Source organism: Streptomyces sp. CA-251387, from assembly GCF_050936625.1.
GTDB lineage: Bacteria > Actinomycetota > Actinomycetes > Streptomycetales > Streptomycetaceae > Streptomyces.
In genome coordinates this window covers 9084619-9196789 of sequence record NZ_JBNJMJ010000001.1, presented here as the reverse complement: position 1 = coordinate 9196789, position 112171 = coordinate 9084619, and the positions used below count along the sequence as shown (strand labels likewise).

The window sequence follows — 112171 nt, the reverse complement described above, 5'->3', positions numbered from 1 at the left end:
CATCGATGCGGTCCATGAAGGCCCGAAGAGCGGCTCGTGAGGCGGCCGTGGCGATGTTGCCGGCAGCCGCCGCATGCAACCGGTTGCGTTCGGCCCAGGCGGCCAGGATGTCGTCGCTGAACTCCTCGACCGTGCGGATCGCCCACACGAGCAGGGGCCCATGGTCTGCTCGGCGATCGCCTCGGGCGTTCTCGCCACCCGGCGTCGCCGGCGGCAGGTAGTCGTCCACCCCTTCGGTCTCCCAGGGCGTGCAGCCGATTCGATGGCGTTGACGAGGACGTAGGGGGCGAGGGTTCCGGCGAGTTGCCAGGTGATCATGTGTACGGCGGTCTTGCTGGCGCCGTAGGAGAAGTTCTTGAAGTCGGGGGCGGGGGCGCGCAGCCCGTCGACGCTACCGGTGTTGATGACACGGGCGGGGTCGTCGGGGTTGACGCCGCCTTGAGGAGCGGCAGCAGGGCCTGGGTGAGGGCGAAGACGCCCTTGACGTTGACGGAGAGCACCTTGTCCCAGGCGGAGTCGGGGAACTCCTCCAGACCCCCCGGTTGGCGCCGGCGTTGTTGAACAGCGCGTGCACGCGACTCTCACGTTCACTGAGGTAGCCGACCAGGGTCTCAACACCGTGGGCGGTGCCGAGGTCGGCCGACACGGCGTGTATCTCGCCGAGGGGCTCAGCTCCTCGACGGCCGACTTCAGGTCGGCGTCCTTGCGGCTGGAGATGTAGACCGTGGCGCGCCGGCCTCGAGGAGTCCTCGGGTAATCATCTTGCCGATGCCGCGGCCGCCTCCGGTGACGACGGCAACCTTGCCTGCCAGGACAGGCGTCTGGGTGCTCATGTGATGCTCCGATGGGGTGGTGGGGGGCTGGACGTGTGGGAACCGGTGTCTACTGAATGCGACGGCCGGACAGGGCGCGGCTGATGGCCAGACGCTGGATCTCGCTGGTGCCTTCGTAGATGGTGAAGATCTTGGCGTCGCGGGCCTAGCGTTCGACGGGGTAGTCGCGGGTGTAGCCGTTGCCGCCGAGGATCTGCACGGCCCGCTCTGTGGTGCGGACGGCGACCTCGCTGGCCTTGAGCTTGGCCATGCTGCCTTCGGCGCGTGTGAAGGGCTTGCCGCGCGTCATCATGTGGCTGGCGCGCCAGACGAGGAGGCGGGCGGCGTCGATCTCCATGGCCATGTCGGCCAGGGTGAAGGCGATGGCCTGGTTGTCGATGATCGGCCGGCCGAACTGCTCGCGGACACCGGCGTATTCGAGGGCGTATTCGTAGGCGGCGCGGGCCACGCCGACGGCCATCGCGCCGATGCCGGGCCGGGTCATCTCGAAGGTGGCCATGGCCGCGGGGACGCGTACGCGGGTGCCTTCGCGGGCTGCTGCCAGGCGCTGGTCGAGGGCGTCCTTGCCGCCGAGGACCAGGTCGGCGGGGATGCGTACGTCGTCGAGGACGACCTCGGCCGTGTGGGAGGCGCGCAGGCCGTGCTTCGAGAACTTCTGGCCCTGGCTGAGACCGCGGGTGCCGGGCGGGATGAGGAACAGGGCGTGGCCGCGGGCGCCGAGGTCGGGGTCGGTGACGGCGTTGACGACGTGGATGTGTGCGATGCCGCCGTTGGTGGCCCAGGTCTTGGTGCCGTTGAGCACCCACTCCTTCGTGGCTTCGTCGTAGCGGGCGTGGGTGCGGATGGCGGCGGCGTCGCTGCCGGCGTTCGGCTCGCTGGCGCACAGGGCGGCGACGGCCAGGTCGCCGGGGGTGCCGAAGAAGGCGGGCAGCCAGACGTCGATCTGCTCCTTGGTGGCGGCGCCGAACAGGGCCGCGGCGGGCAGGAAGGTGCCCAGCAGGGCCTGGCCCATGCCGCCGTCGCCCCAGAAGATCTCCTCGGCGACCACGGGCTGGAGGAGCCCGGTGGGGTCGGCGATCATCTGCAGCGCGAACTCGGGGGTGTACAGGCCGACCTTGGCGGCTTCCTCGATGACGGCCCAGGGCATCTCCTCACGCTCGTCGTACTCGGCGGCGACGGGGCGTACGTACTTCTCGGCGAAGCCGTGGGCCCACTTACGGGCCTCGGCGATCTCGTGCGGCAGGTCGAACAGGGAAGGCGGCGTCTTCACAGTGGTCACAGGAAAGCTCCTGACGGGGGTGGCGGGGCAGGCGGGTCAGCGGCCGGTGAAGACGGCGTCGCGGCGCTCGATGAAGGACTGGATTCCCTCCGCACCGTCGGCGGTGGAGAACAGCCGTGCAATGTCCGGGCGCAGTCGCTGGATCGCGGCGCTCTCGCCGGACTCGTGGGCCAGGTGGGCGGAGGCGAAGACGGTGCGCACCCCCAGGGGCGCGGACTTCTCCGCGATGAGGGTGGCGATCTCGGTGGCGCGGGCGACGGCGGCCGGCCCGTCGGCGGCCAGTTCCTGCACCAGGCCGATGCGGTGGGCTTCCGTGGCGTCGAACTCCTCGCCGGTCAGGATCCAGCGCATGGCGTTGCCCCACCCGGCCTGCTGGGGGAAGCGGAAGGTGGCCCCGCCGAAGGGGTAGATGCCGCGACGGATCTCGTACTGGGCGAACCGCGTGTCCCGGGCGGCCACGCGGATGTCGGCGGCCAGGAGCAACTCGATGCCGAGCGTCATCACCCAGCCCTGCGCCGCCGCGACGACGGGTTTCGACCACGGTCCGTCCAGACGCCAGGGATCCCGCCCGCCCTCGGGGGCGTCGAACTTCCCCGAAGCCAGCTCGGCGCCGACATCGAGCATGTCCAAGCCGCCGGTGAAGTGGTCGCCGTGGGCGAACAGGACCCCGCACCACAAGTCGTCGTCGGACTCCAGCAGACCGTAGGCGGCCGACAGCTCGCTGAGCATCTGCTTGGTGAAGGCGTTGCGCTTGGCGGGCCGGTTCAGGCCCATCAGCAGCACGTGGCCGGCCCGTTCAACGGTGACCGCCGGTGTGCCCGCAGGCGTTGAGCTCATCGCTCCTCCTCGTTAGTTGCATGATGAGACTCAAGGGAGGCTAGTCAGGCCGGGGCGCCGAGGGCAAGTGAATCTCATGATGAAACTGATAAGGTCGGTGATATGAGACGGACCTCATTCGACAGCTGGCCCTGCTCGATCGCCCGCACCGTGGACATCCTGGGTGACGGCTGGACGCTGCTTGTCCTGCGCGAGGTGTTCTACGGCGAGTCGCGTTTCGACGGCTTCATCGACTCGCTCGGCATCGCACGCAACACCCTCACTGACCGGCTCCGGCGCTTGGAGAACGCGGGCTTGTTGCAGCGCCGCCCCTACCAGAGCGAGCCGGTCCGTCATGAGTACCTGCTGACGGACAAGGGTCGGGACTTCTTCGGCGTGCTCGCCGCGATCAACGCCTGGGGCGACCGGTGGCTGGCCGATGACGACGGCATCCCCGTGGTCATGCAGCACACCGCCTGCGGCCACGACACTCAGGCCAAGGTCATCTGCTCCTCCTGCGGTGAACCACTGCACCACCAAGACGTCGCGGTGCGGACCGGGCCCGGCTACCCGGCAAGGCTCCTCGACAGCCCCGACGTGCAGGCGCGCTTCGTCATGGATGGGCACCCCAAACAAGTCGCCAACACTTGAACCGCGCTCAGCCGACGCAGGAGCAGTCCCGTCCGGCCTCGAACCGGCCGCTGCTCGTGAACCGAGATGCCCCCTGAAGGCGATCTCCCTGCGCGGGCAAGCCGAGGCCAGACGTGCACACTCGGCTCTCAGAAATGACCGGTTGCGAGAGTTTTGCGAACACCTCGGGGGCCCATCACGTTTCCGCAGGTCGCCGTTCGCAGAAGCCCTCTCAAGACTCATGTGCTGTGCGAGACAGTTCTGACAGACGGCCGAGGTGGACCTGAAACCCGATCAAGCCGCAAAGCGGTAGAACGAAACAACTGTCCAAAGTGTGAATGCCAGGCGGGCAGTCCCTGCCGCACCCGCGGCGGGAAGACCGCCCGCGGGCCGTGCCAGCCGTGGACCCGGGCCCACCCGTCAAGCAGGCCCCGGCAGCGCCAGCCTCGAAGCCGATCCGGATCGGGTACGCCCGCTGCTCGACCGCCCAGCAGGAGTTGCAGAGCCAGCTCGACGCGCTCGAACCGGTCTGCAAGCGGATCTTCTCCGAGAAGATCTCCACCCGGGTCAAGACGCGGCCGGAACTGGAGAAAGCGCTGAAGCTGGCGTACGACATCAAGGAGGCCGCCCTCGACCAGGAGGTCATCCTCACCGTCCACGGCTCAAGCGTCTGCCCGCAACACCGCCGATCTGATGACGCTGTCCAGCCAGCTCCAGGCCGCCGGCGTCCAGCTCGAACTCCTCACCGGCCCACTTGCTGGGATCTACGACCCCAACGGCATGGGCGCGATGTTCTTGGCCGTCCTGGCCGCCGCCGCCCAGATCGAGCGCAACTACCTCCGGGAGAAGACCCTGGAGGGCCAGGTGACGGCGGCTGCGAAGGGCAACCACGGCGGGCGGCCGAAGGTCATCGATGACGACTCCCTTCTGCCGGCCCGTGCACTGCAGGCCAAGGGCGTGCCCCTTCCGGAGATCGCCCAGCGACTGACGATCAAGACCGGGAAGAACGCGGGCACGTCCCCTTCCGTCGCCGCCAGCTCGAAGGCGCCGGGCGTGAACGTGCGCAGGTGTGTCTACGGAGTGATCGCAGTGCCGGGCCCCAGCGGCTCGCGGCCGTCTCGCCGCACCACCTGCGTCCGTGACCGCTTTGGCGTCTCCTTCCGGCCGCTGCTGGTCCACCCTCGCCGGTCAGCTCAACGGTGTCCTCGCCCTCGGGCTCATCGGGATCGCCTTCCTCGGCATCGGCCAAGTCTTCGGCAGCGCCACGGCACTCGGCATCGAGCCGGTCCCCACGCGGACGTCACCGGCTCGGACGTACTCGGCACCCTGCAGAGCGTCCTGGGCGGCGTTGCCTCACCACTCGTCGGCCTGGGCGGCGAGGACACCGCCGTGCCACTCCTCGTCGCCATGGCCAGCTGCTCCCTGATCGCCGTGCTCGCACTGCTGCTCACCCGGGGTGGCACGCCCCGGCACGGCAGCCCCGCGACGATATGGAACATTCAGCGAGCGCCGCGATCTGACATCCCTTGCCCACCTGGCGAACTTTCCCGCTCGCAGCCCACCAGGTGGCCCCGAACCGAGCCGCCCTCGGGGGCCACCTCGCAACGCCTGATCTTCACGAATCATCCGCGAACTGGGGCCAGTTGGAGTCGCTTCAGTGGGTCCGATGGCGGCCGCCCCAGCCCTCTGGGGCCTCGATTCCGCGAAGCATGACGTGACCGTCTTCGTTCATCCTGACTGTTCACGGATTGACGCTCTCCGGTCGGGTCCCCATGCTGGTTGAGGGGGCTGGTGGAAGGGACCGCGGTCGTGCGTGGTGGGCAAAGTGGTCTTCCCCGGTTGCTGACAGCAGCGGAGACGGCGGCGCCGGTGGACGCCGCTGATGTGGTCGCGGAGGACCTGCGGCGGCGTTTCAGGGCCACGAAGGTCTCCTTCCTCATCGTGGATCTGACGGGGAAGGCGGTGGCACGGCTGCCTGCCGCCGCTGCGGAGGGTGGCCGGGAGGCGGAGCGGATCCCCCTGTTCGGCAGCGTCTACGAAGAGGTGATCCGTACTCAGCGGCTGTATCAGGAGGCGACCGGCCACGGACAGCGGGTGATCATGCCGGTCACCAACCGGGGGGATGCGATCGGGCTGCTGGAACTGCTTCTGCCGGCCGACCCCGGAAAGGACGTCCTTGACGCAGTCGGAGAAGCCGCCCACCTCCTGGCCTACATCGTGATCGCCAACGGACGCTTCACCGACCTCTACACCTGGGGCAAACGCTCCAGGCCCCCCACCCTGGCAGCAGAAATCCAGTACCAGCTGCTGCCCCCGTCACTGTCGTGCGAGGCCGCACAGTTCACCCTCTGCGGGAACCTGGAGCCCTCCGAAGACCTCAGCGGCGACACCTTCGACTACACCCTGGACTCCGAGACCCTCCACGTGTCGGTGACCGACCCCATGGGCCACGACATCGACTCCGCCCTCGCCGCCACGCTCCTGGTCAGCGCCCTGCGCGGAGCCCGCCGCGCAGGAGCCGGCCTGGCCGAGCAGGCCCACCGGGCCGACCAGGCACTGCTCGACCACGGCCACGGTCACGCCACCGGACAGCTGCTGCGCATCAATCTCCACACCGGACAGGCCCAGCTCGTCAACGCCGGCCATCCCTGGCCACTGCGCATGCGCGACGGGACCGTGGAGGTGATCCCCTGCGAGGTGGACCATCCCTTCGGACTGTCCGAGCTCACACCCCACCCCTACCGCGTTCAGGATCTTGAACTGCTCCCCGGTGACCGTCTGCTCATGTTCACCGACGGCATGCTCGAACGCCATGGGGAGAAGGTCGACCTGCCCGCGCTGCTGGAGCGGACCCGGGACCTGCACCCTCGGGAGACCGTACTGGCGATGACGTCCGCGGTCCGGGACGCCGCCGACGGCCGGCTCGAAGACGATGCCACCGCCATGTGCCTGGACTGGCACGGCCCCCAGGAGACCCAGCGGCACGTCAGCTCAGGCGCGGACACTCGGCAAGCCTCAGACGCCCGCACGAAGCAGCAGCCGTGACCAGGGCGGTTCCGGTCCGTCAGCGTCCTGGGACACCAGCGGTTCAGAACGTCCAGTCACCGTGAATCTGTTAATCGCGAGCGCGAGACCTGCACCGCTTTACAGACCACGTAGCAGTGAGGTTCCGATCACACATTCGGTCATTCTTCCAGGAAGCTAACTCACGCAAATGGCGCACGTGGGGCCGCGCGCATGGACATGCACGTACCGGCAATCGGATCGTGGCGCCGACTAACAGGCGGCGAGGGGCAGCACCCTTCACACTCTCATCCCTTGCAGCAACGGCTCATTGGGGCAACGGCCCGGGATTGCCGCCAGACGGCGGAACTGCACCCTGCACCGCACAGCGGTGGTCAGGGGCAGACCTTGATCGGAAGTGAATCATGCGTGATCGGTGACCTTCAGCGGCGCAACATCAACGCTGCGTTCAACACACTCGACGTGACAGGCGACAACCACATCGACCAGGACGACTTCCGTGTGCGGGCCAACCGTTTGCGGACGCTGCGCCCGGACATGGACGACAAGCTGGCCAACGACCTCCGGGAGACCTTCGACGCCTGGTGGGAGGTCATCCGTCACGCCGCCGACAGCGACGGGGACGGCCGCGTGACCCGCGAGGAGTTCGCCGCGGCGATCGACGCCGGGCTGCAGGAAGATCCCGCCACGACTGTGGGGGTGGATCAACGACGTGTACTCCTTCCCCGTGGAGCGGCACCGGCTCGGTGTCCCGCCCCAGAGCCTGCCGCTCGTCCTGGCCCAGGAGCACGGTCTGTCCCTGCCCGAGGCATTCGCCGCAGCCTGCCGTATGTGCCACACCGAGGCGGCCACGCTCCACCGCCTCGTCACCCAGTTGACCGCAGCCCCCGACCCCCAGCTCTCCGACCTCGCCATGGCCATCAGCCACGCCGTCGGCGGAACAAAGGCCGTCTAGCAGACAAGCGACCGCTGGGGCACCACCTCACACCCAGCTGATCCCCAGAACCCCCACGCCCACCGGCACGCCGGCCCCGGCAGTGACCACTGCGCCACGGGGATACCTGCCGGGGGATTGCAGACCAGTTGCCAGCGGCGGCGCGTGATTCCGTGACTCGGGAGGTATTCAGGTCCTCGGGCGTTCACGGTCACTGGGGCGCCCTGCGCCTCGTGGCGCCACCCGATGTCGAAGCTGCCGCCGATGAGGCTTTCCGGTCCATGCGTCGCCTGCACGATCAATACGCCGCCAGCAAGGATCCCTCCGATGCTGAGCCGCATGCCGTTCATGGGACAGACCGGAGGCGGCTCCGGCCCGCCGGAGGTAGACGACACCGTGAGTGACCATGCCGGACTGTGCGCGTTGGTCGGGGTGACACGCGAGCATCGGAGTGTCGTGCGCTCCCCGGGTCTCGCCGGCGCCGGCCTGGCGGCCGTCCAGGCCGGCGGACAGGGTGACGTCACGCAGGGACGCCGAGCGGCGGGTGCTCGAGCACGCGGGGCTTGTACTCGACCAGCTGGATGCGGCCGTCGAACGTGCGGTGATCGATCATCTCGAGGGCAACGTCCGGATAGCCGTCGTAGATGCGTTCTTCGCCCGTGACCCCCGTGATCACCGGGAACATCACGACCCGGAAGCGGTCGACGAGTCCGGCTCGTAGCAGGGACCGGCACAGGCTGAGGCTGCCGATCGTGCTGAGGAGGCCCGAGCCACTCGACTTCATGGCGCGGACCGCCTCGACGGCGTCGTCGCGGACGAGCGTGGAGTTGGCCCACGTCAGTGGCTCCTGGAGCGAGGAGGAGAACACCACCTTGGACGCTTGCGTGAGCTCGTCGACGGACGCTTCTTCTTCGGGCCTGAACTCGTCTTGGCCCTTCGGGACCTCGCCTGCGGCGAAGCCCGACATCAGGCGGTAGGTGTTCGCTCCCATCAGGTAGGTGGCCTCGGGCTGTTCGCCGAGCCATGCGAGGTACTCCGGGCCCTCCAGGCCCCAGAACCCGGGCCATCCCTCTCCCGATGCGTAGCCGTCGAGGGAGGTGATGAAGTCGACGAGAAGCTCCGACATGGCGGTGTCCTTTCCTAGGTGTCATGAGCTTGGACCGGCCGGGAGCCACAAACTCATCGGCCACGCTGTGGAGCAAGGAGAAAACCCATGACGCTGCAGCCGATCTCCTTCTTCTCACCGGACGCCGACCTGACGAAAAGACGCTGCCCGCGCGTACGCGCGGGTGACCTCGGCAACGCCCCGCTCAGGTCAATCGGCGGCGGCCTCTTGGCGCAGGAGGTCGGGCCGGGCGTCGGCGAGGTCGAAGGCCGGTTTGAGGCCCTCTGTAAGGGCGGGCTCGATCCGGTAGTTCACGACCTGTTACGCGACAAGACCCGCCGGGCCCACGGCCGCAGCACGGAGCCCACCGCGGCCGTGGTGGACGCGCAGAGCGTGAAGACCTCGGCAAACGTCGCCGAGACCAGTCAGGGCATCGACGCCGGCAAGAAGATCAAAGGACGCAAGCGACATCTGATCACCGACACCCTCGGTCTGGTCCTGGCCGTCCTTATCACCGCCGCGAACGTGCATGACACAGTCGGCGGCAAACTCCTGCTCGACGACCTGGCCGCAGCCCATCCCGGCGTGACCAAGGTCTGGGCCGACGGCGGATACCAGAACAGCATCTTCAAGCACGGCGCCGGGCTGGGCATCGATGTCGAGGTGGTGCATCGGCCGCAGACGAAGGGGTTCGAGCCCCTACCGAAGCGGTGGGTGATCGAGCGGACCTTTGGCTGGCAGATGCAGCACCGCCGCCTGGCACGGGACTACGACGCCCTCCCGCAGAGATCCCGGACGATGATCCACTGAGCGATGGCTAACAAAATGTCCCGCGAGCTGACCGGAGAATCCACACCAACGTGGCGAATCGAAACGAACATTCCACCCGCAACGGCCTGAACATTGATCAGATGCCCTCTTAGTGGGCGTTTGGTTCTGTTCCAGACCACTTGATGACGCTGTGGGCGATGACCGGTGAGGACGTAGAAGCGGCAACGCCCCGGCACGCGCCAAAGCTTCCGATCGGTCAGCGGCGGACCTGCCCGCAATGGAGACCGGGCGGTACGTCACCACCATGCCTGAGCGACGGCCCTACCCCAGCGATTTGTCCGACGCCCGCTGGGAGCTCATCCGCCCCCGTCCTGCAAGCCTGGCGCGACGCGCGCACCCCGCGCATCCGCCAGCCCAGCCATGACCTGCGCACCCTCATGGACGCCATCCTCTACGTCGACCGCACCGGCATTCCCTGGCGCTACCTGCCCCACGACTTCCCGCCGCACCAGAGCGTCTACGGCTAGTTCGCGCACTGGGAACGCGACGGCGTCTTCCACCAGCTGACCGGCCTGCTGCGGCGCCTGGTGCGCGAGGACGGCGGTCGCCCGGCCGAACCCAGCGCCTGCCTCATCGACGCCCAGAGCATCAAGACCTCCGTCAACGTCCCCCGCGCCCAGCAGGGCTTCGACGCCGCGAAGAAGATCGCCGGCCGCAAACGGCACCTGGTCACCGACACCCTCGGTCTGCTGCTGGCCGTCACCTCACCGCCGCCAACGTGCACGACCCCGCCGCTGCTCGCCCCCTGCTCGCCCACATCGCCGCCGCCCACCCCACCGTGACCAAGGTCTGGGCGGATGCCGGCTACAAGAACGCGGTCATCGAGCACAGCGCCGCCCTCGGCCTCGACCTCGAAGTCGTCCAACGCGACCCGGCCGTCCGCGGGTTCACCCCGCTGCCCCGCCGATGGGTGATCGAGCGGACCCTGGGCTGGCTCATGCACCACCGGCGCCTCGTCAGAGACTTCGAGACCCACCCGCACCGATCCGTCGCCATGATCCACCTTGCGGCCGTCGACCTCATGACCCGCCGCCTCACCCGCGAAAACACCCCGACCTGGCGCGACACCTGAAGCCCAAATCAAACAGACACCCCAGAACCAAACGCCCACTTACCGGTCGATCGGCGCGGTGGTACGGAATAGAGGCGCTGAGAGCTGCTCTCAGCTTGGGAAGCGACGGCGCTTGGGTGGGCTCTATGGCTCTGAACCTTCTCTCTGGGATGAAAGTGGTGTCGGATCCCACCGTTGTTGACCGTGGTTGTCCGCTTTCTCGGGCACGCTATGGGCACGACACCGTGCACAGGGACTCCGCCTTGGGCCTGAACAGGCGAGCGTGACGGCGTTATGCCGGCCCCCCCCGAACGGCCCGCCAAGGCGCGACAGGCGCCGGGGGCGGGATTTCCATGGAAGACATGTTGCGACTCGACAGTGCATCCCCGCGCCCCCTTCGCTCCGCCGCGGCACTGGGCCTGGTAGCGGCGCTGGCCGTCGGCTGCACCGGGTCCGACGCCGACACCACCGTCGCCGGGCGTGCGGCCGTGGCGACGTCGCCGCTGCCCACCGTCCCACCCGCCCAGCCACCGCCACAGCTCACCCGGGCCGAGGTCGAGACCGCGGTGAGCAAGCTGGACGGCGTCGTACGGGATGCCATGCGCCGCACCGGTGTGCCCGGTGTCGCCGTGGGCGTGGTCCACGACGACGAGGTGCTGTACGTGAAGGGGTTCGGCGTGCGGAAGGCAGGCACGAAGGACGAGATCGGAGCGGACACCGTCTTCCAGCTCGCCTCGGTCTCCAAGCCCCTTGCGTCCACCGTGGTCGCCGCGGCCGTGGGCGAGAAGACCGTCGGCTGGGACGACCCGGTCGTCGACCACAGCTCCGGCTTCGCCCTGAAGGACCCGTGGGTCACCCGCCATGTCACGCTGGCCGACCTGTTCTCGCATCGCAGCGGACTGCCCGACCACGCCGGAGACCTCCTGGAGGACCTCGGCTACGACCGCTCGTACATCCTGGACCACCTCCGCTACGAACCGTCGGCCCCCTTCCGCGCCCACTACGCGTACACCAACTTCGGTCTGACCGAAGCCGCCGTCGCCGCCGCGCGAGCAGCGGGGACCAGCTGGGAGAAGCTCTCCGCCGAGAAGCTGTACCGGCCACTCGGCATGGACTCCACCAGCTCTTCCTTCGCCGACTACGAAAAGGCGGACAACAAGGCCGCCTTGCATGTGAAGACCGGGGACACCTGGCGTGCCGAGCATGTGCGCGACGCGGACGCCCAGAGCCCGGCGGGCGGGGCCAGCTCCACGGCCCGGGACATGACGAAGTGGCTGCGGCTGCAACTGGGCAACGGCAAATTCGAGGGGCGGCAAGTCGTCGACGCTGACGCGCTGGAGCAGACCCACCTGCCGCGCATCGTCTCCGAGCCGCCGCACGCGCCCGCGGGCAGGTCCGGGTTCTACGGGCTCGGCTGGAACGTGAGCTACGACGACCAGGGCAGGCTGAAGCTCGGCCACTCCGGTGCATTCGCGCTGGGGGCGGCCACCAACGTCAGCTTGTTGCCCTCGGAGAAGCTCGGCATCGTCGTCCTGACCAACGGCGAGCCCATCGGCGTGCCCGAGGCGATCGCCACCACCTTCCTCGACACCGCGCAGACGGGCGGGCCGACCGTCGACTGGCTGACGTTCCTCGGGCCGATCTTCAAGCAGGCGGCGGAGGGGGAACGCTCGCCGGTCGACTACAGCAAGCCTCCGGCCTCGCCCGCACCCGCCAAGGCGAACAGCGCCTACACCGGAACGTACGCCAATGATTACTACGGCCCGATGACCGTCAGCGCCCAGGGAGAGGAACTCACCATGCAACTTGGGCCCAAGAAGCAACGGTTCACCTTGCGCCACTACGACGGTGACACCTTCAGCTACCGCACCACAGGCGAAATGGCCGTCGGCCTGTCCGGCGTGACCTTCACCGTCGGGTCCGGCGGACGCGCCGACAAGGTCAGGGTCGAGAACCTCGACACGACCGGTCTCGGCACCTTCACGAGGAACGACTAGGGCCTGCGTGCAGGGCCGGCCGGATACGGCGCACGAGGTCGCGTTGCGGAGCGTCGCCTGCATCCGCTCCAGCATGATCTGGACAACAAACAAACCCCAGGCCGCCGACCTGGGGTTTCAAAATGGAGCGGGTGACGAGAATCGAACTCGCGCTCTCAGCTTGGGAAGCGACGGCGCTTGGAAGGCGACATGACGATTGACCTGCGCGTATGTGCCTCAGGGTGGCCAGTGAGAGCGGGTGCGCACCGCTGTTGTCCGCCCTTAGTGGGCGTTTGGTTCTGGGGTGTCTGTTTGATTTGGGCTTCAGGTGTCGCGCCAGGTCGGGGTGTTTTCGCGGGTGAGGCGGCGGGTCATGAGGTCGACGGCCGCAAGGTGGATCATGGCGACGGATCGGTGCGGGTGGGTCTCGAAGTCTCTGACGAGGCGCCGGTGGTGCATGAGCCAGCCCAGGGTCCGCTCGATCACCCATCGGCGGGGCAGCGGGGTGAACCCGCGGACGGCCGGGTCGCGTTGGACGACTTCGAGGTCGAGGCCGAGGGCGGCGCTGTGCTCGATGACCGCGTTCTTGTAGCCGGCATCCGCCCAGACCTTGGTCACGGTGGGGTGGGCGGCGGCGATGTGGGCGAGCAGGGGGCGAGCAGCGGCGGGGTCGTGCACGTTGGCGGCGGTGAGGTGACGGCCAGCAGCAGACCGAGGGTGTCGGTGACCAGGTGCCGTTTGCGGCCGGCGATCTTCTTCGCGGCGTCGAAGCCCTGCTGGGCGCGGGGGACGTTGACGGAGGTCTTGATGCTCTGGGCGTCGATGAGGCAGGCGCTGGGTTCGGCCGGGCGACCGCCGTCCTCGCGCACCAGGCGCCGCAGCAGGCCGGTCAGCTGGTGGAAGACGCCGTCGCGTTCCCAGTGCGCGAACTAGCCGTAGACGCTCTGGTGCGGCGGGAAGTCGTGGGGCAGGTAGCGCCAGGGAATGCCGGTGCGGTCGACGTAGAGGATGGCGTCCATGAGGGTGCGCAGGTCATGGCTGGGCTGGCGGATGCGCGGGGTGCGCGCGTCGCGCCAGGCTTGCAGGACGGGGGCGGATGAGCTCCCAGCGGGCGTCGGACAAATCGCTGGGGTAGGGCCGTCGCTCGGGCATGGTGGTGACGTACCGCCCGGTCTCCATTGCGGGCAGGTCCGCCGCTGACCGATCGGAAGCTTTGGCGCGTGCCGGGGCGTTCTCGAATGAGACAGAGCATTGGGGAGCACATGCCCTGCGGCAGGTGCGCGGTGAGGCTGACGTGCCCGGAGGTGGGCGTTGCCGCTTCTACGTCCTCACCGGCCATCGCCCACAGCGTCATCAAGTGGTCTGGAACAGAACCAAACGCCCACTCACCCTCGTCAAAGGACGCCCCTTCAGCTCCCGACCACCCGCCTGGGCCCAACCCTCCAACAAGAAATGATCACCCGCATCACCGACACCGCCCACACCATCGCCCGCCACCGCACCCCCACCGGCCTCGACGTCGACAACACGCACGAACTCCTCTACCGCGACTGGATCCACATCGAACACACCGCCGGAATCCGCTCCTGCCTGCACACCGCCATCACCCGCCTCCAACACACCACCCGCACCCTCAACTGCCCCCCTCCAACCCGAAACCGAACAACTCATCCACCACCTCCTCCATGCCCCCAACTCAGCCCCGGGCAGCACCCCGTAAAAGGCCCGCGCACCCCCGCACACCCCCCACCACAAAACATCCCCACCCCTGCGCATCACCAGGCATGACGGACCAGCGATCCCCACACCCCTGCCCACAACAGCCAGCACGCCGAACCGACGACGGCTTGGCCCCCTTCCCCCTCGGGGGCCGGGGCCCGCGACCCGCCAGCGGGCCCCGGCCTACGTCCCCCGGAGCCCGGGTTCGGTGCCCCGAGTGGGCCCGGCTTCCATCTCTCCGGAGGCCGGACCCACTGCGTTGCGTGACTCGGGGTCGGGGTCAGGCCCGGTTCGCGGCCCATGGCGTCGATAGGAGGAAGGCGCGCAGCTCGGAGGCGTGACCAGCCATGGCCACTTCCACGCTTGAGGGTCCTCGTCCGCGATCTCCCGCCAGCTCCGCATCACCGCTGCGGAGAACGCGTCCAGCGCGGCGGCATCCGCCTCCCGCCACGACGGGACGCGCCGCACCCACTTGACCGCCGCCTCGGCGCTGTGGCCAGCCTCCATGAGCCGGAGGGCCAGAACGTGAGGGTCAATGAACGCCGCGCCCCGGGTCAACCATGCCCAGTCGATGAGGTGTGCCCGCTCGTCGCCGATCAGGACGTTGTGGGGCCCAGTCGGTATGGAGGAGGGTCGATCCGGCGAAGAGCTCGGCGGTAGCCTCGTCGGCGTACGAGGCCCACCGCTGCTCCGCCAACTTGAGCGCGGGGACTTCCGGAGCGGTGACCTGCTGGAGCTCCTGGAGCGCGTCGAGGACCAGGACCACGTCCGCGCTGTCGCGGTAGTCCGCGTGGGGGCCGTTGATGACCTGGTACCCGAGGAGCACCCACCCGCCAGCCTCCACGTGCCAGAGCAGCCGCGGGCAGACAGCGGGTAGGTACGGGGCAATGGCGATTTCCCGGGCCTGAGAGACGGCCTGCGGGTGGTCGGTCGGGATGCCCTTGACGAACACGAGCCCGGACTCGGCCTCCACGAGTGCGGCGATGCCGGAGTTGATGCCGCCTCCGTTGGTGCGGGCGGTCTTGATGCGGCCTGTTTCGATCTCGACCGCCCGGCGGGCGGCGGAAGGTAGGTCCTTTGTCGTTGAAGACCTCGGCGTCGTCGATGATGACGCCGTCGAGGAGCCGGTAGAACTCCTCTGCATCGATGCGGTGGGAGCGCTCGACCTTGCCGTTCAGCCGCGGCGTGCGGGGCTTGATGTAGGTGTGGGCGATGCCCTTGTCGAGCACGTGCCAGTGGAAGGCGGACTGGAACTCGGCGCCGTTGTCGGTCTGGATGACCTCGACCTGGAACGGCAGGCGTTGGATGACGTAGTCGAGGAACTGGATGGCGGTGGCCTGGTTCAACGTGGGGTAGATCCGCAGCACCCGCAGCGTGGTGCAGTCGTCGATGGCGGTGAACTGGAAGTACTTGTTGCGGCCGCCGCGGCGGCCTTGTGGCATCGAGGCAAGCGGCTCGATGAACTTCACGTCGATCTGCACCCGGTGGCCGGGCAGCTGCTTCTCGTACCTCTTCCATCTGCGGTCGTGGCGCTTGTAGCGCTGGGAGGCTGGCAGGCGGCCCATGTCCAGGCGGTTGAGGATGCGCCAGACGCCGGACTTGCTGATGGTGACGTCGTGGTACCGCTTGAGGTACATAGCGATCTTCTCCGGGCCGAAGTGGTAGTTCTGCCGGAGATAGATGATCTTCCCGACCACCTCGACGTGCGTCGCGTTCGGCGACGTCTTCGGGGCCTTGGAGCGTGTGCGCAGGCCCTCGATACCCTCGGCCTGGTATCGGCGGTACCAGGTGTAGTACGGCTGCCGGCTGATCCCGAAGTACCGGCAGGACATAGCGACGTTCCCGGTGACCTCTTCGACGTGGCGTATGACGGCCAGGCGCCGCTTGGCCTCACGGTCAAGCGGCGGGGTGACGTTGGGCTTCGGTATGTGGATCTCCGTAGTGATCGGAGACCCAGGTGTCAACGATGATCGTCAGTTTTCGACCTTCCTGTGGCTTTTTTGCCCGTGAACAACTCGCGGTCCCTGCGCGGCCATGCGTCGGACCACCTTGCCTGCCGGCTGGAAGCAGTCAGGGGGCAACGGGGCAGGCGCGGCGTCGTGTTCTACCTGGTGATGAGGTCGGTCACCGCTCGGATGCCGCCCTCGGTGAGGGCGGTGCGTTGTCGGTCCGCGCCGGTTCCGTGCTGTAGGAGGTGGTCGATCAGGGATGTCACCTGCCGGGTGTCGCCGGAGGCGTCGAGGGCGGGGGTGATGTGGAAGAGGAGTCGGCGCAGCACTTCGTCGGCTGGGCGGGTGTTGCCGTCCAGGTCGACGAGGGTGTCGCTCAGACCATGACGGGCGGCGTGCCACAGGCTCGCGCGTAGCAGCTCAGGGGCGCACTCGGGGGCGGGGGCGTCGGCCGAGACCGCGTCGAGTTCCGTCTGGACTAGGGCCCGGACCACGCCCGCGAGCTTCACCGCGTCATCGACGCGCAACTGGACGTCCAGGCACCGCACCTCCAGGGTGGGATACGGGGCCGAGAGACGGGCCAGCCAGTACAACTGCCCGATGTCCGAGATCAGCCCGCTCTTCAGCAGCCGTTGCACGCGCCGGTCGTAGTCGGCCACGTCGTGGAAGTGCGGGGGCATGCCGCTGACCGGCCAACGGCCGAAGATCACCGTGCGCCAGCTGGCGAAGCCGGTGTCGTGGGCGTCCCAGAGGGGTGAGTTCGCCGACATGGCCGTGAGTGTCGGCAGCCACACCCGGAGCCGGTTCATGAGCTGCAGTCCTTCCTCGCGGCTGGGCACCGCGACATGGACGTGCATGCCGTTGACCAGCTGGTCGGCCACCAGCTGCGGGGCCTGCGCGCGCATGGCGCGGTAACGGACCTTGTCGGTGACGGCCACGGGGCGGCTGTGCCGCAGCGGGGAGGTTCCGCAGGGTGCGAGCCTGCAGCCGTGCCGTTCGGCTGCCGTCCCGACGGCGTTCCGCAACCGCAGCAGATGCCCCCTGACCTCCTCCAGGGACTCGCACACCGGGGTGGCCACCTCGACCTGAGCCTGCAGCAGCTCGCTCTGCACCTCCTGATCGGCCACGAACGGCGCGAGCCCAGCCGTGGCGCGCACCTTGTCGGCCAGCGGCACGGGCAGACCCGTGACCGGGTCGAGCAACAGGTACTCTTCTTCCACACCGATCGTCGTCATCGGCCGCCTTCTGTTCCGCCCCCGTCGCCGGAGTCCTGATCTCACCGTGCCGGTCACCTGCTCACCCCCGACGGGTGCGCACTCACCGGGTGAACCGAGTGCCTCGATCACTGCAGGAGAAACCGGTCCCGCTGACCCGTATTTCGGACCCTGTCGCGCTCACCGCCAACCACAGGCCGTCCGCACCTCACTGAGGCGAGTGGATGACACGACCACCACGGGAGAAGGCGCCGCGACGAGGAACGCTCCGACCATTGACGTCGGCGCACGGGATGCCGCGTTCGCCGAACCACGGGCGAGGGTTCCGCCGACCTACCCCGCCCCCGTGGCCGACGCCGTCCGCGAGGACCGGCCGGTGTGGGTCGGCAGCCAGGAGGAGATGGCTCGCTCCTCTGCGCGCACCGCGGTGGCCCTCCCGTACCCGTCGGCGCTGGTGGCCGCGCCGGTGACCAGCGTGCGGTCGTGGGGTTCCCTGGTGCTGATCCAGCCCGCCACGCGCCCGGCTGTTCATGACCAAGCGGGAGTGGGGCAACACGAATTCCGGTTCCCGACGGCCGGCTCGGCTGCTGGAGGAGACCGTCGAGCGGGGCGCCGCGGTCCGCCGTGAACAGCCACGTGTTGTCTGCGTCGGAACCGGCCCACGGGCTGCGGGCCGGCAGTCGGCCGCCGCCGACTACGTCGAGCGGCTGCCCGGCGGCAGCTGTGCCGTGGACCTGGAGGGGCGCTTCACCTACTAGCACCGTCACACCGGCCCGCGCCGGTCGGCTGGACCACCTCACGCAATCGCCGTCGGCCTCACCGAGGTCGCGGGGGTCCAGGACGTCGTCGACCTGGTCGCCGACCAGATCACGCCCACCTTCGGCGCTCACGGCCTCGCCCACCCCTCGCCGACCTCGGCCAGGACCTGGGTGACCTCATCGACACGCTGCTGAGCAAGACCGCCACCACCGCGCAGCGCACGGACGACGTTGTCGGCGTACACGTGAACGCCCTCGGTCGCGTACGAGTGAAAAGGGACGCTTGGTGGTGCGGTGAGTCGTGGTGCCCGGCACTCTGCTGCTCGTCCGGTGAGGGGTGGCGGAGTACGGTGACACGGTGGTCTTGGACCCGCAACGCTGGCTGGAATTGCGGCGGTTCCGTGCCCTGGTCGAGTCCGGGGCGGTCAGCCTGACGGAGGTGGCCAGGGAGACGGGTCTGGACATAAGACGGTCCGCAAGTATCTGTCGAGCACAGCGCCGTCCGCACCGCCGAGACGAACGTCGAACGGCAGGCCGCGGAGGAAAGCGGTCGACGAAGTCGCACCGTTGATCGACGCGATGCTGCGGACGGAGATCCTCATCAAGGGTGCCGTGGTGCACGAGCGTCTGGTGAAGGAGTACGGCTCGACGATCAACTGTCAGCGGGTCAAGCTGTATCTGCGGGAGGCCCGGCCGCGTATCGCGAGTGAAATGGGCATCGAGCCACGGGAACTGGCCGGTATGCACCGCCGCTTCGAGGTGGTTCCCGGAGCTCAGGCCAAGGTCGACTGGGGCGACGAGGGCAAGATCCTCGCGCACGTCGGCATCCCGGAGGTCTACTCGTTCCACATGACGCTGTCGCACTCGCGCGACCCGTTCTGCTGCTTCACCACGAGCCAGGATTTGCAGACCTTCTTCGACTGCCACCGCCGTGCGTTTGCCCACTTCGGCGTGGTGCCGATGCCAATCGTCTACGGCCGGACCAAGACCGTCGTGCGCCGTCACGTTGCCCCGGGCGAGGCGGTGCCGCTGCGTCCGGAGGCGGTCGGCTTCGCCGGCCACTACGACTTCGACATCGACGTCCTGGCCGCCTAACGACCCACGGGCAAGGGCCGGGTCGAGTGCCAGGTACTGCTCGTGCGCGACCACGTACTGGCCCGGCATGCTTTCTCCTGCCTCGAGGAGATGGGCGCCGCCTTCATGGCCTGGGTGCCCCCGCTACGTGCCCGGACTCATGCCACCCACCACGAGGTCATCGGGCACCGGGCCGCCCGGGACCGCGCCGCCCTCCAACCGCTGCCGTCCACCCCTTATCTGGTGGCTGAGCGGCATCTACGACCGGTCGGCAAGGATTGCCTGGTCGCGTTCGGCGGCAACCTCTACTCCGTGCCTGCCCGCAAGGTCCGTCCGGGCCAGCTGGTCGAGGTCAGGGCGACGAAGTCCCAGGTCATGCTGCACTCGACCGTTCCCGACGCCAGCGGCGAGACACTGCTGGCCACCCATCCACGGGCCGTTGGCCGCAGGGCCGTCGTCAAACAGGACGAGCACTGGGACGGCCTGCTGACCGGCACGGGCCGTCGCACCACGACCGGCGAAGTGACCCGGCCGCCACTTCGTGAACCCACCAGCAGTGGCCAAGACAGCTCGCTGCAGGGTCTGTTGAACCGTTCTCAGTCGCCCGGATCGAGGTCGGACGCCGTCCTCTGTCGGTCTATGACGAGCTGACCGGAACGCGGCCCTTCACTACCAACTCCCCAGCGAAGAAGTCCTCTTGAGCGAGCTCCTGCGCGGTTCGGTCGACGCCGGAGACGCGCACGCCGAGACGAGCCTCGGCAGCAGCGGCGATGTCCGCGTCAGGGAGCGCCGCGCTGTGACGACATCGCCGGGGGCACCATCAAGACCGCCTGTGTCTTCCCGTTCATCAAGCCCACGTGGACGGTCGACACCACCCTGTACCCGGCGGCCGGCGCCTACTACTGCCCCAGTAGCTGGACGCCGAACAGCGCCACCCCGAGCGGATCCTGCGACGAATACGCGCCCCGCGAGTACGTACCAGAGCGGCGGCATGCCCGGCGGCCCGAACCAGGTCAACTCCGGGAACGAGTGCGCGCAGCTCTACACCAAGCCGATGACCGGCGGAACATGGGGCCTGCTCGCCGAGAACCGCAACGGCTACCCCGGCCCGAAGTGGAACGAGAGGTGCGGTCGCGCCTCCGTGCCGCAGGACCAGAACGAGGGAGCGTTCCGCGACCTCGGCATCAAGTTCGTCCCGCAGATGCGGCTGCTCGACAAGGACAGGTTCTTCATCAGCGATCCCGGCTTCGAGCACTGCAAGAACGCCGACACCGTGTGCGCATGGAAGAAGGTCGGCTGACTGAGCGTTGACTGACCGATCCCGTGGCCGGGACACCGCGTGGTGTTCCGGCCACAGCGCTATGCGAAGCGTTCCCAGTCCGGGTCCAGCGGATAGACAGGCCCGTCCCACACCAGGGCCCGATCGACGAGTCCGGGCACCGTCGTGTCCTGGCGTCCGTCCGCGTACTCCACACCACGGTTCTCGTACAGGGCATCGGCGACTTCAATGAGATAGTCGGCGAACGACGGCCACACCCCCAGCTGGGGAATGCCGGCCTCTTCGAAAGTGCCGATCCGTCCGTAACCGGGTCCTGGGGTGCAGTCGGCGAACAGCCCGTACAGGCCGCTGCGGTCGGTCGCGGCGAAGGCGAAGTACCGCATCGCGGGGTCGGCCGGCCTGCCGATGGTGTGGGGACCTTCATCCCAGTACGGCAATTGCTGCAACGGCGGAATCGCGTGCTTCATCGGCAACAGCCAAGCTGTCCCCTGCCCTTGCGGGGGAAGCCCCGTCTCGGGTTCGGGCGTCCAGCCGAAGTCAGCAGGGTGACCGGTGCCGTTGCGGAGGCGAAAGAACGCCCGCAGGCCCGGTGGGATGAGGAGGTCGAGTTCCTGCTCAACCGCATGGATATCGACCTCTGGGGCGGGCGGGGGGAGCAACCGGTAGGAGCGCGGAGCATTCTGCTTCAGCCACGCCTCGATCCTCCCCCAGGCGCCCTCTGCGGCATGTTCCTGCTGCTGGTCGTCACTCATAGCCGCGAGCCTACGGGCGTGCGGCGAGCAGAACTGTGGCCTGCTCCACGCAGTCGGCACAGTACGCTTCCTCGGCACGGGCTTCCGTCTTCCTCTACCGACTCACGTGTACTGAGGGTGTATTGATGCTGACACGATGTGTGATGGCGTGTACCAGCCAAATGCGGTTCATCCTGTACCCCGCCTCGCGATGCGCTGCAACGCTCTGTGACTGAGGCGGGTGGGCTGTCGCTGTGAGGCTGACCTCGGGGGTGTTTCCGTGGCGGGTCGTTCTGGCCAGTACTAACGGGCGGGTCACTGGGTGAACCGGTCGGAAGGCAAAAGCACGAGAGCGAAGAAGTCCGGGACCGGAGTCGTGGTCGTCGGACTGCTGGTGGTCGGGGGCGTGGATGGGATTCTTCTCTCCCGACTCCAGCAGCAATAACAAGCCCGTGCCTGAGCCGTCGTCGGTCTCGTCGTCCGCCAGCCGCTGGCGCTCGTACCCCGCCCTGCAGCAGGGCGGGGTACGAGCGCCAGCCCCTCGACGCCTGGACCCGTACGGCAACCATCATCTCGCCCGTGGCACCGAGATTCCCGAAGTGGAGCACCTCGCATGGGGTACTGGCGCACCGCCAGGCCCCCGACGAGGAGATCCTCGGTGACCTCACGGGGTGTCGATTCTTGGAGCCGGTTGGGCGTCGGGGCGGCGGCACGCGTCGCACAAGTCGTCCTACTGCGGTCCTTTCGGCGGGCTGACCTGGGCGAGGACGAGGACAGTGTCGTCAGTGGGGGTGGCCGGCAGCAGATGCGCGAGGATGTCGTCCGCCGTCTCCTCCAAAGTGCCGGTAGCGCCGGCCAGTTGGGTGTGGAGTACCCTGACGCCCTCGTCGATGTTCTTGCCGCGAGACTCGATGAGGCCGTCGGTGTAGAGGGCCAGGGTGTCGCCCTCCTGGAGTTCGATCTCGAGTGTGTCGAAGGGGAAGCCGCCGACACCGAGGGGAACCCCGAGCACGTTGTCGATGATCCTTACCGTGCCGTTCGGCTCGCGTAGGAGAGGCGGGGGGTGGCCGGCGTTCGCGATGCAGGCTCGGCCCGTTCCGGGGTCGTAGTGGATGTAGAGGCAGGTCGCCAGTTCGATGCCCGCCTCCTGGGCGCAGGCGTCGAGCTCCATGAGGAGATCGTCGGGTTCCAGGTTCTGGCGGGCCAGCGCCTTGGTGGTGATCCGCAGCCTGCCCATCGCCGCGGCCGCCGGAACGCCGTGTCCCATGACGTCGCCGACCACGAGAGCCACTCGGCCGCCCGGCAGGTCGATCACGTCGTACCAGTCACCGCCGACCTCCGTGAGGTGGCTGCCGGGGAGGTAGCGGTGGGCGATGCGCAGGGACGGGCTGGTCGCCAGGGCGGTGGGGAGCAGGGCCCGCTGGAGAGTGAGAGCGATCTCCTGGACCTGGCTGTAGAGGCGTGCGTTGTCCAGGCACAAGGCGGCGCGCGAGGCGAGTTCGCCGGCCAGGCTGAGGTCCTGCTCTGTGAAGGCCGGGCGGTCGGCGGAGCGGCCGAACATGGTGATTCCCTGGACTGTGCCCCGGGCGATGAGGGGAGCGATGAGGAGGCTGGTCAGGCCGCTGTCGATCAGCAACTGGCTGCGGGCCTGGTGGATCACGGTCCGTGTCATGAACTCCTCGTCCACGGGGACGCAGACGGGCAGGCCCGTTGACACCATGTCGTGGATCGTGGAGCCCGGCGGGTACGTCACGCGCTCCAGTCCGCCGACGAGTTCGGGAGCCGGAGGCGGCAGACTGGTGCCCGATGCGATCCGGCGCGTGACCAGGGGCATGTCCGGGTCGAACACCTCGGGCTCGTCCATCCACTCCACGACCTCCACGACGGAGGCGTCGGCGAACTCCGGAACAGCCGCTTCGACCAGCTCACGGGCGGTGACGTCCACGTCCAGGGTGGTGCCGATGCGGGCCGTGGCCCTGTCCAGCAGAGCCAGCCGCTGCCGTCCGGCCGCCGCTTCCACGATGGCCTGCTCACGGTCGGTGACGTCCACGAGGAGGCCACCCAATCCCGGCCGCGTATCGCCTGCCTGGCTCAAGGGGAAGAAGCTCACCGAGCGCACCTGGTCCCGGTCCGGACGCCCCGGCGTGCGAAGAACGACCAGTGCGCTCACGACGGGCCGTCCCTCGTCGGCGACGGCGCGCAGCATGCGCTGGTACTCGCCTCCATCGGACGTGATCATGAATTCTTCCATGCGGCGCCCGATGTGGTCCTCGATCGGGATCCCGTCCATGTCGGCGAGGGCCTGGTTGAGGTGCACGTAGCGCAGGTCCTCATCGAGCATGACGAGGCCGATCGGGCACGTCTCGAAAAGCGCGTCGAGGAAGGTGAGGTTGGTCTTCACCCGGTCGAGTTCGTCGCCCCTGCTGGCCAGGCCGACGATGACGGAGCGGCCTTCGTGATCCGTCACCGGGAAGACCCGGAATCCGCAGTCGAAGATCGTGCCGTCCTGATGCACGGCGGGCATTCTTACCCGCCAGTAGCCAAGGGTGCGACCTCGTTCCGCGAGCCGTTCTGCCGCACTGGTCCCGTCCACGGGGGCGGCGGGAAAGAGGGTTGCGGCGGGCTTGGACAGCACGTCCCCCGCCTCATATCCGAAAAGCCGCCGCGCACCGGGTCCCCAGTAGCAGATCCTGTCCTCGTCATCCATCCCCAGCACGGCAACGGCGACGTGCTCCAGCAAGGTTCCCGGCTCCGACCAGAGCGGCCCGGGAGCCTGCTCTTCCCCCGGTGGATGCGATGACACCAGGCGCCCTTTCCCGCACACATGCGACAGCCGAGTGCGCCACACGCGGCGGACAGGGCTCTCACGTCCATTCTGCTCGCCGAGATGCTGCACGGCCATGCGGCCGACCGGCACCTCTCCGACTGACAAAACAAATCGACAAGGATCATCCCTTTTGGCGTCGCAGCTGCGAGGACGCTGAATCGCACACACCAGCGCAAGGCACAGTGTGCGAAGAGGGCGCTCCGGCCAGCTGATCCACCCAAGGCAGAGGCCACCCCACAGGACTGTGAGCGTGCATGTGTTCGTTGCCCAGTTCTCATTGTCGGCCCTGACGAGAGGCCGAGACTCGACGAGATCCGCGATAACCTCCGCGACAGAATCGCCGAAGCCGAAAGGGAGGGGAGCTTGGTGAATTCGAAGGTCTCTCGGCTAGCCTCTCCGCAGCTGAAGCGAAGATTGCGACACTCGACTCGAGGAAGCAGCGCCAGGAATCTACCGTCTTTCTGGGAATTCCTTCACTCTATCAGCTCGCCGCCCGCACGAGCGACACAGAGACTGGAACTGGATGAGTCGATCTCCACCCAAATGAGATGACTTCCAAGGTCCCACAAACGCGTGTGGCAATACACGTGGACCCGCTCGGCACGTTTACGTTTCCCCCCGCCTTAAGCAGTGCTTTCCGCTGGGCGCGACCCGGGGTGGCGACAGGGCGAAGGATGAGAACATGTAGGGAGCGGGCCAGTAGGGATGCTGCCGATGTGGGCTGAGGCCAACTTCGGGAGAATGGGGAACAGCTCTGCCATTCGGGCTGCCCCTCGGGGCTGCCGGGCAAACCTGTCAGCCCGAGGCTCTACCGTTTCCAGCATGATTACGCTGGTTAGCGCGCTGGGTGAGGTGATGCTCGCCTTGAGTTCAAGCACCGCGCGCCAGCCGTCGCCGTCCGTTCCGCCTTCGCCAGCCAACACTTCAGCGCTCGCTACACAGCTAAGCAGCAGCGCGATACCACGAGGCTGACTCTGGGACAGGCACGCGAGAGTGCGCAGGCGGCTGGCCGGCGTCCATGCGCTGGCTGGACTCGCCGATGACTGGGTGGCTCAGCAGCAGACCTGTATTGATGTGCTGTGTGCCTATCTACGCATGCCCTACACGACCGCGCCAGATGCCACTGCCCCAGGTGACGAGCGCATGGAATGGAGAGCCGAGCAGCAGGTACGCCACACTGTGATTGAGGTCATCCGGACGCATTTGCAGTCTGACGGCAGGTGGATAGGCGCGATTTCGACTTCACTGGAGCGGTTTTCGACGGAGGCTCCTTCGAAGGTGCGAACTTCCAAGGCGGAAATGTATCCTTCGCCGAAGCCCGGTTTAATAGTGGCGTAATCTCCTTCCGTAACACGAAGTTTATCGGTGCCACCGTGAGCTTCCACAGTGCCAAATTCACTGGCAGAAAAGCCACCTTCAAGGGTGCCCACTTCGCCGGCGTGGTGAGTTTCGTGGGATCTCGCTTCGAAGGTGCGGATGCGCTCTTCGTTGCGTATTTTGAGGATGGAAGCGCCAATTTCAGTGCTACACAGTTCATTGGCGGTAACGTGACCCTCTGGGGGGCTCAGTTCAACGGGGCCACGGTGCAGTTTGCTAGGGCAAGATTCTTTCCCAGCAGTTCTGCTATTTTCAGCCATTCAAGACTCACCGGCGGGGTCTTTCTTCCACAGTTCCACCGCGTCGCCATCGCGCTCGATCGCGCGACGTGCAGGCTGCTGCCACGACCAGCCGTGCCGCTTGAGCAGCCGCCACGTGCCCTCCACCGTGTACGAGATGTGGAAGAGCCGACCGATCAGCTTCTTGACTCCCGCTCCAGCCTGGCGACCTGGGCATCGCTGAGCCTTGGACGGCCGGGCGATCCCTTCGAGGTGACACCGGCCGCCCACCCTCACGCCACTGCCGCCGCCACCGCTCCACCGATCTTTCGGACACCCGAAGAGTGCCTGCGATGGCCTTGTTTCTGTCCCCAGATTCGAATCGAGCCACCGCATGCAGCCGTACCCGTTCCCGGGCTGCCCTCTCGGCGTCGGTCAAGCCGCCGCCCTGCGCGTACCTCACGGCGACAGCCGTACAGCGCAGCAGGCTCAACGCCCAGCCGAACGACCCGACATCACCCGATCAAGTTCAGTAGCAGCGCTGGCCGTGCAGGACGAAGACCGTACGGCTACACCCGCGACAAGTTCCGGCACTGGATCGACGCCGACCGCGACGGCTGCAGCACCCGCAACGAGGTCCTCCTCGAAGAGGCCGTCACCGCCCCCGAGCAGGGCGTCAACTGCCAGCTGAGCGGTGGCTCCTGGTACTCGCCGTACAATGACACCTACTGCACCGTCGCCGCGCCCTCGACGTCGACCGCCTCGTCCCTCTCGCCGAGGCCTGGGACTCCGGCGCCTCCAGCTGGACCGCGAAAGAGCGGGAGGCGTACGCCAACGACCTCGACGACGCCCGCTCGCTGATCGCGGTCTCCGCAGCATCCAACCGTTCGAAGGCCGACCAGGACCCGGGCACTTGGAAACCGCCGGCAGCCGGCTACCGCTGCACCTACGCCACCGACTGGGTGACCGTCAAAACCCGCTGGCAACTCGCGATCGGCCCGGCCGAGCAGACCGCGCTCACCGAGATCCTCAGCGCTTGCCCGAACAACCCCATCGAGGTCACCCTCGCCCGCTGAAAAGGAACGGGCCCGCCACTACGGGGGAAAGCGGCGGGCCAACCACTTCCATGATGCCTCAGTCCCACTCCACGCAACGCATTGCCGTGCCAGTGAAGTGGCCGCCATCCGTGTCCCGGTGAAGCCCTCGTTCGCATGGAAGAGCCAGTGAGGGAGCATGCGGAGGCGCCGCCCGTCCTGTGTCGTACAGGCGGCGCTCACTTCGGTGTCCCGTCAGCCCCCCAGCTGGGCTTCGCCTCCTGAACACCGGTTGGCGACTGCTGTCGCAGCCTGGGCGAAGTCGCTTCCCGACAGTGTCGGGTGGTCCCATTATGAGGAGACCTCCTGGGGGCTGGCCACGGCTGCTGGCCGGGCATGCCCGGGAGCGATGACATCGGGGGGCGTCATGACGGCATCGGGCGGGGTCCGCATCGTGGGGCTGTTCCTCGCGGGGCTTCTGGCGGTGGGGACGGCGGCCGCATGTGCGGGCGGTGAGGGCGGCGGTTCGTCCGGGGTCAGCAGTGGCACGAGCACGTCGGGTGGAGGCTCAAACGGCGGTCAGGCTAGCGCGACCGGCGGTTCGGGAGAGAGCACGCCCACCTGGCGGCCCACCGACGGCGGCGGGAGCGGATCCGGTGGGACCGAGTCCGGCGGATCGAACAGTTCAGGAGGGGCCAACGGGAACGGTGCGTCTGGGAGTTCGGGCGACGTCGGCGGGCTGAACGCGGGCGGCGACAACGGCGGCGGGAACAACGAGGGTGGCGACAACGGTGGCGGGGCAAACGAGGGCGGGCAGAACGGTGGTGGCGGCGGGCACATCGAGGGTCCCGGCTGGCTCCCGCCTGGCCCGCACTCGCCCAACACCGAGAACGCGCCGGACCCGGAGAGCGTGTACGACGTCCTGCGCACGCCCGCCAGGTGCCAGGAAGCCCTCGACACGATCTCACGGCAAGAACTCGACACCGAGTGGCAGGTGCTGCGCGGGCTGGCCAACGCCTGTCTGGCCGTCGAGGGACGGGGCGGCAGCTGGGCGCAGGCCGTGCAGGACTATTCCGCCGTCGCGAACCGGGTCAACACCTGCAAGAGCCGCGCGGCCCATCGCGTGCTGGCCGGGCTGCTGGACTTCCACCGGCTCTACCCTTCGGCCACCGTCGAGCTGGCCGACTCCCCGGGCGGCACGCGGGCCTGCGAGTACGTGATCAGCTCCGTGGATGTGGGCGGCGATGGCGAGGCCACGCCGGGCGACACGATCTGGATCGAGGTCCGCGGCACTTACTTCGACCACTCGGAGCTGCTGCGGGACGGGAGCGTGTACATAGGCGGCGTGCGGCTGGAGGGACCGCCGAACCCCCTGTCGGAATCGGGCGACCAGCTGGTGCTGACCGCCGTGGTCCCGGCCCTCGACGGCAAGTACGGCCAAGCGGTGGACGTGCGCGTCCACTACAACACCACCGACGCGATCAAGGAGTCCGCCTTCACCGCCGTAGCCCCTGGCACGCCCGGCACCACCGGTTCCACGTCGGCGAGCCCGTGACCCCCGCCACCCCGACGCGCCGCCTCCGTACGGTGCTAACCCGTGCCCGCGCGCGACTCCGCCGCCCGCCGGGCGCGCCGGACCCGACACCCCAACCGACGCCCGGGCCTGATCCCACGCCCACACCGGCGCCACCCGACCCACCGCCCGCTCCCCCACCGGCCCCGTCGCCTCCGCCCGAGCCCCGGAACTGGCTGGAACTCGTCGGCACCATCGGCTCGCTCCTCTCCCTCTTCACCGCCGTCCTCTTCTACTTCGGCTGGGCGAGCACCGACGCCGAAACGCAGGCGCTCGGGCTGCGGGACACGCTCTTCCGGTTCTCCACAGCCGACTATCTGCTGCGCAGCGTGGACGCGCTCTACCTCCCCGTCCTTGTGGCGTCCGCCGTCTTGATGGCGGCGTCGACGTTGCATCAACGGGTGCGGCGCGAACCGGCGCGTGCCGCGCGCGTGCTGCGAGGGCTGCGGCACGCGTGGCTGCCGGCCCTGCTGCTCGTGCCCCTGTCCTACGCCGCGCCGGGCCTGCTCGGGCTGGTCCTCCCGCTGGCGATCCTGGCGGGCGTGCTACTCAGTGCGTACGCGCGCACCCGCCCGGAACCGCAAGGAACCGCCGCCCGGCCACCGACCGCGCGGATCTGGGCACCCGCCCTGCTGGTAGCCGTGGTCGCACTGTTCTGGGCGGTGTACGCCTACGCCGGGATCGTGGGCCGGGGCCGGGCCGAGAAGACGGCCGCCACCGTGGCCGACGGCTTCCCCGCAGTCGTGGTGTTCAGCGAGCGTGACCTACTGATCCGCGGCGGCGGCAGCTGTGTCGCCGTCGTCGACGAGAAGGGCAGTCCCTATCGCTACCGGTACGCGGGACTGCGGCTGTTCCATGTCTCCGGTGACCGGCTGTTCCTCGTACCGCGACACTGGGCGCCCTGGGACGGCACGCTGTACGTACTGCGAGAGCAGGACGAAGCCGTGCGGGTGGAGTACGTCAGCGGGAGCGAGTACCGCGCCTCCGAATGCCCGTGAACGGGGTCACAGCCGCCAGTGCAGACGCTCGGTGCGTGGCTTCCAGCGTGCACCGGGCCGCCGGCATGCCGGGCGGGCTCTCCTGGGCGGCGGAGGCTCGGGGGCCGCCAACACCCCAAGCCAGCACCCGGCGATACCAGCCAGGCCGAACAACGAGGCCGGAACCTGGGTGGTCCCGGCCTGCGCCTGATGGAAGGGCGAGCCACCGCCCGTTCCACGGGGTCCCTGTTCGCTGGTTGGAGCCAGAGTTGGTCAGGGCATGCCCCTCGGGAGGGGCACATGTGCGGATGGTTGCAGCATGGCGCGGTGACAGCAAGCGGATGTGGGACGAACTCGAAGAAAGTGCACCGAAGGATTGGCCATGGCTCCACGCTGAGGTGACGTCCTTCTGAGAAGACGCAGGTCGTGTCAGAGCGCGGTGGGGAGCGGCGGTGCGCCCTGGGGGAAGTTGCCGGGGACCACTCAGCCAGCGCTGGACCGTCGACCGCGCCTAGAAGGCCGGGCACATCGTGCTGAACTCCGTCGTCTTCCGCTCCAGCGGCAGGACCTCACCACCGCCGGCACGTGGATCGAGATGTTCAACCGCTTCAGTGAACCCCCCTCCTCGGACTTGCTGTCCTGGCCGCACGCGCCAGCATCAAGTGCTGACCAGGGCTTGCCGCACCGATCGGGTTCTGGGTACGGCGCCCGCTCATCGGTCCGCGCCGCATCCCAGATGTAACGGGCCCGTGTATCGAACGCCGCACCCTCCTGGAGACGGAGAGGCAGTGGTCGGCTCAAGTCACGGCAGGCGACGCAGCGGCGGCGTCAGGGGCTCATCGGGTTGAGCGGGTTCACCCCGGTGCCCGCGTACAGGTCGGGATCCAAGGAAAGTACGGTGGCGTCCTCGTCGGCCTGCCGGGCAACGATCACTGAGGATGCCGGATGCAGCACCCGCCAGTCCACCTGCCGCCATGCCCCGGCCACCAGGGCGTGAGAACGGGTGAACTCGACGGCCGTGGTGAAGCGGCGCCCCAGGATGTGCTGTCCCGCGCCTGGTCGTTCACGCTCGGCGACCACTGCGGAAAGAGCAGGGATCACGATCTCGGCATAGCCGTAGCTGGCTTCGACGTACAGGCCGTTGAGGAATTCGTCGCCGTCGGCGAGCGCCTGGATACAGGTGTGGTCGAGCAGGACGCGGATCACGCGGCGTGGTGCTCCCGTCCGAGGCCCTGCAGGAAGGATCGGGCCCGGGCGCGTGCGTCGTCGGAGACGGTCACGCCGGTCGTCTGCCGGACCTCTTCCAGGGCATGCTGCCGCCGCTGTTCCTTCTCCTCCTCGGTCAGCTCACGCGTCACCAGCTCCTTCAGGAGCTCGTTCATGGTGGTGCCGCGCTCGCTGGCCAGAATCCGCAGGCGGTCGCGGACGTCCTTGGTGGTCTTGATGCTGGTGTCTTGCTCACCCATGAAGCCACTCTACCGCCAGTAGAACGCCTGCAGGGCCTAACCGGGAGAACCCGGGCCACCGGCGCCGCGCCTGCGCGCTGCGGAGCACCGGGTCACTGCGCGAGATGACGCCTCGGCCGCGAGGCTCCACCCGCACCGATCCGTCGCCATGATCCACCTTGCGGCCGTCGACCTCATGACCCGCCGCCTCACCCGCGAAAACACCCCGACCTGGCGCGACATCTGAAGCCCAAATCAAACAGACACCCCATGAGCGTGCCCGTCAAGGAGTCCGGCCAACTGTCGCGCTCAGGGCAGCCAAGGGCGAGGCTGTGACCGCGCGTTGGTGACAGCTACAACCCCTGCATCCCTCGGGCCGTACCCCATCTGCACCATCCCCTTGCCCAGGCACAGCGGACGAGAAAAGCTGGATGCTCGGTTCAGTCCGTTCCCGCTATGTCCGCGTGAGATGCGGGCTCGGGCAGAGATCCGGCATTGCGGCTGCCGAGGCCATCCAGGCAGATGCGCAGGAGACGGCGCCACCGGCCAGGGCGGCTGTCGCCGCTCGCCAGGACGGCCTGACTCAGGAAGCCGCCGAGCAGAACCCCATCACCGGTGGTGACGTCGGGGCCCAGCAGGCCGACGCTCATACACAACCGTTCCACCAGCAGATCCCTCAGGCATGCAGACGAAGACGCCTGACGTCCTCACAGTGCGGCAGATCACGACCGCCGACGGCCAGGCCCTGCCCGACGCACAAGGACACCGACCGCCGGGCAGCTGTCCGAAGGGCGATCACCCAGCCACACGAGCCCCGCAGCCGATACCGGCGTCAGACAGCACAATCACCCGCCGACGGCCGGAGATTGACCATTCCTCCGCAGGTGCGTCGCCTCTTCTGCGATCAGAGCCAGTGCCGGCGCCGGACTCTCGTGGAACAGGTCCCGGGCCTGAGATGAGCCACGCCGCCGTTCCTCCCCGGTGGCACGGTCGGCGATGAAGGCGGTGGCGAGGGAATTCGGTGGGCGGCCCGGCCACCGTCTGTGCACAAAGCTGCGCCCGCACGGCCCGCACACCAAACTGCCGGGGCAACTGGCCGCCCCGCCAGCACCAGCCCTCACCCCCCGGATTCTCGGCAACGACGCGTCCGCCTCGGCGCAAGGAGCGAACCTACGGCACCGTCCTCGCGGCGGATGCGCACCCGCCCGGCGCCGCGTCGACCACTGCGTCGTCAGGTTGGATCCCGCTGACCGCCGGGGCAGGAAGCAGCTGGCGCCTGGTCTCATCCCCCTGCGCACCGCGGCGGCCGCGCCATACCCGGGCGGCCCAGCGACTCGACCAGGTGGCCGCCGAGGTCGGCGAACCAACCCTCCCGCCGCCACGGTGTGAGATCAGCGCGACCCCCAGCCCCCGCCGATCGCCAAGCGGAAGCCTTCTCAGGGTCAAGCCGCCTTTGCAAAGACAAGCACCTCCGTGGAGGCGACGCCCATGGGCGCGAGGAAGCTGGCCTCCAGGTTGCAGCCGAGGGTCGCGAAGAGGTCCACGCATGTCCGGCGAGGCATGGCGGCCGGGTAGGAGTCGTGCCCCGCGCCGCCCTGCGCCGCCCAGGCGCGTACCGCGGCCGGATCCAGGCAGGTCTCTGTCATCACGTCGAAGACGATCCGGCCACCGGGGCGCGCGACCCGCGCCATCTCGAAGAAGTAGCGGCAGGCGCACAGGAAAGTCACGGTGTTGAAGACCTTATGGGCCAGAACGAGGTCGATGCTGCCGTCGGGTGTCGGGGCGAGACTGCTTCCTGTAGTCGGTTGGGCGACCACGCCGAATGTGTCGACCAGATAGTCGGCCCAGGACGCTGCCGTCTCGTAGATCTCGTAGCTCTCTGGTGAACACTCCTTCAGCGTCTTCTCCAGATACCGGCCGGACCCGGGTCCGATCTCCAGCACCCTGTCCGGTTCGGCCGCGAACACCCCGAGAGCGCCTAGCTCATCGATGGTGAACTGCGTTGCGCCAGGCGTCCCGTTCATGACCTCGTCAATGTAGTCACCGACCGACAGACCGGCCGCCCGTGCAGCCCGCATCGTCGCCTCGAACGGCAGGAAGTCATCGACGCCGCCCAGGTTGTTGGTGCTGCGCACGATGTCGAACCCAGCACGTCCCAAGAGCCCCTTGACACCCGACCTAAACAGGGACGTTCCCCTGCCTACTGCCCTCATCAGACATACCCCCCCAGGTCGTCCCCAGCCTCAGCATAGGATCACGGACACAGACGCGCAGGGAGACGCCGAATCCGCCCCAATAAGTCCGCTTATTGATCAACACTGCCCGACGCCAGAGCCTCGGCCGGCAAGTCGGCCACCGACGCCCGCGCCCCCTCCAACCACGCCCTCCCCCGCGACCAGCACCGCCTGCACCCGCTCGGCCGCCTCGTGCAGCCGCGCGACCTCCTCATGACAAGCCGGACGGCTACCGGAACTCGCGGCCCTGCGCTGGGACGAAAAGGGTTGCTGCCATGGTCGTCGTCTACTCGCGATGATGCCTGGTGACCAGCGGAACGCTTGTCTCGACAGTCCAGCCGACGCCGAAGCCGTTCCCTATTGACGCTCCGTAACGGCTCCCCAAGATCTGTGACAGAGGCTCGATTGGGGACCGCCGGGCTGACGGGGCCGGGGCCTGTCCGGTCGATGATGCGAGCGATCTCCTGGTGGACGTCGGCCTACAGGTCAGGACGATGGCGCAGCTGCCCGCGCGATCCGGGTGAGGGTGGTGCGCATGCCGTGGCGGTTCACGGCGATGCGGCGCTCCGGGGTGGTGCCGGCGAAGACGACGCCGAGGAGGTCGGCAAGGCACGCGCCGGGACCGGTGCGCAGGTCCTGCCAGGTCTCGGTCACGCGGGTGCCCGTCCCTTCGGCGGCGAAGCGATAGCCCCAGCGGGCGATCGGCAGCCCGAAGACCCCGACGTCGAACGTGAACTCCTCACCCACCCGCGCCGCCGTGACCCGGCCCGTTGTGAACCAGACGAAGGGCCCGCGCCGGTTGAAGCCGACGAAGCGCGTGCCGGTGCGCACGGGCGGGCGCGGCACCCAGACCCGGCGGCACTCGGGACTCCAGCGGCCCATGTCGGGCAGGTGCGCCACCAGCTGATAGACGGCCTCCGGCACGGCATCCACCACGACGGACTCCTCAAGACTGCGCTGACGCACCGTCGGTGATCTCCCTGTCACTGCACCCGAGGACCTTACCGGCGAGTAGGGTAGCCGACCTCGATCCACGGGCATGTGACGTGTCACTCGACGCTGCCGGGCTCGGCGCCCGCAGGTGTGGAGTCGGCGATCTGCCTGCGGGGAGTCGTCGCGCTGTCCAGCCGTGATCACGATGGCCATCGGCTTCTGCCGCTGCTCGACCGCCGGATGCTGCTTGGTGGTCAGCCCGCCGCGCGAGGGTCCGAGTGCGTGGTCGGCCGACTCAACGGCGACCCCTGCGGGCGGCTCCTTTTGGAGATCCCCCTTTTCCTCGCGCCGGCGGCGTGCTGGTGGGCCCGGCAGACGGTGGAGTCTCAATGGGCGCGTCAAGTGAGGACCGCCAGGGTCACGTGCTCCTGTGATGCGCTCGGTAGCCGAAGAAGTGAAGGACCGGGTCTCTGGCAGTGGCCGTGTTGTCGATCAACCCAGCGACGTGCGACTTGGCTGTCGACGCTTGTCAGTGTTGGTCGTCGTTGGCCACCTTTCCACGGCCCTCAGACGGCCTGGGCGCTTGGGCCGTCAGTTCGCTGTTGCGATGCCGACCGGACGGACTCAGTGCCGGGCCGACCTGTCTTTGGGTGGCGCTTCGTATGTCTGGGTCTAGATGCCATGTTGCTGCATGGCCTCGTCCAGATCGTCTCGCCATGGCACGATCCGTGTTTGCCACGCGTTAATACGTGCAGCGCGAGAGTTGAGTTGGCCATTGCGAACCTCCTTCTTGAGCTCGTAGCACTCCCAGCCCATGTCTTGCGCAATCTCGGCCACTTCCCGAGGTCCTTCTCGCGAGACCTCGACGATGTTGTCGTGGACTCTTTGGTCGGCTGCCTCAAAGGCTGCTAGTTCAAAATCAGCATCATTCGCTTCAAGAGAGTGGCGTAGCTGGTTCAGTGATGTTGTGAGGGCTTGGTATGCAGGATGCCGCGTTTCGTAGCGAGATTTGGCGACTTCCGTCCGTGCACTGATTCTTGCTGCTCGTATTGTTGCCTTGCTGCCAACAAGAGCACCTGCTAGGGCGCCGATTAGACTCGCTACTCCCGCGATCAAGGCTTCCGACACCTGGTCCATGACGAGCTGTTTAGCACGGGGAACAGGTCGGCGGAGTCTTTATGGCTGAGTCAAGGGCCGCTGATGCTGTCACGCGTCGCTGTCGGCGGCCTCTTCGAGCAGGTCCATGGCCCGGTTATGGAAGCGGCGTTCGGCGTCGCGGCACGGGGCGCTGAAGAAGGCTCTTTGGGCTTCGGCAAGATCGCAGTTCAGCAGGCCCATGGTCACGAACACGGCTTCCACTCCGTGACACCCGTTGTCCTTGAGGAGCTGCTGGAGTGCTGTCCCCGTACTCGTGTGAATGCACCACCAAGTACGGGGATATGTGCACCACTCAGGCCACGTCGGTGTCTCGCTCGATGGCCTGGAGCCGGTTCTTGAGCCGGTAGCTGTTGCCGTTGATGGGAACGACCTCGCAGTGGTGCAGGAGTCGGTCGAGGATGGCGGTGGCGAGGACCTCGTCCCCGAAGACCTGGCCCCATTCGCTGAAGGTCTTGTTCGAGGTCAGGATGATCGAGCCCTTCTCGTAACGCTTGGAGATCACCTGGAACACCAGGTTCGCCTCGGCTCGCTCGAGTGGCTGGTATCCCACCTCATCGACCACGAGAACGCCCGGCCGCAGATAAGTGCCGAGCTTGCTGGTCAGCCGACCTGCCGCTTCGGCGGCCTTGAGGTTGCGGACCATGTCGTCGAGGCTGGTGAAGTAGATCGAGTAGCCGGCCCGGCAGGCCGCGACGGCCAGGGCGACGGCGATGTGCGTCTTGCCGACGCCGGGCGGGCCGAGCAGGGCAACGTTGGCCTTCTCCTCGACGAAGGAGAGGCTGGCGAGATCCTTGACCTTGCGGGGGTCGAGCTCGGGCTGGAAGGAGAAGTCGTAGTCGTCCAGCGTTTTGTGGTGTGGCAGCTTCGACAGCCGCAGGCCCTGCCGAAAGCGCCGGTCGTCCTTGACGGCGAGTTCCTCGGACAGCACCAGGTCCAGGAAGTCGAGATAGCCCATCTTGGCCTCGTCAGCCCGCTGGATGTACTGGTTCAGGGCGTCGGCCAGGTGAGGCAGGCCGAGCTTGACGGCCGTGGTGCGGATGCGGGTGCCGGTCAGCTCGCTCAACGGGCTTCCTTTGTCGGAGTGTTGGAGGTGAAGGGTCGGGTGCCGGTCAGCTCGTCATAGACCGACAGCGGACGGCGGCCGACCTCGACGCGGGCGGCAGCGGCCCGGTTCAGCAGGGCCTGTAGCGGGCTGGCCTGCGGCTCGGGCGAGGGGTCCCGGCGGGGCGAAGCCGGGCTGTCGCCGGTGGTGACGCGGCGGCCGGCGCCGGTGGGCAGACCGTCCCAGTGCCTGTCGTCGACGATGCGGGCGCCGCGGCCAACAGCCCGCGGATGGGCGGCCAGCAGAGTCTCACCGTCCGAGCCGGGGACCGTGGAGTGCAGCGTGACCTGGGACTTCGTGGCCCGGATCTCGACCAGCTGACGGGGGCGGACCCTGCGGGCGGGCACCGAGTAAAGGTTCGCGTCGAAGGCGACCAGGCAGTCCTTGCCCACATGCCGCAGTTGCCGCTGGGCGACCACATACGGAGTCTCGGGCAGCGGACGCAGGGCCATGTGGTCGCGCACCGCCCGATGGCCGATGACCTCGCCATGAGTGCCATGCACCTTCGCCCGCCGCAGCGGCACCCAGGCTGCGAAAGCGGCGTTCATCTCCTCGATGGACGCAAACGCCCGCCCGGCCAGCACGTGATCGCGGACGATGCCGACCTGCCGCTCGACGCGGCCCTTGCCCTGCGGCCGGTAGGCAGCCAGCACATCGATGTCGAAGTCGTAGTGCCCGGCGAACGCGACCGCCTCCGGATGCAGCGGGACCGCCTCGCCCGGGGCGACGTGCCGGCGCACGACGGTCTTGGTGCGGTCGTAGACGATCGTCATCGGCACCCCGCCGAAGTGCGCGAACGCCTGTCGGTGGCAGTCGAAGAAGGTCGCCAGGTCCTGGCTGGCGGTGAAGCAGCAGAACGGGTCGCGCGAGTACGACAACGTCATGTGGAACGAGTAGACCTTCGGAATGCCGACATGAGCGAGGACCTTGCCCTCATCACCCCAGTCCACCTGGGCCTGAGCGCCAGGGACCACCTCGAACCGGCGGTGCAGACCGGCCAGTTCACCCGGGCTGATCCCGAGTTCCTCGGCGATCCTGGGCCTGGCCTCCTGCAGGTAGAGCTTCACCCGCTGGTAGTTGATCGCGACCCCGTACTCCTGGACCAGGCGCTCGTGGATCACCGCCCCCTTGAGCAGGATCTCCGCCCGCAGCATCGCGTCGATCAGCGGGGCAACCTCGTCCACCACCCGCCGCCGCGGCTGCCCGTTCGGCTCCCGCTGCGGCGGCGCAGCCGCCACCTCACCCGACAGGTACTTCGCGACCGTGCGGCGGTTCAGTCCGGTCTCCTTCGCGATCTCCCGCAGGCTCATCGCGCCGGACTCATACAAACCGCGAAACCGCCGAAGCTCCAGCCAGCGATGCGGATCCAAGACCACCGTCAGCCGCCCCTCTGCCACCCGAACCGACAGCAGCAGACTCGCGGCCCATGCCCCTCACCGCATCAAGAACGGTGCACTCTCATCCGTACGAGGTGGTGCACGTTCACTTGTACGCGGACAAGTGCGTCCGTGTCGCCGGTTGCCTCCCAGATGGGTCGGGCAGTTTCCTGCATGGCAGCGATGCGCGCTGATCGTTCTGCGTCGAAGCCCACTGGACCCACCCTTCTGGTTTGGCCCGCAGGCTATCGCCAGGTGGGCGGGGTGCGCTGGCCCGTCAAGCGGCTTGGGCGACGGGTGGGTGGAAGGTGAAGAGTCTGTCGTCGCGCAGGAGAGCCCATAGGACATCGACACGTCGCCGGGCGAGGGCGATGACGGCTTGGACGTGTTTGCATCCCTCGGTCCGCTTCTTCAGGTAGTAGTCGCGGTTGGGGCCTTCGCGGATGATGCTGGTCTGGGCGGACAGGTAGAAGACGCGGCGGAGGCGTCGGTCGTAGCGCTTGGGGCGGTGGAGGTTTCGGGTGCGGCGTCCGGAGTCGCGTGGAACGGGCACGAGCCCGGCGGCGGAGGCGAGGTGGCATGCGTCGGCGTAGGTGCTCAGGTCACCGGCTGCGACGATGAACTCGGCTCCCAGGATGGGGCCCATGCCCGGCAGGGACTCGATGATGTGGGCCTGGGGGTGGGTGCGAAAGGTTTGCCGGATCTGCTGGTCGATCTGCTTGAGCCGGTCGTCCAGGGCGAGGATCTGTGTCGCGATGTCCGCGACGATGCCGGCGGCGACGTCTTGGCCCGGCAGCGTGACGTGCTGAGTCCTGGCGGCTTGGAGGGCGCTGGCGGCGACCGCGTCGGGGTTGCGGACGTTTTGTGCCTTGAGCCAGGCGGTGAGGCGGACTTGGCCGTGGCGGCGTATGGCTGCCGGTGCTCGGTGGCGGGTGAGCAGGATGAGCGCGCCTTTGTGGTCGGCGTAGTCGAAGGCCCGTTCCAGGGCGGGGAAGATCCCGGTAAGCATGTCGCGGAGCCGGTTGAGCAGGCGGACGCGGTCGGCGATCAGGTCGGTGCGGTGGGCGGTCAGCAGAGACAGATCGGCTGCCAGCTGGGCGGGGACGTCGATGGCGGTGAAGTCTCGCCGCAGCCGGGCGGTGTCTGCGATCACGTAGGCGTCACGGGCGTCGGTCTTGGCTTCACCGCGGTAGGACCCGGACATCCGGTTGACCGTTCGGCCGGGAACGTAGACGGCCTGTTGGCCGCGGGCGGCGAGTAAGGCCAGCAACAGCGCGGACGCGGTACCAGCGATGTCAACGGCCCAGTGCACGTTGTCGGAGAGGGCGAGGATTTCGCCGAGGGCGGTCAGAATCGCGCTCTCGTCGTTGGGAACCTTCTTGCTCCAGATCGGTGCCCCGGTTTCGTCGACCGCGGCGAGCCGGTGATGGGCTTTACCGGCGTCGATTCCGACCCAGAGGTGGGTCAGCTGCTTGGCCATGTGGGTCTCCTCGGTTCAGGCAGCATGCCGTTCGGCCCGAGGAACACCCGCCGTCAGCTCCGTAAACAGCGATCCATGCGCAGATCTCAATCAGCGGCCAGGCGTCCCGAAGAGCGGGGCGGCCACTCCACCGGAGCCACCGGGGGCAAGCGACTTTAGAGCCACACCCCACTCTTCCGGACCGCCAACCAACTTACGGAGTCGACATTGATGTCCCAGGTGATCAAACTCTCGGCGTCCGCTCGGGCCGGCAGCGCGGTGACGATCCGATGCCAGGTGCCGTCCCGCTGCCGGCGTCGGAACAGGTCGTATGAGCGCATCCACGGCGTGAACCTTTCTCGGACATGTCCCGCCAGGGGATGCCGGGGCGGACCCGCAAGCGCATGCCGTTGATCAGCCGCTGGCGCTTCCATATCGGCGGCCGGCCGGGGTACTCGCCCATGGGCAACAGCGGTTCCAGCACCGCCCACTGTTCGTCCGTCAGATCCCGGCGTCACCACGAAGCTAGATCATTACCGATTAAAGATCCACTTCCTGGGACGTGACGCGGTGCTGCTCGGCCGATCGCCGGACGGTCAGCGAGCGGTAGCATGCTTCCGGGTCGTGCTCGGCACCGGCAATCACCCGAGCGGCAGAGGCAGCGAGGTCGCGTCAGGCGACGGCGGTCCCCTCGAGCTCGACCATCTGGCCGCGAATCGCCAGCCGTGTCACCCCGAGCATCGTGGTGGCCGGTGCTACCCCGGCGGCGCCCAACCGCGACGCCAGCACGCCGTAGTGCGCGAACAGCAGATCGACGTCTGTGGTGTAGACGTTGACCCGGACGAGGTTCGCGAGGGACATGTCGGCCTCGCCGAGCACAGCCTCCAGGTTGTCCAGGCTCAGCGCCAGCTGTGCGGCCATGTCGCCGTCATGCTGCGGCTTGCCTTCGGCGCTCATCGCGGTCTGTCCGGAGCAGTACAGGGTCCGCGTGTGCCCGCAGACGATCTCACCCTGGTTGAATCCCATCTCCACGGACCAGGACACCGGGTTGACTGCCGTTCGTTCCACTGCCACTTCAGCTCCATGCGATTCGTCGGGAGTTACGGACGTCCATCGGCGCGTCGGTCGCCATCGATGACGCCGATGCTCACGAGCCTCCCAAGAAAAGATGACACCCTTGGTCATGTATTCGATAAGGTCCTCATATGCGCGCCGATCGGCTGGTCTCGCTGGTGCTGCTGCTCCGTCAGCGCGGTCGGCTGACCGCCAACATGCTGGCTCGCGAGCTTGAGGTGTCCACCCGTACCGTGCTGCGCGACATCGAGGCGCTGTCCGCAGCCGGCGTCCCGGTCTACGCCGAACGCGGCCGGCACGGCGGGTTCGCGCTGTTGCCCGGCTTCCGGACCGAGCTCACCGGACTCAACCAAGACGAGGCCCTTGCCCTGCTGACCGCCGGATCGGGGCGTGGCGAGCAGGCATTCGGCCTCGGCTCGGCGCTCGCTTCGGCCATGCGCAAGGTGGTTGACGCACTCCCCGAAGGCCATCAGGCCACCGCGAGCGACGCGGCCCAGCGATTTCTCGTCGAGCCCGAGACCGACCTGCTCTCCCGCCGGCCGATCACCGAGGAGGTGCCCGGCACGACAATGACCGAGATCCGGCGCTCGGTGCTCGCCGGACACAAACTGCGCATCCACTACGCGGCCACGGACCAGGCACCGCAGTGGCGCACGGTGGACCCGATCGGCCTGGTCACGGTGCGCGACCGGGGCTACTTGCTCGCCACGAGATCCGGCGCGGACCGCACCTACCGGCTGTCGCGGGTACTGGCCGCCGAGGAACTCCCAGAAGCGGCACAGCGACCGAACGCGGTTGATCTGGACCGGGTCTGGCGGGAACGCTGCGCGCAGTTCCTGTCCGCCGACCACATCGCCGTGCTGGTACGGGTGAACCCCGAGCGGCGGGAGGACCTGCTGAACACCGTGGTCGCCGTCCGCGCCGCAGAACCCGACACAGACGGCTGGCTGCGACTGGAGGTGACCTTCCAGGACCTGCGGCACGCCGAGTGGGCGCTGTGGCAACTCAGCACGGACGCAGAAGCCCTGACCCCGGCATCACTGCGCACCGCCCTTCACAACCGCGCCACCACGATCGCCACCCGCTACGAAGCCACGGTCCTCGAAACGGCCATCAACGAGTTGCTGTGACAAGCACATCCGAAACACGCCCCAGCAGGCCGAAGCCCACTACACATCGTGGATCGGGGTGAACTTCCTTGTGGCTTTGGCCTGTTCGAGCCCGGTCGGCCCCGCCAGGGCTCCCGGCTTGCGCACCAGGGCCCCCAGGCAGTAGTCCAGAGCCAGCCGTTCCCCGCCTTTGGCGATCAGCCGTTCGTGCCGGGCAGGTCGGCGGGTGGAGCGGTGGCCTGGCCGAGATCGAGGTCCCCACTCTCGTCGACCACGGCCGGCGCGACCGGTTCTTCCCCGTCGGCAACGGCGGAGCGATCGCGCGCGACCCCCGGGGCACGGCTGCTGATCCTTGAGGAGGCCGCCACCGCGATCCCCGATGCGGCGTACGGCGAGGTCACAGAGGCGATGCTCACGCTCGGCCAGAGGACGGCGGGTACCCTGCGGGCCTGCCCTTCCCGCAGCAGTGGACGCCGGAGGAACGGCCAGAACCCCGCGGCGGCGTCCGCAGGCGCACCGCCTCGCACCCGGCCTGTCACCCTGGTGCGGCTACGCCCCGCTCGGATCCGGCCCACCTGACGGCCATCGACGGCCTCCTGTTCGTCAAGGGCGTTGCGCAGGGCTCGTGAGCTACGGCGCGTGCGGCAGCGGTCGTCATGGACGGTTCACCTGAAGTCGGGCGACGAATACGCGGTCGTGCTGTTGCCGTTGTCAGCTCGGCGGGATGGGGAAGAGCATGCAGCTGCTCGTGGCATGGGCGAGCAAGCGGTCCTCGGAGTCGAGCAGTTCGGCTTGTGCCAGGGCCGTGCGGCGGCCGTGGTTGAGAACGGTGCCGACGGCACGGACCTTGCCGGTGTCGACGGTGACCTGACGCAGGAACTTCACGCTCAGGTCGAGCGAGGTGTACCCCATGCCGACCGGAAGCACCGACTGCACCGCACAGCCCGCGGCCGAGTCGAGGAGGGTGGCGTAGACGCCGCCGTGGACGCTGCCGATGGGGTTGTAGTGCTCCTCCCCCGGCTCCAAGGCGAAGACGGCGTGGCCGAACTCGACTTGCTCCAGGGTGAATCCGAGCGTAGCGGCGATGGGCGGGGCGGGCAGACGTCCGCGAAGCACGCTGCGCAGGAAGTCGAGGCCACTCTCCTGGCCGACGTCGAATAGCTGGCTGTCAATGTCGAAGTCAGCCTACGATGACGACATGACCTGGCTGGAGACGAGCACCGAGAACTGCACGGTGCAGCGCACACTCGATCTGATCGGCGAGAAGTGGTCGCTTCTGGTGTTGCGCGACGCCATGAACGGCGTGCGCCGCTTCGACGACTTCCGCCGGCACGTGGGACTGTCGGAGGCGGTACTGGCGGACCGGCTGCGCAAACTGGTCGCCGCCGGGATCCTGGATACGGTCCCGTACCGCGAGCCGGGCCACCGCACGCGTCACGAGTACCGGCTCACCCGCAAGGGCTGGGATTTGTGGCCGGTGATGCTCGCCCTGAAGCAGTGGGGCGACCGCTACACGGCGGATCCGGAGGGGCCGCCTCTGGAAGTCCGTCACCGTGACTGCGGTGAACCGCTGGAGACGGTCGTCGTCTGCGCGGGCGACCACGGTCCTCTCGCCCCGCGGCAGGCTTACACACGGCCTGGTGCCGCGGCGCACGTGACCATACGATGAGGACGGTGCCGGGCGCCGCATGGGTGGGGATGAGTGCGGTCGGCGCGCTGCGCGGGTGGTGGTCTGTGATGTCGGCGCCGTGCCGGTATGAGGTACGGCCCGGCCGACGGCAAGCAGCGTGTGTGGTGGCCGGGCCGGGGCTCCGGATTGCCGGGTGGCCCACATTGCCGGGAGGTCCACATGGACACGAGTGCGTTGGCACGGACCGGTCGGGCTCCGGGCCCGCCGGGCGGCGCAGGGCTCGGTCACGGAGAGGGCAGGCTGGCGCTCTTCGATGCGTTCTCTTTCGCAATGGCCCGCTGACAACGGGTCTGAACCGCGTCCTACGGGAAACCCGAAGGAGATGAACGACTCCGAGATTCCATATGGCGACGGCCGGCCCGTGGACGTGTACCTGGACCTCCTCCGCTTGCAGATGGACGCGGAGGACTACAGCCGTCTGCTGCGCGCGGTGGCACCCGTGCTGAAGGCGATCGAAGAGGAGCGCCTCTTCAGGGTCGACCTCACGCTCGACCCAGGATCCGACGACGAACTGCCCCAAGAGGTGCGAGACGAGGCCGCCCTGGTCATCGCCACCGCAGTGACCGGCCGGCTGGACAACGAGCTGGTCGAGATCGACGTCGAGGAGGCCGACCCGATCAGGATCGTCACGGACGCGAACACCGCTGCCGATCCGGTCCGCCTCGGCGAAATCGCCGACTACGTCAAGGAGCGGCACAGGGAGAACCAGGAACTGCGGGGCATCGCCGAGGCGAGCGGGCTGCCGACGGACTTCTGAGCGGCCGCGGCCTCCCGACCGTGGCCCGCAGGTCTCTGTGACGCGACCGCGCTGACCGCGGCAGCGAAGTCACCGGTCGTCATGATGGCGCCGCGCACCCGAGCGGCAAGCACCGTTCGGCAGCCGTCGCTCATCAACGGCGCGATCCGGCCGCGCCGCGTTGCTGCCCGCCCTGTGCCCCCTGTGGTCAGCGGCGTTCCTCGCACCGGTGCACAAGAAGGATGACGTCGTCCGTGCGCTGCGCGGTGGTGGCGGTCTTGCTCAGCAGCGTGTCGAGGTGCCCCAGGTCCTGGTCGATGTCGGCGAGGGGTGGGCGAGGCCGCGGGCGCCGTAGGTGGGCGTGATCTGGTCGGCGACCAGGTCGACGACGTCCTGGACCCTGGCGACCTCGGCCAGGCCGACGGCGTGATGCGTGAGGTGGTCCAGCCGACCGGCGCCAGCCGGTGTGACGGTGCTAGCAGGTGAAGCGCCCCTCCAGGACCACGGCACAGCTGCCGCCGGCAGCCGCTCGACGAAGTCGGCGGCGGCCGACTGCCGGCCCGCCGCCCGTCGGCCGGTTCCGACGCAGACAACACGTGGCTGTTCACGGCGGACCGCGGCGCCCCGCTCGACGGTCTCCTCCAGCAGCCGAGCCAGCCGTCGGCAACCGGAATTCGTGTTGCCCCGCTCCCGCTTGATCATGACCAGCCGGGCGCGTGGTCGGCTGGATCAGCACCAGGGAACCCCACGACCGCACGCCGGTCACCGGCGCGGCCACCAGCGCCGACGGGTACGGGAGGGCCACCGCGGTGCGCGCAGAGAAGCGAGCCATCTCCTCCTGGCTGCCGACCCACACCGGCCGGTCCTCGCGGACGGCGTCGGCCACGGGGGCGGGGTAGGTCGGCGGAACCCTCGCCCGTGGTTCGGCGAACGCGGCATCCCGTGCGCCGACGTGAATGGTCGGAGCGTTCCTCGTCGCGGCGCCTTCTCCCGTGGTGGTCGTGTCATCCACTCCCCTCAGTGAGGTGCGGACGGCCTGTGGTTGGCGGTGAGCGCGACAGGGTCCGAAATACGGGTCAGCGGGACCGGTTTCTCCTGCAGTGATCGAGGCACTCGGTTCACCCGGTGAGTGCGCACCCGTCGGGGGTGAGCAGGTGACCGGCACGGTGAGATCAGGACTCCGGCGACGGGGGCGGAACAGAAGGCGGCCGATGACGACGATCGGTGTGGAAGAAGAGTACCTGTTGCTCGACCCGGTCACGGGTCTGCCCGTGCCGCTGGCCGACAAGGTGCGCGCCACGGCTGGGCTCGCGCCGTTCGTGGCCGATCAGGAGGTGCAGAGCGAGCTGCTGCAGGCTCAGGTCGAGGTGGCCACCCCGGTGTGCGAGTCCCTGGAGGAGGTCAGGGGGCATCTGCTGCGGTTGCGGAACGCCGTCGGGACGGCGGCCGAACGGCACGGCTGCAGGCTCGCACCCTGCGGAACCTCCCCGCTGCGGCACAGCCGCCCCGTGGCCGTCACCGACAAGGTCCGTTACCGCGCCATGCGCGCGCAGGCCCCGCAGCTGGTGGCCGACCAGCTGGTCAACGGCATGCACGTCCATGTCGCGGTGCCCAGCCGCGAGGAAGGACTGCAGCTCATGAACCGGCTCCGGGTGTGGCTGCCGACACTCACGGCCATGTCGGCGAACTCACCCCTCTGGGACGCCCACGACACCGGCTTCGCCAGCTGGCGCACGGTGATCTTCGGCCGTTGGCCGGTCAGCGGCATGCCCCCGCACTTCCACGACGTGGCCGACTACGACCGGCGCGTGCAACGGCTGCTGAAGAGCGGGCTGATCTCGGACATCGGGCAGGTGTACTGGCTGGCCCGTCTCTCGGCCCCGTATCCCACCCTGGAGGTGCGGTGCCTGGACGTCCAGTTGCGCGTCGATGACGCGGTGAAGCTCGCGGGCGTGGTCCGGGCCCTCGTCCAGACGGAACTCGACGCGGTCTCGGCCGACGCCCCCGCCCCCGAGTGCGCCCCTGAGCTGCTACGCGCGAGCCTGTGGCACGCCGCCCGTCATGGTCTGAGCGACACCCTCGTCGACCTGGACGGCAACACCCGCCCAGCCGGCGAAGTGCTGCGCCGACTCCTCTTCCACATCACCCCCGCCCTCGACGCCTCCGGCGACACAGCGCAGGTGACATCCCTGATCGACCACCTCCTACAGCACGGAACCGGCGCGGACCGCCAACGCACCGCCCTCACCGAGGGCGGCATCCGAGCGGTGACCGACCTCATCACCAGGTAGAACACGACGCCGCGTCTGCCCCGTTGCCCCCTGACTGCTTCCAGCCGGCAGGCAACCTGGTCCGACGCATGGCCGCGAAGGGACCGCGAGTTGCTCACGGGTACCGACCACGAGACCGTGCTCCCTTCAGCGTTGGAGTGCCGGACGAACTCACCGAAGCCGCCGCCGACCACTACCACTTGAACTACAGCAAGCACACCGCATCGAGCTTGTTCCGGGAGGTCCGCGCCCCCCGCGCGCTGCTCCGCGCCCGCCGGCGCCGACCTGGCGGCCGTCCAGACCGGCGGACGGGGCGACGTCACGCAGGGACGCCGAGCGGCGGGTGCTCGAGCACGCGGGGCTTGTACTCGACCAACTGGATGCGGCCGTCAAAAGTGCGGTGATCGATCATCTCGAGGACAATGTCCGGATAGCCGTCGTAGATGCGTTCTTCGCCCGTGGCCCCGGTGATCACCGGGAACATCACGACCCGGAAGCGGTCGACGAGTCCGGCTCGTAGCAGGGACCGGCACAGGCTGAGGCTGCCGATCGTACTGAGGAGCCCCGAGCCACTCGACTTCATGGCGCGGACCGCCTCGACGGCGTCGTCGCGCACGAGCGTGGAGTTGGCCCACGTCAGCGGCTCCTCGAGTGAGGAGGAGAACACCACCTTGGACGCTTGCGTGAGTTCGTCGACGGACGCCTCCTCTTCGGGCCTGAACTCGTCTTGGCCACTCGGGACCTCGCCTGCGGCGAAGCCCGACATCAGACGGTAGGTGTTCGCTCCCATCAGGTAGGTGGCCTCGGGCTGCTCGCCGAGCCATGCGAGGTACTCCGGGCCCTCGAGGCCCCAGAACCCGGGCCACCCCTCTCCCGATGCGTGGCCATCGAGGGAGGTGATGAAGTCGACGAGAAGCTCCGACATGGCGGTGTCCTACCTTTCAAGGGTGGTTGCTCTGGTCATTCGTAAGGTCGGAGGGCCCAGGGGCTTTGGGTATGGCTGCACGGCGGGCGCCTTTTGGATGGCTCAAAGGACTTGGCCGCCCGGGGCCCCGCGACGACTCGACCGCCAATTGGGAGACGCGACTCGATCGCTGCTGCAGGACAACGTCGGCGAGGTCGTCTGCGGGATCGAAGTGACGACGAGCTGGCGGAGGGACGTGCCCGAGATCTGGGCCGGGGTGGACATCGGCAAGGAGCATCACCACTGCGTGGTGATTAACGCGGACGGCGAGCGGCTGCTGTCCCGCCGGATCCTGAACGACGAGACCGAGCTGCTCCAGCTCATCGGCGACGTCCTGGAGATATCCGCCGACGTGCTGTGGGCCGTCGACCTCAACCATGGCGGTGCCGCCCTGCTGATTGACCTGCTCCTCAGCCACGGCCAGCCCATGGCCTACCTCACCGGCCTGGCCGTCCACCGGGGTTCGGCCACCTACAAGGGGAAGACCGATGCGAAGGACGCGTTCGTCATCGCCGACCAGGCCCGCGTCCGCCGTGACCTCGGCCTCCTGCGGCCCGGCGACGAGATCGCCGTCGACCTGCGCACCCTGACCACCCGGCGCCTGGACGTGGTGTTCGACCGCACTCGGCAGATCAACCGCCTTCGCGCTCAACTGCTGGAGATTTTCCCGGCGTTGGAGAGGTCGCTGGACCTGGTCAACAAGGGGCCCGTGATGCTGCTGACCGGCTACCAGACCCCTGCCGCGATCCGGCGAGCCGGCGCGAAGCGGATCGAGACTTGGCTGAAGAACTGCAAGATCCGCGGCGCCGCCGCACTCGCGAAGACGGCAGTGGAAGCCGCACAGGCCCAGCAGACCGCGCTGCCCGGCGAGAAGCTGGCCGCCGCCATGGTGGTCCGCCTCGCGAAGGGGCTGATGGCCCTTGATGAGGAGATCGCCGAGCTCCACGCCCTGATCGAGGCCAAGTTTCGCGAGCATCCGCACGCCGAAGTGATCCGCAGCCTGCCCGGCATGGGAGCGAAACTCGGCGCCGAGTTCATCGCCGCGACCGGCGGTGACATGGACGCCTTCGGCAGCCCCGACCGCCTGGCCGGCTTCGCCGGCCTGGCCCCAAGGCCCCGCGACTCCGGCCGCGTCAGCGGCAATCTGCGCAGACCCAAGCGCTACCACCGCGGACCGCTGCGAAGCATGTACCTCTCGGCGATGGTCAGCATCACCACCTGCCCCGCCTCCAAGGCGTACTACCAGCGGAAGAGAAGCGAAGGAAAGGGCCACAAGCAGGCTCTGCTCTCTCTCGCACGCCGCAGGCTCAACGTCCTGTGGGCGATGATTCGTGACGGACAGTGCTATCAAGGTTCACCTCCCGTCACGGCAGCGGCTTGACATCACGATTGGGAAGTCCTTTCCTAGGTGTCACCAGCTTGGACCGGCCCCGAGCCACAAACTCATCGGCCGCGCTGTGGAGCAACGAGAAAACCATGACGCTGCAACCGATCAGGTCGGCGGAGCAGCACCGCTTCGGAGGGCCCGGCGGCCGGTTCAAAGATGGGTTCTCAGAGGGCGTTCGAAGTGGGCAGATTGCCGTTAACGTTCTAGTACGTTCCACGCCAGGTGGGTGTCGTCTCGTCCGTTATGCGCTTGGCGAGGTTGTCGATCGAGGCGATGTGGATCATGGCTTCGGAGCTGGCGGTGAGGGTCTCGTAGTCGCGGGCGAGGCAGCGGCGCATCATGATCCAACCGATACTCCGCTCCACCACCCAGCGCCTTTCCACGACCTCGAAGCCGCGGGTCTCCGGATTCCGGTTGACGACCTCGACGTCGATTCCGAGGGTGGCTCCGTGCTCGACGACGGCATTCTTGAAGCCGGTGACCGACCCAACTCTTGGAGATGGTCGGGTACGTCTCCTTCGCCTGGTCGAGGAGGCGGATTCCCAGGGCGTTTTCCGACAGGCCGGCGGTGGTGACGGTCACGGCGAGGATGAGGCCGATCGTGTCGGTGAGGATGCCACGCTTCCGGCCGACGATCTTCTTCGCGGCATGGCGTAGACGGTGCCATGGTTCGGGAAGTCGTGCGGGAGGTATTTCCAGGGGATTCCGGTGCGGTTCACGTAGAGGATCGCGCTGAAGACGTCCCGTAAATCGACCTTGGCCGGCTGTCCGGTTGGTCTGCGGTCGAGTCGGGCCTTTCTCCATACCGTCAACGTCGGCTCGATCAGGGCCCGTCGGGCGTCGGACCGGTCGCTGGGGTACGGCTTCCGTTGGTTCACGGCGTAGCGTGATCATGGGCGAGGCGGAGGGTTCGGTTCCGCTGTTTATCGGGCGATTCCATGGCAGCTTCAAACCAGACGGACTTCCGATCACAGAAGCGAACGAGACGGACGGCCGAGCCTCCGCCCTGGAGAGCGCCATTCGGCACCTAGGGAACGAAAGCCCTCAAAGCATGGCAGGGGCGAGAGTCGCATATAGGGCTTGACCTGCATAAACGCCCTCTCAGAGGTCGTTTTCCTCTGCGGTGCAGTGTTATCTGTCGTTTTCCGCCTGCTGATGATCTGGTGCTGGGGAGTCTGCAGTGGCCGGGCCCTGGACTTCGCCCGGCCGCCCCAGCACGACCTGCGCGAGACCACGAACGCGATCCTGTATGTGGACCGCACCGGCTGCCAGTGGGCCTACCTCCCTCGGCATCGACCTCGAAATCGTCCAACGCGCCCCCGGGACCAGGGGATTCACCCCGATCCCGAAGCGGTGGACGGTCGAGCGAACCTACGGCTGGCTCATGCTTGCACCGGCGCCTGGCGCGCGACTACGAAACCCACCCGCACCGCTCCGAAGCCATCGGGAACCCACCGGGTTCACCGCACGACCCCCGGAGCGGCACCGCCCGATGGCTCATGGAGCCGACCGCGCGCAAAGCACCGTTCCCCGCGCCGACCTAGCGCGAGCCGCGGACTGTGCGGCGGTGGCGTTCACCGCCGCCGTCGCCCCAACGTGGCCGCTGGCCGGCGCCCTGTGCGCGGTGCCCGTTGGGCGACCTGAGCGGGGCCATTCCCCGCGAGCTGGCCGGAAAGCCCATCGACGTTGGCGGAACAGTGCAAGTCGGTGTCGATGCCGACTTGGCCGAGTAAGGAATGCGGCGGTAATCCGTCCGTCTTCTCCTCAGCCACCCGAGCCCTCTCCTTTCGCCTTCGCTGACCAGCCGCTTGGGCTGGCCTGGTTACCGTACGGGCCGCGGGCCGTCAGAGCTGCGGCCTGCTGGCGGGACTTGGCCTGTGCCCGGGAGCGAACGACGACCGGGTGCTGCACGGCTTCGCACCGACCCCGCCGCGCCGCCGACGGGCGTCTACGAGCGCGGCCAGGCGGCTGGGGTAGTCGGCGGCACAGGGATCTCATCCAGCCTCAGCCACTGCTCTCGGCCGTGCCCATCAGGCAGGCAAAACCGCATGTCCCGGGTGTCGTCCGCCTCGTGTGGAGCGTCCCCGACCGCCCGCAGCAGGGCCCGCAGCTTCGGGTAGGGGGCCTGCATCGCCCGTCCGTGTACGTCCTCGCCGCGCAGGGCGTCCAACGTGAGGGAAGCGAGGTTCATCCCGCCGCGCCGATGGCCGTCGGCGTGGGCCACCACTTCCGGGTGTTCCAGGATGGAGGCCAGCGCCTCGGCCCGGCGATCGTGTAGGTCAGCACCAGGTCCCCGCGTTGGAACACCACTTGGGCGCCCGGTTCCATCAGCCCGCCGCCGTGCGCCGAAGCCGTCGACAGGACCACCTTGTCGACCAACGGGCCCATGCCGACCTCGCGGACCGTGTCGAACTGGCCTGACGTCGTTGTAGAGCACGTACAGGATGCCCTGCAGGCACAACCGGTCATCCACCGGCTTCGGACCGGGTGCCTTCTGTGGCCAGGGCGGCAACAACGCCTCGATCAACGCCCAGAGGCCATCGTCCCCAATCCACGGTCGAACACTCACACTCTCCCAAACGGCCGAATCGTCACACCGGTCACGCCCGGTCCCGCTGCGGCAGCGGGACGCGCGTCTACAACAGCCAGGGCGATTCATCGGTGGCCGGGACGCCTTCCAAAGGAAGGCGATCGCGGTAGTGCTCCGACTCCAACCAGTCCTCCCTCACGAAAACCGACCGCGACATCTGCACGCCACCGACCTCCTGTGAGCGCAGAAGGACCAGTCGACGGAATGTACCGGGATCTCTCCGTCATCCAACAGCCCGAAGGTGCCTTCCGTCACGAAGACCTCGCGCCATGACCCGGTTCTGCGGCTCAGGGACCCGGAGGGCGTCGGCGACCTCGGCCGGGCTCATCCCGAACGCGTTCACGGATCCTCCTCCCGCTTCAGGCTGTCTTGCCGGCGGGCTTTGCCTTGGCCGGCCGCGATCCGAGCAGGCGCACCAGTTCCTCCTTGACTACGCCGCCGAGCACGGGAGTTGCTTGCTGTACACCCTCGATGACTCCCTCGCTCTGACCGATCTGGGGTTTGGAGCAGTGGATGTCCGATCGAGCCGAGAGCAGAGCCTCGTACGGCTGCCGCACGAGGCTCTGGCCCGCATGGCCGCCGTACGAGGAGCTGCGGCATGGTGAGAAGGTCCGCAGACCCTACGTCAGACCTTCCGGATCCGGTCGGCGATCTCCGGCCTTGCCGCGAACCCGGCCGCCTTGTACGTGGCGACGCCGCCGACGTTGGAGCTCGGCGTGCACACGCGCACGCTCGACGAGCCCATCTCCCGCAGGGCGGCCGCCCCGGCAACGGTGATCGCCCGGCCATAGCCGCGACCGCGGTGGTCCGCGTGGACCCCCATCGGCTCGACCAGCCCCGGCTTCCCCGGGCCGGCCGACCAGACCGTCACCACCGCCGCGGGGTTGCCCTGGTCGTCGTAAGCACCCAGGCAGCGGGCGTCGGCGTCAAACGGTGCCGCGGACATCTTGTGCCGGTACTCGCGCGTGGGCCTCGTGGTGTTGAACGCGGACCGCAGGACGTCGGCGAAGTCCTGTGCCTGCTCCAGGCCGATCTCCTTGATCCGCACGCCGGTGTCCTCCACCGCTTCGGCGAGGTCGCGGAAGAGCGGCGTCCACGGCTCGTCGACGCCCCAGCCCTCCTTGGTCAACAGGTCGTGGAGCAGCAGCCCCTGCGGCGCCTCGATGGACACCGCTCCTTCCGGCAGCACGCCACGCTCGGGCAGCGAGAAGTCCTCGACGAGCCGCCGCGCCAAGTCCTCGTCCTGGAAAGCGTCGGAAGCGACCGTCATCCGCACCAACGTCGGCGAATCCAGCATCCCGACAGCGAGGATCCGTCCGTCCCGGCTCCAGGTCCGGACCACCGCGGTCGTCTCGGCCGTTCCGAACCGGTAGTTCCAGCCGATGTCCCCGGGATGCAGCTGCATCGGCGTTTCGTCGTGCTGCCACTCCCGCAGCGCCGCAATGGCCTCGCGCACTCCGTCGGCCGTCGGCGTCCTCAGCACAATCGTCATGGCCCGGATCAGACACCCCGTCTCGGTGGCCTGCAACCGATTAACTGACCAGGCACTTCAAGGTGATGGTGGCGCGAGGTCGATGGCGAGTCCGGTCCCGGCGAGGAGCCATCGAGGGCGTCGGGGCGGTACTGGAGGCGCTTGAGTCGGTTGTGCACGAGCGCGGCGAGTCGGTCGAGGGCAACGCCGGCGAGGTTCGCGAGGCTGTGTTTCACGTGGGCCTACAGGTATTCGACCGCGTTCAGCTCGGGCGCGTAGGCGGGCAGGGTGAACACCGTCAGCCAGGCGCGTGTGTCGATCAGGGCGCTCATCTTGTGGGAAACGTGGGTGTTCAGGCGGTGCCACACGAGTACGATCGGCGCCTTGACCAGTTGGTGCACGCCGTCGACGAGGGCGGTGTAGTCGCGCTCGGACAAGCTGCGGCGCTCGCCCTTGCGTCCGGTTGGCGTCGCAGCCGATGGCACAGCCGGGTCCGCAAGCCCGGACGCATCGCGATCAGCGGCGACCAAGTACCGCCCGAAGCCGGGCCGTTCACCTCCACGACCGGGGTGATGCCGCGCCGTCCCCAGGTACGTCCGGTCGGCGACCTGTGTGTGAACCCCGCCTCGCCCTCGAAGCAGATCCAGCCGCCGCAGGCCGCCCAGGTGGTTCTACCTCCGTTCACGTCACCTCCTTCCAGGAGGTGACGGCCTCCTCGTCGCGTTCCGCGGCCCTGCGGGCCGGGACCTGCGGCGTGAACCCGATCCGGCGCATCAGCCTCGTCGCGCCCGAGACGCTGTAGGAGACGTGAGACTTCCTGCCGATCAGCGTCACCACCCCGGCCCCGGTCCCCACCTGGTCCTCGTCCCAGCCGGGCGCAGCCGGCCCTTGTTCCAGGTAGTCGGCCAGCTTTCCCGACAATGCGGCGACAGCTTGCAGCGCTGCCCGCTCGCGCCCAAGGGGGCCAACGCCTCGGCCCCGTCCTCCCGCCAAGCCTGCTACCCCTGGTACGCCGAATTCGAGCTGACCCGCAACCGGCGGGCGACCTCAGCGGTGGAACATCAGCCAGCCGTAGGTCCGTTCGACAGGCAGCCGGGACCAAGCCGTCGACCACACACTCGTGGTACGACGTCGTGGAGTCCTACCTGATCCAAAGCCGACCCGCCCAACATCAGGATGCTCTCCTGGTAAAGGCGACCGACGCCTACGGAGCTCAGGTACGCGCCCAGCCGGCCGACGACACCATCGTCATCGACCACGAGGACTCACTCGACGCCCAGACCGGCCGGGAGCGCGACATCCTGCGCCGGGCCGAACGCGGCGACTACTCCTGATCCACCGCCGCAAGCCTTCGGTTGGGGCGGATGAGTTGTGCATCTTCCCCAACCGAAGGAGCCTCCTGCGCTGGGGCCTACTGGTGGGTTGAACCAGGCAGGGCTTGCAAGGGCATCGCCCTACCGATTCCGTTCACCGTGACTGCCTCCGGGCTCGTTGCGGCCAACGCAGCGCCGCCCTGACCCGCCACCACAGCTTGCGCGGGCGCGAGGTTTCAGTGGAGTACCTGACCGGCAGCCATGCGTAATCGGGCACACGGACGAGCGGTCGGCCTTCGGGCGGATACCGATCAGGGGATCCCTGGGCCACTCGCCCTCCCACGGCCGATAGCTTGCGCAGGCATTGCGCAGCTCGTTCTCCGTGCGGGTCACACGGCTTGAACCGAAGCCGGCGACGCCCCACATCACAGGGTAGTGCTCAGTCACACCTGGTGTGACTGAGCACCTCACCACTGAGCGTCCGCGAAGCGGGCCCTGCATCGGGGGCGGTGGTGGGTTGTGGTGGTACTCGCGAACCCCCGTGTCCCAGGCCGTAGGTCCGTGGCCTGCTGTCAGTCGTCCCCGGCAACCGGCTCGGCCGGCTCGTGGTCCTGCATGCGCAAGCCGAGCGCGAGCGTCATGCTGCGGGCAGAGCCGCGAGCGCCTCGCGCAGCCGGGCGGCCAGATCGCCGCGGGTCAGGGCGCCGGGCTGCTGCATCCAACCGTCTATCGGGCCAGTGAGAACCACAAGTGTGGGTCTCCCTGGTCCGCGGCACTGCCACCACGATTCATACACACGGGACGTCACTCCGCGGGGTCTGTCAGCGCCGCCTCGAAGATATCGCCCCCTGCGCACAATCCGGCCAGGGCCCTCCTGATCGGTACTGCCGTAGATCCGCATGTCAACGCTGTCGCGGCACTCGCAGCGACAGCGACGCAGCGCGGCATGACGGCAGCCGCCCCTCCGACTTTCTCTTAGTGTGGGAAATGTGCACATAACCAGACGTTCCGGCGGATTCTTGGTCTCATGGTTCCGCCAGTTCACAGGACGGTGTTCACACCGGCGACGTGGGCGTCCGGGGTCCGGAGGCGAGCAGGAGACGCAGCACGAGCGTAACCACGGGCCCGGGGCCGCACCCTCGTCGACGGGAAGGCGCCTGCGCTCACGGCTGAGGTTGCGCACCGTGGCCCGTCAGGTGTTCGTCCTGCAGTTGACGGTCATCGTAATGCTCGTGGTTGTTGCCGTGCTGGCGCTCGTACTGCAAGCCAGGCACGAGAGCACGCAGGAGGCCCGCCAGCGCTCGCTCGCTGTCGCCGAGACCTTCGTGAAGTCCTCCCCGGCGGTTCGCGAGGCCCTGAAGTCCGACGACCCGACCGCGGTGCTGCAGCCGCGCGCCGAAGCGGCCCGGAAGCTGTCCCATGTCGACTACATCGTCGTGTTCACTCCGGCCGGGTACCGCATCACGCACCCCGATCCGGACCTGATCGGGAAACACGTCTTCGGCACGTACGAGGAGGGACTGGCCGGAAAGTCCCACACATCGACCTTCGAAGGAAGCCTGGGCCCCGCCGTGGATTCGACGGTCCCCGTCATCGACACCGACGGCAAGGTCATCGGACTGGTGTCCGTCGGGATCACTATCGAAAGCGTGAACGAGGTGGTGAAGCGCCAGCTGCCCATGGTGGTGGGCGCCGCCGCCGGGGTGCTCGCCCTCGCCGCGGGCGGGTCGGCACTGATCAGCCGGCGCCTGCGGCGTCAGACCCACGGCCTCGGCCCGGCCGAGATGACCCGGATGTACGAGCACCACGACGCGGTCCTGCACTCCGTCCGCGAGGGCGTGGTGATCGTCGGAGGTGACCGTCGGGTGCTGCTGGCCAACGACGAGGCGCAGCGGCTGCTCGATCTGCCTCCGGACGCCGAGGGGCGTCACATCAGCGAGCTCGGGCTGGAGCCACGCACCTCAGAGCTGCTGATCTCGGGCCGGGTCGCCACCGACGAAGTGCATCCAGCAGGGGACCGCCTGCTCGCGGTGAACCACCGGCCCACAGATCTGGACGGCGGGCCGCCAGGAGGCGTGGCGACGCTCCGCGACACCACCGAGCTGCAGGTGCTCTCGGGCCGGGTGGCGGTGGCGAAGGAACGGCTGCGGCTGCTGTACGACGCGAGCGTGGGCATCGGAAGGACGCTGGATGTGGAGCGCACGGCCCGGGAGCTCGCGGAAGTGACGGTACCGCGGTTCGCCGACTTCGGCGCGGTCGACCTGGCGGACCCAGTCTCGCACGGCGAGAAGCCACGCCCGGGCGCGGAGATGCGCAGAGCGGCCATCGGCGCCATCCGTGACGACCACCCCCTCTATCCGGAGGGTCAACTGATCCGATTCCGCCCCGCCACGCCGCAGGGCCGGAGCCTGGCGGGCGGCCAGGCGATTCTCGAGGCGGACCTGAACTCCGCCGACGTGTGGCGGAGCCAGGAGCCCGAGTGTGTCGCAAGACTCCTCGCCTACGGGATCCATTCGGTAATCACGGTTCCGCTGCGCGCACGAGGCGTGGTGCTGGGTCTGGTGAGTTTCTGGCGGTCGCAGCGGCCCGAGCCCTTCGAGGAGGACGATCTGACGCTGGCCGAGGAGATCGTCACGCGAGCCGCCGTCCACATCGACAATGCCCGCTGCTACATCCGCGAGCACACCACGGCAGTGACGCTGCAGCGCAGCCTGCTGCCCCGCTTCCTGCCCGAGCAGGACGCTCTCGATGTCGCGCACCGCTATCTGCCGGCGCCGTGGGTGGGCGGCGACTGGTTCGATGTCATCGCGCTGCCCGGCGCGCGCGTCGCGCTGGTAACGGGCGATGTCGTCGGCCACGGTGTGCACGCCGCGGCCACGATGGGCCGACTGCGGACCGCGGTCAACAACTTCTCCGCCCTCGACCTCTCCCCTGACGACCTCCTGGCGCACCTGGACGAGCTGGTCACAGAGATCGACCAGAGCCGGGAGGCTGACGAGGTGGAGATCACGGGTACGACCTGCCTGTACGCCATCTACGACCCGGTCTCCGGGAGGTGCACCGTGGCGCGGGCCGGTCACCCTCTGCCCGTCCTCGTCCGCCCCGACGGGCGGGTGGAGTTCCTCGAGTTGCCCGCCGGGCCACCCCTCGGTCTCGGCGGATTCCCCTTCGAGACCGCCGAATTCCGCCTGCCCGAGGGCAGCGGGCTGGCTCTCTACACCAACGGGCTCGTCCAGCATCGCAACCGCAGCATCGATGTCGGCCTCGATATCCTGAGCCGCACCCTCGCCCAGCCCGGCCGTACGCCGGAGGAGACCTGCGAGGCGGTCATCGACGCGCTACAGCCCGCCGACCCCAGCGACGACATCGTGCTCGTCGTCGCCCGCACGCGGATCCTGGACCCCGCCCAGGTCGCCGTCTGGGACGTACCACGCGACCCCGCGGCCGTCTCCCGCGTCCGCGCCGACGTCACCCGGCAGCTGGCGGAGTGGGAGCTGGAGGAGATCGCATTCACCACCGAGCTGATCCTCAGCGAACTGGTCACCAACGCCATCCGCTACGCCAGCGAGCCCATCCAGGTCCGGCTGCTGCGCAGCCGCAGCTTGATCTGCGAGGTCTCCGACGCCAGCAGCACCTCCCCGCACCTGCTGTATGCGGCCACGACGGACGAGGGTGGCCGGGGCCTTTTCCTGGTCGCCCAGGTCTCCGAGCGTTGGGGCACTCGGTACACGGTCGAGGGGAAGGTCATCTGGAGCGAGCAGCGGCTGTCCGACGGAGCAGAGGAAACGTCCCTCGCCGCGCTGGGCGACACGCTGATCGACCAACTCGCCCAAGGCGAGGGCCCGGACTGGTGACGACGGCAGTGCTGATGCCGACCAACTGGATGCCATGGACGCGAAGCGGCATCGTGCAGGCAGGGACCGGGAGACTCCGCTCCAACAGCTGGACCGGCGCTCGCAGCGTCCCCTTGGGCGGGCCCATCCAGGGCACAGCGCAGCGGACGAACCAACGGGCCGGTGAGAACTACCGAGCGTAGTTTCCCCTGGTCCTCAGTGGTCTGGAAATGACCCCGCTAGTGAACGCCACCCGCAGACCGGTCGGCGCACGCACATTGGGCCAGGCTGGAAACGGTTCAGCGACCGGTTCACTCCACTCGGTCATCAGTACTCGTTGCGGCGCCGCAGCCTGAACGGCCGGCCGTCGGGGTCGACGAAAAGGCGATGCAGAGGCGTGCACAGCGTCTCGGCCGTACCCGAAAGGCTCAGCGGGCGATAGGTGCGCAAACGCCCAGGTGGCCTGGGGCCGCGGCGGCCGTTGTCATGCCACGCGTCCAGTGCGGCAGCGCTCGCCGCGAAAGCCTCGAAGGCGTTCAAGGGATCACAGAGCCGGTCGGGCGCGTGCGGGGTCACGGGTGCTTCCAAGTCCAGGTGCTCGCGCGAGAGTTCCAGGCGCAGATCCCTGGCGAAGCTGCGCGCGCCGTCCCCGAGGCCGCCAGGGTCGCGCGGCTCGCGGGGATCCGTGGTCTCGTCCAGGACGGCACAGGTGAGTTCGGAGTCGTGGGTCCAGGAGCGGAGATTGATGTTGTCCGATCCGACCGAGGCCCACACATCGTCGATCACGCACACCTTGGCGTGGACATACACCGGTGTCCCGGCATGGTTCTCCAGCCCGTACACCGCGACGCGCCCACCGCCGGCTCGGCGCAGACTGTCCAGGGCCGTGATCCTGCCGATCATATTCATCGGCAGTGTGAGCCGGCCGTCCTGTTCGGGCACGGAGGGGATGACCGCGGTCAGGCGTAGGCCGGGGTTGGCGGTCAGTGCCTCGGCGAAGCACTCCACCACGTGCGGAGACCACAGGTACTGGTCCTCGAGATAGATCAGGGCCCGGGCCCGCCGCAACGCCTTGCGGTAGCCGCGGGCGATACTGCGCTCGCCGTCGGGGGCGAAGTCGTAACCGCGCAGCAGCCGGTTGGGGTAGGTGCGCAGGATCTGGAGGGTGTGTGTGCCGCAGGGCGCCGGGTCCGGTGCCTGGGGTGGTAGCGGGTCGGCACGTATGTCCTCGCCGTGAACGAGTTCCCGCAGGCGGACGAGCGGGCTGCGGGTGAGCGGCGCGGGGTCGTCCCAGCGTTCGCGGAAGCAGGCCTCGATGTCGCCGACGGCCGGTCCGCGTATCGCGAGCTGGATGTCATGCCACGGCGGGTGCGGTCCGTACGCGGCGGCGATGGGCAGTGACTGCAGATCCCCCTGATGCGTCGCGTCGTCGTGGCGGTTGTGGCACAGGTCGGTACCGCCCACGAACGCGATGTCAAGCTCCGGGCGGTCGGCATGCCGGAGCACGACGAGCTTTTGGTGGTGCGAGCCGCCGGGGCGTACCCGCATGTCCAGCAGGCACTCGCCGCCCGCCGCTTCGACCTCCTCGCCCAGGTGGCGGTTCTCCGCCTCACTGAACTGGAAGCGGTCCAGGTGGGAGCGCCAGAGCAGCCCTTTGACGATCACTCCGCGCTCCGCTGCCTCGGCCAGGACGGTGCCGATTTCACTCCCGGGGCCGTCAAGGCGCTCGTCGGGGTCGCCCCGCCAGTCGGTGAACAGGAGCAGGTCTCCGGCGCGCTGCGCCCGGATCGCCCGCAGGAGTGCCGGGAAGTACGTCGCGCCGTGGATGAGGGGCCGTACCAGGTTCCCGTCCGACCAAGCCACCCCATCCGATCGGCGGCTGTCCAGCCGTGTGGCGCTGTTGCCGCGTTCACCCGAGGTCAGCAGCCAGTCGGTGAGTTCCACAGCTCAGATCCTCCTGCCAACACCCACGTGTACCCAGATCCTGCGCCCTCACCACGAACAGACCCACGTCCACGGCACGGGCGTACCACAGCGCGGAGGGTGATGCGGGGCAGGCCGGTTCGAGGCCTCGCGCCGCCTCACCGCCTACTCGCCGTACCCGATCGGTCTCGCCGCGGCGTCCTCGGCCAGGTCAGAGGCCGACCTGGGCCAAAGGCGCCGCACGCATGACCGAGCCCGCCTCAGCCACTACCGCCGCCGCGGCCAACGACCCCCGCAACTGGGGCTGCGGTATTTAGGCCCCAGCTTCTCTCGCTCCATGGCAGCTCCAGCCCGAAGCCGCTCCACGCCAACCGCGCGTTACGGTGCAGTTCACACGTGGCAGGGGGCGACAGGGGTGATCATGAACGACGAGACGATCAAGGTGGGTGACATCTTGCGTGTCAGCTGTGCCTTCACCCCTACACGGGTGGTCAAGGTCTCGGACTGGGACGTGTCCATCGTCTGGCCATGGGAGCAGATCGATCCTGACTCTGAAATCCAGTGGAACGGACAGTACGCCATACCGCGCAAGCAAGGCTCCTTCGAGTCTCGGATCAGCCTCTTCCAGACCGATCCTGCCCCCTGGACGCTATCTGCGGGCGACAGCTGCGGCGTGGGTATCCCAGAGCAGTTGGTACGGGTGATCGACATCGGGTATTGCGGTCCGCCTCAAGACGTTGGGTGGCTGCCGCGTCCGCACACGATGTTGATCGTGCTACCCGTCGGTTACGAGGACCCTCAAGGTCTCGCTGAGGGCGACACAATCTCCATACCATCCGTGGCGCCGGTCAGGTTCGAGCTTGTGTAGCAGCGAACTTGCCCCAGCGGGTTAACAGGCGTGCCCGATCGGTCGGGTAGTCGTGGATCACAGCAACTGCGGCTGCAGCACTAACGGGCAGCCCAGGAGTGAGCCTTTGTCTCCCGTCTCCGGTTCAGGTAGCGGCGCGCGACCGGCACCGCCAAAGGGCATTGGGCGGCCGACCCGGGAGCGTCTTCTCGCGGTTGCGGCCCGCCGGTTCTACGCCGACGGTCGTGGCTGCGACCCCCATCGGCACGATCACCGCCGACGCGGGCGTGGCGAAAATGAGCCTGTACAGAACTTCTCTCCAAGGCCGGTCTGGTCCGGCCTGCCCGCCGAGCCCGAAGTCGCCCGGGTGCCGGCGATCTCCTCCTCGGCGGGGGCAACGACTCCCGTCGCCTCGCCTCTGGAGGCGCGTCCCTCGCCCCTGGAGGCGCGTTCGGCGGCGCACGATGCCACGCGGTGGCGGCGGGCGCGCCGAGCGGGACCAGGTCGTAGGGCTCCTGCGTGACGGCACCCAGGGCGTGAGTGAACCCGCGCAGTGCCACCAGCATCTTGGCCGCTACTTGGGAGTCGAGAGTCGCGGTGTAGAGGACGACACGGGCGCCTGTCGGGCATCCCGACGACGCCCTGCGGGCCGGTCCGGGGGTTGGGGTGGTGGAGTGGTTCATGCCCTCGGCAATACACCTGTCGCGCCGATCGCCTCACTCGCCTCCGAGCCTCCCCTTCCAGCCGGGTGCCCGCACCGTCAGCGCGGCGGCATGGCACCCTCAGGGGCACCCACTCATGACGCTGCGCAGCAGGTCGACGAGGGGCTGCACCGGTACGGTCGGGTCGAACGCGCGCTGGACGCCGAGCCCGATGCCGAGGCTGAGCAGGGTCAGGGCGGCGGTGTCGGCGGGCAGGGCAGGTGTGATGCCGAGTTCCTCCGCCTGCGCCCGGATCAGGTCCGCGAGCGCGCCGGTGACGGTGCGCCGACGGTGGGCGAGCTGCTCGCTCACCTGCTTGTCGCGGCGGTTGGCGGTGGCGAACTCGACTTCCAGCGAGGTCCACGAGCTGTCGCCGATGGTCTCGTCGGCCCAGCGGGCGAATCCCGCGAGCCGGTCCTCGAAGTGGGGCGCGTCGCCCATGGCGGCGGTCAACTGTGTCACCTGTTCCGCGGCGATGCGGTCGAGCACGGCCAGGCACAGCTCGTTCTTGGTGGCGAAGTTGGAGTACACCGCCCCCTTCGAGTAGCCCGCCGTCTCGGCGACACGCTCCATTGAGGTTGCCGTGAAGCCGGCGTCCAGGAAGAGCGCGTACGCGGTGTCGAGGATGTGTTCGCGGGTGCGGGCCTGGCTCTCGGCCCGGGTGAGTCTTGCCACCCTCGCAGGATACCGCTAGCTTTCGGATTCCATTGGAATTCCAATACCGGGAGAATCTATGGCGGGGCGTCAGCGACGCGGGCTGGTCGTCGGGTGCGGCGGGACCCTCGGCTTCGCATGGGCGGTTGCCGCGCTGGCCGCAGTGGAGGAGCAACTCGACTGGGATGCCCGCACAGCAGAGGTGCTGGTGGGGACGTCGGCCGGGGCGGAGGTCGTGTCCGTGCTCGGGTCCGGCCGGTCGGTCTCCGACCTGCTCGCGGCGCTGCAGGGCGGGTCCGACGCCGACCCGCTGCTCCTGCGGCACGTCGGCGCGCACCCGGGCGCCCTGCCACCGGTTCCGTGGCCGGGACTACCGGGCGCCGGGCTGACGGCGGCGGCAGCCCGCGGTCGTGTCCCGCTCGGGTCGGGTCTGCTCGGCCTCCTGCCCCGCGGCCGGGGAAATGCGGGGTGGCTGCGGGGCTTCGGCGCCGCGCTGGCGGACGGCCACACGTGGCTCGCCTCGTCACATACGTGGCTGGTGGCGGCCGAGACGCGCACCGGCAGACGGGTCCCGTTCGGTTCGCCCGATGCCCCCGTCGCCGACATCGGCAGCGCGATCGCCGCCTCGTGGGCGATCCCGGGCTGGTTCCCTCCCGTGCGGATCGGCGGGCGCACCTACCTCGACGGCGGGGTGTTGTCGCCGACTTCGGCAGACCTCGTTGCCCCGCTCGGCCTGGACGAGGTGGTGATCGTCGCCCCGATGACGACGTCCGGGGGCGCGCCCGCCAGCGGACTGAGCCGCCTCGAACGCGTCGCCAGGCGCTGGATGACCCGAACCCTCGACGCGGAGGAAGACCTGCTTCGGGCAGCGGGGACCCGCGTCGTCCGGATCGAGCCCGGCGCCGAGGAACTGGCCGTCATGGGCTTCAACTTCATGGACGTCGCCCGCCGCCCGGCCACCCTCGACGTCTCCCTGCGTACCGCACCCGACCGTGTCCGGCGAGCCATCGACAGGAGCACCACGACATGAGCGCCCATTTCGAGGTCATCGTCATCGGCGCCGGCATCTCCGGGGTCGGCGCGGGGGTCCGGTTGCGCGAGGCCGGGATCCGGGACTTTCTGATCATCGAAGCCGCCGACGGCTTCGGCGGCACATGGCGGGCCAACACCTATCCGGGCTGCCAGTGCGATGTGCCGTCCCGGCTCTACAGCTACTCGTTCGCGCCGAATCCGGACTGGACGAGGGTGTACGCGCATCAGCCGGAGATCCTCGCCTACGTGAATGGGGTCGCCGACCGGCACCGGCTGCGCGAGCACACCCGGTTCGGCGTGCGCATGACCGAGGCGCACTGGCAGCCGGACGCGGCACGGTGGCGGATCAGCACCGATGGCGGCGAGTTCACCGCCCGCTTCCTGATCGCCGGTGCCGGGCCGTGGAACGAGCCACTCGTCCCCGATATCCCGGGCCTTGCGGGGTTTCCCGGCGAGGTGTTCCACTCCGCGCGCTGGAACCACGACTACGACCTGCGCGGCAAGCGGGTCGCGGTGCTCGGCACCGGGGCATCGGCCGTGCAGTTCGTCCCGGCCATCGCCCCGCAGGTCGACCGGCTCCACCTGTTCCAGCGCACTGCCCAGTGGGTGCTGCCCAAGCCGGACCATCGCATACCGAAGGCCGAGCGGTGGGCGATGCGGCACATGCCCGGCGCCCGGGCCGCACTGGCCGCGGTGGAGTACCGGGCCATGGAGCTGCTGGGCCGCGGATTCCGCAGGCCTTCGCTGCTGCGCGGCGTACAGGCCGTGGCACGCGCCCACCTGCGCGCCACCGTCCGCGACCGTGAACTGCGCCGCAAGCTGACCCCCGACTACACCATCGGCTGCAAGCGCATCCTGTTCTCCAACCACTACTACCCTGCCCTGACCCGCCCGAATGTGGACGTGCACGCCTGCGCCGTCCGCACGGTCGACGGCCCCGCCGTGCTCGGCGCCGACGGCAGCAGCGCCGAAGTGGACGCGATCATCCTCGGCACGGGCTTTCACATCCTCGACATGCCCCTGTCGAGCCTCATCCACGACGGCGCCGGACGGTCCCTCGCCGACCACTGGCAGGGCTCCCCCGAGGCATACCTCGGCACCGTCACCGCCGGGTTCCCCAACACGTTTTTGCTTCTCGGTCCCGGCCTGGGCACCGGACACAGCTCCGCGTTCACCATCCTCGAAGCCCAGCTCGATCTCGCCTTGGGCGTGATCCGCTCAGCACGCGCCGAGGGGTGGGCGTCGGTCGAGGTACGCCGCGACGTGCAGAGCGCGTACAACACCGAGTTGCAGGCCGCCCTCGCGGGCACCGTCTACAACACCGGCGGATGCCGGAGCTACTACCTCGACGCCAACGGCCGCAACAGCTTCAGCTGGCCCTGGTCCACCGACCGACTCCGCACACAGGTGGCACGCTTCGACGCCCGCGACTTCGCCGTCGTCCACCCCACCGACCGGCAGGCGCTCAGCCCATGAGATTCCCCGCGGTCGACATGCGCGGGCGTCGGCATCGCCGTGCCCGGCGCCACACGCGGCATCGGACTCGCCACCGCGAAGCCGTACGCCTCGCAGGGCGCCCATTCTTCTCCGCATAGGCAGTGAGATCGGCAGAGAGCTCTGAGGCAGGCCGCCCTGTCAGCCGGATCCCGTCAAAAGTGACCTGGGGGCCAGTCAAGGCGTCGACAGCGATGAGCAGGACGAGCACGTGCCACAGCCGTCGCATGCGCAGCCGTGTACTCTCCATCGCTTCGGGTAGGCCCTTGCACTGATGAACCCCAGGCTGGTGTCGACCGAGAGAGAAGTGTTCGTGGGTATCGCTGTGAGGCTGTCCGGACGCTCCGGTGGGGAGTGGTCCGCGGTCTTCAAAGGATGACGGACCATGTGCGGCGAGCAGGATCCCGAGAGCCCCTCCGACATCGTCGGACGGCAGCTGGTCGAAGCCGTGGAGAGCCTGGTGGCGCTCTGGTTCTCGGCCGTCGAAGAGGTCCGTCCGCGGCTGCCGCCGCGTCAGATACGCGCCTTACGGGCCGTGCGCGGTCGGCCCTCGTTGAACGTCACGGCCCTGGCCGAGCATCTGCGCATCGGGCTTCCCGCCGCCAGCCGGCTGTGCGACCGGCTGGAAGCCGCCGGGCTGCTGCGGCGGTGCCCGCAGCCCGACGACCGGCGCGAGGTGCGCCTGGAGATCACTGCTCAGGGGCGGAGGTTCCTGACGGACGTCACCGAGCGGCTGTCCCTGCGTCTGAGCACCGCCTTCGACGGCGTTCCTCCCCCGCAGCGCGCACGGCTCGAACAGGTGCTGCGCGCCTTTCACGAGGGCGGACCGTCCACCGACCCGGAGCCCGGTGCGGACGCCGGGGCGGAAGGCTGAAAGGCCGGCTCAGGACTGCGGCGTCCGCTGCCGGGCCGCGCTCGTGGGCACGTGCGACAGCAACAGGCATACGTCGTCCTCGTGTTCGGAGTCGTGCAGCAGCGGGTGCAGGAGCCGGTCGGCCGACGCTTCCAGATCCGCGTCGAGTTCGGCCGGGCTGAAGCTGCCCAGCGCCTCGGCGAGGCGCCGGATACCGGGGTCGATCCCCTGGGAGCGGCGCTCCACCAGACCGTCGGTGTACAGCGCCAGCGTGGATCCGGGCGGGAGCGGCACGGTGTGATCCCGGATCTCCTGTTTCAGCGGGATGCCCAGCATGGCACCGGGCTTGGCGTCGAGGGTGCGCACCTGACCGTCGGGCGTGCGCAGCACCGGGGGCGGATGACCGGCGGCGGCCCAGGTGAGCGTGGGATCGTCCGGGTGGAAGCGTGCGATGACGGCGGTGGCGTACAGGTCGAGGCGCAGGCGGTGCAAATACTGGTGCAGCCGCGTCAGGAGTTGGCCGGGGCTGCTGCCGTCGACGGCGTAGGCGCGCAGCGCGGTGCGCAGCTGGCTCATCATCACCGCGGCGTGCAGGCCGTGCCCGGTGACGTCTCCGATGACGGTGATCAGGCTGCCGTCGGGCTGGCGGAAGGCGTCGTACCAGTCCCCGCCGATGTTCAGGCCGCGGGTGGCCGGGAGGTAGCGCGCGGCCAGGCTCAGGCCGGGTGTGGTGGGCAGTTCGGTGAGCAGGGCGCGTTGCAGTGTCTCGGCGATGTCCCGGTTGTGTTCGAAGCGTCTGGCGTTCTCCAGGGCGATGCTGGCCCGTCGGGTCAGCTCGATGAGCATGACGGCGTCGTCCGCGTCCCAGCGCTCGTCGGGCGGCGACAGCGTGAGGACGCCCTGGGGTGCCCGGCGGGTGAGCAGGGGGATGCACAGCAGCGGCCGGCCGGGGTCGAGGGCTGAGGGCGGCTGGTCGTCGACGCCGGGCAGATGGCCGGGATGGTCGGCGGCGTACTGCGGGCGGCCGCGGCGGGCCGCGAGGACGGCGGCGGCCGGATGCGGGCTGCCGCGTTGCGCGTCGTCCGTGCCGTCGAACAGCCAGACGTCGACGGTGCGCGCGTACCGCGGCACCAGCAGCGTGGGCAGCAGCCGCACGATGGCCTCGTGGTTGAGGGAGGCCGTGAGGGCGGCGCTGGCATCGGCCAGGAACGTCAGCCGGCCGCGGGCGTTCTCGGCCTCCTTGCGCGCCTTCTGCTCGGCGTCGAAGAGCTCGCGCTGGGCGCGGCCGGCGGCGTCCAGGTCGGCGTGCAGCGCCAGCACGCCCTGGTTGGTCTGGTGGAGTTCCTCGCGGTGGAAGGCGACCAGCGCCTCCTGCTCGTCGAGCCGCTCCAGCAGCAGTGCCGTGTCTTCGTCGGCACCGAACAGGGCCTCGGCCAGCGTGGCCGGGTCGTCGGTCACATGTCCGGCATCGGAGAGGTCCGCGTCCTCGGCGCTGGGGGCAGACGCATGCCACGGGGGCCGCCGGTCCTCCGGCCGTCGCTTGGCCGCGGCCACCTCGACGCGGAAGTCGCCCCCGCCGGGTGACACGGCCAGTTCCACGCCGACCCGCCAGTCACCTCCCTTGGTGAGGCACTGCCGTAGCTGGGCGCTCAGCGCGGCCACCAGGCGGGTGCGCTCCACGGGGGTGACTCCGCACGCGGCGGCCAGCCGCGCGACGGCGATACGGGCCTGCGCGGCCTCGGTGATCGTGCGGACGTGCCAGGTGCGGGTCATGAGGGGCGGTCCGGGGGAAGGGGCTCAGCACGACGACGGCGGTGTCGTCGCGTACCGGCCGGGCGGCGCTGCTGGCGTCCCGCACGATCGCGGCGGCGATCACGGCGGGGTCGAGGGAGGACGCGGCCTGAGCGGCCGGGCCGGGACTCCAGCGGCTCGGCAGGCCGTCACTGTGCAGGACCAGAAGGGAGTCGTCGGTCCAGGTCGCCTGGTGCTGCGGCAGGCGCGCCGGGAGGTGTGCGCCGACGATGCCCGGACGGGAGACCAGCCCGTGCCAGCCGTCGCCGCTGCGCAGCCGGGCCCCTGCGTTGCCGACCCCGGCGAAGTACAGCTGCCCGGTGGCGACGTCGAGTTGGGCCACGGCCACGGCCGCGCCCCTGGTGCCGCGCAGGGCACCGTCCAGCCGGCGCAGCAGGTCCGCCGGTGGCAGGTGGGACGCGCGCCGCGCCTCTTCCACCGCGGCGGAGGAGGCGCGGGCCGCCTGAGGGCCGTGGCCGAGGCCGTCGGCCAGCATCAGCGTCACGCGGTCGCCGGTGCGGACGCACGCCCAGGCGTCGCCGGAGAACTCCGCGCCCGCGAAGGGGGTGTTGACCCCGCCGGCCCGCACCGGGAGCGGGGTCGGGTGCGGGCCGCCGCTGTAGCGGTTCGGGCGGGGGGCGACCCTGGCCATGACGACCGTGCCCTGCCCGGGTGTGCTGTGCAGTCCGAAGTCGTCGGCAGTGCGCAGGCAGGTGCCGAGGCCGGCGCCGAGGGAGGCGGTCGTCGAGTAGCCGTCGCGCAGCGCGGCGACCGTGTCGGGGATGCCTGGCCCGTGGTCGACGGCCATGATCTGCAGCATGGAGATCCTCTCGTCGCCGTAGGCCGGAACGGGTGGACCGACGAGGTCGAGGAGTATCTGCCCGCCACCGGCGTGCTTCAGCAGATTGGTGGCGAGTTCGGTGGCCACGAGTTCGGCGGCGGAAAGGCGGTCCTCGGCCAGCCCGGCATGGCGGGCCGCGGCCCCGGCCGCCATGCGTACCTCGCGTACCCGGGTCGAGTCGTGCACCGGCACCTCCCAGACGCGCGGCATCAGGGCGCCTCGCGCGGACGGGGCGGCCGGGAGATCCACGACGTCACCGTCACCGTGGTGCCCATGCCACGGCGGCTGTCGATGGAGAACTCATGGACCAGGCGCCGGGCACCGCCCAGGCCCATCCCGAGGCCCTCACCGGAGGTGTAGCCGTCGGACAGGGCCTGGTCCAGGTCCGCGATTCCGGGGCCCCGGTCGCTGAAGACGAGACGCAGTCCCTGCGTCCCGCCGTTGGTCACCGGCGTGCACTCCATCTGGCCCCCACCGCCGTGCACGAGGGCGTTGCGCGCCAGTTCACTGGCGGCGGTGACGAGTTTGGTCTGTTCCACCAGGCCGAACCCGAGTTGGGCGGTCATCTGCCGCACATGCTGCCGCACCCGCACCAGGTCGAGGTCCGAGTGGATCGGCAGGCAGGCGGAGACACTGCCGGGGCTGTGGGTCACGGGTTCTCCCGGCGTGCGCGCCCGTCGCGGGGCAGGGCCGTCACCTCGGCACCGAGCAGGCGCAGGGCCTCCTCGGTGCTCAGAGCGGTGCGCAGTCCCGGCAGCGTCAGGCCGAGTTCCACCAGCGTGATGGCCACGGCCGGGCGCATCCCCGCCACCACGGTCTGGGCGGCCAGCAGCCGGGTCATGGCCGCGACGTCGCTGAGCACACGGCCCATGAACGAGTCGACGATCTCGACCCCGGACAGGTCGATGACCACACCGGTGATCGCACTGTCGGAGACGGTCTCGCCGATGTCCTGCTGGAGCCGTTCGGCCGTGCTGTCGTACAGGTCGCCCTGGAGGGTGACCAGAAGGACCCCGCCGAGCCTCAGTACCGGCACATGTCCTTCGTGAGGGAAGGTGGCGGCGCCGGTCACCGAGGCTCCGCGGGCGAGGCGGGGTTCGCCACGATGTGGGCGCCCTGCTGCTGCAGTGCGTAGGCCAGGGCGTCGGCGAGACTGGCGCGGGTGAGCACCGAGCTGAGGTCGATGCCGAGGTGGACGATGGTCTGCGCGATGGCCGGCCGGATCCCGGACACTATGCACTCCGCTCCCATCAGTCGCGCCGCCGCCACGGTCTTCATCAGATGCTGCGCCACCAGGGAGTCGACCGTCGGCACTCCGGTGATGTCCAGGATCGCGATACGTGCGCGCTGTTCGACGACGGCGTCCAGGAGCGTCTCCATCACCACCTGGCTGCGGGCGCTGTCGAGCGTGCCGATCAGCGGTACGGCGACGATGCCTTCCCACAGTTTGATGACGGGGGTGGCGATCTCGAGCAGCTCGAGCCGCTGGCGGTTGATGAGTTCCTGCCCGGCGATCGTCGTCGTCTCCAGCATGACCAGGCGCAGTGTGCCCATCAGCACGGTCAGCGCCGTCGTGCACTCGCGCAGATGCTCGGCGGGTACGTCGGAGAGGTCGTCGAGCAGGAGGTCGGTGACGGACGGTCGCAGTGCGTCCATCTCGGCCGAGATCTGCGCGAGGGTGGCCCCGGCGCGCGCCCGGGAGTGCGCCGTACGCGACAGCTGCTCGCGGACGACCGCGAACCCGTCCGCCTCCGCGTCCTCCACGCGCCCGGAGGCGGCCACCGCGGCCAACGCCTCCACCACGGCCCGGCCGGCTTCCACCGCCTCGTCCCGGGAGACGGTGAACACGGTGCGGAACAGCGTCGCGTCGGCCCAGCGTTGGGCGATCTGCTCCCGGCGCCGCCGCAGGAAGGCCTCGACCTCCTCCACCGGGTTGGACTGCTCTTCTGCCGTTTGCTGCTCCGGCACGTGCTTCCCTCCTCCTACGTGGTGCGTCGCCCCGACCATACGGGGAGCGCTGGACGGTGCGGTCAAGGCGCCTGGCGGGACCCGAACCAGTCGAGACAGGCGATGAGCGCGTCGTCACCGGCCACGGGTGTGCCGCGGTGACCGGACAGTTCTCTCAGCACGGCGCCGGGGACGTCGGCCGCGGGCAGCAGGCTCGTGGAGACGATGGCGCGGGCCAGTGCGCGCTCCCCGTACCGCTCGCCGCCGGGCGCGGCGACGGCGTACACCCCGTCGCTGGCGAAGACGAGCCGGTCGCCGGGCTCGATGGCGAACTCCTGGGCGACATAGTTCGTTTCCTCGAACATGCCCAGCGGGAGCTGCGCCTCCAGGTCGACGGCGGTGACGGTACGGCCGCGCAGCCGCAGCATCTGCGGGGAGCCGGCGTCGACGACCTGCAGCCGCCCCGTGCGCAGGTCGAGGTCGAGCAGGAGCACGGACAGGTAGGCGTCGCCGCGGTACTGGGCGTGGATGGCCTGGTCGGCGAGTGCCGCCTGGTCCGCGATGGGCAGTCCCGCACGCCGTGCGTTGCGCAGCGCGTTGATGCCCAGGGTGGTCAGGAGGGAGGCCTCGATGCCCTCGCCCATGCCGTTGGTGATGTAGAGCATCAGGCGGTCGGCGGTCGCGGACCAGTCGAAGTTGTCGCCGAAGATCGCGTAGGCGGGCTCCAGCTGGGCACCGAGCGCGTACTCGGGGCGGGTGCAGGAGCGGCCCGGCAGCAGTTGCCACTGCATCTCCGCCGCCAGGGTGAGCCGGTCGGCGCGGCGGGCCCTCAGGTACAGATCGGTGTCCCGGTCCGCGACGATCACCTCGTGCCCCAGCACCTGTGCCACCTCGGCCAGTTCGTGCAGGCACTCCTCGGCCTGGCCGGCGGAGGGCATCGTGACGGCCAGGACGCCGAGCCGGTCGCCGCGCACGCTCACCGGCAGGTACAGGCAGACCTGGTCGTCGGTCAGCTTGTCGACGAACGGCTCCTGGGAGCCGAAGGCCCGCGCGGCAGGACTGCCGTGCGTCGGCATGGGCTCCGACGGGCCCGGAGCCGGGTGGACGGGCCGGAGCGTGGCGAGGCCGTAGTCGGCCAGGAAGAGTTGGACGCTGTTCGCCGCGTAGTCGTTGCACAGGACTTCGCGGACCGCGTCCACGAGTTGGTGCGGAGCCGCGGAGCGAAGCGCCCGCTCGGCTGCCACGAATCTGTTCACGATGTCGGTTACGCCATTCTCGTCACGGTGACGGTGCTGGCCCCACGCTGTCGCGGGCGCCGTCTGTCGGTCCTTCTTGTCCGTATCTAGCGCTCTGCACGTATTGCCCGAACCGGTGGGCTGACAGTGCCCGTGAAGCCTGGAAGAGTGGGGGCGTGACTTCCTCCTACTCGCATCCGCGATCGGACGAGGTGGCGCGTGTGACCTCCGAGGCCGCAGAGTTGCTGGAGGTCCTGTGGGGCCGTGCCTCGACCGCGCCGGTGTCCGCCTCCCAGATCCGTGTGTTGTTCATCCTGGAGCACAGCGACGGCATCAACCTGCGCATGCTCGCCGAGGCCCTCGGCTCCACGCCGCCGTCGACCAGCCGCCTGTGCGACCGCCTGCAGGCGGTGGGTTTCGTGGAGCGAGGGCCCAGCGCCTTCAGCCGGCGTGAACTGCGTCTGCGCCTGAGCCGTCGCGGACGGACCTTTCTGGTGGAGCTGCGTGCTCGGCGCGAGGCCGCTCTGCAGTCCGTGCTGGAACAGATGCCCATCTCGAAGCGCACCGCGCTGCTGGAAGGACTGGAGGCGTTCTGCGCCGCGGCATCCACGGAGATACACGAGGGCGACGAGGCCTCCGATGCCAGGAGCGCCTGAATCCGGCACGTTGCACACACCTCCCGCACTTGACTCGCTCACTCTGTTGCCTCATGGCCATAGTTGTCAAACGGCAACTGTTGGAGCTGCGGGTGCGGCACGCGATCGATCAACTGGTGCTCCGCAAAGCGGTCTTCACTCGTCCGTCGAAGCCGAAGACTCGGGGTCCGCCGACCGCGAGTCCGCGACGGCGAGCGCCTCCTCGACACTTTCCACGATCGGGACGGTGATGCTGACACCGGTGAGATCGAGTATCCGCCGCACCGCGGGCGTCGGGGAGATGACGTACACGCCTCCCGGGATCTCCCGTACCTCCTGATAGGCCCGCAGGACGATGTTCATGCCGGAGGAGTCCATGAAGGGAACACCGGCGATGTCGAGCAGGAAATGACGTCGGTTGTGGTGGAGCTGGTTGGCGAGATGATGCTGCAACTCGGTGGCCGTATCCATGTCCAGGTCGCCCTCGACCGTGAGCAGCACGGCGTCTTCCCGGGGCAGCTCCACCTTGATCGACAAGGGATTCTGGGCAACGGACACAAGTACCTCCCACAGGCGTTGGCGATCGGAACGGGTGCCCCGACGGACGGATTTCATGCATCGCGGCGCGAGGACGCCCTCTGACCAGCCCTTTGCCCGGCCCGGTCACCGGCGGTTTCGGGCATGACGCTCCTGTCCTCCACGCGCTGTTGGTCGACCCGTCGATGCGTTCGCCCGTCTACCCCCGAATCTCCCCCGCACACAGGGACGTGCCAGGGAAGCGGTACTCCGTCACGCTTCTGGCTGCTTTTGCGTGCCTGGGCGCACCGGGCGGTTTGGGGGCTCGTCGACTGGTCACGCATGCAGAAAGGAGGCATCACGTGATGTGCAGGAGGAAAGGGACATGGGGCCTGCCCGGGGTTCTTCACGGACCTACGGCGGGTCCCGCGTTCCTCGCCTTCTATCAGGGAGCGAAAGGATGAGTGAGACATACCGCACCGGCGCCACCAGGAGCCCGGCGGGCGCGGCCTGTGTGCGCCGCGGGCCGCGAAGTCCCGCCGAGGCACGCAAAGTCGTGCGGCGGGTGCTGTCCGAACAGTCGCGTGCCAGGGGCACCGCGTGCACGGCGGACACGCTCTCGGACGCGTTGCTGGTGGCGTCCGAGCTGACGACCAACGCGATGTTGCACGGGGGCGGTGTCACCGGCTTCGACGTGGAGGTCGTCGGCCAGAACCTGCATCTGTCCGTCAGCGACCGGGAGCGGCGTCGGCCGGTCGCCCTGGACCCGGTCGACCGTCACGGACGACACCGCTGCGGGGGCCGCGGCTGGCCGATCGTGTGCCTGCTGTCCCGCACCGTGCTGGTCTCGGATCTTCCGGCCGGCGGCAAGCGCGTCACCGCGGTGATCCCCCTGTCGGCGTCGGCGGAGCGGCAACCGGCCGACAGACCCTGACGCTGCCCCGGACCCGGATCGCCCTGACCCGGACCAGGGCCGGTGGGCCGACCGCGCCGACGGCTTCGGCCACTCGGCCGGCCCACCCCACGCACGCCGCTCAAGGCCCGGCACCGTTCACCTGAACCAGCCGGCTCCGCTCGGGCCACCTCCGGTCAGGTCGGGTCAGGCCACGTCGGGCTCCAGCAGGCCGGCGCGCAGCCGCTTGAGGATGCGGCTGATGAGCCGTGAGACATGCATCTGAGAGACACCGATCCGGCCGGCGATCTGCGCCTGGGTGAGCTCCTCGACGAAACGCAGATGGAGGATCCGGCGCTCACGCTCGTCCAGTTCGGCGATCAGGGGTGCCAACGAGTGGAAGTCCTCGACGAGTTCCAGCGACGGATCCTCCTCACCGAGCAGATCGGCAAGGACGGACTCGCCGTTGTCGGCGTCGGCCGTGACGGCCGCGTCGAGGGAGGCGGACTGGTAGCCGTTGGAGGCCTTGCGGGCCTCGATCACCTCTTCCTCCGACAGGGACATCAGCTGCGACAGCTCGCGGGTAGTCGGCGTACGGCCCAGGCGGGAGCTGAGTTCCTCCGTCGCCTTGGCCAGCTCCGCACGTGCCTCCTGCAGCCGGCGCGGCACATGGACCGCCCAGCTCGTGTCGCGGAAGAAACGCTTGATCTCGCCGACGACGTACGGGACGGCGAACGTCGTGAACTCGACCTCCCGGGACACCTCGAAGCGGTCGATGGCCTTGATCAGCCCGATCGTCCCGACCTGGACGACATCCTCCAGCGAGTCCCCCCGGGTACGGAAACGCGAGGCCGCGTACCGCACGAGCGACAGGTTCATCTCGATCAGCGTGTTGCGCACGTACTGGTATTCGCGCGTGCCCTCTTCCAGCATGACCAGTCGGTCGAAGAACTGACGCGACAACTCGCGTGCGTCTTGGGGCTTCACCCTCGTCGGATCCTCGATCAGCGGCAGTGCCGTCGCCTCCGTCGTGACCGTCTCTGCCGTGGCCGTTGCCTGCGCCACCGTCACGGCTGCCATGCCGTCCTCCCGATCGCCGCTACCAGTTGTTGTCCCCCGTCTGCCCTGGCTCGCGCGACTCACTCCCGTTCTCGCACCGCGAACACGCCATCGCGGTGAGGATTGGCGTGAAGTCGCCGCTCGGCGCGGCCGGTCGCGACACATCGACCGTGGACGTCCCGGGCGACGGCGGACCTTCTGGCGCGCCCCGCGCATCCGCGGGTTGTTTGCGCGGGGAGTCGCGGGGCATGCGGGATTTCGTGCTTCGGACCAGAGGCGCACAGGTGCGAGAAGTGCGACCGATCCGGGGCCGATCGGGCCCCCCTGCACCGAGTCCACGGAAAATCCCTGAGATCGCTGTTCAGGAGCTGTTCCCGCATGCTGGTTGAGACGTCCGCACATGGTTCCGACATCACTGCCCGTCCCCGCGTGTCCGCCGGACGCGTCCACGACGACGCCCCCGACACCGCGGCCGACTTCGCCCGCCTCGCCGCTCTGCCCGAAGGGCCCGAGCGAGACGCGGTACGCGACGAACTGACCAAGGCGTGGCTGCCCATGGCCCACCGCATCGCCGGCCGCTTCCGCAACCGCGGTGAGTCGCTGGAGGATCTCCGCCAGGTCGCGGCACTCGGCCTGGTCAAGGCGATAGACCGGTACGAGCCCGGACGAGGCGCCTTCGAAAGCTACGCCGTACCCACCATCACCGGGGAGATCAAGCGGCATTTCCGCGACCGGATGTGGGCCCTCAGGGTGCCCCGTCGCGTCCAGGAGCTGCGCAACAAGGTACGGATCGCCCGCCGCGACCTCGCCGCGAGCAACGGCGGGGCCACTCCCTCGGTCGCCGAGATCGCCACCCACGCCGGGCTCACCGAGGAGGAGGTCAACGCGGGGCTGGAGGCCCTGGAGAGCTTCAGCACCCTGTCTCTCGACGCCGAGATGTCCCCGGGCGACGACGGCTTCAGCCTCGCCGACACGATCGGCGCCTGCGACGAGGCCTACGACGTCGTCATCGACCGGGAGGCGGCGAAGGAGGGACTGCGGCGCCTGCCCGAGCGCGAGCGCGCCATCTTGTACATGCGCTTCTTCGAGGACATGACGCAGAGCCGCATCGCCGATCGCCTGGGCATCTCCCAGATGCATGTCTCCCGCCTCATCAGCCGGTGCTGCGCGCAGATACGGGACGAGGCACTCGACCAGCGGCCGTGCCCGGAAAGCTGATCACTTCACCCAGGAGCCGACACACATGCTGATACCCCACCCGGCGATCCTGCGCAGACTCGTCGAGGAGTACGAGACCCTCATGGCCCACGAGGACGACGGTACGGACGGCACGCGGCGGCGCGAACTGCGCGCCCAGGACCTGGCCTACACACTCTGCGTGTCCACCGGAACGCGCGAGGTGGGACGGGCCCTGGAAACGGCCCGCCGCCTGCTCGCCGCCGCGTACGACCCCGCGGCACCGGTGCAGCCCCGCCCGGCCGTCGCGGGCTTCGACGAACCCCCGGCGGAGGAGCCGGCGATCGCCGGCTGACGGCGCGAGCACACAAGCAAGGACAGGACGACGAAGCACGAAAGAAGGAGGGAAGCGATGTGAGCACCGACAGAATGTGGTCGTATCGCCCCGGGAGCGGTCACCAGGAGGGGCAGACACTGGCGGGGTTCACGGTCGGGGCGACCGACGGGGTCATCGGCCGCGTGGACCGCCAGGCCGACGACACTCCCCTGCAGCACCTGGTCGTCGACACGGGAGCATACGTGTTCGGCAGGAGCCTGCTGATACCGGCGGGCATGGTCACCGGCATCGACCCGGAGACAAGGACGATCACCGTGGGGTGCACCCGCGAAGAGGCCAAGGCAGCGCCCCGCTTCAGGACGGACCGTGAGACTCTCGATCCCCAGTACCTGTCCGCCGTCGGCGCCTATTACGCGACTTTGCCCCATGCTTCGGGTACGAACGGGTAGCGGAGCCTATGAACGGAGCTCCATGAACACGGACGGACGACGAGAAGCGGAGACGGCGACGTGCGAGGAATGGTGTAAGTGACGGGAGCCGCAGCCCTTTTGATGCGCGCCTGCGATGCTCATGCGGTGATGAGCATCCCGCAGGCGGCGAACGAGCAACCGTGAAGCCGGCGGAACGCGGTCCGGCCGGGGACAGCGCGACGGCGCGCACCCGATCGGTACCCATCACCAGCGCGTCGACGGCGCGAAGTTATGTGCGGTCCGTCGTGTCGGAGCAGTGGACTGCCCCGTCCGGGCCGGCGAGTGAGAGAGCCGTCACGGATCTCCTGCTGGTCGTGTCGGAACTGGTCACCAACGCCATCCGGCACGGCCGCGGCCTCGCGGGCTTCGAGGTGGCCGTTCTGCCGGAGGGGGTGAGGCTGAGCGTGCACGACTACAGCGACACCGTCCCGTCCGCCGCCTACGGGCCCGGCACCCTGCCCCATGCACACGAAGGCAGCGGATACGGATGGCCCCTGATCATCCGGCTGTCCCGGGAGATCCACATCGAGCGCCGCCGGGAGGGCGGCAAGACGGTCAGCGTGCTGGTGCCGCTGAGCTGAGTGTCCGCCCGCCGGGCGGGCACCTCACCAGGGCAGGAACGCGTGTACGTCCTTGCCGTCCTCCCGCACCACCACGCTGACCTGGTCGCACAGCGTGTGGATCAGATACCAGCCGATACCGCCGCCACTGCCCGTGCCGGGATGGAAGGGGCGCGGCGCAGGCGGCGTGGTACTCGTGTCACTCAGCGTCACATGCACACTGTCGCTCGCCCTGCGCATGGTCAGCCCGAACGGCCCCGGCGCGTACTGGATCGCGTTGGCAGCGAGCTCGGTGACGACCAGCACGATGTCGTCCCGGTACTCCGGCATCGTCGGCGGTGAGGACCGCGCGAGCGTGCTGAGGAAATTCTCCGCACTCAGGCGGGCTCTCGTCACATCACCAAATCCCCCGTCAAACTCGGCCTCCCAGTCCTGTATGTCTTCGGACGACGGCTTGCCGCCCCCGCGCGATTCGGTCTCCATCACACCTTCTCCGGCCCGTCGGCCGTGGTGACTTGTTTCGTACCACTTCCACCGCTGCTGGTTCCCAGACAGCGCACGGCTACGCGTCCGGAATGGTAGGAGCCGACGGGACATCACGGAAGAGAGCGACCTCAGCGCCTGCTGTGCCGGCCGGCGACCGGCGCCGTCCGGAGCCGGTGCCGACGGCGGGGAGCTGCGCAGTTCAGGCACCTGACAGGGGCTACGAAAGTCGCCATTCATGAGGCCGGGTTCGTTCGGGCAGGTTGGTCCGTCCCTGAGCGTCGAAGAGCTGTCAGGCACGAGTGGCTGCGCCTTCCGAGCCGCCAGTTAGCCGCCGGGCGCGAGCGCCGCCACCGACGCCGCACGCCCGAACCCCGTGGCGGCCAGGATTCCCTTGGGGCACAGCGCCGACTGCTGGTGACACACCCGTCGATGATCCCCACGGCGTGGCCGCTGTGGATGGCCGTGCCGAACGGGTCTCCGCGCCGCACCGGCGGTCACACCCGTATGCCCGGCGCAGCCAGCTGGGGGCTCGGAGAGCGGCAGCGTCGGCCCGACGAACTCGTGATCCCGGCAACCCGCCAGATGTTGCAGCGTAAGGGGCACCCCACCCCCGTCCGCCCGCGATGGCGGCGCGCCGTCGGCGAATCGACCAGCAAAAAGCCACTGGACGAAACGCTCAGTAAGCATGGCAGGTCTTGGCAAGGCCCGGTGCGGCCCGATCCGAAGGTCGACACTCTCCGCCAGCGCCCTCACCAGCGAGCGACTGCGCTGGAAAGCCTCAGTGAGGCATGCTCGTGGACGCGGAGAACCACTCTCAGACGAGCTCCTCCGCCTCTCGGCAGACGGGGCACGTCAGCTGGCGGGCGGGTCGGTCGTGCATCACCTTGCCCGGATTCGCGGGCTCGCGAAGCATCTTCTCCTGGGACTGCACGTGGTCAGCGCAGACACCGGCTCCGCATACGCGGCAGACAGCCACCGCGGCCACCGTTTGCCCCTGCTGGATGCATTCGTAGCAGTTCATGACCGGGCCTTTCGGTCAGGGGCCCTGCGGGTTTTGCTCACATCCCGTTTCCTGCGCTAGGCGGGTGCCCCGCTGCCGGGCATCCAAAACGGTGTCGTACGGCTGAGGCGTAAGGCTGCGTGTCGGGGTAACACAAAGTGAGCGGCAGGCAGCAATGAGCTGCCGCCGACAGGCGAACCGGTCGGTTTCCTTGTCGGCGATGACGTAGGTACCGGGCTTGCCTGCAATAGCGCTGATGCCGCTCGTGTCGAAGTACTGCTCAACGACCCTACGGGGCCGTGGGCCGCCGAGGTGGGCACGGACCTGTGAATCGGTCTGGAGCTCGATGAGGCCGTCTATATCGGCGTCGTGCGCTTTTCGCAGCCTAAGACGATCAGTGGTGATCTCAGTAGCGGACAGCGTGGCTAATGGGTTCATGAGATCCAGTGTCCCGGCTCATTGGATCGAGCCACCAGTCCCGGGGCTGCGGCCAGCGCACCGTCATGGATGCGCGGTGGGGGCAGTACTGGTAGCCGGGCGATCAGGTCCAGGGCGAAGACCAGGAAGGAGTAGCAGGTCCGGGCCCGTGGAGTCCGGCGTCATCGCAGCAGCATGCGAAGGCCCGACCCGCACAGCAGCGGGATTTACGGGCAAACCGCTGAGCCGATCACCGGCCGCTCACCGCTGACGAGTCGAGGCCAACTCAGAACAGGCTCTAGCTCATCCAGGCGGCTCCCAACTCCCTGCGTATTTCCGCGGCCTCATCGCGGGCCCGGGCGGCGGCCGTGGCATTCCCGGCCAGGGCATGGGCCTTGGCCAGGGTGTCGAGACCGGTGGCCAGCCAGGTCCGGGAGCCGATCTTCCGCCACAGGCCGGCGGCGGCTGCAGCGCGTCGACGGGCCTGTGTCGCGCGGCCAACGGCGAGTTGTGCCTCCGCGAGCGCGTAGAGCGCCGCCGCCTCACCCCACAGGTTGCCGAACTCGCGGTAGGTCCACAGGGCACGGGCCAGTAGTCGGCGCCCTTGTCTCTGTGCGCCCTGCCTTACGAGTACGTCGCCGAGCCAGCACAGGGCGTGGGCGGCGGTCAGCCGGTCGCCGAGGTTCTCGCTGATCGAGGCGGCCTGTGTGAAGCAGTCCGCGGCGGCCGGGTAGGCGCCGTGGGCGCGATGGCTCTGTCCCAGGCAGCGCAGGGCCTGTGCTTCGCCGGGGCGGTACCCGGCCTCCCGGCTCGCTCGCAGGCACTGCGAGAAGCGCTCCATGGCTGCCTCGACGCGCCCCTGCTCCAGCTCTATGACGCCGATGCCATTGGTGGCGTAGACAAGGCAGTTGACGTTTCCCGCCCTGCGGGCCAGCTCCGCCGCCCGCTCGAAATGGCGTGTGGCGGAGGCGTATTGGCCGAGCAGCCGGTGCACGTACGCCAATCCGGCCGTGGCGCTGGCCAGATAAGCCGGGTCTTCTCCGTCGGCGAGCTTCAGTGCTTGCTGGAAGTGGTCCAGCGCCTCCGGATACCGGTCGAGGATGGTGGTGAGTTCGCCCAGGCATCGGTGGAGTTGCGTGGCGCTGCGCTGGTGGCCGCCGCGCAGTGCGGCCTTGAGGGCCCGGCCCTGGAGCCGTTCCCAGTCGTCGAAGTGGCTTCCGATCTGGAAGAGCGTGGTGAGCGCGGTGGCGAGCGCGGCCGCCGACGTGGTCTCCTCTCTGTCGAGTGCCTGGTCCGCCACGGCGATGAGGGACTGGCGCTCGGCGCTGAACCAGGCCTGTGGATCGGTGAGGAGTTGGGCGGTGTCCGCCGGAGAGGGCCGCCAGGACGCCAGGTCGGCCTGAGAGATGCCCTGGAAGTCGACGCTGAGGCTGTCCGCGGCCAGGTCGGCCAGGTAGAGGCTCGCCCCCAGCAGCCGGGACAGCGCGGCGGCACGGTCCTGCGGGGGTACCTCCCGCTCCGCTCTCTCGCGGCCCAGCAGTCGCACCAGGTCGTGCAGCCGGTAACGCGTACCGGTCGGCCCCGTCGCGCCGGCCTCCACGAGGTGAACCTCCACGAGGTCGTCGAGCACGGCTTCGGCTCGGTTCAGGTCCAGGTCCAGGAGTGCGGCCAGCGCCCAGGCGGCGAAGTCCGGTGTGGGCAGCAGGGCGAGCATGCGCAGGGCGTGCCGGTTCGTGGGGGTCATTCCCTGGTAGGTCAGTTCCAGGCTTGCCCGTACGGCTATGTGGCCGACGGCGAGTTCGTCCAGCTTGCGGTGCTCGTCCGCCAGCGCGCGGGCGACTTTGACCAGCGGCCAGTGCGGTCGCGCGGCCAGCCGTGCACCGGCGACCCACACGGCCAGGGGAAGGCCCTGGCAGGTCGCCACGATGGCCCGGGCCGCGTCGGACTCGGCGCGGGTTCGATCGACGCCGATCATCTCCCGCAGCAGGGCGAGTCCCGTCTCGGAGTCCAGGACTCCCAGGGGGAGCCGGTGGCCGCTCAGGTCCGGCAGGGTGGTGCGGCTGGTGACGATGGCGGCGCAGCGGGCTCCGCTGGGCATGAGGTCGTTCACCTGCTGCGCATCGGCTGCGTTGTCCAGCACGACGAGTGTTTTGCGCTGGGCGAGCAGGGTGCGGTAGAGGTGCACCCGGCCGGTGAGGTCGGGTGGCACAGCACCGCCGCGTACGCCGAGCGCCCGTAGAAAGGCCCCCAGGATCGTGAACGGCTCGACCCGATCGTCGTCGAAGGCCCGCAGGTCGACATAGAGCTGGCCGTCGGCGAACCGGGAAGCCAGCGCATGGCCCGCGGATACGGCGAAGGCCGTTTTGCCCACCCCGGCCGGCCCGGTCACCAGCAGCGTCACCGGACCCGCCGTCATCCGGCCGAGCATCCGGCAGGCTCCGGCCAGCTCCTCGTCCCGGCCCACGAACAGCGCAGGCGCAGGCGGAAGCAGACGGGGCACGAGCTGTTGGCCGTTCGCCCCACCCCGATCACCTGGAGCGCTGCCACCGCTGTCGTCCTGCTGCAAGCGTGCAGGCTTGGAACGTGCGGGCTTGGAATGGGAGACAGTGCCTGGGGCGACGGCGAGGGCGGGGGCGGCGGTCAGGATCTGCTGGTGCAGCCGGCGCAGCTCTGGTCCGGGATCGGTGCCCAACTCCTCAGCCAGACGCCGGCGCAGGAGCTCGTAGCGGTGCAGGGCGTCGGAGGCCCTCCCGCTGCGGTACAGAGCCAGCATGAGCTGTCCGGCCGCTCGTTCGTCGAAGGGGTGCTCCTGGGTCAGGGAGGCGAGCCGGGGCAGCAGCATTCCGTGGAGGCCGAGGCGTAGCTGGACGTCGTTGAAGTCCAGCGTGGCGGCGAACCGCTCCCGGAGCAGCCCTTCGCGCAGTGTGTCGAACCACGGTGTGTCGCAAGCCGAGCAGGGCTCTCCCTGCCACAACTCCAACGCCTGCTCGAACAGTTCTGCGCCATATGCGGTGTCCTCCGCCGCGCGGGCCTGCCGCACCAGGGCGCGGAACCGGTGCAGGTCCACGGCGAGTTGATCGGCCTGCACCGCGTAGCCCCCTGAGCTCCTGCTGATGGAGGCGACTTCGCCTGCCGGTTCCAGGGCCTTCCGCAGATGACAGACGTACCCGTACAGCGTGTTTCTGACCTGCTGCGGCGTGGACTCTCCCCAGACCCGGTCGATGAGCCCGGCGGTCGACACCGTGCGGGGAGTATCAACCAGCAACGCCGCCAGGACGGAGCGCTGTTTGGGAGGTCCCAACTCCACTGGTCTGCCGTCAAGGTGCACGGCCGTGTCACCGAGTACGCGGAACTCCACTGCCACCACACCGCTCCCCCCTTGGGTGCCGTCCCACGATGTCGAAAGCGGCTCGGAGCAGCCAACCCAAGATCTGGCCAAGGTTTCTCCAACCCCAGCCGTGCAGGGTGTAGCCCACAGCGGAATCAGCCTCACCCAAGGAGTGCTCATGCGTATTCGTCGTGCCCTGGCGACCGCAACACTCGGGACGGCGCTCGCATTCGGGGCCCTGGCTGTGCCTGCGCCGACGGCATCCGCGAGCGACGACGTCTTCTACACCACGCAGGCGACGAAGCAGTACACCTGTGCCAAGACGACCTGCCGAGTGAAGAGGAACCTTTTCGAGGGACAGCCGCTCTCGATCTCCTGCTACTACGTCGGCCAGTCGGTATCGGGCAACAAGATCTGGTACTACACGACGACCTGGCAGTACGAGGTCTGGGTCGACGGATACACCCCGGGCCAGCACATCAACACCGGCGCTGATCCCAAGCCCGGTATCCCACGCTGCTGAGCGGCGCGCAAAGCAAGTAAACGCCATTTTCGACGCGACCCGAATTCAACCCCCAGCAAAAGGAAGCTTCATGCCCATGACGCTCACGAAGCGGGCCGGACTCGTTCTCTCGGCGCTCGTGCTCGGCGCCGCGGCCACCACTGCCGCCCCGGCGATCGCCTCTCCCGCCCCCACGCCGGTGACGACAGCCGGGGACAGCGCCTGCCCCTATGACCTGGGGCACCCGACCCTCTACCCGGGAGACACCGGCAAGGCCGTCGCGCACGCGCAATGCCTGCTCAACATATATGGCCGAGGGCTCGCCGAGGACGGCATCTTCGGCTCCGCGACAAAGTCTGCCGTCGTATGGGCACAGGGGCGATGCGGTATCGCAAAGGACGGCATCGTCGGCCCGAAGACGTGGAACTGCCTGCACCCGGACGTCAGCCCCAACCCGTAACCCTCGCTCGGGGTCGTCGCCGGGGAAAGACATCATTCGGCGGGATGTGCGGCGGTACGACATTGCAGGTCTCTCCAAAAGCATGAGCACGCTCCGGCCGTCTCCCGCGGTGAGGAGACGGCCGGAGCCGGTTCACGGCCTTCTGCCCGTCACCGTCCACCGTCGCGCGAACAACCCGCCGTCAGGGAACGCCCCCGACCCCTGGAGGCAGGTGACGCGTCGCTCAGGGCGAACATGAGTTTCTCCTGGAAGGGGATCGACAACCACGGCGTACGGCCTCGTGCGCATCGGGGATGGGCTCGCCTGGTTCAACTTCAACGAGACTTTTGGCAGCACTCTGCCGAAGCAGAAGAAGGCGGCTCTCATGCCGGTTCTGCCGGAGAATCTGGTCGCCCGGCAGGTGAAGAAGGTGGAGGCCTCCCTGGAAGCGGCTTCCACCTCCTGACCACGGCTATGCGCCCCTGCCTGGCGCATCGAGGATGTCACCCAGCCATAGCCGATGGCGGCCGGAGTGCGGCGAACCGATACGCCGCTTTGAGCGCGCCCGGCCCGGCGAGCTGGTCCACATCGACGTCAAGAAACTCGGCCGCATCCCCGACGGCGGCGGCCATAAGGCCCTCGGCCGCGCAGTCGGTCGGGCCAACTTGGACCACCGAGGCGGCACCGGATGCCTACCCGCACACCACCCTGGACGACCACTCCCGCCTGGCCTACACCGAAGACCTGCCCGACGAGAAGGTCGCCACCTGCGCAGCCTTCCTGCATCGGGCTGCCGCCTGCCTTGCAGCTCAGGGCGGTGCTCCACGAAGCGTGTCCAGTCCGGCTCCACTGGATACTTCGGGCCGTCCCAGACCACGGCCTGATCGACGAGGCCGGGCAGCGTCGTGTCCTGGTGTCCGTCCGCGTACTCCACACCGCGGTTTTCGTGCAGGGCATCGGCGATTTCGATGAGGTAGTCGGCGAACGACGGCCACACGCCGAGCTTGGGAATGCCGGCCTCTTGGAAGGTTCCGATCCGTCCGAAGCCGGGTCCTGGGATGCAGTCGGCGAACAGCCCGTACAGGCCGCTGCAGTCGGTCGCGGCAAAGGCGAGGTACCGAACGGCGGGATCTGCCGGCCGGCCGATGGTGTGGGGACCCTCATCCCAGTACGGCAAGTGCTGCACCGGGGGATCGCGTGCTTCCTCGGCAACAGCCAGGACGTTCCCTGCCCTTGCGGGGAAAGCCCGGTCCCGGGTTCAGGAGCGAGCTGCAGCAGCTGAGCAAGACGGAGTTGTACCGGCGGGCCACAGACCAGAACCTCCCCTGCCGTTCGACGATGAGCCGTGACCAGCTGATCGACGCCCTGACCGAGGCAGGACGCCGGGAAATAGGGCGACCGCCTGACGGACGCCCCGGGCCGAAGCCTCGGTGACCCCTGGCTCCCTGGTGCCGCTGACGGTCATGGGGGCCATCAAGCCGTCCGCGTCGACGCGACCACGAGCAGCCGTGGGGCGTTCGTCCTCCCGGCACCGTCGCCGTTCACGCTCGCGGCCGGTGCGGTGTCCCCCACCGGCAGCTGTGGGCCCGAGGGGGCCAGGTCGGTCCCAGTCCGTAGAGGCCACTGCGCCGTGGGAACGGGAACGGGAGGACGGCTCCGCCTCGCTCGACAGCGCCCCGGCCGTACGGGCCGTATGCCCTCCGTGCCGTCGATGGTCATGTGTTCCTCCCCCGAAGGGTGTCGGACACCGGGGCGCCCGAGTCCCGATCGGCCCGACTTCCTGCCGAGCCGAGCGCCCGTCAATGCGCAGAAAGGCGCGTTGACGGGCGCGTTGAGGCACATGCACGGGTCGGCGGTGTGTCTACTTCTTGATCACCTTGTACTTGAGCTCGTAGTCCCACCAGTCACTCTTGAACTTCATCTCCAGCTCTTGGTCGAGCTGCGAGATGGTGGCGATCTGATGGCCCAGATGGTTGTTGTCGGTCCATCCGCCGTCCCGCTCCCAGAGGTCGACCGACACGGAGGTTCCGGTGAAGTCGACGGAGGGGATGTCGGTGATCTGCCCGCCCTTGGCGACCACCCCTGCCCAGACCGCGTTCCCGTAGTACATACGCGGTTCGTCGCGTGAGTCCGGCCACGCGTCCTCGATGTCATGGACGGTGAGGCGGATGGGAACGAAGGTGTAGGTCTCGGCCGCGCGGACACGCCCGGCGTCTGATTGCGCCGCCAGAGCAGAACCTGCGTTGATCGCACCGCACACAATCGCGCCGGCGGTGACTGCGACGAGCGTGAATGTCCTTGGTCGTACGCGCATTTACTGCCTTCCTTTCCAATCCGTCGGATGCGTTCGTGCGTCATTCTTCGCCCGCCCCCCACCGAAATCGTCATCCACAGGCCGTCACCCCGCCGTCATCGCGGAGACGTACAGCGGGGCCAGATCTACGGCGTCGTGCCGATGGCTGCTCCGGCTGCCGCCCACCACACTGCTCTCGTGCAGATGCATCCAAACGGCATGAACGGAGTGGCCATGACCAAGCTGTGCCAGCCCGTTGTCTCCATCCAGCGGGCCGACCTGTCGGATCCCGTCAGCGGCCATCTGTCCTGGGGGGTTCTCATCGCCCAGAACCTCGTCGCGGCACCCGGACCGCTGGAGTGGCTGTACGACGAGAAGATCCCGCTGGAGGTGCTCTTAGCCTCTGCCCGAAGGAACTCACCCGGATTCGTGGAGCGGATCAAACCGGAAGGCGCCGACGTCATGGGCCTTGAGGACCACGCCGAGGGAACGACCGCCGTTCTGCGATTGGCGCAACCGTCCGCGCACCGCTCGGCCACGGACGAGTTCCGCAAGGAGGAGTTCGAGATGCTGCTGTCCGCGAGCCCGGACATGTGGGCGGCGCTCGAAGGGGCGGGAGGCGTGCCGACCGGCATCCGGGAACTGCCGAAGGAGCAGGTCCTCGGCCCCGTACGGGAATGGGAGGCCTCCCTCCGGCGTGACCTCGTTCGCGACCGCACTCGCCGGACGGTCGGTGAGGTCACCTGGGTCTGGTGCCCTCTGTCTCCCAAGTGCGGGTGTCCCGGCCAGTGGTGGTGATGACCGAGCCGCGCCGGCGGACGACCCGTCTCGATCCGCTGCTTGTGACGGTACTGCTCCTGCTCGACCTCGTGCTGTCCTGGGACCGTCGCCCCGGAGGGGATCTCCCCGAGTGGCTTACGCCCGGATATGCCGCCGTCGGCTACCTGGCGCTGCTGTGGCGGCGCAGGTTTCCCGTAGTGGTGTTCACGGTGGTGTTGATTCACCACCTGCTGGCCTGGGCCATCGCCTACGGCTATGTGCCCTCACTCAGCGTGTGGCTCGGGCTCTTCACGGTCGCGTACCGAACCGGCCGTCGGACAGCAGTATCCGCCCTGTTGGTGAGCCTGGTGCCGACCGTGATGAACGCGGTCGACGAGGCCGGTCACGCCGCACCGGACGACCGCGGCGACGCGCTCGTCGTAGCCGTGATCCTCGGTTCACTGGTCGACCTGGCCGTGTTCGGGGTCGGCCGCTGGGCCGCCTGGACGGTGCAGCGTAGAAAGCTGGAGGCCGAGCGGGCCGCCGCTGACGCGGTGGCGGCCGAACGCGGCCGAATCACTCGGGACCTCCATGACATCGTGGCCCACGCGGTCAGCCTCATGGTGCTCCAGGCGGCCGGTGCGGCCCAGATTCTCCGGAAGGATCCCGACCGCGCCGCGGTGGCCCTGGGGCACGTCGACAGACTGGGGCAGGAGGCCGTTGTCGAGTTGCGTCGGATGCTTTACCTCCTGACCGACCATCCCGACGACGTCTCGGAACGGCCTCTTCCCGGACTGCGGGACCTAGACCGGCTGTTGGAGCGCACGCGAGCCGGCGGCGGACGAGTGGAGCTGGTGATCACCGGCGCCCCTGCCCCTCTGCCTCCGGGAGTGGACCTGTGTGCCTACCGGATCGTGCAGGAGGCGCTCACCAACTCCGCCCGCTACGCCGACTCCCAGCTGCCGATACGGGTGGAGGTGCGATGGCACCCGACCCAACTCGAACTGCGGATACGGGACCACGCCCCGATGACCCGGCGCGCTGCGGCCCACCCCCTGTCCACGGGCAGAGGGCTCATCGGCATGCAGGAGCGCGCCGCTTCCGTCGGCGGGCGCTGCCACACCGGCCGCCAGTCCGACGGGGGCTTCCTGGTCACGGCAACCCTGCCCGTGAACGGACCACCATCTCCCGAACCGCACCGATACGGACGGAGCCGGACCACTGACGGCGCGCCTCCCCTACCGAGCACGACCTCGCAGCCGTGACAGCCGAGCACCCCAATCGCATACGGCTCCTGCTGGCCGACGACGAGCCGCTCGTACGCGCCGGCCTGGCCATGCTCCTCGATGCCGAGGACGACCTCATCGTCGTGGGGGAATCAGGCGATGGCGCGCACACCGTCGAACTCGCCGCTCGGCTCCGACCGGACGTCATCGTGATGGACGTGCGGATGCCGCCGGGAACCGATGGTGGTGTCGTGGCCACCCGTAGGCTCGCCGATGACGGGTTCTTCGACGACGGCGAACGCGCCGCTGCCGTACTGGTCCTGACCACCTTCAACGACGACGACGCCGTCCATGCCGCGCTGCGCGCCGGAGCCTGCGGGTTCATGCTGAAGAGTTCCGCACCCGGCGAACTCGTCGCGGCTGTACGGGCCGTGGCGAAGGGCGACGCCTGGCTGCATCCGGCAGTGACCCGCAAACTGCTGGCCGAGTTCGCTGTCCGCCCCGATGCCGTGCAGTCGGCCCCCGACACATTGCAACGCCTGACGCCGAGGGAATGTGAGGTGCTGGTACTGGTCGCACACGGGCTCTCCAACGACGACGTCGCCGCGCATCTGGTCGTCAGCCGGGCCACGGTCAGAACCCACCTGGGCCGCATCCTGGCAAAGCTCGGCCTCGACAGCCGAGCCCAGGCGGTAGCCGTCGCTTACAAGAGCGGACTGGTGCAGCCCGACGATCCGCCTCCAGCCCAAGCCAGGCTGTCGTGAACCTGAGCCGTCAGCCGTGAGCCGTCAGAGCTCGGTCCGGGAACACCTGGAAACGCCGGCGCGGCGCGACGACGGCGAAGACGCTCGCGGGACCCCTCCAGCGGCGGCAATCAGGGGGGCTACTGAGGCACGGCACGGCGTTGTGCGCGACGGTGGGCCACGATCGCGCTCGGGAACCTCGAAGGTCGCAAAACGCCGTAGACGGCCATGAGGAGCCGGGAAAGATCATGCGTACCGGACGCTGGCCGGCCCTCGCCACGGGTGTGGGCAGATGGTTGTGCCCGCACTGCCAACTGTGCTCCCAGAGGCAGGTCTGCAAACCGCAGGTAGGCGCTACAAGTACCTACCTCCAAGCAGGGAAGGCGAGTCCCAGCCAAACCCTGGCACACCGCTGTCCACATCCAGACAGCAATACACAATGGGCGCAGTCAGTGCGCATCGGCCCGAGGCCGGCCGAACACGAAAACACACTTGAGGGATTTCGATGAAATCTAGGCTGGTCTGGGGCGTTGCCGGGGCCGCCGTCGCTTGCCTCGCGGCGCGGGCGGTGGCCGCCGGGATAGAGCGTCAGCCGGATCCCGTGCCCCGCGAAGTGCTGTGTCGTGAGCCCGAGGGCGAGGAGGTGTTCCTGTCCCGGCCCGACGGGACGGTGTTGCGCGCCGTCGTCGCCGGTGAAGGTCCCCCGTGGTGTTGGCCCACGGTTACGGTGTCTCGCTCCTGGAGTGGAACCTGGTGCAGGACACCCTGGTGACGATCGGTCACCGTGTCATCGTCTTCGACCAGCGCGGCCACGGGGGCTCCACGTGCGGTACGGAGGGCATCGGCTCCGCCCCTATGGCGCAGGACTATCTGGCGGTCCTGGAGCATTTCGACGTAAAGGACGCAGTGCTGGTCGGGCATTCCATGGGCGGGTTCATCGCGCTTCGTGCGGTACTCGACCATCCCGGCGTCGCCCGGCGGCTGCGCGGTCTGGTGCTGTTCGCGACCTGGGCGGGCCGCATTTACGACGGAGCGCCGCACAACCGGCTGCAGATCCCGCTGTTGGAAACGGGCGTGCTCCAGCAGCTGGCACGCACCCGGACCGGCGGAATCCTGTTCGGAGCCGCCCAGTGCGGAAAGCGCCCCTCTCCGGCCATGATCGACGTCTTCCTCGACGTCTTCCTCCGCCAGGACCATGCCTTGCTCGTGCCGATCGTCCGGGCCTTCGCGCGCGAGAACCACTATCCGCGCCTGCCCGAGATCACGGTTCCGACCGTCGTCATGGTCGGCTCGGCCGACCGCAGCACACCGCCGAGCCACGCCCGGCGCCTCACCGCGGGGATACCGGGCGCCCGGCTGGTCACCGTGCCGGACGCCGGACACATGCTCAACTGGGAGGACCCCCAGGCACTGGTGGAAGCCGTCGTCTCCCTGCACGAGGCCGACCGAGCCGGCTGACGCCCCCTCGACTATGGCCGAGAGCACAGTGTGATTCCCCCGCCGTTACCGCTTGGGTGAAGGGATCGAGCAACCGGGTGGGGCGAAGGGGGCACGGGTGTACGACTACATCATCGTGGGCGCCGGGTCGGCCGGGTGCGTGCTGGCGGACCGGCTCACCGAGGACGACAGCGCGCGCGTGCTGCTGATCGAGGCCGGCCCTGTGGACGACGCCGCGGAAATCCACGTTCCGGCGGCGTTCAGCAAGCTCTTCCAGACAAAGTACGACTGGAGTTACCTCAGCGAGTGTGAACCGGGGCTGGACGGCCGCCGTCGCTATCTGCCCCGGGGCCGCATGCTGGGCGGCTGCTCCTCGATGAACGCGATGATCTACATACGCGGCAATCGCCGCGACTACGACGCCTGGGCGGCCGGCGGCGCCGACGGATGGAGCTGGCAGGACGTCCTGCCGTACTTCCTGCGCGCCGAGGACTTCACGGGCGCCACGTCATCGTGGCACGCCACCGGCGGTCCGCTCACGGTCGGCGAAGGCCGCTCCCGCCATCCGTTGATGGACGCCTATGTGGCGGCGGCACAGGAAGCCGGCCACCCCTACACCAGCGATTTCAACGGCCCCGAACAGGACGGCGTCGGCTACTACCACCTCACTCAGCGCGACGGTCTGCGCTGCAGCACGGCCGACGCATATCTGCGGCCGGCCCTGTCCCGGCCGAACCTCGAGGTGCTGACCGGCGCCCAGTGCACCCGCGTGCTGCTCGACGGCGACCGTGCGACTGGCGTCGAGGTGGACCGGGACGGCGAACTGCTGTGCCTGCGCGCCGAAAAGGAGGTCGTGCTGTCGGCCGGTGCGTACAACTCTCCTCAGTTGCTCATGCTCTCCGGCATCGGCCCGGGCGACGAACTGGCGGCCCGCGGCATCACGCCCCGCGTCGACCTCCCTGTCGGGGAGAACCTGCAGGATCATCCGCATGTCGGTCTGTGCTATCTCACCGACACCGAGTCGCTGTTCACCGCCGAAACGCCGGACAATCTCCGCCTGCTGGAGACCGAGGGCCGCGGTCCGCTCACCTCGAACGTCGGCGAGGCCGGCGGGTTTCACCGCACTCGTGAGGGACTGGACGCCCCCGACATCCAGGTGCACGCCACACCGGGGATGTTCCATGAAGAGGGGATCAGCCCCGTGACCGACCACGCCTTCATGTTCGGTGCGGTCCTGCTCGCTCCCACGAGCCGGGGCAAGGTCTCCCTGCGCTCGGCGCTCCCCAGCGCCAAGCCTCGCATTCTGCACAACTACCTGACCACCGAAGAGGATCGCGCCACGATGATCCGGGCACTGCGGATGCTGCTCGACATCGCCGACCAGCCCAGCCTGGTCAAGCACCGCCGGGCCGACTTCCGCGTACCGCGCTCCACTGACGACGCCGGCCTGCTCGACTTCGCCCGGCGTGAGCTGCAGACCCTCTACCACCCGGCGGGCACGTGCGCCATCGGCCCGGTCGTTGATTCCCGGCTCAGGGTGCACGGCGTGAGCGGCCTGCGGGTGGTGGACGCCTCGGTGATGCCCACCGTGGTGCGGGGCAACACCAATGCCCCAACGATCATGATCGCGGAGAGGGCGGCAGACATGATCCGCGGCCTTCCGGCACCGGCGTGACAGCAACGTCACGCGCGGACCGATGCGACGTCCTCGGCCAGTGCGCCACACGACGTGGTGTCCGACCCCGATTGGTTGATGGCGAAGGGGCGATCGGTCAGCTCCCGCACCCGGTCCCACTGACGCCGCAGATCTGCGACCGGGCGCACCGCAGTGCCCAGGCTGCCCAGACCGCCCTTCGCCATGGCCGCGATCGGCACCGGCCTCGGACTCGGCTAGCGGGGCGGCCTGACCTCGCGGCGCTGGACGGCCGCAGCGCCTCCGAGGTCGTCGAGGAGGTCGGCGAGGAGGGTGCGGGCGGCATCGAGGGCCGTGCTGCCGAAGCGATGGCGGAGGCGTTCTTCCAGTGCCGCCCGGGCACGGCGGGCGGCGGCGACGGCTTCGTGGCCGCGGGGGGTGAGCGTGACCCGGCGGAGGCGGGCGTCGTGGGGGTCCGGGAGGCGTTCGGTGTAGCCGAGGCGCTCGAGTTCGGCGACCGCTTTGGAGGCGCCCTGCTGGGTCATGTCGAGCTTCTCGGCGAGCTCGCCGATGGTGGGCTGTGTGTGGAGGAGGTGCTGGAAGACGTAGCCGTGGGACATGCGCAGGTCGGGAAAGCCGTGGGCGGCGAGTTCGTCCTGGACGGCGGTGGCGGCGGCGAAGCCCGCGAAGAGGGCGAGGGTGCCGGTGTCGAGGTCATGTGGGTCGAGTGGCTGCTGCATGGGCCCACTCTGTCATTTGACAACCTTAGTTGTACAACTATGGTTGTTGGTATGTCGGAGTTCCATGAGCACCCCAACATCCGCACGGCCGTCCGCTACCACCAGGCGGTGTCCCGCTTCGCTGCAGGCGAGGAACTCGCCGCTTTCTTCCACCCGGACGCCGTCCACACGCAGTTCCCCAACGCCCTCTTCCCGGACGGCACCGTCCGCCGTCTGCCGGAGTTGATCGCCGCCGGGCAGGAGGGACACAAGCTGCTCGCCGAGCAGCACTTCGAGGTGATCAACGCGGTCGCAGCGGACGCGCAGGTCGCCCTGGAAGTCACGTGGTCCGGCACGCTGGCCGTGTCCCTCGGCGACCTGACCGCGGGGCAGGTGCTGCGCGCTCACATCGCGGCGTTCCTCGAATTCCGCGACGGAAAGATCATCGCTCAGCGCAACTACGACTGCTACGAGCGTCTCCGCCCCGCGGCTCCCAGCGACACCGATCGACAAGCCGAGGACGAGAAGGCCTCGCCCTGAGCGCGGGATGTCTCAGGACGGTCGCAACCAGCACAAGCCTCGGCCTCACTCATCCAGCGGTGCGGTGAACGCGGACCAGCGCTGGATCGGCGTCCGGACCGACACCGTGTCTTCGCCGACCGTCCCAGGCCGAAGCGGGGGCTCATTCCTTCGCCCGTGGCGAAGGGCGCCGCTGTAGGCGCCGCCGAGATGGATGCCCTGTGCGTCACCCCCGTAGACCAGGATCGATTTGCCGCCGGGGTGTCCCGCACGGCCTTCAGGTGGGCGGCGACCTCCCGTATGGCGGTGTCCCAGTCGATGGTGGGGGTGAAGCTGCCGTCCGTTCCCGGCGTAGCGATGTCATCAGCCGGGCTCCACCGTTTTGGCCGTGGTCAAGACGCAGGGGGCTTGTTGCAGGTTTGGCAGTCCTGTCTCCTCGTGCGGTGGGCAGCTGGGAAAGCCGGGCCCCGGGGTGCACCCGGGGCGGTAGGTGGGGTGCTGGTCAGCCGAGCGGGTTGGTGGTGTCGCGCAGGGCGGCCAGGGCCGGGGCGTACATGCGGGCCTTGATGGTGCCGAGAGTGTCGCCGGACTTGTTCACCTGTGCCTGGGCGATATCGACGGCGGTGGAGCGCACGGCGTCCTCGCTGACCGCCTGGTCGACGATACCGGCGGCCGCGGCGTCGGCACCGCCGTAGCGGCGCGCGGTGAGCATGGCCTCATGTGCGGTCTGCGGTGCCAGCCGGGACTGGATGAGCGCGGCCATGCCGGGGGTGAAGGGGATGTTGATGTCCGCTTCCGGCAGGCACCAGTAGCCGCGGTCCGCACGCATCACGCGGAAGTCGTGGGCGAGGGAGAACATCGCGCCGGCGGCGAAGGTGTGCCCCTGCAGCGCGGCCACCGTGATGACCGGCAGCGACAGCATCCGCGCGAACAGCTCATGGACGGAGACGACGTAGTGCTGATGCTGGTCGGCGTGAGCGAACAGCCAGTCCAAGTCGAGCCCGTTGGAGTAGAACTTGCCGGTGCCGGCGGTGACCAGGGCGCGGGGGCCCTCCGCCTTCTCCACCTCGTCGAGGGCGGTACTGACGGCAGCGAGCCAGTCGGGGTGGAAGCGGTTCTCTCCGTCTCCGAGGTCGAGGATGAAGACGTTGTCCTGACGGTCGAGCGAGGGCATGGCGACTCCTTCGAGCTGAGCTGACTCAGGTCAAGTGGCTGCGGCTACGGCCGGGGTGCGGGTGGAGCACTGGGGCTGTTGCGCAGGGCGTGGAGGAGCAGGTCATGGATCTCGGCGGCGGCTGCCTCGATCGGGGCGGTGCTCTGCTCTGCCCGGCACATGATCACCGCGCCTTCGACCGCGGCGATAATGAAGGCGCCGAGCCGGCGGCTGCGTTCCTCGGTCAGGCCGTGCCGGACGAAGAGGGCCGCGAGGGCCTGCTGCCAGCGGGCGAAGACGGCGGCGGCGGAGCGGGCGAGCTGGGGTGCGTCGTCGTTGGTCTCCACGGCCACCGCCACGATCGGGCAGCCGGCCCTGAAATCGCTCTCCATGAGCCGGTCGCGCCACAGCACGAAGAATGCGTCGACGGCCTGCACAGGATCATCCGCCTGCACGGCGGCGTCGATCAGGCCGGCGATGAAGTCCCCCGCCAGTGCCACCGCCTCGTTGATGAGCTGCGTCCGCCCGCCGGGGAAGTGGTGATACACCGAGCCCCGAGGGGCTCCGCTGTGTGCGAGCACCCGGTCAATGCTGGTCGCGCTCGCCCCGTACTCACGCAGCAGAGCAGCAGCACTGAGGATCATCCGGTCACGGCTGTCACTCTTGCGCGGGCTCACCTGCCCACCCCCTTCCCACGACAAGGTGGCCCGCCGAGAGGGCTACCTGTCGGTAACTTATGGGATATGCCATAGACCATGCAAGAGGTGGAGTAACCCAGAAATCGTTCGACCGGAATCGAGGCAGCCAGTGCCGTGATCACGCTGGGCCCTCCTCATGCCGCTGCACCGGGCCACCCTCAACCTGGCCGTACATGGCCGGGCAGGCCGGTCGGCCGCGCCTGGAGGACAGCCCGGGAAGGTCGCGTTGCCTCTCCGGAGTCGAGTTCCCGCATTCCCGCAGACGCAGTGGCCTCACGGACACGGCAGCGCGGGCGACCGCTCTGATCCCGCCGTGGCCGAGAGACTGGGCCTCCGCCCCTGTCAGAAGGCGACGCTGCCGCTAGTCGAGGTGCCAGAATCGCCTAGGCCACCGCCGACTCCCTCGGCTCCGACCGGTTGAACAGGTGCACGAACCGCTCGTGCAGAGCGGTCAGCTCACCGGCCCACAACCTGACATCAGCAAGGTCCCCACCCACAACCACACCACCGATCAACCTGGCCAGCAGTCACGACAAGCACCGTTGCAGTACTGGGTCGGCGCCTTCGCTCCCTCCAGGCGGATGCACAGAAGGATGCCCTCGGTCCGGATATAGACGTAGTCCGTGGCGGACAGGTCGCCTTCGCCGAATGCCTGTGGTCGGCCTGCCACTGAACGGTCAGCCGGGTCACGGTGGCCGGAGACAGGTCGGCCGAGGAGTCGACGAACTGCTCGAGCACGGGCACGAGGTCGCCGGACGACAGGCCGTCGAAGTGACTTCACCCTCGTGACATCCCCCTGCGCATCCGATGGCGACGCGGGGCCGGCCGGGAGGTTGGCGTAGTCCGTGAGGTTGTCGATCAGCTCATGAGCTCCGGGAGGGTTGAGGACGACGTCCTGGACTGGGAGGTGGGCCCCGTCGAGGTCGAGGATGCCGCGGGCGGCAGCCGGCTCGCGGAGCCGCTCGCGGACGTCATCGCTACGGTCAGCAGTCGGCGGGATCGGGCTGCCGTCCGGGCTCACGTGGAGGTGGAGGTAGTCGAACGAGATCAGGCGTGTCGGGCGCAGGGTCGGGTTCTCCTCTGGACATGACCTGCGCCGTCTGTTGCGTCTTCAGCGCGTGGCCCGGTCTGCTGCTTCTCGGGTGATGTCGGCGTAGAGGCGGAAAAGGGTCGGCCGGGCTTCGCCGTGGTGGCGTTCGGGCAGGGCCGCCCAGCACCGGGCGATGAGATCCCGGGCCTGGGTGCCGGGCCAAGGCTGGGGCAGGAGCTGAGGCGGCAGAAGCGGGTCGGGCTCCATGGCACGGGTGAGTTCGGCCGCCAGCTCGACAGCGATGGTGAGCAGTTCGGACGGGGAGAGTCCGGCAGAGCCGGTGAGCCGGTCGAGGCGGGGCTGGGCGATGCGGCTGAAGCGGTGGTAGCGGTCGGCGATCTCCTTCAGGGGCCACAGGCGGCGGGCAAGTTCGGCAGGCTCTTGGGTGTCGCCCCTGCGGAGGTCCGTCGTGCTGAGGAGGGTGAGCGCACCGTGGGCGCCGAGGCGGTGCGCCGCGTCTTCGACGTACGGTTCCCAGGCGTTGGCGCAGACGTACAGTCCGCCTTGGAGCGGGGCGCCACCGAGATGGACGAGCGTCTCGCGCAGGGCGTCCCGGACCGTGCGCGCCGATTCGGGCACGGCGAAGGCGGCCAGGTGCCAGACGCCGTCCCAGGGGGCGAGCCCGGCGTCCTGGCGGAAGGCGTGCCGCAGGAAATCCGCGTTGGGGGCCAGGGCTTGTGTGGTGTCTTCCGTGGCGTGCAGCACTGCTTTGCGACCGCGGCCTTCGTGGGTGAACCGGCTCTCGGCCACGAGGCGTTTGACGCACAGCCGTACCTGCTGGTCGCTCATACCGAGGGTGGCGGCGACGGTGTACAGCTCGTCAGCGCTGACCGTGCCGTCCTCCCGGATCAGAGCGTGGACGAGCATGCGGGTGGGGATCTCGACGTGGTCGGTCACGGCGCGCGCAGTCCTCTCGGCCCGTCCTCCTCGACGGGGCGGTGCATGGTGGTCACCGCGCCGAACCCCAGCAGCCTGCGGAGGTAGGGCGTGCGCTCGGTCCGTACGGCCGTGAAGCCGCGCCGCTCGTACAGGGCTCTGGCGCGCGGATTGGTGTCGATCACGTCCAGTCTGATCTCCCGGCAGTCCTGTTCCGCCGCGACGGCGGCCACTTCCTCGATGAGCAGGCTTCCGACGCCGCGGCCGCGCACGTCCGGGGCAACGGCGATGCCGTCCATGACGAGCTGTCCGGGGGCCGGCCGGCGTTCGAACAGGGCGAGGAGCAGGAGTCGGTGCAGTCCTCTCAGGTGTCCGTACGCGCGCAGCACGGCGGCGGCCGGCCCCCCGGTGAGGGCCCGCCCGCCGAGCTGGTAGCCGGCGAGGCCGACGAGCTGCCCGTCGAGGAGCGCGCAGACCGCGCGATCGGGGTTCAGGTGGGCCGCGATAAAAGGCACCGCCTTGCCCGGCGGGTTCAGTGCGGGACCGAGTTTGCGGCCGAATGCGTCCCAGTACAGCTCGGCCGCCCGCTGCTCGGCTCCAGCCGGAACACCTCGCCGGACCCCCACCGGTCCGGTCCCGGGGCTTGTCGCGTCCAGTGCCATGCGGTGCCACCTTTCTCGCTGAAACCGAGACTCAAATCTATCAGATTCAAAACGACCGTCCTCGAACTGATAGTTTGGCCACCTGCCCAAACCCGAACAGAGGCGGTCATCCCATGCGTCCAAAGACCCAGCCCCGACGGCGCGGGCTCCGTATCGCCGTGTGGTCACTCGTCATGGTCCTGATCGTGGCCGCCGGTCTCGCCGGTGTGGTGCTGTGGCAGAACTCCTACGACATGGACGAGCAGCGGGTCTCGATCCGCCACGGCGGCCACACCCTCAACGGCGTACTGGCCACCCCCAAGGACGGCCGCAAGCAGCACGGCCTGGTCGTGTACGTCCACGGCGACGGTCCCATCGACGCCACCCACGACGACGGTTACAAGCCCATGTGGGAAGCGAACGCCAAGGCCGGGTACGCCTCTTTGTCCTGGGACAAGCCCGGCGTCGCAGGCGCACCCGGCAACTGGCTCGACCAGTCCATGGACGACCGGGCCAACGAGGCAGCCGCCGCCATCGCCTGGGCACGCGCCCGCCCCGACATCGACGGCGACCGCATCGGGCTCTGGGGCGCCAGCCAGGCCGGCTGGGTCCTGCCGAAGATCGCCGCCAAGACCCCGGTAAGGTTCGTCATCGCCGTCTCGCCCGCGATCAACTGGCTCCAGCAGGGCCGCTACAACCTCCTCGCCGAGCTGCGCGCCGACGGCGCATCGGCAGCCCGCACCAAGGCCGCGATCGCCAAGAGCGACACCACCCGCCGACTGCTGGAACGCCACGCGACCTTCGCGGAGTACGTCACGGCCACGCGCGGCGACACGGACGGCATGACCGCCGACCGCTGGGGCTTCATCTCCCAGAACTACACCGCGGACGCCACACAAGACCTGCGCGCCCTGCGCGGCATACCGGTGCTGCTGACCCTCGCAGGCCAAGACATCAACGTGGACACCACCGACACGGAGCGCGTCTACCACAGGGTGCTGGACGCGGGCGGTGCATTGACGGTCAAACGCTACCCGCACGCGACCCATTCACTGCTCAAGCAGTCCATCGAGCGGTCGGGCGTCAAGACCACGCTCACCGTGCTCTTCTCCCCTCGCTCGCTCTTCGCGAACGGATTCCTCGATGACCAGCGACAGTTCTTGAAGGATCCCGGCCGAGGCAGCAACGCCACTCCCTGACAGTCCCGCAAGGTCGGCCATGGCGCGTTGTGCAGTTCACGTACACCGCCCGGTGCATGAGCAGGCAGACCTCCATCGGCGACGTCGATGCCGGCGCGGGGCTGGTTTGTGCCGTGCCCGCATCCGTGCTGTCGGTGGTTGAAGGTGCGCTCTGCTGCTCCGCCGTACCGGTATGGCCGGGGGCCGTGTCGTCGGTACGGGGTGGTGGTCTGCAGCCGGGGCTCGACGGCGCGACCGGTTTACGCGCTGCAGCCCAAGACGGGACAGGACTGCGACGAGTACCCCTCCCGCTCGACGCTGGAGGGAAGCAGCAAGCCCCGTGGGACTGAGGTGCTGCAGACTTCCGGTCCTGGGCCCTGAGCAGAGGTCTGCGCCGCTGACGTTGAACTGTCCTCATCGTTCAGTCGTTGGCAGCATGGGGTGCCCTGCGGCCCTCCCTCGCGCCGTCCCGCCGGGCTGCGATCAGGGCCAGCACCCCGAGCACGATCAGTCCCGGTGCGCCGGAGACTGGGTAGAGAATCTGCAGCGGCACACCGATGGCGAGTAGATACCAGCCCAGCTGCGCCGGGAGCCTGCCGGTGTCACGGACGATGCGTTGGCTGAGTGTGCCCAGGGCGAGGAGGCCGAACCCGGCGAGGAAGAACCACATCTCGTACTCGCGCTGCGGGTTTCCGGGGACGGCGTTCCAGAATCCGTCGCGGGCCACGTCTCCGAAGGTGCTGGAGGCGATCAGGGATACCGCGAAGTGCACTGCGGTCAGTCCGATCACCAGTCGGGGAATCAATCGCGTCATCGTCAGCTTCCTCGATTCGTAGGGTCATTGAATCTCTTGATGACATGGCATCGGTCTGGACGGACTGGGGCGCGAGTGGAGGCAGCGACGTATGCCGTCAGCCCCCGAGCGCCAGGCACAGCGGGGAGTACAGCGCGAGGTCCCAGCGGGTGAAATCGGTCGGCCGGCTGGTCAGAGCGGAGGACACCAGACCAATCGAACCTCGCAGCAGCAGCACGCCTGCGACGCCCCATACGCCCTGGTGGACCAAGCGACGTGGCCGCACCTGTGGAATCAAGTCGGCCCGGGCTGCGACCACATAGGCCGCCGCCCCGAGCGCCGCCGCGACAGCGGCCGTCAACTCCGGCGCAGGCAGACCGGCTTCGGTGACACCCACGACCGTACGGGCGAACTCGGCACGGCTGGCCAGCGGCCAGGGTGAGAAGGTCCAGATCCCGTGCAGTGCCCCGACCGCTCCGAGGCCGACTGCAGCCGTCCCGCCAGCAAGTTTCGTCAGTCTCATACTGCGCCCCCAGCCCTTCCGTACACCCCTGTACGGAATGACCATACAGTACTGTACGGACATGGCTAGAAGGCACCTCACCCCCCAGGACTGGTCGACTGCGGCGTTGCGCGCGATGGCACGCGGCGGAGTCGCCGCAGTGTCGGTCAACGCGCTCGCGGGCGAGCTGGAGGCGACACGAGGCAGCTTTTACTGGCACTTCAAGGATCGCGATGCACTGCTGACGGCCGCGCTGGAGGTGTGGGAGCGGGACGACACCGAAGCGCTCATCGCAGCGTTGGGTGATATCACAGACCCCCGGCAGCGGCTGACGGCCCTGTTCACCATCGCGCTGGGGCAGGAAGACATCAACGGCCTGGAGCCCGCGATCGTCGCCCACGCCGATCACCCCGCCGTCGCCCCGGTCCTGCGCCGGGTCACCGAGCGGCGGATCGCCTACCTCACAGACCTCTACACCGACTTGGGCCTGGCCCCCGCCCCAGCCCGGCGGCAGGCTGTCGCCGCGTACGCCGCCTTCCTCGGCTGGCTCGAACTGCGCCGTTCCGCCTGCGACATCGTGCCCGAGGTCGCCGCCACCGGCACCATCGCCACCGCCGCGCTTGAGCACCTCATCACCGAGCTGGCACGATCCGCCATGCACCTGGGGGAGCCGGAGTGAAGCGCGCCACCGTCCCCGCTCATCCCGCTGGCCAGCGAGCCTGAAAGGCGGTCAGCTCTGACCACGGTCCCAACTGCTTTCACTGACGGCGACGCATGAATGCACTGGGCCGCGAACTCCTCGTTGATCCCCGGTAGCCGTCGATGATGTGAGAGTCTGACCGATCCCGACCGCCGCTGGCGGATGGCAGGCTTGATCAGTCGGCACGCAGGCAGAACAATGAATGGCTGGTTAGGTTATGGACTTTGCATAAGCGTCTTCCCACGAGAGGGGCGACTCTGCGTCGGAGAGCCAAGACAGACTCAGACCCTGGAGCGTCTCGAGCGCACTTACCTCGCCGCCACCCTCGGCACCACTGTGCTGACGGCGACCGCTCTGGCAGGCGCTCCCACTGCCCAAGTGCAGGTCGCTGCAGCCGAACACTTCCACGTAGCAGTGGGGAACACGTGGACTGACGGCACCGTCACCTTCTACAACCGCTCGGTTCTCGTAGAAGGAGTACACAAATCGGTAAGCTCGGCCAGCCGCATGACCTGCCGAACACTCTGGCGACGACTGTCAACAGCGCTGGCCCGATGGATAACAGGGTTTCTGGTGAGGTGGCCTGTGGCAACACCAAGGCATTCAGCCTCGTTGTCGCAGCAGACCGCCCCGGTGGAGCCACAGCTGTGGAGGTCTGCCTCACCGACGCCAACAGCACAGAGCTGAAGTGCCACGTCGCCTTTCCGTGACGTCGCATCAGCCAGGCACCTGCATGGATGAAGGTTTGTCACTCAGCAGGTCCACGACCTGTTACGCGACAAGGCCCGCCGGGCCCACGGCCGCAATGCGGAGCCCACCGCGGCCGTGGTGGACGCGTAGAGCGTGGCGACCTCCGCAAACGTCGCCGAGGCCAGCCAGGGCATCGATGCCGGCAAGAAGATCAACGGACGCAAGCGGCATCTGATCACCGACACCCGGCCTGGTCCTGACCGTCCTCATCACCACCGCGAACGTGCACGACACCATCGGCGGCAAGCTCCTGCTCGACGACCTGGCCGCAGCCCATCCCGGCGTGACCAAGGTCCGGGCCGACGGCGGATACCAGAACAGCATCGTCAACCACGGCGCCAGGCTGGGCATAGAGGTCGAGGTGGTGCAGCGGCCGCGGACGAAGGGGTTCGAGCCGATGCACGAATGGGTGGGTGATCGAGCGTACCTTCGGCTGGCTGAGGCAGCACCGCCGCCTGGCGCGGGACTACGAAGCCCTCCCACAGAGATCACGGACGATGATCCACTGGGCGATGGCTAACAAAATGTCCCGCAAACTGACGAGAGAATCCACGCCAACCTGGCGAATCGAAACGGACATCCCGCTCACCCCCTGCTGAACATTCATCAGATGCCCTTTAAGGCCTTGATGCTGAAACACCCCGTCGGCGGCCTCCACAACAGCAGCTTGGTCTCCTGACACACGACGGGCGCCAGCTCCCACTCCCCCGTGGCCATCGCGTCGAAGGCCTCGGTGCACACCGACCGGTCGCTGTCGGCACGGGCCTTGGCGTACAGCGCGGGCCAGCGGGCCCGAGCCCCCGGCGCGCAGGCGGCCACCAGGGTCTCGCCAGTGTTGGCGATGACGCGCAGTGCCTGCTCGCGCCACACGCGGCCGCTGCGGTGCACGTCTCGCCGTACGACCGTGGCGCCGGCGCCGAAGGGTCGCATCGCACACCCCTTCCTGTTCGGCCCGGGCTGGGCAAGCCACCGGCTGAGCGAGCAGGGGCTTGGGCTTGTCCGCCAGGGCCACCTGCAGCGTCGGGAACCGCTCATCGGGGGTGGCGGTAGCGCGCCCGGAAGGCGTACGTCTCGCCGAGGGTATTGCGCGCCACCTCCATTGGCGGTGCCCGGCATGAAGCTCGTAGTACCAGACCTTCTTGGTGAGGCGGGCCTGGCCCGGCGCGTTCAGGCCCACCCAGTCTCAATGTCAGTGGCCACTGCCATGATGCCGACAACATCAACAGCACGGAGCAGAACATGGTGGAGCAGGCGGTACAACCGATAGTCGAGGCGATCGTGGCCAACGCCCCGAACGGCTGGACGCACGCGGTGCTGCACGGCCGGGCAGGGCGGGGCGGTACCGGAGTGACCGGCGGCTACAGCCGGCACGGGGAGAAGTGGAATACGGGTCTGCCCAATCCTTACGTGGAACTCATGGCGCTGGCGGAGAGTGTGCGTGAGGACCGCGGCTGGGAGCCCGTCAGCCTGGAGATCCGGTGCCGGCCGTCCGGCGAGTACCGGCTCGTCGCCTTCGGCGACGCCATCAGCAGGGTGACCGGGACGGGCAGCGGCTTCGAGGTGGTCCTGGACCCCGACTACCGGTTGCCCCAGCCCGGCCGGCATCAGGAGGCCGGTACCGCCGCGCCGATGGGGGATCCCGACGTGGCCGTGGCACGCTTCCGCGCCTACCTCGAGCGGCGTGCCGCCATCCTGGGGCATCCCGAGGAACTGCCTCCGCCCGCCACTGCCGCCGCGATCGACGAGGCCGAACGCCGGCTGGGGCACCGCCTGCCCTCCGACCTGCGGGCGCTCTACCTGATGGCCGACGGCGACGGCATCGGCTATGAGAACCGCTATCTGTTCCAGGGCAACGCCTGGCTGTCGCTGCAGAGCATGGTTGCCGAGGCCACCGATTGGGGCGCGGGCGAACGGCCCTGGTACGGCTGGGATCTGGAATGGGAGGCCGTCGTCTTCGACACCACGCCCACCGACACCGTCCGCCGCTGTGGGGGCCATCCCGGCTGGTTGCGTTTCGGCAGCAGCGAGGACGGCAACTTCCTGGCCGTCGACATGGCCCCGGCCCGCGACGGCCATCCCGGCCAGGTCATCCGGACCGGCCGCGACTACGACGACGGACCCGCCTACGTCGCCGACTCGATCACTTCACTCCTCGGTCACTACCTGGAACTCCTGGACCGGGGCGCCTACGAGAAGCACGGCGACCACATTTCCCTGCTCGAACCCGACCGCGATCCCGCCCCCCAGCAGATCATCGGCGGCGACATCCCCGACGAGGTCCCGCCCACCCTTCAGGCAATCCACATCAACGACGTGACCGGCCTCGTCGACCTCGCCCCGCTGACCGCCGCCCCCAGACTCCGCCGCCTCCACCTCAACCGCTCCACCACCGCCGACCTGACACCCGTACGCGAACTGCCCGTCGAATCCCTGCGCATCACCCTCACCGAAGGCGACCTGACTCCCCTCGAAGCCCACCCCCATCTCACCTCCCTCGACCTGACCACCTCCGCTCCCGCCGACATCACCCCGCTGACGACGATCCCCCACCTGCGGGGCCTCGACCTCTCGGGAGCCGACGTCCCCAACCTGCCGGTCCTGGCCGACCTCCCGGACCTGCGCTACCTGTCCCTCACCGGCCGCCAATGGACCACCCTCCTGAATGAGGGCAAGGTGCCCTCCACCCTCGCTGCCGCCTGTCTGGCAGACGCCGACGCCACCTTCGACGACGCCCTCGCCTGGGCAGGCCGCCTCGGCCTCGACACCGAGAACGCCCTCCGCGTCACCGGCACTCTCTAGACCGGCGGTGAATCGCACCGCCCGAGCCGGCCTGGTCGTGGTCACACAACCGGGCCGGCTCCCGCACGAACAGCGTGTCAGCGGCTGCATGGCGGGGCGCTTGGCCGATGCCCGCAGCAGGCCGGGGAAGGCGCCCCGGCGCGCGGGTTCAGTCGGTGATGTACCACGCGTCCTTGAGGTACTCCAGGGTGTAGCTGCCGAGGTCGCTCTCGGAGAAGGTGGCGGAGGACCTGACCGCCTCGACCGGCATCTCGACCTTGTCGGGCGTTCGCACAACGACGCGCTGCGGGTCGACTGTCGCTGTCTGCAGAGCCTTCTTCTGCTCGGGCGAGATCATCTGGAAGACGACGGCGTACGTCGACGTACACGGACCGAACCCCTGGTCCTGCGCCTTCTTCGCCGCGGGCCCGGCCACCTCGCAGACCGTGTCGATGTCCTGCCGGCCCAAGGCGTGGAGGTACTCCTCGTACCGCTGAATCGCCCCCTCCTTCGTCCTGGGCGCGGGCTGATCCGCGCTCGGTTCGGCCGGCGGCTTGTCGGCACCCCCGCACCGTTCATCGGTGAATACGCCCGGCAGTTGACGCTTCGGGTACGGGCCCATCGGCCCGTTGAACCCGTTCACGTGCTCCTGCGCACCCCACCACCCGGAGTACCCCCACCACGGCTCGCGGTCGACGGGGCGGGTGCGGTCCCACGTGTGCCACTCGGCGCCGTCCTCCGAGGTCCGGTCGAACGTGGCAGTCACGCGGTGGTATCCCACAGTCGGGTAGGAACCGTGTGAACCGGTCGCGCAGGATGGCGTAGAGCACGTTGATGCGGCGTCGGGCGAGGGCGATGAGCGCTTGGTGATGTCGCTTTCCCTCGCCTCGCTTGCGGTCGTAGAAGGCCCGGGACCGTGGGTGGTTCGGCATCGCGCAGAAGGCCGACTGGTAGAAGATCCGCTTGAGGGCCTTGTCGCCGCCGGTCGCGCTGCGCGAGTAGCGGATCTTTGCGGACTGGGTGAGCACGGGCGCCAGGCCGGAGGCGGCGGTGAGGGCATCGCCGCTAAAGAAGCGTCGGATGTCGCCGACCGCGGCGGTGAGGGTGGCCCCCATCCCCGGCAGGCTGCGGATGAGGGCCCCGTCAGGGTGCACGTCGACCAGCTCCTCGATCTCGGTCTGGAGGGCCAGGAGCCGGTTCTTGCCGGTCAGGAGATCACTGGCGAGTTCGCGGATCAGTTCGGCGGTGCGGTGCTCGCCGGCCACGGTCGTGCGCTGCGTGTGCGCCGAGGTGACTGCGGCCTGGGCCAGTGCCTCGGCGGTGGGCTGCTTGACGCCGTGTTTGCGCAGGTAGTCGGTGATGCGGGAGGTGCCCGCACGGCGGATCTCGCTGGGGGTGACGTAGTGGGCCAGCAGGATGAGGCTGGACTTGTTGGTGGGGTCGGTGGCCTTTTCCAGGCCGGGATGGATCGAAGCGAGCAGGTCCCGCAGCCGGTTGATCCGCGCGGTGGCTTCCTTCACCAGCACGGTGCGGTGGCCGACCAGCAGGCGCAGCTCGATGGTGGTCTCGTCCGGTACCTGGACAGCCCGCAGGTCGTCGCGGAGCATGACCTGCTCGGCGATCACCCTGGCGTCCCGGGGATCGGACTTGTTCTCCCCACCCCGGGTGCCGCGGCGGGCACGGTTGACGGCCAGGCCGGGCACGTGCACCATGCGCAGGCCGGCGGCCAGGAGCATGGCGGTCACCAGCGCCGTCACTCCGCCCATCACGTCCAGACCGACGGTGACGTCGCCATGGTCGGCCGCCACGGCCTTCAGGTCGCTGATGGCCCGGTCGATGGCTTCGGGGTCGTTGTCGACGCGACGACTGCACAACTGCCTGCCGCGGTCGTCGGTGACGGCCAGCCAGTGGAAATCCTTGGCGATGTCGAATCCTGCATGAGCGGGCAAGGTGACGCTTCCCTCGTCGACCAACGTATGGCGCGACTCCTTCCGTCTGTCCTCGCCCTACCCAGCGATGGTCCGCAGAGCCTCATCAGCAGTCCGGAAGAAGTGGCGGGGCAGGGGGAACAGCGGCCTGAGCCATCAAGGGCAGCCAGCATGAAAACCATCCCTGCCCCACCCGCGCAGTCCCAGAGTCGCGAACTCACGGGACGCACTCAAGAAGGTAGGGCAGCATGACCGGCACCACGGAGGCCCTTGGCGGGCCGGCTGCAGTCGACGATGCAGCACGAAGGGTCACGCGCCCGTTCTACGTATACGCCGTGCTCGCCAACTCGCTGTTCCAGCGTGGCGTATTCGTCCTCTTCCTTTATCAGCGCGGCTTCTCCGTCGGGCAAGTGGCCCTCCTTCAGACACTGCTCTACCTGGTCAGCGGACTTGCGGAGGTGCCGACGGGAGTCATCGCCGACCGAATCGGCAGGCGTGCCAGCATCGTGATCGGCCAGGTGCTGATAGCTGGATGTCTGCTCGGTCAGGTGGCGTTCTCCCACTACTGGGTGTTCCTGGTGCTGTTTATCGGGCAGGGCGTGGGCATGGCATGTGTGTCCGGTTCGGACACCGCCCTGCTGTACGACCTGCTCGTGCGTCGTGGTTCAACGGCCCACTACGTCAAGATCAAGTCACGGTTCACCATGCTCGGGACGGTCACCTCGGGAGTCGCCATCGTCCTCGGCGGCCAACTGCAGCAGGTTTCCTGGGGAGTCGTCTACGTCGGTTCGGCGGCGTGCCTCGTCCTGGCCGTGGTGGTGCTGATGTCAAGAGTGCCCGAGATCCGCGGCGCGGACGCGGTGGACGAGCAGGACGGAGCCGAGGAGCACGGCGACGCCACAGCATGGACGGCGATGCTTCGGGTCGCCAAGCCGGCGCTCGTGACGCTTGTCGTGGTGTCCGGATTGATGCATGCGACTTTGACGCCGTACATCATTTTTACGCAGAAGACCCTCTCCGATCAGGGAGCGGGCACCGCATTGGTCAGCGTGGTCATAGCGGCGGGATTCTTCGTCGGCGGACTCACTCCCTTGCTGTCGGACCGCGCGGACCGGCGCATCGGGTATCGGGTCATCGTCCCGGTGTCTCTCCTGACGCTCGCCGTGGCGCTCGGCCTGAGCGGTCTCGGCGATGTCTGGGTCACCATCGCCGCGTTCCTGGTCCTGGCCGGGATTCCCGAGATCACCGCCGTGATCGTGGACAACGTGTTCAACGAGGCCGTGCCATCGCGCCACCGGGCGAGCCTGCTGTCGATGATCGCATTCGTGGAGTCGGCGCTCATCGGCATCGGCTATCTCGTCCTCGGCGCGCTCATGGACGGGTTGGGCTCCAGTGTGGGCATGGCCACCTACGCCGCGGTCCCCCTGCTGGCATGTCTCCTGTGGCTCCCGGTGCTCTTCCGAGGGGCACGGGTGACCACCGAGATCGAGAAGCTCGCCGACCAAAAGGCATCCTGAAACGCTGTCATCGCGACGATCAGCGCCAAACGGGATGGGAAGATCTCGCCACTGAGAAAACCTGACTGAGTGCTTCAGTTGGACGTTGCGGTGAACAATCCGCGCAGCCTGGCGCAAGGTGGCTGCGGTTGACGCTTCGGGCGGGTGGCCTTCGGCCGGAACGGCCACCAGGAGGAGGACGGATGCTGGTACTGGGGCGCTCGCAGGTCGAAGCGCTGCTCGACATGGACACGCTGATCGATGCCCTGGCCTCGGCGATGGCGGACCTCAGTGCCGGCCGTGCTTCGGCCCCCGACCGCGTTGCCGCACTGGTGCCCGAGCGTGAGGCCCTTCTGGCAGCGATGCCCGGCTTCGTGCCGTCGGCCGGGGTGCTCATGAGCAAACTCGTGTCGCTCTTCCCGCAAAATGCGGGAACGGCGCTGCCGACCCACCAGGCGCTGATCGTGGTCTTTGATCCGGCGACGGGTGAGCCTGCGGCGTTGCTGGACGGGACGGTCATCACCGCGATGCGGACCGGCGCCTGCTCGGCCCTTTCGGTGCGGCTGCTGGCCCGCGAGGACGCCACGGTGCTTGCGATCCTGGGGACCGGTGTGCAGGCGCGGTCCCACGCCCGCGCGATCTGCCGGGTCCGCCCCATCCGGCAGATCCGGGTGGCCGGCCGCGACCCGGCGAAAGCGGCAGCATTGGTGAGCGAGCTGTCGGCAGTGGTGGAGGCCGAGGTTCGTCCGGCGTCCACCTACGCCGAGGCGCTCGACGGCGCGGACATCGCCGCGGCGACCACTCACGCCGTCGAACCGGTGATCCGCCGGACCTGGCTGGCACCCGGGGTGCACATCACGTCGGTGGGGTACAACCCGGCCGGCCGCGAGGTCGACGACGCCACCGTCGCCGAGGCTCTGGTGTGCGTCGAATCGCGGCAGGCCGCGCTGGCCCCTTTCCCCGCGGGCAGCAACGACCTGCTGGGCCCGATCCGCGACGGCCTCATCACGGCCGAGCATGTGCACGCCGAGCTGGGCGAACTCGTCGCGGGCAGCAAGACGGGGCGCACCTCGCCGGACCAGATCACCCTGTACAAATCGGTCGGCGTAGCTGTTCAGGACGCCGTGGCCGCAGCCCTGGTCGTCACTGCCGCACGCCAGCGGTCAGTCGGCGAGGAGATCACCTTGCGATGATGCCGATGGTGGGGATGTGCGGTCTCCACCGTCCGGATGACCGTGTCGCGGACCTCCGGCACACCGGGCGGCCTGAGCACGTACGACTGCTTCGGGAGCAAGAGTAATGGCTGCACCTTCTTCGCTGCCTGCGATGCGGATGTGGTCGTGGACGTCCAAGGCCTGACGGATCGAGCGGCGGTGTGGTCCGGGGTCGGTGGGGACGCTTGGTGGCCGTTCGCAATCAAGTACGGCCAGTGCGCCGAGCTCGAACGACCTGCAGCGGTATCCGACGGTGGTGCGAAGGCTCTGTAGTGTTCACACGTTGCGGACCACCCGCCGCCGTCTTCTTCTACGCATCCCGACGGCCGCAGCCCTGTGCCTTCGGGCTGTCGGAGGAACGGGCCGCTGGAGCAAGGAGCGCGATCTGCTGCTGGACGACCTCGGCGACGCCCGAATCCTCACCCCATGACGGCACCGCTCTGCGGACGGGCGAAGGTGACGGCCAAGCCGGTCGCAAGCGCCGTGCGCTGGCGCTGTTCGAGCGGCGCAGACACCCAAGTCCTGCCCTCCCCGACGAGCCCCTCGGCCTGATGCCCGCCAAGCTTCGCCGGCCCTACGCGGTCCTGCACATGCCGGAGGGCCGGCGCCTCGCGGCACCGGCCCTCCGGTTCATCAGCAGGTCCTCGGCAGGTCTCGCCTGCCGGGCCTCAGACGGCGCGGACGCGTGCGGCCTGGGGACCCTTGGGGCCCTGGACGACGTCGAACTCCACGCGCTGGTTCTCCTCGAGGCTACGGAAGCCGTGGCCGTCGATCTCGGAGTAGTGCACGAACACATCCGGTCCGTCGGCCTGGGCGAGGAAGCCGAAGCCCTTCTCCGCGTTGAACCACTTGACGGTTCCCTGAGTCATTTTCTTGCTCCTTGCAGGGGCTGGGTGCGGGACGCGCACTCTGCGGGCCCGGGCCGGCCTGGACGCGACTTCTCCAGTTCCCTGAAGGCAAGCGGCGCCCGCGACATCGTTCTTCGCGAGCGTGCGGTGAAACACAGACACAAAAACTACGACCACTCGGTACAACCTGCCCCCGCCGGATTCATTCCCGCCGCCGCACTCGCATTCCGGCTGGTCGCGGAGCAGGGCTTCGACAAGGCGACCGTCGGCCAGATCGCCGCCGAAGCGGCTGTCGTGCACTCGACAGATCAAGATCTACTTCTGAAACGCACCATCGCCGTCCCGTCGGAGCCTGTGCGTGTGAGGATTCAGGGAAGGAAGCCGGTCCGACCTTGCTGTCGGTGTGGGCGCGGTGGAGCATCAGCACCGACTGTCGTTGCTCTGGGGGGAGCTGCCGTGCCGATTCTGTTCGCTCTGCTGCTGGCCGCCGTGGTGGCCGTTCTGCTGATGGGCGTGGTGCAGCGCCGTGTGCAGCACCGGGAGACACTGCGGGCCACCGTGCTGCAGACGCAGGTGGACCTGTTGAAAGCCGCGGCGGCCGACCCGGACCTGGCCCGGGCCGCGGCCGGACCGCAGCTCACCGGCTCGGAGCCCGGAGAGGCCGTCCAGCACCTCTTCTTCGAGGCGCAGTTGACCGCCTGGGAACTGCAGTGGCGCATCGGTGCGCTGTCCCAGCAGCAGCTCCGCGCGCACGCCTCGGCGCTTCTGGCCGACGAGGCGGGGCGCCGTTACTGGGAGCGCACCCGCACCGCCCGCGCCGGTCTGGCCGGCGACGACGCGAAGCTGCGGGCCTTCGTCAAGGTGTTGGACGCCGCCCGGCAAACGCTGACGCCTGCCGACGCACGCTGAGATGCGGATCTCGAGGGGCGCACGCGGTACGCGCGTCCGGCTTTTCGTACGTGTGGTCGTCGCGATGTGATCGCGGAGCGCCCACGCGGCGGCCCTCCGGATCATCTACGGGCCGTCTGCCGCACTCCATACGCTGAGCCAGCACGTGCAGGTACAGCCGTGCGAAGAAGCACCGGTGAAAGCCGCAGCTGTCCGACCCGGCCTCACCCTGCGAGCGCCGGAGCAACGGGCTCTCTTCCGTGCCGCCACCACGGGCGGCAAGGACGCGTCATGGCGGCGCCGTACGACGACAGCAGCCCGACCCAGTTACGTCGCCCGGGCAACGACGGCCAGCAGCTCCGCGATGGACCGCCGAACGGCGCCGCATGCGGGAAATGAGCTCGCCTGTCGGCATCGGCGGGAGAAGTCCGCAAGCAATCAGGCTGTGCTTCCATCAACTGACACGTTCCTTCAACTGACGCGCTCCTTCCCGGAGGAGCGGGACGACCCGGTGCGTGACTTCCTCGTGACAGCCCAAAGCGATGCGGTGCGGATCGAAGTCACGGTGAGGACCTCGCGTGGTGACGGTCTTGACGTCTTCTCGCCGAGTTGGCGGAAGAGTTCCGCGGGCGGACGGGGCGCCGGACCATGGCACTCTCTGGAACGAGACCTGACGCTCTCGGCCGAAACAGCCCGACTTGAGCGCCATGGCCTCGACTGGGTCTGGGCATCGGAGCACGGCTCCATCCTGGACGCGGTGGTCGCCCGGCATTGCCGGTCAAGATGCGTCAGAGCCGCGCTCTTGACTTGCACCTCGGGCTGAAGCCCGAGGATTCTGGCCTTCTCGATCGTTGCTGTGCCGCTACGCGGCACGGGGTTCGGTCGGGAATCCGTGGCTTCCTGTTTCTTCGCGCTGTGCCGGGATTGCTCCTGGTCTTACCGGCGCTCCGCAGGCCGATACCGCCAGTCCGGCGGCCGTCTTCACGTTGATCGCGGCGTTGGTGTCCCGGTCATGGACGGTGCCGCAGGCGGTACAGGTCCATTCCCGGACGCTGAGGGGTTTGGGTCCGTCCTTGACGCCGCAGGTCGAGCAGGTCTGGGAGGTCGGCTCGAACCGGCCGATCTTGACCAGGGTGCGGTCGTACCGTTCTGCTTTGTACTCCAGCATGCTGATGAACGATGACCATCCGGCGTCATGCACGGACTTGGCCAGCTTCGTGCGGGCCAGTCCCGCCACCGACAGGTCCTCCACTGCGATCCCTTGGTTCTCGGAGATCAGCTTCGTGGAGAGCTGGTGGTGGAACTCGCGGCGTGCGTCGGTGACCTTGTCGTGGGCGCGGGCGACCTTCAGGCGAGCCTTGGCGCGGTTCTTGCTTCCCTTCTGCTTGCGAGACAGCTCCTGCTGGGCTTTCTTCAGCTTCTTCTCCGCGCGCCGAAGGAAGCGCGGGGAGTCAATCTTCGTGCCGTCGGACAGGACCGCGAAGTGGGTCAGGCCGAGATCGATGCCGATGGTGCGGTCGGTTTCGGGCATCCGTGTCGCGTCGGCGGCGGGGTCGGTGTCGATGACGAAGGAGGCGAAGTACCGTCCCGCCGCGTCCTTGATGACGGTGACGGAGGTGGGGGTGGTGGGCAGCGTGCGGGACCATTTCACCTTCACCGCGCCGATCTTCGGCAGGTTCAGCCGGCCGCTGTCGGTGATGTTCCAGCGGGCGTTGGCGGTGAACCGGATCGACTGCCGAGTGTCCTTGCGGGACTTGAAGCGGGGCGGGCCTGTTCTGGGGCCCTTGCGGGTGCCCTTGAGGGAGGCGAAGAAGTTGCGGTACGCGGTCTCGGCGTCCCGCAGGGACTGCTGGAGCACCACCGCGGAGACCTCACCCAGCCAGGACCGTTCCGCTGTCCGCTTGGCCTGGGTGATCAGGCGCGTGGACAGCTCCCCGGCCTTCGGGAACGGCTGCTCGGCCTTACGGGCGTCTTCACGGGCGCGGACCGCGTCGTTGAACACGACACGAGCGCACCCGAACGCCTTCGCCAACGCGGTCTGCTGGCCGGTGTCCGGGTACAGGCGAAAGCTGTACCTGAGCTGCATGGCCGTCACCCTACATATTTGGATCATGGGTGAGATGCAGGACATCAGAACTGGTCGGCACTGTGTTTTCGTGATGCATGTGCACTTGGTCTTCGTTACCAAGTTCCGGCACAAGGTGTTCACCGATGCCCACTTGAGGGCGGATGGAGGAGATCATGCGGTCCGTGTGTACTGACTTCGAGTGCGACCTGGTGGAGTTCAACGGTGAGGACAACCACGTCCACCTGCTGGTGAACTTCCCGCCCAAGGTCGCCGTCACCAAGCTGGTCAACTCCCTCAAGGGCGTCTCCTCCCGAAGGCTCCGCCAGGAGTTCCCCGACCTGATGCGCCACTATTGGCGGGCCAACAGGCTCTGGTCCGGGTCCTACTTCGCCGGAACCGTCGGCGGCGCCCCGCTCTCCGTGGTCAGGCAGTACATCGAACAGCAGAACCGGCCCGTGTGAGCACCACCCGGCTCCGCCGGTACCAGCCGCCGCGACCCTCCGCGCCGCAGGCAAAGAACCGCGGTGTCCGGCTCCGCCGGACCTGAGGCTGCGACGCTCCGCCTCGCCACTGCCAGATTCGCTTCACCACCGGCCTGAAGGCCGATGCACTGCGAATGAACTCCGGTAGCGGACCCGGTAGTCGGTCTCTTCCAGGTCCAGCTCCTGGGAGGCCTCCCCCGCCCATTGCACGAGAGCGCTCCTGGTCGAGGCGGGGCGGAAGGACACCTCCACAACGTCCTCCCACGCCGGA

The 112171-nt window shown here is 68.7% G+C and carries 103 protein-coding genes and 19 pseudogenes (2 of these 122 running past the window's edge); 58 read left to right on the top strand and 64 right to left on the bottom strand.

The annotated features are described in order from the left end of the window. Window positions 1-229 carry the 5' portion of a hypothetical protein gene (locus ACQEV2_RS41110; protein ID WP_433053892.1) on the bottom strand. 104 nt of this gene lie to the left of the window's left edge, so the window shows 229 of its 333 coding nt (coding positions 1-229); the start codon lies at window positions 227-229; its stop codon lies beyond the left edge, outside the window. A 339-nt stretch (window positions 230-568) separates the two neighbouring features. Here ACQEV2_RS41110 and ACQEV2_RS41105 point away from each other — a divergent pair, with 339 nt between their 5' ends. Beyond that, on the top strand, window positions 569-721 hold the full coding sequence (locus tag ACQEV2_RS41105; RefSeq protein ID WP_433053889.1) for a hypothetical protein: 153 nt from the start codon (window positions 569-571) through the stop codon (window positions 719-721). Between the two features lie 161 nt (window positions 722-882). Here ACQEV2_RS41105 and ACQEV2_RS41100 read toward each other — a convergent pair. Beyond that, window positions 883-2085 (bottom strand): annotated as a pseudogene (locus ACQEV2_RS41100) (acyl-CoA dehydrogenase family protein). Between the two features lie 63 nt (window positions 2086-2148). Next, a complete protein-coding gene (locus ACQEV2_RS41095) occupies window positions 2149-2949 on the bottom strand; it encodes a crotonase/enoyl-CoA hydratase family protein (protein WP_433053886.1) in 801 nt (266 codons plus the stop codon). A gap of 102 nt (window positions 2950-3051) precedes the next feature. Between ACQEV2_RS41095 and ACQEV2_RS41090 the strand changes: the two genes are divergently transcribed. The 6 genes and pseudogenes from ACQEV2_RS41090 (at window position 3052) to ACQEV2_RS41065 (ending at window position 7537) form a co-directional block, all read left to right on the top strand. Beyond that, on the top strand, window positions 3052-3579 hold the full coding sequence (locus ACQEV2_RS41090) for a winged helix-turn-helix transcriptional regulator (RefSeq protein ID WP_433053883.1): 528 nt from the start codon (window positions 3052-3054) through the stop codon (window positions 3577-3579). A gap of 317 nt (window positions 3580-3896) precedes the next feature. Then, window positions 3897-4112 (top strand): annotated as a pseudogene (locus ACQEV2_RS41085) (recombinase family protein); the annotation flags it as partial. A gap of 130 nt (window positions 4113-4242) precedes the next feature. Then, window positions 4243-4434 (top strand): annotated as a pseudogene (locus ACQEV2_RS41080) (recombinase family protein); the annotation flags it as partial. A 993-nt stretch (window positions 4435-5427) separates the two neighbouring features. Continuing rightward, window positions 5428-6603 carry a PP2C family protein-serine/threonine phosphatase gene (locus tag ACQEV2_RS41075; RefSeq protein WP_433055196.1) on the top strand — a complete coding sequence of 392 codons (1176 nt, stop codon included), beginning with the start codon at window positions 5428-5430 and terminating at the stop codon, window positions 6601-6603. Window positions 6604-6795: 192 nt separating this feature from the next. Next, window positions 6796-7212 (top strand): annotated as a pseudogene (locus tag ACQEV2_RS41070) (hypothetical protein); the annotation flags it as partial. Window positions 7213-7294: 82 nt separating this feature from the next. Beyond that, a complete protein-coding gene (locus tag ACQEV2_RS41065; protein ID WP_433053880.1) occupies window positions 7295-7537 on the top strand; it encodes a terpene synthase family protein in 243 nt (80 codons plus the stop codon). Between the two features lie 499 nt (window positions 7538-8036). Here the strand turns inward: ACQEV2_RS41065 and ACQEV2_RS41060 are convergent, their stop codons facing one another. Beyond that, complete coding sequence (locus ACQEV2_RS41060; RefSeq protein WP_433053877.1) at window positions 8037-8642, bottom strand: dihydrofolate reductase family protein; 606 nt, start codon at window positions 8640-8642, stop codon at window positions 8037-8039. An 87-nt stretch (window positions 8643-8729) separates the two neighbouring features. Between ACQEV2_RS41060 and ACQEV2_RS41055 the strand changes: the two genes are divergently transcribed. From ACQEV2_RS41055 to ACQEV2_RS41045, 3 genes and pseudogenes are all read left to right on the top strand, one after another. Next, window positions 8730-9431: a transposase gene (locus tag ACQEV2_RS41055; RefSeq protein WP_433053874.1), complete on the top strand. Its 702-nt coding sequence runs from the start codon at window positions 8730-8732 to the stop codon at window positions 9429-9431. Window positions 9432-9696: 265 nt separating this feature from the next. Further along, window positions 9697-10524, top strand: a pseudogene (locus ACQEV2_RS41050) (IS5 family transposase). 341 nt (window positions 10525-10865) lie between these two features. Continuing rightward, window positions 10866-12500 carry a serine hydrolase gene (locus ACQEV2_RS41045; RefSeq protein WP_433053871.1) on the top strand — a complete coding sequence of 545 codons (1635 nt, stop codon included), beginning with the start codon at window positions 10866-10868 and terminating at the stop codon, window positions 12498-12500. Between the two features lie 303 nt (window positions 12501-12803). Here ACQEV2_RS41045 and ACQEV2_RS41040 read toward each other — a convergent pair. The 5 genes and pseudogenes from ACQEV2_RS41040 to ACQEV2_RS41020 all read right to left on the bottom strand — a co-directional run bounded on the left by ACQEV2_RS41040 (window position 12804) and on the right by ACQEV2_RS41020 (window position 17877). Further along, window positions 12804-13631: pseudogene (locus ACQEV2_RS41040) on the bottom strand (IS5 family transposase). 1099 nt (window positions 13632-14730) lie between these two features. Continuing rightward, window positions 14731-15171 carry a hypothetical protein gene (locus ACQEV2_RS41035; protein ID WP_433055267.1) on the bottom strand — a complete coding sequence of 147 codons (441 nt, stop codon included), beginning with the start codon at window positions 15169-15171 and terminating at the stop codon, window positions 14731-14733. Between the two features lie 103 nt (window positions 15172-15274). Next, a pseudogene (locus tag ACQEV2_RS41030) lies at window positions 15275-16126 on the bottom strand (helix-turn-helix domain-containing protein); the annotation flags it as partial. A gap of 176 nt (window positions 16127-16302) precedes the next feature. Next, on the bottom strand, window positions 16303-17382 hold the full coding sequence (locus tag ACQEV2_RS41025) for a carboxylate-amine ligase (protein ID WP_433053868.1): 1080 nt from the start codon (window positions 17380-17382) through the stop codon (window positions 16303-16305). Window positions 17383-17694: 312 nt separating this feature from the next. Beyond that, complete coding sequence (locus ACQEV2_RS41020) at window positions 17695-17877, bottom strand: hypothetical protein (protein WP_433053865.1); 183 nt, start codon at window positions 17875-17877, stop codon at window positions 17695-17697. 14 nt (window positions 17878-17891) lie between these two features. On the opposite strand from ACQEV2_RS41020, the gene ACQEV2_RS41015 reads away from it, so the two are divergent. The 4 genes from ACQEV2_RS41015 (at window position 17892) to ACQEV2_RS41000 (ending at window position 20493) form a co-directional block, all read left to right on the top strand. Then, window positions 17892-18119, top strand: coding sequence for a hypothetical protein (locus ACQEV2_RS41015; RefSeq protein ID WP_433053862.1), 228 nt, complete (start codon window positions 17892-17894; stop codon window positions 18117-18119). A 567-nt stretch (window positions 18120-18686) separates the two neighbouring features. Continuing rightward, on the top strand, window positions 18687-19214 hold the full coding sequence (locus ACQEV2_RS41010) for a DDE-type integrase/transposase/recombinase (protein ID WP_433053859.1): 528 nt from the start codon (window positions 18687-18689) through the stop codon (window positions 19212-19214). Window positions 19215-19256: 42 nt separating this feature from the next. Then, on the top strand, window positions 19257-19844 hold the full coding sequence (locus ACQEV2_RS41005; RefSeq protein ID WP_433053856.1) for a Mu transposase domain-containing protein: 588 nt from the start codon (window positions 19257-19259) through the stop codon (window positions 19842-19844). Window positions 19845-20184: 340 nt separating this feature from the next. Further along, window positions 20185-20493 carry a hypothetical protein gene (locus ACQEV2_RS41000; protein WP_433053853.1) on the top strand — a complete coding sequence of 103 codons (309 nt, stop codon included), beginning with the start codon at window positions 20185-20187 and terminating at the stop codon, window positions 20491-20493. Window positions 20494-20552: 59 nt separating this feature from the next. On the opposite strand, the gene ACQEV2_RS40995 is transcribed toward ACQEV2_RS41000, so the two are convergent. Both ACQEV2_RS40995 and ACQEV2_RS40990 read right to left on the bottom strand, forming a co-directional pair. Then, window positions 20553-21224, bottom strand: a complete 672-nt coding sequence (locus ACQEV2_RS40995) for an SMI1/KNR4 family protein (protein ID WP_433053850.1) — start codon at window positions 21222-21224, stop codon at window positions 20553-20555. A 709-nt stretch (window positions 21225-21933) separates the two neighbouring features. Beyond that, window positions 21934-24006 carry a SpoIIE family protein phosphatase gene (locus ACQEV2_RS40990; RefSeq protein WP_433053847.1) on the bottom strand — a complete coding sequence of 691 codons (2073 nt, stop codon included), beginning with the start codon at window positions 24004-24006 and terminating at the stop codon, window positions 21934-21936. A gap of 1244 nt (window positions 24007-25250) precedes the next feature. On the opposite strand from ACQEV2_RS40990, the pseudogene ACQEV2_RS40985 reads away from it, so the two are divergent. Further along, a pseudogene (locus ACQEV2_RS40985) lies at window positions 25251-25436 on the top strand (pentapeptide repeat-containing protein); the annotation flags it as partial. Between the two features lie 264 nt (window positions 25437-25700). Here ACQEV2_RS40985 and ACQEV2_RS40980 read toward each other — a convergent pair. After that, window positions 25701-26088 (bottom strand): annotated as a pseudogene (locus tag ACQEV2_RS40980) (winged helix-turn-helix domain-containing protein); the annotation flags it as partial. Between ACQEV2_RS40980 and ACQEV2_RS40975 the strand changes: the two are divergent. From ACQEV2_RS40975 to ACQEV2_RS40965, 3 genes and pseudogenes are all read left to right on the top strand, one after another. Further along, window positions 26020-26701: pseudogene (locus tag ACQEV2_RS40975) on the top strand (GmrSD restriction endonuclease domain-containing protein). The pseudogenes ACQEV2_RS40980 and ACQEV2_RS40975 sit on opposite strands and share 69 nt — an antisense overlap. Window positions 26702-27086: 385 nt before the next feature. Then, complete coding sequence (locus tag ACQEV2_RS40970) at window positions 27087-28214, top strand: hypothetical protein (protein ID WP_433053844.1); 1128 nt, start codon at window positions 27087-27089, stop codon at window positions 28212-28214. Continuing rightward, window positions 28211-29230 carry a hypothetical protein gene (locus tag ACQEV2_RS40965; RefSeq protein ID WP_433053841.1) on the top strand — a complete coding sequence of 340 codons (1020 nt, stop codon included), beginning with the start codon at window positions 28211-28213 and terminating at the stop codon, window positions 29228-29230. Before ACQEV2_RS40970 ends, ACQEV2_RS40965 begins: the two co-directional genes overlap by 4 nt. Window positions 29231-30037: 807 nt before the next feature. Here ACQEV2_RS40965 and ACQEV2_RS40960 read toward each other — a convergent pair. Both ACQEV2_RS40960 and ACQEV2_RS40955 read right to left on the bottom strand, forming a co-directional pair. Beyond that, on the bottom strand, window positions 30038-30415 hold the full coding sequence (locus tag ACQEV2_RS40960) for a PIN domain-containing protein (RefSeq protein WP_433053838.1): 378 nt from the start codon (window positions 30413-30415) through the stop codon (window positions 30038-30040). After that, window positions 30412-30675, bottom strand: coding sequence for a ribbon-helix-helix protein (locus tag ACQEV2_RS40955; protein WP_433053835.1), 264 nt, complete (start codon window positions 30673-30675; stop codon window positions 30412-30414). Before ACQEV2_RS40955 ends, ACQEV2_RS40960 begins: the two co-directional genes overlap by 4 nt. Before the next feature lie 85 nt (window positions 30676-30760). Here ACQEV2_RS40955 and ACQEV2_RS40950 point away from each other — a divergent pair. After that, window positions 30761-30901: pseudogene (locus tag ACQEV2_RS40950) on the top strand (IS5 family transposase); the annotation flags it as partial. A gap of 193 nt (window positions 30902-31094) precedes the next feature. On the opposite strand, the gene ACQEV2_RS40945 reads toward ACQEV2_RS40950, so the two are convergent. From ACQEV2_RS40945 to ACQEV2_RS40895, 11 genes and pseudogenes are all read right to left on the bottom strand, one after another. Then, window positions 31095-31304 carry a hypothetical protein gene (locus ACQEV2_RS40945; RefSeq protein ID WP_433053832.1) on the bottom strand — a complete coding sequence of 70 codons (210 nt, stop codon included), beginning with the start codon at window positions 31302-31304 and terminating at the stop codon, window positions 31095-31097. 792 nt (window positions 31305-32096) lie between these two features. Further along, window positions 32097-32813: a class I SAM-dependent methyltransferase gene (locus tag ACQEV2_RS40940; protein WP_433053829.1), complete on the bottom strand. Its 717-nt coding sequence runs from the start codon at window positions 32811-32813 to the stop codon at window positions 32097-32099. A 561-nt stretch (window positions 32814-33374) separates the two neighbouring features. Further along, on the bottom strand, window positions 33375-33854 hold the full coding sequence (locus ACQEV2_RS40935; RefSeq protein WP_433053826.1) for an SRPBCC family protein: 480 nt from the start codon (window positions 33852-33854) through the stop codon (window positions 33375-33377). Between the two features lie 138 nt (window positions 33855-33992). Beyond that, window positions 33993-34207: pseudogene (locus ACQEV2_RS40930) on the bottom strand (IS5 family transposase); the annotation flags it as partial. 286 nt (window positions 34208-34493) lie between these two features. Then, entirely contained in the window at window positions 34494-34958 is a 465-nt protein-coding gene (locus ACQEV2_RS40925) for a hypothetical protein (RefSeq protein ID WP_433053823.1), read from the bottom strand. Window positions 34959-35027: 69 nt separating this feature from the next. Then, window positions 35028-35171 (bottom strand): hypothetical protein, encoded by a 144-nt coding sequence (locus tag ACQEV2_RS40920; protein ID WP_433053820.1) that lies wholly within the window; start codon window positions 35169-35171, stop codon window positions 35028-35030. 100 nt (window positions 35172-35271) lie between these two features. Then, entirely contained in the window at window positions 35272-36042 is a 771-nt protein-coding gene (istB, locus tag ACQEV2_RS40915) for an IS21-like element helper ATPase IstB (RefSeq protein WP_391335784.1), read from the bottom strand. Beyond that, window positions 36039-37391 (bottom strand): IS21 family transposase, encoded by a 1353-nt coding sequence (gene istA / locus ACQEV2_RS40910; RefSeq protein WP_433034770.1) that lies wholly within the window; start codon window positions 37389-37391, stop codon window positions 36039-36041. Before istA ends, istB begins: the two co-directional genes overlap by 4 nt. 343 nt (window positions 37392-37734) lie before the next feature. Continuing rightward, a complete protein-coding gene (locus ACQEV2_RS40905; protein ID WP_433053817.1) occupies window positions 37735-38937 on the bottom strand; it encodes an IS110 family transposase in 1203 nt (400 codons plus the stop codon). 223 nt (window positions 38938-39160) lie between these two features. Continuing rightward, entirely contained in the window at window positions 39161-39379 is a 219-nt protein-coding gene (locus ACQEV2_RS40900; RefSeq protein WP_433053814.1) for a hypothetical protein, read from the bottom strand. 209 nt (window positions 39380-39588) lie between these two features. Continuing rightward, the gene (locus ACQEV2_RS40895) at window positions 39589-39984 is read right to left on the bottom strand and encodes a RidA family protein (RefSeq protein ID WP_433055193.1); all 396 of its coding nucleotides are present in this window, start codon (window positions 39982-39984) and stop codon (window positions 39589-39591) included. Window positions 39985-40121: 137 nt separating this feature from the next. Between ACQEV2_RS40895 and ACQEV2_RS40890 the strand changes: the two genes are divergently transcribed. After that, window positions 40122-41120: a helix-turn-helix transcriptional regulator gene (locus ACQEV2_RS40890; protein WP_433053807.1), complete on the top strand. Its 999-nt coding sequence runs from the start codon at window positions 40122-40124 to the stop codon at window positions 41118-41120. Window positions 41121-41296: 176 nt separating this feature from the next. On the opposite strand, the gene ACQEV2_RS40885 is transcribed toward ACQEV2_RS40890, so the two are convergent. Both ACQEV2_RS40885 and ACQEV2_RS40880 read right to left on the bottom strand, forming a co-directional pair. Further along, on the bottom strand, window positions 41297-41515 hold the full coding sequence (locus ACQEV2_RS40885) for a hypothetical protein (protein ID WP_433053804.1): 219 nt from the start codon (window positions 41513-41515) through the stop codon (window positions 41297-41299). 295 nt (window positions 41516-41810) lie between these two features. Further along, the gene (locus ACQEV2_RS40880; RefSeq protein ID WP_433055190.1) at window positions 41811-42272 is read right to left on the bottom strand and encodes a PaaI family thioesterase; all 462 of its coding nucleotides are present in this window, start codon (window positions 42270-42272) and stop codon (window positions 41811-41813) included. A 25-nt stretch (window positions 42273-42297) separates the two neighbouring features. On the opposite strand from ACQEV2_RS40880, the gene ACQEV2_RS40875 reads away from it, so the two are divergent. Next, window positions 42298-42768, top strand: coding sequence for a winged helix-turn-helix transcriptional regulator (locus ACQEV2_RS40875; protein WP_433053801.1), 471 nt, complete (start codon window positions 42298-42300; stop codon window positions 42766-42768). Between the two features lie 343 nt (window positions 42769-43111). Next, complete coding sequence (locus ACQEV2_RS40870; protein ID WP_433053798.1) at window positions 43112-43546, top strand: hypothetical protein; 435 nt, start codon at window positions 43112-43114, stop codon at window positions 43544-43546. A 261-nt stretch (window positions 43547-43807) separates the two neighbouring features. On the opposite strand, the gene ACQEV2_RS40865 is transcribed toward ACQEV2_RS40870, so the two are convergent. Then, entirely contained in the window at window positions 43808-44227 is a 420-nt protein-coding gene (locus ACQEV2_RS40865; protein WP_433053795.1) for a hypothetical protein, read from the bottom strand. Between the two features lie 509 nt (window positions 44228-44736). On the opposite strand from ACQEV2_RS40865, the gene ACQEV2_RS40860 reads away from it, so the two are divergent. Beyond that, window positions 44737-45816, top strand: coding sequence for a carboxylate-amine ligase (locus ACQEV2_RS40860; RefSeq protein ID WP_433053792.1), 1080 nt, complete (start codon window positions 44737-44739; stop codon window positions 45814-45816). Between the two features lie 298 nt (window positions 45817-46114). On the opposite strand, the gene ACQEV2_RS40855 is transcribed toward ACQEV2_RS40860, so the two are convergent. Then, window positions 46115-46720 (bottom strand): dihydrofolate reductase family protein, encoded by a 606-nt coding sequence (locus tag ACQEV2_RS40855; protein WP_433053789.1) that lies wholly within the window; start codon window positions 46718-46720, stop codon window positions 46115-46117. A gap of 235 nt (window positions 46721-46955) precedes the next feature. Here ACQEV2_RS40855 and ACQEV2_RS40850 point away from each other — a divergent pair, with 235 nt between their 5' ends. Beyond that, window positions 46956-48140, top strand: coding sequence for an IS110 family transposase (locus tag ACQEV2_RS40850; protein ID WP_433055187.1), 1185 nt, complete (start codon window positions 46956-46958; stop codon window positions 48138-48140). A gap of 209 nt (window positions 48141-48349) precedes the next feature. Here ACQEV2_RS40850 and ACQEV2_RS40845 read toward each other — a convergent pair. Together ACQEV2_RS40845 and ACQEV2_RS40840 are read right to left on the bottom strand one after the other, a co-directional pair. Then, window positions 48350-48607: pseudogene (locus tag ACQEV2_RS40845) on the bottom strand (transposase); the annotation flags it as partial. A gap of 117 nt (window positions 48608-48724) precedes the next feature. After that, the gene (locus ACQEV2_RS40840) at window positions 48725-49024 is read right to left on the bottom strand and encodes a transposase (protein WP_433053786.1); all 300 of its coding nucleotides are present in this window, start codon (window positions 49022-49024) and stop codon (window positions 48725-48727) included. Window positions 49025-49301: 277 nt separating this feature from the next. Here ACQEV2_RS40840 and ACQEV2_RS40835 point away from each other — a divergent pair. Next, window positions 49302-49400, top strand: a pseudogene (locus tag ACQEV2_RS40835) (hypothetical protein); the annotation flags it as partial. A 28-nt stretch (window positions 49401-49428) separates the two neighbouring features. Further along, window positions 49429-49690, top strand: a pseudogene (locus ACQEV2_RS40830) (hypothetical protein); the annotation flags it as partial. A 643-nt stretch (window positions 49691-50333) separates the two neighbouring features. On the opposite strand, the gene ACQEV2_RS40825 reads toward ACQEV2_RS40830, so the two are convergent. From ACQEV2_RS40825 to ACQEV2_RS40815, 3 genes and pseudogenes are all read right to left on the bottom strand, one after another. Next, window positions 50334-50534 (bottom strand): hypothetical protein, encoded by a 201-nt coding sequence (locus tag ACQEV2_RS40825; RefSeq protein WP_433053783.1) that lies wholly within the window; start codon window positions 50532-50534, stop codon window positions 50334-50336. Between the two features lie 827 nt (window positions 50535-51361). Then, window positions 51362-52228, bottom strand: coding sequence for a GNAT family N-acetyltransferase (locus ACQEV2_RS40820; protein ID WP_433053781.1), 867 nt, complete (start codon window positions 52226-52228; stop codon window positions 51362-51364). Window positions 52229-52285: 57 nt separating this feature from the next. Then, window positions 52286-53259: pseudogene (locus tag ACQEV2_RS40815) on the bottom strand (winged helix-turn-helix domain-containing protein); the annotation flags it as partial. Window positions 53260-53340: 81 nt separating this feature from the next. On the opposite strand from ACQEV2_RS40815, the gene ACQEV2_RS40810 reads away from it, so the two are divergent. Together ACQEV2_RS40810 and ACQEV2_RS40805 are read left to right on the top strand one after the other, a co-directional pair. Next, window positions 53341-53541 (top strand): hypothetical protein, encoded by a 201-nt coding sequence (locus ACQEV2_RS40810; protein WP_433053779.1) that lies wholly within the window; start codon window positions 53341-53343, stop codon window positions 53539-53541. Between the two features lie 1163 nt (window positions 53542-54704). Continuing rightward, window positions 54705-57374: a SpoIIE family protein phosphatase gene (locus tag ACQEV2_RS40805; protein WP_433053776.1), complete on the top strand. Its 2670-nt coding sequence runs from the start codon at window positions 54705-54707 to the stop codon at window positions 57372-57374. Between the two features lie 306 nt (window positions 57375-57680). Here ACQEV2_RS40805 and ACQEV2_RS40800 read toward each other — a convergent pair whose 3' ends face one another. Continuing rightward, window positions 57681-59297, bottom strand: a complete 1617-nt coding sequence (locus tag ACQEV2_RS40800) for a phospholipase D family protein (RefSeq protein WP_433053774.1) — start codon at window positions 59295-59297, stop codon at window positions 57681-57683. Window positions 59298-59697: 400 nt separating this feature from the next. Between ACQEV2_RS40800 and ACQEV2_RS40795 the strand changes: the two genes are divergently transcribed. Next, window positions 59698-60144, top strand: a complete 447-nt coding sequence (locus tag ACQEV2_RS40795; protein WP_433053771.1) for a hypothetical protein — start codon at window positions 59698-59700, stop codon at window positions 60142-60144. A 761-nt stretch (window positions 60145-60905) separates the two neighbouring features. On the opposite strand, the gene ACQEV2_RS40790 is transcribed toward ACQEV2_RS40795, so the two are convergent. Beyond that, on the bottom strand, window positions 60906-61499 hold the full coding sequence (locus tag ACQEV2_RS40790) for a TetR/AcrR family transcriptional regulator (RefSeq protein WP_433053769.1): 594 nt from the start codon (window positions 61497-61499) through the stop codon (window positions 60906-60908). A 58-nt stretch (window positions 61500-61557) separates the two neighbouring features. On the opposite strand from ACQEV2_RS40790, the gene ACQEV2_RS40785 reads away from it, so the two are divergent. The 3 genes from ACQEV2_RS40785 (at window position 61558) to ACQEV2_RS40775 (ending at window position 64878) form a co-directional block, all read left to right on the top strand. Further along, a complete protein-coding gene (locus ACQEV2_RS40785) occupies window positions 61558-62508 on the top strand; it encodes a patatin-like phospholipase family protein (RefSeq protein WP_433053766.1) in 951 nt (316 codons plus the stop codon). Further along, the gene (locus tag ACQEV2_RS40780) at window positions 62505-63986 is read left to right on the top strand and encodes a flavin-containing monooxygenase (protein WP_433053763.1); all 1482 of its coding nucleotides are present in this window, start codon (window positions 62505-62507) and stop codon (window positions 63984-63986) included. Before ACQEV2_RS40785 ends, ACQEV2_RS40780 begins: the two co-directional genes overlap by 4 nt. 403 nt (window positions 63987-64389) lie before the next feature. After that, window positions 64390-64878: a MarR family winged helix-turn-helix transcriptional regulator gene (locus tag ACQEV2_RS40775; RefSeq protein ID WP_433053760.1), complete on the top strand. Its 489-nt coding sequence runs from the start codon at window positions 64390-64392 to the stop codon at window positions 64876-64878. Window positions 64879-64887: 9 nt separating this feature from the next. Here the strand turns inward: ACQEV2_RS40775 and ACQEV2_RS40770 are convergent, their stop codons facing one another. The 6 genes from ACQEV2_RS40770 to ACQEV2_RS40745 form a co-directional block, all read right to left on the bottom strand. Next, complete coding sequence (locus tag ACQEV2_RS40770; protein ID WP_433055184.1) at window positions 64888-66579, bottom strand: PP2C family protein-serine/threonine phosphatase; 1692 nt, start codon at window positions 66577-66579, stop codon at window positions 64888-64890. Further along, the gene (locus ACQEV2_RS40765) at window positions 66470-67699 is read right to left on the bottom strand and encodes a SpoIIE family protein phosphatase (protein WP_433055181.1); all 1230 of its coding nucleotides are present in this window, start codon (window positions 67697-67699) and stop codon (window positions 66470-66472) included. The genes ACQEV2_RS40770 and ACQEV2_RS40765 overlap by 110 nt, the downstream gene beginning before the upstream one ends. Continuing rightward, complete coding sequence (locus ACQEV2_RS40760; protein ID WP_433053757.1) at window positions 67699-68142, bottom strand: anti-sigma regulatory factor; 444 nt, start codon at window positions 68140-68142, stop codon at window positions 67699-67701. The genes ACQEV2_RS40765 and ACQEV2_RS40760 overlap by 1 nt, the downstream gene beginning before the upstream one ends. After that, the gene (locus ACQEV2_RS40755; RefSeq protein WP_433053755.1) at window positions 68139-68561 is read right to left on the bottom strand and encodes an STAS domain-containing protein; all 423 of its coding nucleotides are present in this window, start codon (window positions 68559-68561) and stop codon (window positions 68139-68141) included. The genes ACQEV2_RS40760 and ACQEV2_RS40755 overlap by 4 nt, the downstream gene beginning before the upstream one ends. Next, window positions 68558-69457 carry an STAS domain-containing protein gene (locus ACQEV2_RS40750; RefSeq protein ID WP_433053752.1) on the bottom strand — a complete coding sequence of 300 codons (900 nt, stop codon included), beginning with the start codon at window positions 69455-69457 and terminating at the stop codon, window positions 68558-68560. Before ACQEV2_RS40750 ends, ACQEV2_RS40755 begins: the two co-directional genes overlap by 4 nt. A gap of 62 nt (window positions 69458-69519) precedes the next feature. Beyond that, window positions 69520-70692 (bottom strand): PP2C family protein-serine/threonine phosphatase, encoded by a 1173-nt coding sequence (locus ACQEV2_RS40745; RefSeq protein ID WP_433053749.1) that lies wholly within the window; start codon window positions 70690-70692, stop codon window positions 69520-69522. Between the two features lie 200 nt (window positions 70693-70892). On the opposite strand from ACQEV2_RS40745, the gene ACQEV2_RS40740 reads away from it, so the two are divergent. Continuing rightward, window positions 70893-71327, top strand: a complete 435-nt coding sequence (locus ACQEV2_RS40740) for a MarR family transcriptional regulator (protein WP_433053746.1) — start codon at window positions 70893-70895, stop codon at window positions 71325-71327. A gap of 135 nt (window positions 71328-71462) precedes the next feature. On the opposite strand, the gene ACQEV2_RS40735 is transcribed toward ACQEV2_RS40740, so the two are convergent. Beyond that, complete coding sequence (locus ACQEV2_RS40735) at window positions 71463-71864, bottom strand: STAS domain-containing protein (RefSeq protein ID WP_433053743.1); 402 nt, start codon at window positions 71862-71864, stop codon at window positions 71463-71465. A gap of 418 nt (window positions 71865-72282) precedes the next feature. Here ACQEV2_RS40735 and ACQEV2_RS40730 point away from each other — a divergent pair, with 418 nt between their 5' ends. Next, window positions 72283-72756: an ATP-binding protein gene (locus ACQEV2_RS40730; RefSeq protein ID WP_433053740.1), complete on the top strand. Its 474-nt coding sequence runs from the start codon at window positions 72283-72285 to the stop codon at window positions 72754-72756. 165 nt (window positions 72757-72921) lie between these two features. On the opposite strand, the gene ACQEV2_RS40725 is transcribed toward ACQEV2_RS40730, so the two are convergent. Continuing rightward, window positions 72922-73794, bottom strand: a complete 873-nt coding sequence (locus ACQEV2_RS40725) for an RNA polymerase sigma factor SigF (RefSeq protein ID WP_433053737.1) — start codon at window positions 73792-73794, stop codon at window positions 72922-72924. A 357-nt stretch (window positions 73795-74151) separates the two neighbouring features. On the opposite strand from ACQEV2_RS40725, the gene ACQEV2_RS40720 reads away from it, so the two are divergent. From ACQEV2_RS40720 to ACQEV2_RS40705, 4 genes are all read left to right on the top strand, one after another. Beyond that, window positions 74152-74991, top strand: a complete 840-nt coding sequence (locus ACQEV2_RS40720) for a SigB/SigF/SigG family RNA polymerase sigma factor (protein WP_433053734.1) — start codon at window positions 74152-74154, stop codon at window positions 74989-74991. A gap of 25 nt (window positions 74992-75016) precedes the next feature. Further along, window positions 75017-75304 (top strand): DUF5133 domain-containing protein, encoded by a 288-nt coding sequence (locus ACQEV2_RS40715; RefSeq protein WP_433053731.1) that lies wholly within the window; start codon window positions 75017-75019, stop codon window positions 75302-75304. A 59-nt stretch (window positions 75305-75363) separates the two neighbouring features. Next, complete coding sequence (locus ACQEV2_RS40710) at window positions 75364-75735, top strand: PRC-barrel domain containing protein (protein ID WP_433053729.1); 372 nt, start codon at window positions 75364-75366, stop codon at window positions 75733-75735. Between the two features lie 161 nt (window positions 75736-75896). Beyond that, a complete protein-coding gene (locus tag ACQEV2_RS40705; protein WP_433053726.1) occupies window positions 75897-76337 on the top strand; it encodes an ATP-binding protein in 441 nt (146 codons plus the stop codon). A gap of 24 nt (window positions 76338-76361) precedes the next feature. Here ACQEV2_RS40705 and ACQEV2_RS40700 read toward each other — a convergent pair whose 3' ends face one another. The 4 genes from ACQEV2_RS40700 to ACQEV2_RS40685 all read right to left on the bottom strand — a co-directional run bounded on the left by ACQEV2_RS40700 (window position 76362) and on the right by ACQEV2_RS40685 (window position 81583). Beyond that, window positions 76362-76799, bottom strand: a complete 438-nt coding sequence (locus ACQEV2_RS40700) for an ATP-binding protein (RefSeq protein ID WP_433053723.1) — start codon at window positions 76797-76799, stop codon at window positions 76362-76364. Between the two features lie 817 nt (window positions 76800-77616). After that, a complete protein-coding gene (locus ACQEV2_RS40695; RefSeq protein ID WP_433053720.1) occupies window positions 77617-77823 on the bottom strand; it encodes a DUF2180 family protein in 207 nt (68 codons plus the stop codon). A 15-nt stretch (window positions 77824-77838) separates the two neighbouring features. Further along, window positions 77839-78240 (bottom strand): GNAT family N-acetyltransferase, encoded by a 402-nt coding sequence (locus ACQEV2_RS40690; RefSeq protein WP_433053717.1) that lies wholly within the window; start codon window positions 78238-78240, stop codon window positions 77839-77841. A gap of 277 nt (window positions 78241-78517) precedes the next feature. Beyond that, window positions 78518-81583, bottom strand: a complete 3066-nt coding sequence (locus ACQEV2_RS40685) for a BTAD domain-containing putative transcriptional regulator (protein ID WP_433053714.1) — start codon at window positions 81581-81583, stop codon at window positions 78518-78520. Window positions 81584-81725: 142 nt separating this feature from the next. Between ACQEV2_RS40685 and ACQEV2_RS40680 the strand changes: the two genes are divergently transcribed. The 4 genes and pseudogenes from ACQEV2_RS40680 to ACQEV2_RS40665 form a co-directional block, all read left to right on the top strand. Continuing rightward, window positions 81726-82070, top strand: coding sequence for a hypothetical protein (locus ACQEV2_RS40680; protein ID WP_433053711.1), 345 nt, complete (start codon window positions 81726-81728; stop codon window positions 82068-82070). A gap of 70 nt (window positions 82071-82140) precedes the next feature. Next, window positions 82141-82509 (top strand): peptidoglycan-binding domain-containing protein, encoded by a 369-nt coding sequence (locus ACQEV2_RS40675; RefSeq protein WP_433053708.1) that lies wholly within the window; start codon window positions 82141-82143, stop codon window positions 82507-82509. Between the two features lie 280 nt (window positions 82510-82789). Beyond that, window positions 82790-82954 carry a hypothetical protein gene (locus ACQEV2_RS40670; protein WP_433053705.1) on the top strand — a complete coding sequence of 55 codons (165 nt, stop codon included), beginning with the start codon at window positions 82790-82792 and terminating at the stop codon, window positions 82952-82954. A gap of 82 nt (window positions 82955-83036) precedes the next feature. Continuing rightward, a pseudogene (locus ACQEV2_RS40665) lies at window positions 83037-83304 on the top strand (IS481 family transposase); the annotation flags it as partial. 1045 nt (window positions 83305-84349) lie between these two features. Here ACQEV2_RS40665 and ACQEV2_RS40660 read toward each other — a convergent pair. Next, entirely contained in the window at window positions 84350-84802 is a 453-nt protein-coding gene (locus tag ACQEV2_RS40660; protein WP_433053702.1) for a hypothetical protein, read from the bottom strand. 213 nt (window positions 84803-85015) lie between these two features. Between ACQEV2_RS40660 and ACQEV2_RS40655 the strand changes: the two genes are divergently transcribed. The 5 genes from ACQEV2_RS40655 to ACQEV2_RS40635 all read left to right on the top strand — a co-directional run bounded on the left by ACQEV2_RS40655 (window position 85016) and on the right by ACQEV2_RS40635 (window position 90621). Beyond that, window positions 85016-85579 (top strand): hypothetical protein, encoded by a 564-nt coding sequence (locus ACQEV2_RS40655; RefSeq protein ID WP_433053699.1) that lies wholly within the window; start codon window positions 85016-85018, stop codon window positions 85577-85579. After that, complete coding sequence (locus tag ACQEV2_RS40650) at window positions 85579-86805, top strand: sensor histidine kinase (RefSeq protein ID WP_433053696.1); 1227 nt, start codon at window positions 85579-85581, stop codon at window positions 86803-86805. Before ACQEV2_RS40655 ends, ACQEV2_RS40650 begins: the two co-directional genes overlap by 1 nt. Next, window positions 86802-87530 (top strand): response regulator, encoded by a 729-nt coding sequence (locus tag ACQEV2_RS40645; RefSeq protein WP_433053693.1) that lies wholly within the window; start codon window positions 86802-86804, stop codon window positions 87528-87530. The genes ACQEV2_RS40650 and ACQEV2_RS40645 overlap by 4 nt, the downstream gene beginning before the upstream one ends. 684 nt (window positions 87531-88214) lie before the next feature. Continuing rightward, window positions 88215-88967, top strand: a complete 753-nt coding sequence (locus tag ACQEV2_RS40640; protein WP_433053690.1) for an alpha/beta fold hydrolase — start codon at window positions 88215-88217, stop codon at window positions 88965-88967. A gap of 97 nt (window positions 88968-89064) precedes the next feature. Then, window positions 89065-90621: a GMC family oxidoreductase gene (locus ACQEV2_RS40635; RefSeq protein WP_433053687.1), complete on the top strand. Its 1557-nt coding sequence runs from the start codon at window positions 89065-89067 to the stop codon at window positions 90619-90621. A gap of 8 nt (window positions 90622-90629) precedes the next feature. Here the strand turns inward: ACQEV2_RS40635 and ACQEV2_RS40630 are convergent, their stop codons facing one another. Both ACQEV2_RS40630 and ACQEV2_RS40625 read right to left on the bottom strand, forming a co-directional pair. Next, entirely contained in the window at window positions 90630-90806 is a 177-nt protein-coding gene (locus tag ACQEV2_RS40630; protein WP_433053684.1) for a hypothetical protein, read from the bottom strand. Window positions 90807-90836: 30 nt separating this feature from the next. Beyond that, window positions 90837-91319 (bottom strand): MarR family winged helix-turn-helix transcriptional regulator, encoded by a 483-nt coding sequence (locus tag ACQEV2_RS40625; protein WP_433053681.1) that lies wholly within the window; start codon window positions 91317-91319, stop codon window positions 90837-90839. Window positions 91320-91370: 51 nt separating this feature from the next. On the opposite strand from ACQEV2_RS40625, the gene ACQEV2_RS40620 reads away from it, so the two are divergent. Continuing rightward, a complete protein-coding gene (locus tag ACQEV2_RS40620; protein WP_433053678.1) occupies window positions 91371-91838 on the top strand; it encodes a nuclear transport factor 2 family protein in 468 nt (155 codons plus the stop codon). 481 nt (window positions 91839-92319) lie between these two features. On the opposite strand, the gene ACQEV2_RS40615 is transcribed toward ACQEV2_RS40620, so the two are convergent. The 5 genes and pseudogenes from ACQEV2_RS40615 to ACQEV2_RS40595 all read right to left on the bottom strand — a co-directional run bounded on the left by ACQEV2_RS40615 (window position 92320) and on the right by ACQEV2_RS40595 (window position 96296). Then, window positions 92320-92991 (bottom strand): enoyl-CoA hydratase-related protein, encoded by a 672-nt coding sequence (locus ACQEV2_RS40615; RefSeq protein WP_433053675.1) that lies wholly within the window; start codon window positions 92989-92991, stop codon window positions 92320-92322. Window positions 92992-93035: 44 nt separating this feature from the next. After that, window positions 93036-93647 carry a TetR/AcrR family transcriptional regulator gene (locus tag ACQEV2_RS40610; protein WP_433053672.1) on the bottom strand — a complete coding sequence of 204 codons (612 nt, stop codon included), beginning with the start codon at window positions 93645-93647 and terminating at the stop codon, window positions 93036-93038. A 580-nt stretch (window positions 93648-94227) separates the two neighbouring features. Then, a pseudogene (locus ACQEV2_RS40605) lies at window positions 94228-94442 on the bottom strand (IS256 family transposase); the annotation flags it as partial. A 337-nt stretch (window positions 94443-94779) separates the two neighbouring features. Then, window positions 94780-95655 (bottom strand): PaaX family transcriptional regulator C-terminal domain-containing protein, encoded by an 876-nt coding sequence (locus ACQEV2_RS40600; protein WP_433053669.1) that lies wholly within the window; start codon window positions 95653-95655, stop codon window positions 94780-94782. Further along, window positions 95652-96296, bottom strand: coding sequence for a GNAT family N-acetyltransferase (locus ACQEV2_RS40595; protein ID WP_433053666.1), 645 nt, complete (start codon window positions 96294-96296; stop codon window positions 95652-95654). The genes ACQEV2_RS40600 and ACQEV2_RS40595 overlap by 4 nt, the downstream gene beginning before the upstream one ends. Before the next feature lie 113 nt (window positions 96297-96409). Here ACQEV2_RS40595 and ACQEV2_RS40590 point away from each other — a divergent pair, with 113 nt between their 5' ends. Continuing rightward, a complete protein-coding gene (locus ACQEV2_RS40590) occupies window positions 96410-97474 on the top strand; it encodes an alpha/beta hydrolase family protein (RefSeq protein WP_433053663.1) in 1065 nt (354 codons plus the stop codon). A gap of 400 nt (window positions 97475-97874) precedes the next feature. Here ACQEV2_RS40590 and ACQEV2_RS40585 read toward each other — a convergent pair whose 3' ends face one another. Together ACQEV2_RS40585 and ACQEV2_RS40580 are read right to left on the bottom strand one after the other, a co-directional pair. After that, the gene (locus tag ACQEV2_RS40585; RefSeq protein ID WP_433053660.1) at window positions 97875-98267 is read right to left on the bottom strand and encodes a DUF6463 family protein; all 393 of its coding nucleotides are present in this window, start codon (window positions 98265-98267) and stop codon (window positions 97875-97877) included. Window positions 98268-98364: 97 nt separating this feature from the next. Further along, window positions 98365-98769: a DUF3995 domain-containing protein gene (locus tag ACQEV2_RS40580; protein ID WP_433053657.1), complete on the bottom strand. Its 405-nt coding sequence runs from the start codon at window positions 98767-98769 to the stop codon at window positions 98365-98367. A gap of 61 nt (window positions 98770-98830) precedes the next feature. Here ACQEV2_RS40580 and ACQEV2_RS40575 point away from each other — a divergent pair, with 61 nt between their 5' ends. From ACQEV2_RS40575 to ACQEV2_RS40565, 3 genes are all read left to right on the top strand, one after another. Beyond that, window positions 98831-99427, top strand: coding sequence for a TetR/AcrR family transcriptional regulator (locus ACQEV2_RS40575; RefSeq protein ID WP_433053654.1), 597 nt, complete (start codon window positions 98831-98833; stop codon window positions 99425-99427). Between the two features lie 961 nt (window positions 99428-100388). Then, window positions 100389-100718 (top strand): transposase, encoded by a 330-nt coding sequence (locus tag ACQEV2_RS40570; RefSeq protein WP_433055178.1) that lies wholly within the window; start codon window positions 100389-100391, stop codon window positions 100716-100718. Continuing rightward, window positions 100654-100797: a hypothetical protein gene (locus ACQEV2_RS40565; protein ID WP_433055175.1), complete on the top strand. Its 144-nt coding sequence runs from the start codon at window positions 100654-100656 to the stop codon at window positions 100795-100797. Before ACQEV2_RS40570 ends, ACQEV2_RS40565 begins: the two co-directional genes overlap by 65 nt. Window positions 100798-100804: 7 nt before the next feature. Here ACQEV2_RS40565 and ACQEV2_RS40560 read toward each other — a convergent pair whose 3' ends face one another. Continuing rightward, window positions 100805-101128: a hypothetical protein gene (locus ACQEV2_RS40560; protein WP_433053651.1), complete on the bottom strand. Its 324-nt coding sequence runs from the start codon at window positions 101126-101128 to the stop codon at window positions 100805-100807. A gap of 309 nt (window positions 101129-101437) precedes the next feature. On the opposite strand from ACQEV2_RS40560, the gene ACQEV2_RS40555 reads away from it, so the two are divergent. Next, window positions 101438-102997, top strand: a complete 1560-nt coding sequence (locus ACQEV2_RS40555) for an SMI1/KNR4 family protein (protein WP_433053648.1) — start codon at window positions 101438-101440, stop codon at window positions 102995-102997. 148 nt (window positions 102998-103145) lie between these two features. Here ACQEV2_RS40555 and ACQEV2_RS40550 read toward each other — a convergent pair whose 3' ends face one another. Both ACQEV2_RS40550 and ACQEV2_RS40545 read right to left on the bottom strand, forming a co-directional pair. Then, window positions 103146-103445, bottom strand: a complete 300-nt coding sequence (locus tag ACQEV2_RS40550; protein ID WP_433053645.1) for a hypothetical protein — start codon at window positions 103443-103445, stop codon at window positions 103146-103148. Window positions 103446-103551: 106 nt separating this feature from the next. Further along, on the bottom strand, window positions 103552-104925 hold the full coding sequence (locus tag ACQEV2_RS40545; protein WP_433053642.1) for an IS110 family transposase: 1374 nt from the start codon (window positions 104923-104925) through the stop codon (window positions 103552-103554). Between the two features lie 227 nt (window positions 104926-105152). Here ACQEV2_RS40545 and ACQEV2_RS40540 point away from each other — a divergent pair, with 227 nt between their 5' ends. After that, window positions 105153-106421: an MFS transporter gene (locus tag ACQEV2_RS40540; protein WP_433053639.1), complete on the top strand. Its 1269-nt coding sequence runs from the start codon at window positions 105153-105155 to the stop codon at window positions 106419-106421. A 182-nt stretch (window positions 106422-106603) separates the two neighbouring features. Next, the gene (locus ACQEV2_RS40535) at window positions 106604-107593 is read left to right on the top strand and encodes an ornithine cyclodeaminase family protein (RefSeq protein ID WP_433053636.1); all 990 of its coding nucleotides are present in this window, start codon (window positions 106604-106606) and stop codon (window positions 107591-107593) included. Between the two features lie 689 nt (window positions 107594-108282). Here the strand turns inward: ACQEV2_RS40535 and ACQEV2_RS40530 are convergent. After that, entirely contained in the window at window positions 108283-108483 is a 201-nt protein-coding gene (locus ACQEV2_RS40530; protein ID WP_433053633.1) for a cold-shock protein, read from the bottom strand. Window positions 108484-108918: 435 nt separating this feature from the next. Between ACQEV2_RS40530 and ACQEV2_RS40525 the strand changes: the two genes are divergently transcribed. Together ACQEV2_RS40525 and ACQEV2_RS40520 are read left to right on the top strand one after the other, a co-directional pair. Then, window positions 108919-109371 carry a DUF6082 family protein gene (locus ACQEV2_RS40525; protein WP_433053630.1) on the top strand — a complete coding sequence of 151 codons (453 nt, stop codon included), beginning with the start codon at window positions 108919-108921 and terminating at the stop codon, window positions 109369-109371. Between the two features lie 343 nt (window positions 109372-109714). Continuing rightward, a complete protein-coding gene (locus ACQEV2_RS40520; RefSeq protein ID WP_433053627.1) occupies window positions 109715-110173 on the top strand; it encodes a DUF6228 family protein in 459 nt (152 codons plus the stop codon). Window positions 110174-110212: 39 nt separating this feature from the next. On the opposite strand, the gene ACQEV2_RS40515 is transcribed toward ACQEV2_RS40520, so the two are convergent. Then, window positions 110213-111436: an RNA-guided endonuclease InsQ/TnpB family protein gene (locus ACQEV2_RS40515; protein WP_433053624.1), complete on the bottom strand. Its 1224-nt coding sequence runs from the start codon at window positions 111434-111436 to the stop codon at window positions 110213-110215. A 25-nt stretch (window positions 111437-111461) separates the two neighbouring features. On the opposite strand from ACQEV2_RS40515, the pseudogene tnpA reads away from it, so the two are divergent. After that, window positions 111462-111879 (top strand): annotated as a pseudogene (gene tnpA / locus ACQEV2_RS40510) (IS200/IS605 family transposase). 123 nt (window positions 111880-112002) lie between these two features. Here tnpA and ACQEV2_RS40505 read toward each other — a convergent pair. After that, window positions 112003-112171, bottom strand: partial view of a hypothetical protein gene (locus tag ACQEV2_RS40505; RefSeq protein ID WP_433053622.1) — the end only. The gene runs 221 nt beyond the window's last position; the window shows 169 of its 390 coding nt (coding positions 222-390); its start codon lies off the right edge, out of view; the stop codon is at window positions 112003-112005.

Bases quoted from the DNA above. Each gene is read 5' to 3' on its own strand.
- ACQEV2_RS41095 (WP_433053886.1), bottom strand. From the start codon at position 2,949: ATGAGCTCAACGCCTGCGGGCACACCGGCGGTCACCGTTGAACGGGCC.
- ACQEV2_RS41090 (WP_433053883.1), top strand. From the start codon at position 3,052: ATGAGACGGACCTCATTCGACAGCTGGCCCTGCTCGATCGCCCGCACC.
- ACQEV2_RS41060 (WP_433053877.1), bottom strand. From the start codon at position 8,642: ATGTCGGAGCTTCTCGTCGACTTCATCACCTCCCTCGACGGCTACGCA.
- ACQEV2_RS41055 (WP_433053874.1), top strand. From the start codon at position 8,730: ATGACGCTGCAGCCGATCTCCTTCTTCTCACCGGACGCCGACCTGACG.
- ACQEV2_RS41045 (WP_433053871.1), top strand. From the start codon at position 10,866: ATGTTGCGACTCGACAGTGCATCCCCGCGCCCCCTTCGCTCCGCCGCG.
- ACQEV2_RS41025 (WP_433053868.1), bottom strand. From the start codon at position 17,382: ATGACGACGATCGGTGTGGAAGAAGAGTACCTGTTGCTCGACCCGGTC.
- ACQEV2_RS41015 (WP_433053862.1), top strand. From the start codon at position 17,892: ATGACCAAGCGGGAGTGGGGCAACACGAATTCCGGTTCCCGACGGCCG.
- ACQEV2_RS41000 (WP_433053853.1), top strand. From the start codon at position 20,185: ATGCCCGGCGGCCCGAACCAGGTCAACTCCGGGAACGAGTGCGCGCAG.
- ACQEV2_RS40995 (WP_433053850.1), bottom strand. From the start codon at position 21,224: ATGAGTGACGACCAGCAGCAGGAACATGCCGCAGAGGGCGCCTGGGGG.
- ACQEV2_RS40970 (WP_433053844.1), top strand. From the start codon at position 27,087: ATGACGGCATCGGGCGGGGTCCGCATCGTGGGGCTGTTCCTCGCGGGG.
- ACQEV2_RS40955 (WP_433053835.1), bottom strand. From the start codon at position 30,675: ATGGGTGAGCAAGACACCAGCATCAAGACCACCAAGGACGTCCGCGAC.
- ACQEV2_RS40945 (WP_433053832.1), bottom strand. From the start codon at position 31,304: ATGAGCGTCGGCCTGCTGGGCCCCGACGTCACCACCGGTGATGGGGTT.
- ACQEV2_RS40925 (WP_433053823.1), bottom strand. From the start codon at position 34,958: ATGGACCAGGTGTCGGAAGCCTTGATCGCGGGAGTAGCGAGTCTAATC.
- istA (WP_433034770.1), bottom strand. From the start codon at position 37,391: ATGAGCCTGCGGGAGATCGCGAAGGAGACCGGACTGAACCGCCGCACG.
- ACQEV2_RS40905 (WP_433053817.1), bottom strand. From the start codon at position 38,937: ATGGCCAAGCAGCTGACCCACCTCTGGGTCGGAATCGACGCCGGTAAA.
- ACQEV2_RS40900 (WP_433053814.1), bottom strand. From the start codon at position 39,379: ATGGGCGAGTACCCCGGCCGGCCGCCGATATGGAAGCGCCAGCGGCTG.
- ACQEV2_RS40890 (WP_433053807.1), top strand. From the start codon at position 40,122: ATGCGCGCCGATCGGCTGGTCTCGCTGGTGCTGCTGCTCCGTCAGCGC.
- ACQEV2_RS40875 (WP_433053801.1), top strand. From the start codon at position 42,298: ATGACCTGGCTGGAGACGAGCACCGAGAACTGCACGGTGCAGCGCACA.
- ACQEV2_RS40870 (WP_433053798.1), top strand. From the start codon at position 43,112: ATGAACGACTCCGAGATTCCATATGGCGACGGCCGGCCCGTGGACGTG.
- ACQEV2_RS40865 (WP_433053795.1), bottom strand. From the start codon at position 44,227: ATGATCAAGCGGGAGCGGGGCAACACGAATTCCGGTTGCCGACGGCTG.
- ACQEV2_RS40860 (WP_433053792.1), top strand. From the start codon at position 44,737: ATGACGACGATCGGTGTGGAAGAAGAGTACCTGTTGCTCGACCCGGTC.
- ACQEV2_RS40855 (WP_433053789.1), bottom strand. From the start codon at position 46,720: ATGTCGGAGCTTCTCGTCGACTTCATCACCTCCCTCGATGGCCACGCA.
- ACQEV2_RS40825 (WP_433053783.1), bottom strand. From the start codon at position 50,534: ATGGGCCCGTTGGTCGACAAGGTGGTCCTGTCGACGGCTTCGGCGCAC.
- ACQEV2_RS40820 (WP_433053781.1), bottom strand. From the start codon at position 52,228: ATGACGATTGTGCTGAGGACGCCGACGGCCGACGGAGTGCGCGAGGCC.
- ACQEV2_RS40795 (WP_433053771.1), top strand. From the start codon at position 59,698: ATGAACGACGAGACGATCAAGGTGGGTGACATCTTGCGTGTCAGCTGT.
- ACQEV2_RS40785 (WP_433053766.1), top strand. From the start codon at position 61,558: ATGGCGGGGCGTCAGCGACGCGGGCTGGTCGTCGGGTGCGGCGGGACC.
- ACQEV2_RS40780 (WP_433053763.1), top strand. From the start codon at position 62,505: ATGAGCGCCCATTTCGAGGTCATCGTCATCGGCGCCGGCATCTCCGGG.
- ACQEV2_RS40775 (WP_433053760.1), top strand. From the start codon at position 64,390: ATGTGCGGCGAGCAGGATCCCGAGAGCCCCTCCGACATCGTCGGACGG.
- ACQEV2_RS40765 (WP_433055181.1), bottom strand. From the start codon at position 67,699: ATGCCGCGCGTCTGGGAGGTGCCGGTGCACGACTCGACCCGGGTACGC.
- ACQEV2_RS40730 (WP_433053740.1), top strand. From the start codon at position 72,283: ATGAGTGAGACATACCGCACCGGCGCCACCAGGAGCCCGGCGGGCGCG.
- ACQEV2_RS40725 (WP_433053737.1), bottom strand. From the start codon at position 73,794: ATGGCAGCCGTGACGGTGGCGCAGGCAACGGCCACGGCAGAGACGGTC.
- ACQEV2_RS40720 (WP_433053734.1), top strand. From the start codon at position 74,152: ATGCTGGTTGAGACGTCCGCACATGGTTCCGACATCACTGCCCGTCCC.
- ACQEV2_RS40715 (WP_433053731.1), top strand. From the start codon at position 75,017: ATGCTGATACCCCACCCGGCGATCCTGCGCAGACTCGTCGAGGAGTAC.
- ACQEV2_RS40700 (WP_433053723.1), bottom strand. From the start codon at position 76,799: ATGGAGACCGAATCGCGCGGGGGCGGCAAGCCGTCGTCCGAAGACATA.
- ACQEV2_RS40695 (WP_433053720.1), bottom strand. From the start codon at position 77,823: ATGAACTGCTACGAATGCATCCAGCAGGGGCAAACGGTGGCCGCGGTG.
- ACQEV2_RS40690 (WP_433053717.1), bottom strand. From the start codon at position 78,240: ATGAACCCATTAGCCACGCTGTCCGCTACTGAGATCACCACTGATCGT.
- ACQEV2_RS40680 (WP_433053711.1), top strand. From the start codon at position 81,726: ATGCGTATTCGTCGTGCCCTGGCGACCGCAACACTCGGGACGGCGCTC.
- ACQEV2_RS40675 (WP_433053708.1), top strand. From the start codon at position 82,141: ATGCCCATGACGCTCACGAAGCGGGCCGGACTCGTTCTCTCGGCGCTC.
- ACQEV2_RS40660 (WP_433053702.1), bottom strand. From the start codon at position 84,802: ATGCGCGTACGACCAAGGACATTCACGCTCGTCGCAGTCACCGCCGGC.
- ACQEV2_RS40655 (WP_433053699.1), top strand. From the start codon at position 85,016: ATGACCAAGCTGTGCCAGCCCGTTGTCTCCATCCAGCGGGCCGACCTG.
- ACQEV2_RS40650 (WP_433053696.1), top strand. From the start codon at position 85,579: ATGACCGAGCCGCGCCGGCGGACGACCCGTCTCGATCCGCTGCTTGTG.
- ACQEV2_RS40630 (WP_433053684.1), bottom strand. From the start codon at position 90,806: ATGGCGAAGGGCGGTCTGGGCAGCCTGGGCACTGCGGTGCGCCCGGTC.
- ACQEV2_RS40625 (WP_433053681.1), bottom strand. From the start codon at position 91,319: ATGCAGCAGCCACTCGACCCACATGACCTCGACACCGGCACCCTCGCC.
- ACQEV2_RS40620 (WP_433053678.1), top strand. From the start codon at position 91,371: ATGTCGGAGTTCCATGAGCACCCCAACATCCGCACGGCCGTCCGCTAC.
- ACQEV2_RS40615 (WP_433053675.1), bottom strand. From the start codon at position 92,991: ATGCCCTCGCTCGACCGTCAGGACAACGTCTTCATCCTCGACCTCGGA.
- ACQEV2_RS40595 (WP_433053666.1), bottom strand. From the start codon at position 96,296: ATGGCACTGGACGCGACAAGCCCCGGGACCGGACCGGTGGGGGTCCGG.
- ACQEV2_RS40590 (WP_433053663.1), top strand. From the start codon at position 96,410: ATGCGTCCAAAGACCCAGCCCCGACGGCGCGGGCTCCGTATCGCCGTG.
- ACQEV2_RS40585 (WP_433053660.1), bottom strand. From the start codon at position 98,267: ATGACGCGATTGATTCCCCGACTGGTGATCGGACTGACCGCAGTGCAC.
- ACQEV2_RS40580 (WP_433053657.1), bottom strand. From the start codon at position 98,769: ATGAGACTGACGAAACTTGCTGGCGGGACGGCTGCAGTCGGCCTCGGA.
- ACQEV2_RS40575 (WP_433053654.1), top strand. From the start codon at position 98,831: ATGGCTAGAAGGCACCTCACCCCCCAGGACTGGTCGACTGCGGCGTTG.
- ACQEV2_RS40560 (WP_433053651.1), bottom strand. From the start codon at position 101,128: ATGCGACCCTTCGGCGCCGGCGCCACGGTCGTACGGCGAGACGTGCAC.
- ACQEV2_RS40555 (WP_433053648.1), top strand. From the start codon at position 101,438: ATGGTGGAGCAGGCGGTACAACCGATAGTCGAGGCGATCGTGGCCAAC.
- ACQEV2_RS40540 (WP_433053639.1), top strand. From the start codon at position 105,153: ATGACCGGCACCACGGAGGCCCTTGGCGGGCCGGCTGCAGTCGACGAT.
- ACQEV2_RS40535 (WP_433053636.1), top strand. From the start codon at position 106,604: ATGCTGGTACTGGGGCGCTCGCAGGTCGAAGCGCTGCTCGACATGGAC.
- ACQEV2_RS40530 (WP_433053633.1), bottom strand. From the start codon at position 108,483: ATGACTCAGGGAACCGTCAAGTGGTTCAACGCGGAGAAGGGCTTCGGC.
- ACQEV2_RS40520 (WP_433053627.1), top strand. From the start codon at position 109,715: ATGGACCGCCGAACGGCGCCGCATGCGGGAAATGAGCTCGCCTGTCGG.
- ACQEV2_RS40515 (WP_433053624.1), bottom strand. From the start codon at position 111,436: ATGCAGCTCAGGTACAGCTTTCGCCTGTACCCGGACACCGGCCAGCAG.